This window comes from Pseudomonas sp. NFACC39-1 (genome assembly GCF_900110355.1).
Lineage (GTDB): Bacteria > Pseudomonadota > Gammaproteobacteria > Pseudomonadales > Pseudomonadaceae > Aquipseudomonas > Aquipseudomonas tehranensis.
On the sequence record NZ_FODL01000004.1, the window covers coordinates 224,580 to 339,196 of the forward strand.

At 60.0% G+C, this 114,617-nt stretch carries 99 protein-coding genes, 1 tRNA gene, 4 pseudogenes and 1 riboswitch (2 of these 105 cut by a window edge); of the genes and pseudogenes, 58 read left to right on the plus strand and 46 right to left on the minus strand.

All coding sequences use genetic code 11. The features are described 5' to 3' along the window. Positions 1–893 carry the 5' portion of a putative urea ABC transporter substrate-binding protein gene (locus BMY45_RS10485; RefSeq protein WP_092397301.1) on the minus strand. The gene continues 175 nt to the left of window position 1, outside the view, so the window shows 893 of its 1,068 coding nt (coding positions 1–893); the start codon lies at positions 891–893; its stop codon lies beyond the left edge, outside the window. Positions 894–953: 60 nt separating this feature from the next. Continuing rightward, positions 954–1,055: riboswitch (guanidine-I (ykkC/yxkD leader) on the minus strand. 306 nt (positions 1,056–1,361) lie between these two features. Here BMY45_RS10485 and BMY45_RS10495 point away from each other — a divergent pair. Beyond that, entirely contained in the window at positions 1,362–1,787 is a 426-nt protein-coding gene (locus tag BMY45_RS10495) for a hypothetical protein (RefSeq protein WP_092397303.1), read from the plus strand. Positions 1,788–1,908: 121 nt separating this feature from the next. Here the strand turns inward: BMY45_RS10495 and BMY45_RS10500 are convergent, their stop codons facing one another. After that, entirely contained in the window at positions 1,909–3,021 is a 1,113-nt protein-coding gene (locus BMY45_RS10500) for an enoyl-CoA hydratase/isomerase family protein (RefSeq protein ID WP_092397305.1), read from the minus strand. A gap of 131 nt (positions 3,022–3,152) precedes the next feature. Here BMY45_RS10500 and ung point away from each other — a divergent pair, with 131 nt between their 5' ends. After that, positions 3,153–3,845, plus strand: a complete 693-nt coding sequence (ung, locus tag BMY45_RS10505) for a uracil-DNA glycosylase (RefSeq protein ID WP_092397307.1) — start codon at positions 3,153–3,155, stop codon at positions 3,843–3,845. Positions 3,846–4,088: 243 nt separating this feature from the next. Here ung and BMY45_RS10515 read toward each other — a convergent pair whose 3' ends face one another. The 4 genes from BMY45_RS10515 to BMY45_RS10530 are packed head-to-tail and all read right to left on the minus strand — an operon-like array spanning position 4,089 to position 8,131. After that, the gene (locus BMY45_RS10515) at positions 4,089–5,129 is read right to left on the minus strand and encodes an AbrB family transcriptional regulator (protein ID WP_092397311.1); all 1,041 of its coding nucleotides are present in this window, start codon (positions 5,127–5,129) and stop codon (positions 4,089–4,091) included. Continuing rightward, a complete protein-coding gene (locus tag BMY45_RS10520; RefSeq protein ID WP_092397313.1) occupies positions 5,122–6,636 on the minus strand; it encodes a tripartite tricarboxylate transporter permease in 1,515 nt (504 codons plus the stop codon). Before BMY45_RS10520 ends, BMY45_RS10515 begins: the two co-directional genes overlap by 8 nt. A gap of 1 nt (position 6,637) precedes the next feature. Continuing rightward, a complete protein-coding gene (locus BMY45_RS10525; protein ID WP_092397315.1) occupies positions 6,638–7,096 on the minus strand; it encodes a tripartite tricarboxylate transporter TctB family protein in 459 nt (152 codons plus the stop codon). A 57-nt stretch (positions 7,097–7,153) separates the two neighbouring features. Continuing rightward, complete coding sequence (locus BMY45_RS10530) at positions 7,154–8,131, minus strand: Bug family tripartite tricarboxylate transporter substrate binding protein (RefSeq protein WP_092397317.1); 978 nt, start codon at positions 8,129–8,131, stop codon at positions 7,154–7,156. A 452-nt stretch (positions 8,132–8,583) separates the two neighbouring features. Between BMY45_RS10530 and BMY45_RS10535 the strand changes: the two genes are divergently transcribed. Next, positions 8,584–9,255: a response regulator gene (locus BMY45_RS10535; RefSeq protein ID WP_047227978.1), complete on the plus strand. Its 672-nt coding sequence runs from the start codon at positions 8,584–8,586 to the stop codon at positions 9,253–9,255. Then, positions 9,248–10,639 carry a sensor histidine kinase gene (locus BMY45_RS10540; RefSeq protein ID WP_092397319.1) on the plus strand — a complete coding sequence of 464 codons (1,392 nt, stop codon included), beginning with the start codon at positions 9,248–9,250 and terminating at the stop codon, positions 10,637–10,639. Before BMY45_RS10535 ends, BMY45_RS10540 begins: the two co-directional genes overlap by 8 nt. A gap of 230 nt (positions 10,640–10,869) precedes the next feature. On the opposite strand, the gene BMY45_RS10545 is transcribed toward BMY45_RS10540, so the two are convergent. Then, a complete protein-coding gene (locus BMY45_RS10545; RefSeq protein WP_092397321.1) occupies positions 10,870–11,691 on the minus strand; it encodes an HDOD domain-containing protein in 822 nt (273 codons plus the stop codon). Between the two features lie 36 nt (positions 11,692–11,727). After that, complete coding sequence (locus tag BMY45_RS10550) at positions 11,728–12,669, minus strand: CAF17-like 4Fe-4S cluster assembly/insertion protein YgfZ (RefSeq protein WP_092397323.1); 942 nt, start codon at positions 12,667–12,669, stop codon at positions 11,728–11,730. A 149-nt stretch (positions 12,670–12,818) separates the two neighbouring features. Between BMY45_RS10550 and BMY45_RS10555 the strand changes: the two genes are divergently transcribed. Together BMY45_RS10555 and BMY45_RS10560 are read left to right on the plus strand one after the other, a co-directional pair. Further along, positions 12,819–13,073: an FAD assembly factor SdhE gene (locus BMY45_RS10555; protein WP_007930227.1), complete on the plus strand. Its 255-nt coding sequence runs from the start codon at positions 12,819–12,821 to the stop codon at positions 13,071–13,073. Further along, positions 13,057–13,509, plus strand: a complete 453-nt coding sequence (locus tag BMY45_RS10560; RefSeq protein WP_092397325.1) for a protein YgfX — start codon at positions 13,057–13,059, stop codon at positions 13,507–13,509. Before BMY45_RS10555 ends, BMY45_RS10560 begins: the two co-directional genes overlap by 17 nt. Here BMY45_RS10560 and nadB read toward each other — a convergent pair. Next, positions 13,478–15,094 carry an L-aspartate oxidase gene (nadB, locus tag BMY45_RS10565; RefSeq protein WP_092397327.1) on the minus strand — a complete coding sequence of 539 codons (1,617 nt, stop codon included), beginning with the start codon at positions 15,092–15,094 and terminating at the stop codon, positions 13,478–13,480. The genes BMY45_RS10560 and nadB overlap by 32 nt on opposite strands. 556 nt (positions 15,095–15,650) lie before the next feature. On the opposite strand from nadB, the gene rpoE reads away from it, so the two are divergent. From rpoE to BMY45_RS10585, 4 genes are all read left to right on the plus strand, one after another. Continuing rightward, positions 15,651–16,232 (plus strand): RNA polymerase sigma factor RpoE/AlgU, encoded by a 582-nt coding sequence (gene rpoE / locus BMY45_RS10570; protein WP_003172477.1) that lies wholly within the window; start codon positions 15,651–15,653, stop codon positions 16,230–16,232. A 30-nt stretch (positions 16,233–16,262) separates the two neighbouring features. After that, positions 16,263–16,850, plus strand: a complete 588-nt coding sequence (locus tag BMY45_RS10575; RefSeq protein ID WP_092397329.1) for a sigma-E factor negative regulatory protein — start codon at positions 16,263–16,265, stop codon at positions 16,848–16,850. A 9-nt stretch (positions 16,851–16,859) separates the two neighbouring features. Next, the gene (locus BMY45_RS10580) at positions 16,860–17,807 is read left to right on the plus strand and encodes a MucB/RseB C-terminal domain-containing protein (RefSeq protein ID WP_092397331.1); all 948 of its coding nucleotides are present in this window, start codon (positions 16,860–16,862) and stop codon (positions 17,805–17,807) included. Positions 17,808–18,033: 226 nt separating this feature from the next. Beyond that, complete coding sequence (locus tag BMY45_RS10585; protein ID WP_047227970.1) at positions 18,034–19,461, plus strand: DegQ family serine endoprotease; 1,428 nt, start codon at positions 18,034–18,036, stop codon at positions 19,459–19,461. A gap of 64 nt (positions 19,462–19,525) precedes the next feature. Here the strand turns inward: BMY45_RS10585 and BMY45_RS10590 are convergent, their stop codons facing one another. After that, positions 19,526–20,959: a M48 family metalloprotease gene (locus BMY45_RS10590; RefSeq protein ID WP_092397333.1), complete on the minus strand. Its 1,434-nt coding sequence runs from the start codon at positions 20,957–20,959 to the stop codon at positions 19,526–19,528. 98 nt (positions 20,960–21,057) lie between these two features. Between BMY45_RS10590 and BMY45_RS10595 the strand changes: the two genes are divergently transcribed. Next, entirely contained in the window at positions 21,058–21,297 is a 240-nt protein-coding gene (locus BMY45_RS10595; protein ID WP_047227968.1) for a sulfurtransferase TusA family protein, read from the plus strand. Between the two features lie 29 nt (positions 21,298–21,326). Further along, positions 21,327–22,397 (plus strand): AI-2E family transporter, encoded by a 1,071-nt coding sequence (locus tag BMY45_RS10600; protein WP_092397335.1) that lies wholly within the window; start codon positions 21,327–21,329, stop codon positions 22,395–22,397. Between the two features lie 139 nt (positions 22,398–22,536). Here the strand turns inward: BMY45_RS10600 and BMY45_RS10605 are convergent, their stop codons facing one another. Both BMY45_RS10605 and BMY45_RS10610 read right to left on the minus strand, forming a co-directional pair. Next, positions 22,537–23,010 (minus strand): peroxiredoxin, encoded by a 474-nt coding sequence (locus tag BMY45_RS10605; RefSeq protein WP_092397337.1) that lies wholly within the window; start codon positions 23,008–23,010, stop codon positions 22,537–22,539. Positions 23,011–23,020: 10 nt separating this feature from the next. Beyond that, positions 23,021–23,581: a glycine cleavage system transcriptional repressor gene (locus BMY45_RS10610; RefSeq protein ID WP_047227965.1), complete on the minus strand. Its 561-nt coding sequence runs from the start codon at positions 23,579–23,581 to the stop codon at positions 23,021–23,023. A 315-nt stretch (positions 23,582–23,896) separates the two neighbouring features. On the opposite strand from BMY45_RS10610, the gene dapA reads away from it, so the two are divergent. The 8 genes and pseudogenes from dapA (at position 23,897) to BMY45_RS10645 (ending at position 30,244) form a co-directional block, all read left to right on the plus strand. Further along, a complete protein-coding gene (gene dapA, locus BMY45_RS10615) occupies positions 23,897–24,775 on the plus strand; it encodes a 4-hydroxy-tetrahydrodipicolinate synthase (RefSeq protein ID WP_092397339.1) in 879 nt (292 codons plus the stop codon). Between the two features lie 17 nt (positions 24,776–24,792). Next, positions 24,793–25,908, plus strand: coding sequence for an outer membrane protein assembly factor BamC (gene bamC / locus BMY45_RS10620; protein WP_092397341.1), 1,116 nt, complete (start codon positions 24,793–24,795; stop codon positions 25,906–25,908). Between the two features lie 4 nt (positions 25,909–25,912). Next, positions 25,913–26,671, plus strand: coding sequence for an MBL fold metallo-hydrolase (locus BMY45_RS10625; RefSeq protein ID WP_092397343.1), 759 nt, complete (start codon positions 25,913–25,915; stop codon positions 26,669–26,671). Positions 26,672–26,699: 28 nt separating this feature from the next. Further along, positions 26,700–27,413: a phosphoribosylaminoimidazolesuccinocarboxamide synthase gene (gene purC / locus BMY45_RS10630; RefSeq protein ID WP_025212375.1), complete on the plus strand. Its 714-nt coding sequence runs from the start codon at positions 26,700–26,702 to the stop codon at positions 27,411–27,413. Between the two features lie 83 nt (positions 27,414–27,496). Further along, a tRNA-Ser gene (locus tag BMY45_RS10635) sits at positions 27,497–27,586 on the plus strand. 242 nt (positions 27,587–27,828) lie between these two features. Further along, a pseudogene (locus tag BMY45_RS28640) lies at positions 27,829–28,602 on the plus strand (MCP four helix bundle domain-containing protein); the annotation flags it as partial. Between the two features lie 78 nt (positions 28,603–28,680). Continuing rightward, positions 28,681–29,460 carry a methyl-accepting chemotaxis protein gene (locus tag BMY45_RS28645; RefSeq protein WP_371264147.1) on the plus strand — a complete coding sequence of 260 codons (780 nt, stop codon included), beginning with the start codon at positions 28,681–28,683 and terminating at the stop codon, positions 29,458–29,460. Positions 29,461–29,473: 13 nt separating this feature from the next. Then, the gene (locus BMY45_RS10645; RefSeq protein WP_092397347.1) at positions 29,474–30,244 is read left to right on the plus strand and encodes a phytanoyl-CoA dioxygenase family protein; all 771 of its coding nucleotides are present in this window, start codon (positions 29,474–29,476) and stop codon (positions 30,242–30,244) included. 32 nt (positions 30,245–30,276) lie between these two features. Here BMY45_RS10645 and BMY45_RS10650 read toward each other — a convergent pair whose 3' ends face one another. The 3 genes from BMY45_RS10650 to BMY45_RS10660 form a co-directional block, all read right to left on the minus strand. Further along, on the minus strand, positions 30,277–30,648 hold the full coding sequence (locus BMY45_RS10650) for a cupin domain-containing protein (RefSeq protein WP_092397349.1): 372 nt from the start codon (positions 30,646–30,648) through the stop codon (positions 30,277–30,279). A 102-nt stretch (positions 30,649–30,750) separates the two neighbouring features. Then, positions 30,751–31,557, minus strand: a complete 807-nt coding sequence (locus BMY45_RS10655) for a helix-turn-helix domain-containing protein (RefSeq protein WP_092397351.1) — start codon at positions 31,555–31,557, stop codon at positions 30,751–30,753. A 142-nt stretch (positions 31,558–31,699) separates the two neighbouring features. Beyond that, positions 31,700–31,891: a YegP family protein gene (locus tag BMY45_RS10660; protein ID WP_047227955.1), complete on the minus strand. Its 192-nt coding sequence runs from the start codon at positions 31,889–31,891 to the stop codon at positions 31,700–31,702. Between the two features lie 324 nt (positions 31,892–32,215). Between BMY45_RS10660 and BMY45_RS10665 the strand changes: the two genes are divergently transcribed. Then, complete coding sequence (locus tag BMY45_RS10665; protein ID WP_092397353.1) at positions 32,216–32,581, plus strand: 5-carboxymethyl-2-hydroxymuconate Delta-isomerase; 366 nt, start codon at positions 32,216–32,218, stop codon at positions 32,579–32,581. A 106-nt stretch (positions 32,582–32,687) separates the two neighbouring features. Here the strand turns inward: BMY45_RS10665 and BMY45_RS10670 are convergent. Next, positions 32,688–32,990: pseudogene (locus BMY45_RS10670) on the minus strand (LysR family transcriptional regulator); the annotation flags it as partial. A 523-nt stretch (positions 32,991–33,513) separates the two neighbouring features. Between BMY45_RS10670 and BMY45_RS10675 the strand changes: the two are divergent. From BMY45_RS10675 to BMY45_RS10710, 8 genes are all read left to right on the plus strand, one after another. After that, positions 33,514–34,896, plus strand: coding sequence for a glutamine synthetase family protein (locus BMY45_RS10675; RefSeq protein ID WP_092397355.1), 1,383 nt, complete (start codon positions 33,514–33,516; stop codon positions 34,894–34,896). A 187-nt stretch (positions 34,897–35,083) separates the two neighbouring features. Further along, positions 35,084–36,733, plus strand: coding sequence for a phosphoethanolamine transferase (locus tag BMY45_RS10680; RefSeq protein ID WP_092397357.1), 1,650 nt, complete (start codon positions 35,084–35,086; stop codon positions 36,731–36,733). Between the two features lie 70 nt (positions 36,734–36,803). Further along, positions 36,804–37,445 (plus strand): class I SAM-dependent methyltransferase, encoded by a 642-nt coding sequence (locus BMY45_RS10685; RefSeq protein WP_092397359.1) that lies wholly within the window; start codon positions 36,804–36,806, stop codon positions 37,443–37,445. A gap of 121 nt (positions 37,446–37,566) precedes the next feature. Next, positions 37,567–38,700 carry a ribonuclease D gene (rnd, locus tag BMY45_RS10690; protein ID WP_092397361.1) on the plus strand — a complete coding sequence of 378 codons (1,134 nt, stop codon included), beginning with the start codon at positions 37,567–37,569 and terminating at the stop codon, positions 38,698–38,700. Then, positions 38,697–38,990 carry a YcgL domain-containing protein gene (locus tag BMY45_RS10695; RefSeq protein WP_047227944.1) on the plus strand — a complete coding sequence of 98 codons (294 nt, stop codon included), beginning with the start codon at positions 38,697–38,699 and terminating at the stop codon, positions 38,988–38,990. Before rnd ends, BMY45_RS10695 begins: the two co-directional genes overlap by 4 nt. Before the next feature lie 123 nt (positions 38,991–39,113). Continuing rightward, the gene (locus BMY45_RS10700) at positions 39,114–40,046 is read left to right on the plus strand and encodes a D-2-hydroxyacid dehydrogenase (RefSeq protein WP_092397363.1); all 933 of its coding nucleotides are present in this window, start codon (positions 39,114–39,116) and stop codon (positions 40,044–40,046) included. 265 nt (positions 40,047–40,311) lie between these two features. Beyond that, positions 40,312–40,761, plus strand: a complete 450-nt coding sequence (locus BMY45_RS10705) for a YcgN family cysteine cluster protein (RefSeq protein ID WP_092397365.1) — start codon at positions 40,312–40,314, stop codon at positions 40,759–40,761. A gap of 31 nt (positions 40,762–40,792) precedes the next feature. Beyond that, positions 40,793–42,022, plus strand: a complete 1,230-nt coding sequence (locus BMY45_RS10710; protein ID WP_092397367.1) for a hypothetical protein — start codon at positions 40,793–40,795, stop codon at positions 42,020–42,022. A gap of 122 nt (positions 42,023–42,144) precedes the next feature. Here the strand turns inward: BMY45_RS10710 and BMY45_RS10715 are convergent, their stop codons facing one another. The 4 genes from BMY45_RS10715 to BMY45_RS10730 all read right to left on the minus strand — a co-directional run bounded on the left by BMY45_RS10715 (position 42,145) and on the right by BMY45_RS10730 (position 44,393). Further along, the gene (locus BMY45_RS10715; protein WP_092397369.1) at positions 42,145–42,522 is read right to left on the minus strand and encodes a YgaP family membrane protein; all 378 of its coding nucleotides are present in this window, start codon (positions 42,520–42,522) and stop codon (positions 42,145–42,147) included. Between the two features lie 77 nt (positions 42,523–42,599). Beyond that, entirely contained in the window at positions 42,600–43,070 is a 471-nt protein-coding gene (locus BMY45_RS10720; protein ID WP_092397371.1) for an RNA methyltransferase, read from the minus strand. Between the two features lie 213 nt (positions 43,071–43,283). Beyond that, positions 43,284–43,658, minus strand: coding sequence for a YajD family HNH nuclease (locus tag BMY45_RS10725; RefSeq protein ID WP_003184246.1), 375 nt, complete (start codon positions 43,656–43,658; stop codon positions 43,284–43,286). A gap of 48 nt (positions 43,659–43,706) precedes the next feature. Further along, entirely contained in the window at positions 43,707–44,393 is a 687-nt protein-coding gene (locus BMY45_RS10730) for a spermidine synthase (protein WP_092397373.1), read from the minus strand. Between the two features lie 78 nt (positions 44,394–44,471). On the opposite strand from BMY45_RS10730, the gene BMY45_RS10735 reads away from it, so the two are divergent. Further along, positions 44,472–44,756 (plus strand): hypothetical protein, encoded by a 285-nt coding sequence (locus BMY45_RS10735; RefSeq protein ID WP_092397375.1) that lies wholly within the window; start codon positions 44,472–44,474, stop codon positions 44,754–44,756. Between the two features lie 134 nt (positions 44,757–44,890). Here the strand turns inward: BMY45_RS10735 and BMY45_RS10740 are convergent, their stop codons facing one another. Continuing rightward, entirely contained in the window at positions 44,891–45,364 is a 474-nt protein-coding gene (locus tag BMY45_RS10740; RefSeq protein ID WP_092397377.1) for a cyclic nucleotide-binding domain-containing protein, read from the minus strand. A 215-nt stretch (positions 45,365–45,579) separates the two neighbouring features. Next, complete coding sequence (locus BMY45_RS10745) at positions 45,580–47,634, minus strand: S9 family peptidase (RefSeq protein ID WP_092397379.1); 2,055 nt, start codon at positions 47,632–47,634, stop codon at positions 45,580–45,582. Positions 47,635–48,865: 1,231 nt separating this feature from the next. Here BMY45_RS10745 and ltrA point away from each other — a divergent pair. From ltrA to BMY45_RS10765, 4 genes are all read left to right on the plus strand, one after another. Then, the gene (gene ltrA, locus BMY45_RS10750; protein ID WP_092397381.1) at positions 48,866–50,563 is read left to right on the plus strand and encodes a group II intron reverse transcriptase/maturase; all 1,698 of its coding nucleotides are present in this window, start codon (positions 48,866–48,868) and stop codon (positions 50,561–50,563) included. Positions 50,564–50,658: 95 nt separating this feature from the next. Then, on the plus strand, positions 50,659–51,156 hold the full coding sequence (locus tag BMY45_RS10755) for an MFS transporter (RefSeq protein WP_092397383.1): 498 nt from the start codon (positions 50,659–50,661) through the stop codon (positions 51,154–51,156). Between the two features lie 33 nt (positions 51,157–51,189). Then, on the plus strand, positions 51,190–51,966 hold the full coding sequence (locus BMY45_RS10760; protein WP_092397385.1) for a class II glutamine amidotransferase: 777 nt from the start codon (positions 51,190–51,192) through the stop codon (positions 51,964–51,966). Positions 51,967–51,979: 13 nt separating this feature from the next. Next, positions 51,980–52,522, plus strand: a complete 543-nt coding sequence (locus tag BMY45_RS10765) for a DUF2937 family protein (protein WP_092397387.1) — start codon at positions 51,980–51,982, stop codon at positions 52,520–52,522. A 165-nt stretch (positions 52,523–52,687) separates the two neighbouring features. Here the strand turns inward: BMY45_RS10765 and BMY45_RS10770 are convergent, their stop codons facing one another. The 3 genes from BMY45_RS10770 to BMY45_RS10780 form a co-directional block, all read right to left on the minus strand. Then, positions 52,688–53,866 (minus strand): vWA domain-containing protein, encoded by a 1,179-nt coding sequence (locus BMY45_RS10770; RefSeq protein WP_092397389.1) that lies wholly within the window; start codon positions 53,864–53,866, stop codon positions 52,688–52,690. A 36-nt stretch (positions 53,867–53,902) separates the two neighbouring features. Next, the gene (locus BMY45_RS10775) at positions 53,903–54,748 is read right to left on the minus strand and encodes an AAA family ATPase (protein WP_025212404.1); all 846 of its coding nucleotides are present in this window, start codon (positions 54,746–54,748) and stop codon (positions 53,903–53,905) included. A 330-nt stretch (positions 54,749–55,078) separates the two neighbouring features. Next, on the minus strand, positions 55,079–56,155 hold the full coding sequence (locus tag BMY45_RS10780; protein ID WP_092397391.1) for a DUF748 domain-containing protein: 1,077 nt from the start codon (positions 56,153–56,155) through the stop codon (positions 55,079–55,081). A 129-nt stretch (positions 56,156–56,284) separates the two neighbouring features. Between BMY45_RS10780 and cysK the strand changes: the two genes are divergently transcribed. Next, complete coding sequence (gene cysK, locus BMY45_RS10785; protein WP_092397393.1) at positions 56,285–57,259, plus strand: cysteine synthase A; 975 nt, start codon at positions 56,285–56,287, stop codon at positions 57,257–57,259. Positions 57,260–57,427: 168 nt separating this feature from the next. On the opposite strand, the gene BMY45_RS10790 is transcribed toward cysK, so the two are convergent. After that, the gene (locus tag BMY45_RS10790; RefSeq protein ID WP_092397395.1) at positions 57,428–58,345 is read right to left on the minus strand and encodes a DMT family transporter; all 918 of its coding nucleotides are present in this window, start codon (positions 58,343–58,345) and stop codon (positions 57,428–57,430) included. Positions 58,346–58,475: 130 nt separating this feature from the next. Here BMY45_RS10790 and aceK point away from each other — a divergent pair, with 130 nt between their 5' ends. From aceK to BMY45_RS10825, 7 genes are all read left to right on the plus strand, one after another. Then, on the plus strand, positions 58,476–60,197 hold the full coding sequence (gene aceK, locus BMY45_RS10795) for a bifunctional isocitrate dehydrogenase kinase/phosphatase (RefSeq protein WP_092397397.1): 1,722 nt from the start codon (positions 58,476–58,478) through the stop codon (positions 60,195–60,197). A gap of 234 nt (positions 60,198–60,431) precedes the next feature. Continuing rightward, positions 60,432–64,343: an ATP-dependent RNA helicase HrpA gene (gene hrpA / locus BMY45_RS10800; protein WP_092397751.1), complete on the plus strand. Its 3,912-nt coding sequence runs from the start codon at positions 60,432–60,434 to the stop codon at positions 64,341–64,343. A gap of 325 nt (positions 64,344–64,668) precedes the next feature. Beyond that, the gene (locus tag BMY45_RS10805; protein WP_092397399.1) at positions 64,669–65,790 is read left to right on the plus strand and encodes a beta-ketoacyl-ACP synthase III; all 1,122 of its coding nucleotides are present in this window, start codon (positions 64,669–64,671) and stop codon (positions 65,788–65,790) included. Positions 65,791–65,962: 172 nt separating this feature from the next. After that, positions 65,963–66,574: an RNA polymerase sigma factor gene (locus BMY45_RS10810; RefSeq protein ID WP_092397401.1), complete on the plus strand. Its 612-nt coding sequence runs from the start codon at positions 65,963–65,965 to the stop codon at positions 66,572–66,574. Continuing rightward, positions 66,568–66,804: an anti-sigma factor family protein gene (locus tag BMY45_RS10815; RefSeq protein WP_092397403.1), complete on the plus strand. Its 237-nt coding sequence runs from the start codon at positions 66,568–66,570 to the stop codon at positions 66,802–66,804. Before BMY45_RS10810 ends, BMY45_RS10815 begins: the two co-directional genes overlap by 7 nt. Before the next feature lie 258 nt (positions 66,805–67,062). Then, positions 67,063–68,373, plus strand: coding sequence for an OprO/OprP family phosphate-selective porin (locus tag BMY45_RS10820; protein WP_092397405.1), 1,311 nt, complete (start codon positions 67,063–67,065; stop codon positions 68,371–68,373). A gap of 139 nt (positions 68,374–68,512) precedes the next feature. Continuing rightward, the gene (locus BMY45_RS10825; RefSeq protein WP_092397407.1) at positions 68,513–69,637 is read left to right on the plus strand and encodes a GNAT family N-acetyltransferase; all 1,125 of its coding nucleotides are present in this window, start codon (positions 68,513–68,515) and stop codon (positions 69,635–69,637) included. Between the two features lie 16 nt (positions 69,638–69,653). On the opposite strand, the gene aqpZ is transcribed toward BMY45_RS10825, so the two are convergent. From aqpZ to BMY45_RS10850, 5 genes are all read right to left on the minus strand, one after another. Then, entirely contained in the window at positions 69,654–70,343 is a 690-nt protein-coding gene (gene aqpZ, locus BMY45_RS10830) for an aquaporin Z (RefSeq protein WP_092397409.1), read from the minus strand. 443 nt (positions 70,344–70,786) lie between these two features. Next, positions 70,787–72,619, minus strand: coding sequence for an ABC transporter ATP-binding protein (locus tag BMY45_RS10835; protein ID WP_092397753.1), 1,833 nt, complete (start codon positions 72,617–72,619; stop codon positions 70,787–70,789). 86 nt (positions 72,620–72,705) lie between these two features. Then, positions 72,706–73,269, minus strand: a complete 564-nt coding sequence (locus tag BMY45_RS10840; protein WP_092397411.1) for a peptidylprolyl isomerase — start codon at positions 73,267–73,269, stop codon at positions 72,706–72,708. A gap of 4 nt (positions 73,270–73,273) precedes the next feature. Then, positions 73,274–74,077, minus strand: a complete 804-nt coding sequence (locus BMY45_RS10845) for an alpha/beta fold hydrolase (protein WP_092397413.1) — start codon at positions 74,075–74,077, stop codon at positions 73,274–73,276. A gap of 14 nt (positions 74,078–74,091) precedes the next feature. Further along, positions 74,092–75,015 (minus strand): PA3225 family LysR-type transcriptional regulator, encoded by a 924-nt coding sequence (locus BMY45_RS10850; RefSeq protein WP_076385912.1) that lies wholly within the window; start codon positions 75,013–75,015, stop codon positions 74,092–74,094. Between the two features lie 50 nt (positions 75,016–75,065). Between BMY45_RS10850 and BMY45_RS10855 the strand changes: the two genes are divergently transcribed. The 3 genes from BMY45_RS10855 (at position 75,066) to BMY45_RS10865 (ending at position 77,307) form a co-directional block, all read left to right on the plus strand. Further along, positions 75,066–75,380 (plus strand): 3-phosphoglycerate kinase, encoded by a 315-nt coding sequence (locus tag BMY45_RS10855; protein WP_092397415.1) that lies wholly within the window; start codon positions 75,066–75,068, stop codon positions 75,378–75,380. A 151-nt stretch (positions 75,381–75,531) separates the two neighbouring features. Continuing rightward, positions 75,532–76,131 (plus strand): FMN-dependent NADH-azoreductase, encoded by a 600-nt coding sequence (locus BMY45_RS10860; RefSeq protein WP_092397417.1) that lies wholly within the window; start codon positions 75,532–75,534, stop codon positions 76,129–76,131. Positions 76,132–76,440: 309 nt separating this feature from the next. Continuing rightward, on the plus strand, positions 76,441–77,307 hold the full coding sequence (locus BMY45_RS10865; protein WP_092397419.1) for a carboxylate/amino acid/amine transporter: 867 nt from the start codon (positions 76,441–76,443) through the stop codon (positions 77,305–77,307). 114 nt (positions 77,308–77,421) lie between these two features. Here the strand turns inward: BMY45_RS10865 and BMY45_RS10870 are convergent, their stop codons facing one another. Continuing rightward, positions 77,422–78,720: a mechanosensitive ion channel family protein gene (locus BMY45_RS10870; RefSeq protein ID WP_092397421.1), complete on the minus strand. Its 1,299-nt coding sequence runs from the start codon at positions 78,718–78,720 to the stop codon at positions 77,422–77,424. Between the two features lie 193 nt (positions 78,721–78,913). Here BMY45_RS10870 and BMY45_RS10875 point away from each other — a divergent pair, with 193 nt between their 5' ends. Continuing rightward, positions 78,914–80,260, plus strand: coding sequence for a DEAD/DEAH box helicase (locus BMY45_RS10875; RefSeq protein ID WP_092397423.1), 1,347 nt, complete (start codon positions 78,914–78,916; stop codon positions 80,258–80,260). Between the two features lie 290 nt (positions 80,261–80,550). Here the strand turns inward: BMY45_RS10875 and BMY45_RS10880 are convergent, their stop codons facing one another. Further along, a complete protein-coding gene (locus tag BMY45_RS10880) occupies positions 80,551–80,826 on the minus strand; it encodes a hypothetical protein (protein ID WP_092397425.1) in 276 nt (91 codons plus the stop codon). A 287-nt stretch (positions 80,827–81,113) separates the two neighbouring features. Here BMY45_RS10880 and BMY45_RS10885 point away from each other — a divergent pair, with 287 nt between their 5' ends. Genes BMY45_RS10885 through BMY45_RS10895 form a run of 3 tightly spaced genes read left to right on the plus strand, consistent with a single transcriptional unit; the run spans position 81,114 to position 93,835 of the window. Further along, positions 81,114–82,820, plus strand: a complete 1,707-nt coding sequence (locus BMY45_RS10885) for a ShlB/FhaC/HecB family hemolysin secretion/activation protein (RefSeq protein ID WP_092397427.1) — start codon at positions 81,114–81,116, stop codon at positions 82,818–82,820. Between the two features lie 24 nt (positions 82,821–82,844). Then, entirely contained in the window at positions 82,845–93,446 is a 10,602-nt protein-coding gene (locus BMY45_RS10890; protein WP_092397429.1) for a two-partner secretion domain-containing protein, read from the plus strand. Between the two features lie 14 nt (positions 93,447–93,460). Beyond that, the gene (locus BMY45_RS10895) at positions 93,461–93,835 is read left to right on the plus strand and encodes a hypothetical protein (RefSeq protein WP_143071627.1); all 375 of its coding nucleotides are present in this window, start codon (positions 93,461–93,463) and stop codon (positions 93,833–93,835) included. A 450-nt stretch (positions 93,836–94,285) separates the two neighbouring features. Here the strand turns inward: BMY45_RS10895 and BMY45_RS10900 are convergent, their stop codons facing one another. Beyond that, positions 94,286–95,146 carry an IS110 family RNA-guided transposase gene (locus tag BMY45_RS10900; RefSeq protein WP_256573639.1) on the minus strand — a complete coding sequence of 287 codons (861 nt, stop codon included), beginning with the start codon at positions 95,144–95,146 and terminating at the stop codon, positions 94,286–94,288. A gap of 16 nt (positions 95,147–95,162) precedes the next feature. Continuing rightward, positions 95,163–95,440, minus strand: a pseudogene (locus tag BMY45_RS10905) (hypothetical protein). Between the two features lie 688 nt (positions 95,441–96,128). Between BMY45_RS10905 and BMY45_RS10915 the strand changes: the two are divergent. Both BMY45_RS10915 and BMY45_RS10920 read left to right on the plus strand, forming a co-directional pair. Next, positions 96,129–96,407 (plus strand): type II toxin-antitoxin system RelE/ParE family toxin, encoded by a 279-nt coding sequence (locus BMY45_RS10915; RefSeq protein ID WP_092397757.1) that lies wholly within the window; start codon positions 96,129–96,131, stop codon positions 96,405–96,407. Then, positions 96,341–96,694, plus strand: a complete 354-nt coding sequence (locus tag BMY45_RS10920) for a HigA family addiction module antitoxin (RefSeq protein ID WP_092397435.1) — start codon at positions 96,341–96,343, stop codon at positions 96,692–96,694. The genes BMY45_RS10915 and BMY45_RS10920 overlap by 67 nt, the downstream gene beginning before the upstream one ends. Before the next feature lie 235 nt (positions 96,695–96,929). Here BMY45_RS10920 and BMY45_RS10925 read toward each other — a convergent pair. Next, positions 96,930–97,660: pseudogene (locus tag BMY45_RS10925) on the minus strand (DUF899 domain-containing protein). Between the two features lie 187 nt (positions 97,661–97,847). Here BMY45_RS10925 and BMY45_RS10930 point away from each other — a divergent pair. Then, on the plus strand, positions 97,848–98,240 hold the full coding sequence (locus BMY45_RS10930) for a transcriptional regulator (RefSeq protein ID WP_092397437.1): 393 nt from the start codon (positions 97,848–97,850) through the stop codon (positions 98,238–98,240). A gap of 141 nt (positions 98,241–98,381) precedes the next feature. Here BMY45_RS10930 and BMY45_RS10935 read toward each other — a convergent pair whose 3' ends face one another. The 3 genes from BMY45_RS10935 to BMY45_RS10945 form a co-directional block, all read right to left on the minus strand. Continuing rightward, positions 98,382–99,248, minus strand: coding sequence for a DUF6279 family lipoprotein (locus BMY45_RS10935; protein ID WP_092397439.1), 867 nt, complete (start codon positions 99,246–99,248; stop codon positions 98,382–98,384). 109 nt (positions 99,249–99,357) lie between these two features. Further along, positions 99,358–100,074 carry a TorF family putative porin gene (locus BMY45_RS10940; protein ID WP_092397441.1) on the minus strand — a complete coding sequence of 239 codons (717 nt, stop codon included), beginning with the start codon at positions 100,072–100,074 and terminating at the stop codon, positions 99,358–99,360. 195 nt (positions 100,075–100,269) lie between these two features. After that, positions 100,270–100,458, minus strand: a complete 189-nt coding sequence (locus tag BMY45_RS10945; RefSeq protein WP_025212437.1) for a hypothetical protein — start codon at positions 100,456–100,458, stop codon at positions 100,270–100,272. 351 nt (positions 100,459–100,809) lie between these two features. On the opposite strand from BMY45_RS10945, the gene BMY45_RS10950 reads away from it, so the two are divergent. Both BMY45_RS10950 and BMY45_RS10955 read left to right on the plus strand, forming a co-directional pair. Then, a complete protein-coding gene (locus tag BMY45_RS10950; RefSeq protein ID WP_092397443.1) occupies positions 100,810–101,646 on the plus strand; it encodes a CvfB family protein in 837 nt (278 codons plus the stop codon). A gap of 440 nt (positions 101,647–102,086) precedes the next feature. Next, positions 102,087–103,535: an NCS1 family nucleobase:cation symporter-1 gene (locus BMY45_RS10955; protein ID WP_092397445.1), complete on the plus strand. Its 1,449-nt coding sequence runs from the start codon at positions 102,087–102,089 to the stop codon at positions 103,533–103,535. Here BMY45_RS10955 and BMY45_RS10960 read toward each other — a convergent pair whose 3' ends face one another. After that, a complete protein-coding gene (locus BMY45_RS10960; RefSeq protein WP_092397447.1) occupies positions 103,536–104,708 on the minus strand; it encodes an MFS transporter in 1,173 nt (390 codons plus the stop codon). Positions 104,709–104,812: 104 nt separating this feature from the next. Here BMY45_RS10960 and BMY45_RS10965 point away from each other — a divergent pair, with 104 nt between their 5' ends. Both BMY45_RS10965 and BMY45_RS28380 read left to right on the plus strand, forming a co-directional pair. Beyond that, complete coding sequence (locus BMY45_RS10965; protein WP_092397449.1) at positions 104,813–105,706, plus strand: putrescine utilization regulator PtrR; 894 nt, start codon at positions 104,813–104,815, stop codon at positions 105,704–105,706. Positions 105,707–105,846: 140 nt separating this feature from the next. Continuing rightward, positions 105,847–105,972, plus strand: coding sequence for a PA1414 family protein (locus BMY45_RS28380; protein WP_256244290.1), 126 nt, complete (start codon positions 105,847–105,849; stop codon positions 105,970–105,972). A gap of 270 nt (positions 105,973–106,242) precedes the next feature. Here BMY45_RS28380 and BMY45_RS10970 read toward each other — a convergent pair whose 3' ends face one another. The 4 genes from BMY45_RS10970 to speB form a co-directional block, all read right to left on the minus strand. Continuing rightward, complete coding sequence (locus BMY45_RS10970; RefSeq protein ID WP_092397451.1) at positions 106,243–107,631, minus strand: sodium:solute symporter family protein; 1,389 nt, start codon at positions 107,629–107,631, stop codon at positions 106,243–106,245. 157 nt (positions 107,632–107,788) lie between these two features. Next, positions 107,789–109,333, minus strand: coding sequence for a purine-cytosine permease family protein (locus BMY45_RS10975; RefSeq protein WP_256573640.1), 1,545 nt, complete (start codon positions 109,331–109,333; stop codon positions 107,789–107,791). A 52-nt stretch (positions 109,334–109,385) separates the two neighbouring features. Continuing rightward, positions 109,386–109,811 (minus strand): YybH family protein, encoded by a 426-nt coding sequence (locus BMY45_RS10980; protein WP_092397455.1) that lies wholly within the window; start codon positions 109,809–109,811, stop codon positions 109,386–109,388. A gap of 9 nt (positions 109,812–109,820) precedes the next feature. Continuing rightward, positions 109,821–110,771, minus strand: coding sequence for an agmatinase (gene speB, locus BMY45_RS10985; protein WP_003198979.1), 951 nt, complete (start codon positions 110,769–110,771; stop codon positions 109,821–109,823). 268 nt (positions 110,772–111,039) lie between these two features. Here speB and BMY45_RS10990 point away from each other — a divergent pair, with 268 nt between their 5' ends. Both BMY45_RS10990 and BMY45_RS10995 read left to right on the plus strand, forming a co-directional pair. Next, positions 111,040–111,933 carry a LysR family transcriptional regulator gene (locus BMY45_RS10990; protein ID WP_003184133.1) on the plus strand — a complete coding sequence of 298 codons (894 nt, stop codon included), beginning with the start codon at positions 111,040–111,042 and terminating at the stop codon, positions 111,931–111,933. Positions 111,934–111,942: 9 nt separating this feature from the next. Beyond that, on the plus strand, positions 111,943–112,539 hold the full coding sequence (locus tag BMY45_RS10995; RefSeq protein ID WP_092397457.1) for a tRNA-uridine aminocarboxypropyltransferase: 597 nt from the start codon (positions 111,943–111,945) through the stop codon (positions 112,537–112,539). A gap of 148 nt (positions 112,540–112,687) precedes the next feature. On the opposite strand, the gene BMY45_RS11000 is transcribed toward BMY45_RS10995, so the two are convergent. Together BMY45_RS11000 and BMY45_RS11005 are read right to left on the minus strand one after the other, a co-directional pair. Then, positions 112,688–114,052 carry an HlyD family type I secretion periplasmic adaptor subunit gene (locus BMY45_RS11000; protein WP_092397459.1) on the minus strand — a complete coding sequence of 455 codons (1,365 nt, stop codon included), beginning with the start codon at positions 114,050–114,052 and terminating at the stop codon, positions 112,688–112,690. Between the two features lie 193 nt (positions 114,053–114,245). Continuing rightward, positions 114,246–114,617: the final stretch of a type I secretion system permease/ATPase gene (locus BMY45_RS11005; RefSeq protein ID WP_092397759.1), read on the minus strand. Its footprint extends 1,785 nt past the window's final position; 372 of the gene's 2,157 nt are visible here — the last part of the coding sequence; its start codon lies off the right edge, out of view; its stop codon occupies positions 114,246–114,248.

Genomic DNA, 114,617 nt, shown 5'->3' on the forward strand with positions numbered 1-114,617 from the left:
GTGGCGGGCAGTTGCTCACTGGTGGCGAAGCCCAGGGCCTCCTTGGCGGTGGCGAACAGCTTGGTGGTGTCCAGTTGCGACTGGAAGCCGGCCAGGTCAGTGCCCGAGGCTTTGGCCATGTGTTCCAGTGCGGTCTTGCTGGCGGCGTTTTTTGCGTTCATCAGCGCCACCACTTCAAACCAGGCGCCGGTCAATGCTTTGCCCAGGGCCGGGTTGTCCTGCAGGGTCTGGGTGTTGACCACCATCATGTCCATGATCTCGCCGGGGATCTGGCTGGAATTGAACACCTCGCTCACGTCGGGCTGGGCCTTGATGTCCGAGAGCATCGGGTTCCAGGTGGTGACGGCCTTGACCTCGTCGGTATTGAAGGCCGCGGAGATATCGGCGTCGGAGGTGTTGACGACTTTCAGGTCTTTTTCGGTGAGGCCGACCGAGTCCAGGGCGCGGGCCAGCAGGTAATGGGAGACCGACAGTTCCACCAAATTGACATCCATGCCCTTGAGGTCAGCGACTTTCTTGCCGTCCCCCTTGAGCACGATGCCGTCGTTGCCATTGGAAAAGTCGCTGACGATCAGCGCGGTGCTGTCCACGCCACCGGCGGCGGGAATGGTCAGGGCGTCCATGTTGGTCATGGTGCAGCCGTCGAACTGACCGGCGGTGTATTGATTGATGGATTCGACATAGTCGTTGAGCTGCACGACATCGATGGTGATGCCGTATTTTTTCGCCCATTTATCGACGATGCCTTGGCTGCCGGCGTATTCCCAGGGCATCCAACCGGCGTAAATGGTCCAGCAGACGCTGAAATGGTCTTTTGGTGCGGCAGGGGACGAGGGGCTCACGAGGGCCGAGAACGTGGCGAGGAGCAGGGCGCAAAGACGAAGCTTGAGCATGGTGGTTCTCCAGTTGATCAAGGGCGGACAGGAGCAACGCGGCACCGCGAACGGTGGCTTGTCTCCCGGGCTTTTGTCCCGCCGTGTAACCTCAACTGGAGGTCGCCAACTCTCGGACCAGCCACTCGCCAGAGGCGAGCCGGAACCCTAGTCAGCCATTGCAAATTGTGGTGCCGCGAACCTGTGATGACTCCTGCACGGAGTTTGTTAAAGCGAGAGCCGTGCCAAGTGCCGTAAAGGCCCGGCGCAGAGAGGGGCGGCCGAGCAGAGCGCGGCGTCGCAAGCGGGTTTGTGCATAGTTGTGGTGCTTGCCCGCACCGGGATGAGGCACAGGGCTACATGTTTCAACTTATTGCCAGGGCGCACCAGATTCGGATTTCGCTGTCAGATTAATCGTCAGTCACCCAATAGATGACTGCCGCCCGCCAGCGTCGCTGATGTGGCTCATTAGCGGTCCAGGAGGCCGCCATGTATCGACGACTTCTGCTCATTGCGTTTCTGGGTTTGACACTTTCGGCATGTGTTCCTTACGACGGAGGCTCAAGCTACTACCGTTCCGAGGTCTACACCTCACCGGCGCCGGTTTATTACGGTGGCGGGAGCTACTATTCGGCACCGCGTGGCTATTACGCACCGCGGTATTACCAATCGGCACCGCGCTACTATTCGGCACCGCGGTATTACCAACCGGCGCCACGCTACTATTCGGCACCGCGTTATTACCAACCCGCACCACGCCATTACTCGCCACCGCGTACGGCATACCGGTCTCATCCACACCGGGGCGGCTGGGACGGCCATAACCGGGGCGGTTGGAATGACGACCGTCGTGGCCGAGGCGGGCGGGATCATCGGGGACGCGGTGATCATGATGGACGGCGTAACCACCGCTGATTCATCGGCAGCAAAAAGCGGCGCATTGAGCGCCGCTTTTTTTGTGCCTGCCATAAACCTGATGGGATAACGCTTGTGGGAGCAAAGCTTGCTCGCGATGACCGGGTGTCACACAGGTTCTTTACTCATTCGACAAATCCGCCAACGGATGCCGACCTTCCCAGGCTTTGTGAAAGTGCGCCTCGACCGCCGCTTCGGGTACATGGTTGATGTCTGGCCAGTGCCAGTGGGGCTTGTGGTCTTTGTCGATCAGCCGCGCCCGCACGCCCTCGCTGAATTCAGGGTGTCGGCAGCAGTTGAGGCTCAAGGTGTACTCCATGCGCAACACACCGGCCAATGACAAATGCCGGGCTCGGGCGATCTGTTCCCAGACCAGATGAGCGGTCAGTGGGCAACCTTCGGTCATGGTCCTGGCCGCCCGCGCGATCAATGGGTCTGAATGGTCCACCAGCAGGCTGAGGGCTTTCCAGGCGCAGCGTACATCGCTGACATCCAGCCATTCGTCGATTCTCTGCCGGCGCGGCAGCCACTGCGCTTCGGGCAACTGCGCGACGGCTTCCTGCTGCAAGGCCTTGAGCAGGCTGTTGAGCTGCATGGGTGTTTGTTCCTGCCAGTTGAGCTGCAACAAGCCCTCGATCAGATCGTCCTGCTGTTCATCCAGCAAGAAACGGTCGGCCAGACCCAGGTCAATGGCATCCCGGGCATTCATATGGGCGCCCGTCAGGCCTAGGAATAGGCCAAGCTTGCCGGGCAGCCGCGACAGGAACCAACTGGCGCCGACGTCCGGGTACAGGCCGATGCTGATTTCCGGCATCGCCAGGCGCGTGCTCGGTGTGACGATCCGAATATTCGCGCCTTGCAACAACCCCATGCCGCCGCCAAGCACGTAGCCATGGCCCCAGCACACCAAGGGTTTTGGAAAAGTGTGCAGGTTGAAGTCCAGTCGGTACTCCGCGGCAAAAAATTGCGCAGCCAAGGGCGGTACTTCACCAGGTTGAGCGCGGCAGGCTTCCACCAGGCTGCGCACTTCGCCGCCAGCGCAAAACGCCTTGGCGCCGTTGCCGCGCAACAAGACACAGACGATTTGCGGTTCTCTGGCCCAGGCATCAAGCCGATCGCGCAGAGCGTTGATCATCGGCAAGGAGAGGGCATTCAGGGATTTTTCAGCATCCAGGGTGGCGATGCCGATACGGGCGCCGTTGATGCCGGTGAGTTCTTCGAAGTGCAAATTCATCGTGACCTCGATCAGAAATTTGAATGATCAGTATGACCGCTGCGTAGGAAAGTGCCGGTTCTGCATCAGATCAATTGACAAGCCATGTAGGCTTTCCTAGGGTGCGCCCATTGTTTTTACCGGGTGCAACCATGACTGCTGACGACCGTATCAAACTCGAACCGAGCTGGAAGCAAGCCCTGCGTGCCGAGTTCGACCAGCCCTACATGGCAGAGTTGCGTGAATTTCTGCGTCGCGAGTACGCGGCCGGCAAGGAGATTTACCCACCGGCACCGCTGATTTTCAATGCCCTTAATTCCACGCCGCTGGACAAGGTGAAGGTGGTGATCCTCGGCCAGGACCCGTATCACGGCCCGGGCCAGGCCCATGGTCTGTGCTTTTCGGTGCAGCCGGGCGTACCGGCACCGCCTTCGCTGGTGAACATCTATAAGGAATTGAAACGCGACCTGAATATCGACATCCCGAATCACGGCTACCTGCAAAGCTGGGCCGACCAGGGCGTGTTGCTGCTCAACACCACCATGACCGTGGAGCGTGCCAATGCCAATTCCCACGCGGGCAAGGGATGGCAGCACTTTACTGATCGGGTCATTGAAGTGGTCAGTGAGCACCAGCCGCATTTGGTCTTTTTGCTGTGGGGCGCCCATGCCCAGGGCAAGCAGAAGCTGATCGATGCCACCAAACACCTGGTGCTGACCTCCGTCCACCCGTCGCCGCTGTCGGCTTACCGCGGCTTCCTGGGTTGCGGGCATTTCAGTCGGGCCAACAAGTTTCTTGAGCAACAGGGCGAGACGCCGATCGACTGGCGGTTGCCGGCGGTTTAATGCGTTGACCGGGCTGGCCTCATCGCGAGCAGGCTCGCTCCCACAGAGGGGTTGTGGAGGGGCGCAAAAATGGGGCTCGCCACTATTCCTTGTGGGAGCGGGCTTGCTCGCGAAAGCGGCGGATCAGCTTGCATCGATGGTGAATGTGCCGGCGCCTTCGCGAGCAAGCCCGCTCCCACAGGGTATTGCGGTGTACACAAATCAGTGTGGGAGCGAGCCTGCTCGCGATGGGGGCAACGCGGTCTATAAGTCCGAACCCGACTTGCGCATCCAATACCTGAACAACGGCTCCGCCAGAAACAGCACAAACAGCAGCCGCATGACCTGCAACGCTGTCACCAGCGGCACCGACAATTGCAGCGTCTCCGCCGTCAAGCTCATTTCCGCAATACCGCCGGGCATCATGCCCAAGGTCAGTGAGCGCAAGTCCAGGTGGGTCAGCGTGCTCAGCCCCAGAGCCGCAAGGGTGGCGATCAACATCGTCAACACCGTGCCGATCAGCGTACGGCCCATGAACGACGGCGCGCGGCGGAAGAACTGCCGGTTGAAATGACAACCCAATCCGCTGCCGATCAACCACTGACCGATCTGGCTGCCACCGTCGGGCAGGCCGATGTGCAGGTCCCAACCGATGCTCACCGCCGCACTTACCAGCAACGGTCCGAACAGCCACGGGTTGGGTTGGCGCAAACGCTCCCAGCCCCAGGCGAGCAGGGCGCCCGCCGGGAACAGCAGCGCCAGCCATAGCCAGTCCACCGAGGCAGCGTGCTGCACCGGGGCGCCTTCGCCGAGCAAGTATTTGAACGCGGCCGGCACGCAGAGCACCACCACCAGAACCCGCAGGCTCTGGCCGGCAGCGACGCGGCTCAGGTCGGCGCCATTGCGGGCACCGAGGTTGACCATCTCGCCGGAACCGCCCGGCATGCTGGAGAAAAAAGCGGTGGCGCGGTCTTCGCCGGTGCGGCGCATCAGCCACACACTCACCACGCTGGACACGCTGGTGATCAGCGCGCCGAAGAAGATCAGGCCAAAATGGCTCAGCACCTGCTCCATCACCACCGGGGTGAAGTGCAGGCCGATACCGATGCCTACCACCCACTGGCCGCATTTACGGCCGCCAGGGATTTCCATCAGTTGCCACGGGGTGAGGCAGCGCACCAGGATGATCGCCAGCAACGAGCCGACCATCCAGGGCAAAGGCCAGCCGATCAGGCTGGCCAGATAACCGCCGGCCAGACCGACCAGCGGTGTTCTCCACCATTGTCTGAGTGTTGCCTCAGACATTGGCCAGGGCGCGACGTTGAGCCGAGCGGCGGCGCCAGATCCGCAGCAATGGCATCAGCAGCATGATGACGGTCAATACCCAGCAACCCAGGGTGATCGGGCTCGACCAGAGGATTTCCAGCGCACCGTTGGAAATCGACAGCGCACGACGCAGGTTCTGTTCCATCAGACCACCGAGGATGAAGCCCAACAGGACCGGCGACAACGGGAAGTCCAGCTTGCGCAGGATGTAACCGAAGATGCCGATACCGATCATCAGGAACAGGTCGAACGTGGTGGCGTGTACCGCGTAGACGCCGATCCCGGTGATGATCGCGATGACCGGGACCAATGCCCAGTTCGGCACGGCCAGGATACGGGTGAAGACGCGGATCATCGGGATGTTGAGGATCACCAGCATGATGTTGGCGACGAACAACGAGGCGATCAGGCCCCAGACGATGTCGGGTTGTTGCTGGAACAACAGCGGACCTGGAGTGATGTTGTACAGCGACAGTGCGCCAATCATCACCGCCGTGGTGCCGGAACCAGGAACCCCGAGGGTCAGCATCGGCACCAGCGCACCGCAGGCTGCACCGCCGATGGCCGTTTCCGGAGCGGCCAGACCACGCTTGTCGCCCTGGCCGAAAGTGCCACTCGAGCCTGCGATGCGTTTTTCTGTCATGTACGCCACGGCACTGGCCAGGGTCGCACCGGCGCCTGGCAGCACGCCCATGATGAAGCCCAGCACGCCGCATCGCATGTTCACCCAGAACACCGCCGCCGCTTCCTTGACGTTGAACATCATCCGCCCGGTGGCTTTCACTGCTTCCTGGCCGCGATGGGTCTTTTCCAGCAGCAACAGAATTTCACTGATGGAGAACAGGCCCAGCACCAGCACAACGAACTGGATGCCGTCGGTCAAGTGGATGTTGTCCCCGGTGAAACGGTATACGCCGCTGTTGGCGTCAATCCCGACGCAGGACAGGAACAGCCCGATCAGCGCCGCGATGAAGGTCTTGAGCGGGCGGTCTCCGGCCATGCCGCCGAGACAGACAATGGCGAACACCATCAGGACGAAGTATTCCGCCGGTCCGAAGGCAATCGCCCATTTGGCCAGCAGCGGGGCGAACAGCACCATCCCGCAAGTGGCAATGAATGCACCGAGGAACGAACTCCACGCCGACAGCGAAAGGGCGACGCCGGCCATGCCTTTGCGGGCCATCGGGTAACCGTCCAGGGTGGTCATGACGGTGGAGGCTTCACCCGGGATGTTGAGCAGGATCGAGCTGATTCGCCCGCCGTATTCGCAACCCAGGTATACGGCCGCCAGCAGGATCAGCGCCGACTCCGGCGGCAGACCGAGGGCGAATGCAATCGGGATCAGCAGTGCCACGCCATTGATCGGGCCCAGGCCCGGCAGCAGGCCGACCACGGTGCCGATCAGAGTGCCGCTCAGGGCGGTCACGAGGTTATAGGGGGTCAGTGCAACGCCAAAACCCTGGCCGAGATAATTCAGGGTATCCATATCAATTCTCCAGGACGTCGAGCAGGCCCAAGGGCAGCGGCACGTCCATCAGCTTGTCGAACAACAGATAAAGACCGATGGCCATCAGGCTGATGATCACCACGCTCGGCACCCAACGACCGCCATACAGGCGCGCCATCGGCACCCCGACCACGATGCTGGCGAGGATGAAGCCCAGGGGTTCGAAGGTTCCGGCGAATATCAGCAGCAGCACTACGCAGATGCCGATTTTTTGCAAGGTTTCACGATCCAGTTGCGGATCTTCGTCGCTGTGCACGATGGGCGTCGGACGAAACACCATATAAAGCAGGGCCAGGCTCAACAGCCCGATCATCAGCAAGGGAAAGGCGCGCGGCCCGACCGGTTCGTAGGAAAAGGCTGCCTGGTAGGGCCAGGCCATCAGCGCGAGGCCGACGCAAACCAGCAGCAGCACTGAAGCGAAAATACGTTGGATGAGCATGACTAACTCCTGGGCGGCGCCGTGGGATTGCCGACGCCGCCGCGAGAACAGAGGCGATTACTGGACCAGGCCAAACTCTTTGGCCAGCATCTTGTAGTCGGCCACTTGCTTCTTCACGTAGGCGTCCAGTTCCGGGCCGGTCATGGCGAACGGAAAGAGTTCGCGCTGGTCACGCAGCTTGGCGAAGTCTTCGGAAGCCAGCAGCTTGTCGAAGGCGTTTTTCCACCAGGCGTAGTCTTCATCACTGACCTTCGGCCCGAGGTAGAAGCCACGAACCACCGGCCAGACGATCTCGTAGCCTTGTTCGCGGGCGGTCGGGATGTCTTTCATTTCCGGCTCGTCCAGGCGCTTCTCGGCGAACACCGCCAGCAGGCGCATGTCGCCGCTCTGGATGTGTGGCATGGAGTCGGAGATGTCCGTACTGCCTACCTGAATATGGCCGCCAAGCAGGGCCGTTGCGATCTCGCCACCGCCTTCGAGCGCCACGTAGCGCAGTTTGCGCGGGTCGATACCGGCGGCCTTGGCGATCAGCGCGGTTTGCATCCAGTCCTGGCTGCCGACGGTGCCGCCGGAACCGATGACCACGGAGCCCGGATCTTTCTTCAGGGCCTGTACCAGATCATCAAGGTTCTTGTAGGGCGAATCGCTTTTCACCGCGATGGCGCCATAACTGGTGCCAACGGCCGCCAACCAGCGAACGGCGTTTTCGTCGAAACGCCCGAACTTGCCTTGGGCCAGGTTCAGCAACGAGCCACTGGACCAGGCCACCAGCGTGCCGGCGTCGGCCGGGCGCTGAGCGACCACTGCGTTGTAGGCCACCGCACCGACGCCGCCGGGCATGTAGGTCACACGCATCGGTTTGGTCAGCAGTTTTTCGTTCACCAGGGCGCTTTGGGCCAGCTTGCACGTCAGGTCAAAACCGCCGCCAGGCGCGGCCGGGGCGATGCATTCCGGACGCTTGGGTTCGGCGAGCAACTGCCCGGCGAACATCAGGCAACCAGCGGCCAGGGCTACTTTACGCAGTGATAGGTTCATTTTTGTCTCCACAGGAGTTGTTGTTGTGTGTTGCACATTGGGTGTTGCCGGACCCTTCGGGAATCGACAACGGGCTATCAGGAGCGATAGGTCACGTGGCGCAGATGCACAGGCACGACGGTGCAAGATCGGCGAAAGCGGCGGCGCAACGGAAAGACTTCTGGTTGAAGCGGGAAGGGCGAGCAGGCGTCGGGGCCTGGGGCTGTATGGACAGCATGGTGAATACTCCGCGCTATTGTTCTTATTTGGCGAAAACGCTTCGGGGCGTTTTTCGTTCGCAAGGTGCCTCGCGAGCGGCAGTCGAAACTAGCCGTTGGAGGACTCTAACCGGTCAACCTTTCGCTAACCTTTCAAAAGCTTTCACGATGTTTTTGGCTTCACAGAGGTGGATGCGGCTGTAAACTCCGCGCCACAGAATGGTGCCGACCATCCCTGAATCGAGGTGAAACCCAATGCGTGTCCTGCTCGTCGAAGACCATCTCCAGCTGGCCGAAAGTGTAGCCCAGGCGCTCAAGAGCACCGGTTTGACCGTGGATGTGCTGCACGACGGGGTGGCGGCCGACCTGGCTTTGAGCAGCGAGGAGTACGCGGTCGCGATTCTCGATGTGGGGCTGCCACGCATGGACGGCTTCGAGGTGCTGGCCCGGCTGCGGGCCCGGGGCAAGACCTTGCCGGTGTTGATGCTGACTGCCCGCAGCGACGTCAAGGACCGGGTCCATGGCCTGAACCTGGGCGCTGACGATTACCTGGCCAAGCCGTTCGAGCTCACTGAGCTGGAAGCGCGGGTCAAGGCACTGTTGCGCCGTAGCGTATTGGGGGGCGAACGCCAGCAGCGCTGTGGCGGGTTGATTTATGACCTGGACACCCGCCGCTTTACCCTTGACGACGAACTGCTGACTCTGACTTCCCGCGAGCAGGCCGTGCTGGAGGCGTTGATTGCCCGGCCAGGGCGGGTGATGAGTAAAGAGCAGCTGGCGGCCCAGGTGTTCGGCCTGGACGAAGAGGCCAGCCCCGATGCCATTGAAATTTACGTCCACCGCCTGCGCAAGAAACTCGACGGTCATGCCGTGGCGATCGTGACATTCCGCGGCCTGGGCTACCTGCTGGAAACCCGCGATGCATAAGCCCGACAGTTTGCGTTGGCGACTGCTCTGGAACCTGGCACTGCTGTTGGTGGTACTGATGCTCGCCAGCGGCCTGAGTGCCTATTGGAACGGTCGCGAAGCCGCGGACACGGCCTACGACCGCACGCTGCTGGCCTCGGCCCGGACCATCGCCGCCGGCCTGTCGCAACGCGACGGCAGCCTCAGCGCGGATGTGCCTTATGTGGCCCTGGATACCTTTGCCTACGACAGCGCCGGGCGTATTTACTACCAGGTCAATGACATCCACCAGAAGCTGATTTCCGGCTACGAAAACCTTCCAGGCCCACCGCCCGGTACGCCGCGTACCGACGATTACCCGGCCCTGGCGCGTTTCTATAACGCCAGCTATCAGGGGCAGGACGTGCGGGTGGTGAGCCTGCTCAAGGCGGTGAGTGAACCGAACATGAACGGCATGGCGGAGATTCGCGTGGCGGAAACCGAAGAGGCGCGGATCAGCATGGCCCGTGGCCTGATGGCCGACACGCTGTTGCGCCTGGGCATGCTGGCAGTGGGCGCGCTGTTGATGGTGTGGTTCGCCGTCAGTGCCGCCTTGCGCCCGCTGGAGCGCTTGCGCACGGCAGTGGAGGAGCGTCAGCCGGACGATTTGCGGCCATTGCCCCTGGTGGAAGTCCAGCATGAACTCTGGCCACTGGTGCGGGCCCTCAACCATTTCACCGAGCGTCTTCGCGGGCAATTCGAGCGTCAGGCGCAATTCATCGCCGACGCCGCCCATGAACTGCGCACACCTTTGGCTGCGTTGAAGGCTCGGCTTGAACTGGGGCTACGCGCCAGCGAGCCGGCGGTCTGGCGTGAAACCCTGGAAACCGCGGCCCAGGGCACGGATCGGCTGACCCATCTGGCGAATCAGTTGCTGTCCCTGGCTCGTGTCGAAAATGGTGCCCGGGCCATCGCCGAGGGCGGCGCGCAGCTACTGGATCTCAGCCAACTGGCACGGGAGCTGGGCATGGCCATGGCGCCGTTGGCCCATGCCCGTGGCGTGGCGTTGGCTTTGGAAGCCGACGAACCGGTGTGGCTGCGAGGTGAGCCAACCTTGTTGAACGAGTTGTTGAGCAATCTGGTGGACAATGCCCTGGCCCATACCCCGTCGGGGGGCAATGTGATCCTGCGGGTCACAGCGCCTGCGGTGCTCGAGGTCGAGGACGACGGACCGGGCATTCCGCTGCATGAGCGAGACCGCGTGTTCGAGCGCTTCTATCGACGCAATCAGCAAGTGGCCGGTTCTGGTTTGGGGTTGGCGATCGTCGGTGAAATCTGCCGTGCGCACCTGGCGCAAATCACGTTGCATGATGGGCAGGAGGGCGGTCTGAAAGTCAGGGTGAGCTTTATCCCTGGTTCAGATTGAGAGTCGAACACTGTCTTGTGGCGAGGGAGCTTGCTCCCGCTCGACTGCGCAGTCACGCAGTGAACCAGGTCCTGTGGCGAGGGGATTTATCCCCGTTGGACTGCGCAGCGGCCCTAAAGCAGTTAACTCAATCTTCCTGGTACACCGAGTTGCCTGGTTTGGGGGCTGCTGCGCAGCCCAGCGGGGATAAATCCCCTCGCCACAAAAAGAGCTTCTTGCCCTCGGGCGTTCTAGTAAAACATCGACCGCGCTTCTTCGATCTCCGCGCACCTGGCTTTGTTTTCCGGGTCGATGCCCAGCTTCTTGAAGGCCGGTACGCCGAAGGCATCGATCCTGCCCAGAGGGTGGTCGCAGTCCTTGTAGCAATACAAGGCGGCCACCTGCACCAGGTCCACGTAATCGAGTTGCTTCGAGTCTCGGGTGAAGTCCAGATACAGCCCCGGCAGCTTCACCAGTCTTTCTGGAAATTCCCAGACGCTGAGCAACTTGTCTCCCAGCACCGGGTGAATCGTTTCGATGACGTGATTGAGACTGACCGGGTCAGACAGCAATTCATTGTTGTCTTCGGCGTAGGTGAGAATCGGCAGTACGCCAATCTGATGTACCAGCCCACCCAGCGCGGCCTGATCGGGTTTGAGTTGCGTATAAACCCGGCACAACGCATAGCAGACACCGGCGATTTCCAGGCTTTTACGCCAGACTTCGCGCATCTTCTGTTCCACCACTTCGGAACGGGCATGGAAAATCTGCTCCATGACCAGGCCGATGGCCAGGTTGCTGCTGTAGTTGACCCCCAGCCGGGTGATGGCTGTGTGCAGGTCAGTGACTTCCTGGGTCGCCCGCAGCAGTGGGCTGTTGACCACTTTTATCAGGCGCGCAGAAAGCGCCGTGTCACGACCGATCACTTTGCTCAGGTTGCTGACGCTGATTTCCGGGTCTTCGGCGGCCCGGCGAATCTGCAGGGCCACTTCCGGTAATGTTGGCAGAACCAGGTCATCGTTATCGATGGCCTCCACCAAATCCCGTTGGACCTTATCCGCCAAATCGCTCATTTCGTTTCTCTAGGGTGTTACGACAAAATGCTGCGATCAGCGCTGGATTTCGCGGTCGCGGTCCAGTTCGTAAGGCAGGTCGAGCAATTGCAGGCCCGGGCCTTCCAGCGCGCCGAGGTGCAAATTGTCATCTTCTGCAGCTTCGGCCTGTACCACGGCCAGCAGTTCAATGTTTCGTTCGGTGCGAGCGGCCATCACCACTTCACCGATGGAACTGCCGTGCGTGGGTGAAAACAAAGGGGCGCCAGGCTCGGGCAGTTCACTGCCATCCATTTGCAGCCGATACAGACGCCGCTTGAGTTTGCCCAGGTACTGCATGCGGGCGACGATTTCCTGGCCGGTGTAGCAACCTTTCTTGAAGCTCACGCCGCCGACGGCTTGCAGATTGAGCATCTGCGGAATGAACAGTTCGCGGGTAGCCGGCATGACCTGGCCGATCCCGGCACGGATCTGACCCAGCAGCCACTGGTTCAGCTCGCCCTCGGTCAACTGTTCGCGCAGCCGGGCTGACAGCGGGTCGGCCTGTTCGGCGGGCGCCCAAAGTTCGGCGCGGTTAGGAGAGACGCGAATGGCGATCAGGCGATCATGACGAACGACGCTGTCGGTGTCGGCCGGCAGCTCGAGGCCCAGGGCTGCGAGCGCCGTGTCGGCGTTTTCCAGGCCGAAGCGAGCCCAGGCGGTGCTTTCATCGGTCAGTCTGGATTTGGAGAACACGGCATACTTTTTCAGGTCCGCCAGTTGCGGTTCGAGTAATTCGGTGGCCATTGCCATCAGTACACCATCGCCTTCGAGCAGGATGCGGAAACTCGATTGCATCCGGCCTTTCTGGGTGCAGCGGGCGCCGAGGCTGGCCCGGCTGTCGCTCAGGTAGTTGAGGTTGCAGGTCAATTGGCCTTGCAGGAATTTGCCAGCGTCCACGCCGCGGACCGCGAGAACGCCTTCGTGGGACAGGGTGCAGAAAAAAGCGGAATCAGCCATGGGTCATCGCAGGGTAAAAAGTCTGGTGGACATCATAAGGGGGCGCCCTTGAAATGGGTAGTTCACAAAGGATCGGTGGTGCCTGACCCGAGCCGTCTGTTCCATCGCAGCGGGGCCTGTATACTTGCGCTCTATTTGAGGAGCGCTCCATGGTCGAAGATGTTGAACTGAATCGCCTTTACTGGCACAGCCGCCGCGGCATGCTTGAGCTTGACGTGTTGCTGGTGCCGTTCGTGAAAGAAGTTTATCCCCACCTTAACGACGTGGACCGTGCGTGCTACGTGCGTCTGCTCGAGTGCGAGGATCAGGACATGTTCGGCTGGTTCATGGAACGCAGCGAATCCGAAGACCCGGAGCTGCAGCGCATGGTTCGGATGATCCTGGACCGTGTCCAGCCCAAGTAATCGCTTTGAATGCCGCTGGCGGGCTTCCGGGCAACTGCTGGCGGCCTATCTCCTGGCCCAGGCCTTTGCCTTGGGTTCGTTGTTGCTGTTGTCCGTCCCGTTCTGGTTAATCAGCCTCGGCGTGCTGCTGTGCCTGGCCCATGGTGCCTGGACGCTACCGCGGCATCTATTGTTGACCCACCGTCAGGCCTTTTGCCGGTTGCGTCGTGATGCCGATGGCTGGCAGCTGTGGAACAGGGCCGGTGGCTGGCAGGCGGTGCAATTGCGCCCGGACAGCCTGGCGTTGCCGATGATTATCGTGCTGCGTTTTCGCCTGCGGGGGGAGTGGCGGGTCCGTTCGCTGTGCGTGCCCCGCGATGCGCTGGCGCCGGATCTGCATCGGCGCCTGCGGGTTCGGCTCAAGTTCAGCCGGCGTAGGTGGGCGGCACCAGAATAGTGTCCAGCGCTTCGGGTAGTAGGCCCGGGTAGTCGAGGGTGTAGTGCAGCCCGCGGCTCTCCTTGCGTTCCATGGCTGAGCGAATCATCAGTTCAGCGACCTGGGCCAGGTTGCGCAACTCGATCAGGTCGCGGCTGACCTTGTAGTTGCTGTAGAACTCATCGATTTCATCCAGCAACAGCCGCACCCGATGCTGCGCCCTCTGCAGGCGTTTGTTGGTGCGCACGATGCCGACGTAGTCCCACATGAAGCGCCGCAGTTCGTCCCAGTTGTGCGCAATGATCACATCTTCGTCCGAGTCGGTGACCTGGCTGGCGTCCCACGAGGGCAGGGCGGACGGAGCGCCGATCTGCGGCAATTGCTCAAGAATGTCCGCCGCCGCCGAGCGGGCGTAGACGAAACACTCCAGCAACGAGTTGCTGGCCATGCGGTTGGCGCCGTGCAGGCCGGTGAAGCTGGTTTCGCCAATGGCATACAGACCCGGTACGTCGGTGCGACCCTGTTGGTCGACCATCACGCCACCGCAGGTGTAATGCGCCGCTGGCACCACCGGAATCGGTTGCTTGGTGATGTCGATGGAAAATTCCAGGCAGCGCTCGTACACCGTCGGGAAATGGCTCTTGATGAAGGCTTCGGGTTTGTGGCTGATGTCCAAGTAAACGCAGTCGATGCCCAGGCGCTTCATTTCATGGTCGATGGCCCGGGCGACGATATCCCGGGGCGCCAGTTCGGCGCGGGAATCGAAGCGCTGCATGAAGCGCTCACCGTTGGGAAGTTTCAGGTGAGCACCTTCGCCGCGCAGGGCCTCGGTGATCAGAAAACTCTTGGCCAGCGGATGGTAGAGGCATGTTGGGTGGAACTGATTGAACTCCAGGTTCGCCACCCGGCAGCCCGAACGCCAGGCCATGGCAATGCCGTCCCCGCAGGCGCCGTCGGGGTTGCTGGTGTATAGGTAGACTTTCGCGGCGCCACCGGAGGCCAGGATCACGAAGCGGGCGCCGTAGGTGTCGACTTCGCCGGTGCCACGGTTGAGCACGTAGGCGCCCAGGCAGCGGTCGCCGTCCAGGCCCAGGCGTTTTTCGGTAATCAGATCGACCGCGACGCGTTGTTCCAGAAGCTCGATATTGGGCCGCTGGCGGGCTTGGGCCAGCAGGGTCTTGAAAATCGCCGCGCCGGTAGCATCAGCGGCGTGAATGATGCGTCGATGGCTGTGACCGCCTTCGCGGGTCAGGTGAAACTCGAAACCACCGTCTTCGGTCCCGGATTGTTCGTCACGCGTGAACGGGACGCCCTGGTCGATCAGCCATTGTATGGCTTCCCTGCTGTGCTCGACGGTGAAACGCACGGCTTCGGGATTGCACAGGCCTCCTCCGGCATTGAGGGTGTCATCGACATGCGATTCAATAGTGTCGGTGTCATCCAGCACGGCCGCGACGCCGCCCTGGGCCCAGAATGTCGAACCGTTGGCCAGGTCGCCTTTGCTCAGGACTGCGATGCGCAGATGCTCCGGCAACGTCAGTGCCAGGCTCAAACCGGCGGCGCCGCTGCCGATTACCAGAACATCGTGTTGGAACTGTTGGCTCATTTGAAAGGTTTCCGCTCAAAACGACCCGGGTCGGGGTTGGCGCAAGACATCCGTTTCAATGGGTCAGGCAGCCATGCAGCCCACTAGTATATAGAGAGGGGGATCGGCACAATAGCGGCGTATTCATGGCAATGTGAAACCAGAATGACACAAAGATGACGCGCTTCGTCGGATCACGATTTTGGTGGATGGGCGACAAGGCGACCGTTTCGAGGATGAAACACTGTTTATCTCGTCAGGGTTGCCCGATGTTCCATACGCAAGGCTATAAATAGTTGGAACTTTTGCCGAGCGACTGGGTTCAATAGACGGTTGTCTGCAAAAGGGAACAACGTCGGGTTGGTGCAAGATTAGGATTTGAATCTTTGCCGACAGGCCCGGCGACAGATTATTCGCGCAGCCGGGGAATCTCGCGCTGCGCTTTTCGTGCGTGCCGGATCAGAGCGCGCCGGAAACTTGCTTGGAGGGGAGAACTTTTGCGAAAAGCCCGAGTCTATGGTTGCAAGCCCGGTCGATTAGTAATGCAAGCCTCCTTCGAGCTTATCGAGGAGTGTTCATGCTAACCCAGGAAGAGGATCAGCAACTGGTCGAGCGCGTTCAACGCGGCGACAAGCGAGCTTTCGATCTGCTAGTGCTGAAATACCAGCACAAAATTCTCGGGTTGATCGTGCGTTTTGTGCACGACACCCATGAAGCCCAGGATGTTGCTCAGGAAGCCTTCATCAAGGCTTACCGCGCGCTTGGTAATTTTCGCGGAGATAGCGCGTTTTATACGTGGCTTTACCGCATCGCCATTAACACGGCGAAAAACTATCTGGTTTCACGCGGCCGCCGGCCGCCGGATAGCGATGTAAGTTCTGAAGATGCAGAGTTCTATGATGGCGATCACGGTCTCAAGGATCTTGAATCACCGGAACGAGCGTTGCTGCGGGATGAGATCGAAGGCACTGTCCATCGGACCATCCAGCAACTGCCCGAAGATTTGCGTACGGCTCTAACTTTACGTGAATTCGACGGTCTGAGTTACGAGGACATTGCCAGCGTCATGCAGTGTCCGGTGGGTACCGTGCGCTCCCGGATTTTCCGCGCTCGGGAGGCCATCGATAAAGCCCTGCAACCTTTGTTGCAGGAAAACTGAGACAGCGGCGACAGCCAAGAGAGGAACGCCATGAGTCGTGAAGCCCTGCAGGAATCGCTGTCCGCAGTGATGGATAACGAAGCGGACGAATTGGAATTGCGTCGGGTATTAAATGCCTTCGACGATGTTGAAACCCGTGAGACCTGGGCTCGTTACCAGATCGCCCGGGCTGTCATGCACAAGGACCTGCTGCTTCCGCGTCTTGACATCGCTGCGGCTGTATCTGCTGCACTGGCTGATGAAGCGGTTCCGGTCAAAGCCTCCCGCAGCCCTTGGCGCAACCTGGGTCGTCTGGCGGTTGCCGCTTCGGTGACGGTAGCTGTGCTGGCAGGGGTTCGCCTCTACAACCAGGATGAGATTGCCGGCGTGCAGATGGCCCAGCAGTCCAACCAGCCTGGCTTGGCCGCTCCACAGGTCAAGGGCCCGGCAGTGTTGGCCGGCTATAGCGAAAGTTCGGAAGTCGCAGGTCCCATGGCCAACGGTGTGCTGCAAGGCCAACCAGGCTGGCATGATCAGCGTCTGCCCAACTACCTGCGTCAGCATGCCCAGGAAGCTGCCCTGAAAGGTACTGAAAGCGCGTTGCCTTACGCTCGTGCAGCCAGTTTGGAAGACCGCTAAGGAGGACGATTGCGCGCCATACCTCTATTTTCGCTTTTGCTAGGTGGCTGGTGCGTTATCCCAGCCTATGCCGGTGAGGCTCAGGACTGGCTTAATCGTCTGAGTCAGGCCGAGCAACAGCAAAGCTTCCAGGGCACTTTCGTTTACGAGCGCAACGGTAGTTTTTCTACCCATAACATCTGGCATCGTGTCCAGGATGGCAAAGTCCGCGAGCGGTTACTCCAGCTCGACGGTTCGGCACAGGAAGTTCTGCGCATTGATGGACGTACTCAATGCGTAAGTGGCTCCTTGATTGCCGGGGTGGGGAATACGCCTGAAGGCACGGCACGTGCGCTCGATCCGCAAAAACTCAAGAATTGGTATGATCTTGCCGTCATTGGCAAGTCGCGCGTGGCCGGGCGCCCGGCGGTGATTGTGGCGCTGACGCCCAAGGACCAGCATCGTTATGGTTTCGAACTGCATCTTGACCGAGAGACCGGCCTGCCGCTCAAGTCTCTTTTGCTCAATGACAAGGGCCAGTTGCTCGAGCGTTTTCAGTTCACACGCTTGAATATCACGGCGCCGTCCGATAGTGATCTGCAAGCCACTGCCGAATGCAAGGTTGTAGCGCAAAACCCGGCTCAAAGCGCCAAGGCCAAAACTGCATGGCGTTCGGACTGGCTTCCGCCGGGTTTCGAATTGACCAGCAGTGGAATGAGAAAGGACCCGGAAACCAACGTTCAGGTCAATAGCCTGATGTATGACGATGGCCTGGCTCGTTTCTCGGTATTTCTGGAACCATTGAACGGCGGGACCGTCACGGACACGCGTACGCAGCTCGGCCCGACAGCCGCTGTTTCGCGTCGACTCACGACGCCCCAGGGCGAAATGATGGTCACGGTGGTCGGTGAAATTCCCATCGGTACAGCGGAACGGATCGCGCTCTCCATGCGTTCCGATGCCACGGCAACTCAATAGCTGCCAGGGTGGTTCGATTGGGCAAGAGGCTTACAGCGCCGGGACTTGATCGAAATGCCGAAACTTTCTGTCAGTATTTTCATTTGCAAAACTTCAATTTTTTTTCTATAGGTCAGAGCCGCTCGGCTCTGGCCTTGCCTGTTTGCGGAACAAAAATACCGGCGTATCTTCCCCTGGTATTTCTTGCTCCATATCGCTTAACCACGCTCGTCGTAACGGGAGCCGTATGTCGATACCACGCTTGAAAACCTATCTTTCCATCTTTGCCACTGTGCTTGTGCTCGGTCAGGCCGTTCCCGCTATGGCGGTCGAATTGCCTGACTTCACTGAGCTGGTCGAGCAAGCCTCGCCGGCGGTGGTGAACATCAGTACCACCCAGAAACTGCCGGAACGCAGAGTGATGGATCAGCAAATGCCGGACCTGGAAGGTTTGCCGCCGATGCTGCGCGAGTTCTTCGAACGCGGGATGCCGCAACCGCGTTCTCCCGGCGGTGGCCGTCAGCGTGAAGCGCAGTCCCTGGGCTCGGGTTTCATTATTTCGCCTGACGGTTACATCCTGACCAATAATCACGTGATTGCCGATGCCGACGAGATCCTGGTGCGCCTGGCAGACCGCAGTGAGCTCAAAGCCAAACTGATCGGTACTGACCCGCGTTCTGACGTGGCGTTGCTGAAGATCGAAGGTAAAGATCTGCCCGTGCTCAAGCTGGGCAAATCCCAGAACCTGAAAGCCGGTCAGTGGGTCGTGGCCATCGGTTCGCCGTTTGGCTTTGACCATACCGTAACCCAGGGCATCGTCAGCGCCATCGGTCGCAGCCTGCCAAACGAAAACTACGTGCCGTTCATCCAGACCGACGTGCCGATCAACCCAGGCAACTCCGGTGGGCCGCTGTTCAACCTCGACGGTGAAGTCGTCGGGATCAACTCCCAGATATATACCCGTTCGGGCGGCTTCATGGGCGTGTCCTTCGCGATCCCGATCGACGTTGCCATGGACGTGTCCAATCAGCTGAAAACCGAAGGCAAGGTCAGCCGCGGCTGGTTGGGCGTGGTCATTCAGGAAGTGAACAAGGACCTGGCCGAGTCGTTCGGGCTGGAGAAGCCTGCCGGTGCGCTGGTGGCGCAGATTCAGGAGGGTGGTCCGGCTGCCAAGGGTGGCCTGCAAGTGGGCGACGTGATCCTGAGCATGAATGGCCAGCCGATCGTCATGTCCGCTGACCTGCCACATCTGGTGGGTGCCCTCAAGGCGGGTTCCAAGGCGAATCTGGAAGTGATCCGCGAAGGCAAGCGCACAAACGTCGAATTGACCGTCGGCGCCATTCCAGAGGAAGGCAAGGAGCTCGATTCACTGGCCAAGTCAGGCGTGGAACGTAGCAGCAATCGTCTGGGCGTGGCTGTGGCGGAGCTTACGCCAGAGCAAAAGCGGACCCTGGAGCTGCAAGGTGGTGTAGTGATCAAGGAGGTGCAGGAGGGTCCTGCGGCCATGATCGGCCTGCAACCAGGCGACATCATCACTCACCTGAACAACCAGGCAATCGGTTCGGCCAAGGAGTTCACCGACATCGCCAAGGCCTTGCCGAAGAATCGTTCGGTCTCGATGCGGGTGCTGCGTCAGGGCCGTGCGAGTTTCATTACCTTCAAGCTGGCCGAGTGATCGCTTAGCTGTCCCAACAAAAAAACCGCCTCGAAAGAGGCGGTTTTTTTGTGTCCGAAAAGACTCAGCCCATCATGTCCTTGACCATGCGCTCCTGCTCCATGAGCTCGCGCTGCCTGGCGTCGATGCGTGACGACAGCGGGAAATTGCTGCCGGCGCGCCGTTTGGCGAAGTCCAGTTGCTGGATGGCCTGACGGTAGTCGCCCACCAGAGCGAAGTATTCGGCGCGGGCCTGGTGCAGGCCGATGATGTTGCCCGACAGTCCGCGGGTCTCTGCCACCATGTACCAGACATCCGGATCGTCTGGACGAGTCTTGAGCAGGTTCTCAAGAGCCTTCTCGGCGTCGGCGGGGCGGTTCTGCTTGAGCAGCAAGTCGACGCGCACCTGATTCAGCGGATAGTTGCCCGGGTACTGGGCTAGCATCCGGTCGACGCGAGCCTGAGCGTCTGGCAGTTTGTTGCTGGTGATATCCAGATCAACCTGGGCCAGGTTATAGATGATCTCGTTAGGCGATTTGGCCAGTAACTGCTTGAGGTTTTCCCGGGCCTCATTCAACTGGCCACCCTTGATCTGCGCGATCGCCAAGCCATAGCGGGCCACGTCGTTCTTCGGGTTTTCATCCAGTTGCGCCCGGAAGCGCTTGGCGCCCAGTCCTGGCGTTTCTTCGTAGATCAACTTGACCCGTGCGCGAATCAATTGATAGCGCATGCTGTCCTCGATGCCACCTGGCCCTGCCTGTTCGGCGCGGTTGCGGGTGTCAGCGATTCGGGATTCGGTCACCGGGTGAGTCAGCAGGAATTCAGGGGGCCTGGCGTCGAAACGGTACTGGCGCATCAGCCGTTCGAACATGGTCGGCATGGACCGCGGATCATAGCCGGCCTTTTCCAGGTTCTGGATGCCGATGCGGTCGGCCTCCTGCTCGTTCTGACGCGAGAAACGCCGTTGTTCCTGAATGGCGGCCGCCTGGGTGCCGGCAATGGCCGCGATCCCGGCGTCACCACCACCGGCGGCGGCGATCACAATGCCAGCCAGCAGCGCTGCCATCATCGGCACCTGCATGCGTTGTTGAGCTTCGACGCCCCGGGCAAAGTGGCGTTGTGACAAGTGCGCCAGTTCGTGGGCCATGACCGAGGCGTATTCACCTTCGGTCTGCGCATTGAGGAACAGTCCACCGTTTACTCCGACGATTCCGCCGGGTGCGGCGAAAGCGTTGAGTTGCGGGCTGTTGATCAGGATGAATTCCAGGCGTCGGTCGTTGACCTGGCTGGTCTCCACCAGTTTGTAAACGCTGGACTCGACGTAGTCCTTGAGCTGTGGATCGTTGAGCTGTGAGACCTGACTGCGCAACAAGGCCAGCCAGGCGCGACCCAACTGGTGCTCCTGTTGCGGCGAGACGATGGCAGAACTGGCGTCGCCGAGTGACGGCAGGTCGTCGGCGAAGCCCGGTGAGGCAAGCAGGCAAGCGAGCGTCAGCAGGGTGGGGCGCAGAAATGTCATGCACGAAGCCTTAGTCGACAAAGACCCTACTGTAGCCGGACACCAGGCCCGGGACCAGATATTCTAAGTCGCTCAACGACCTGCTGCGGAGTGAACCGATGACCGATGCTGTAGCCCCCGATGCCGAACTGGACGCCAGCGGCCTGAATTGCCCGTTACCACTGCTCAAGGCCAAGCTGGAACTCAATCGCCTCGCCAGTGGCGCCGTGCTCAAGGTGACCGCAACGGACGCGGGCTCCCAGCGTGATTTCCGCACCTTTGCCCGGCTGGCCGGTCATACGCTGCTGCGTGAAGAAGACGACAACGGCGTCTACCGTTACTGGCTGAAGAAAGCCTGAAAAACCACAGCGGCCCTTAAGGATTTTTAATGTTCAAAGTGTTACGCGACTGGATCCAGCGCTACTTCTCCGACGAAGAGGCGGTGGTGCTGGCAGTGTTGCTGTTCCTGGCCTTCACGGCAGTCCTCACGCTGGGTGGCATGCTCGCGCCGGTGCTGGCAGGGATGGTGCTGGCGTACCTGATGCAGGGGCTGGTCACGACACTGGAACGGATGCGGCTGCCTGGCGCCATGGCGGTAGGGCTGGTATTCGCCCTGTTCATGGGGTTGTTGGTGGTGTTCGTCGTCGTGATCATGCCGCTGCTCTGGCATCAGTTGGTGACCTTGTTCAACGAATTGCCCGGGATGCTTGCCAAATGGCAGTCGTTGTTATTGCTGTTGCCGGAGCGATATCCGCATCTGGTGTCCGACGAGCAGGTACTGCAGGCCATCGAGGTGGTGCGCGGCCAGATCGGCAAGTTCGGCCAGTGGGCGCTGACGTTCTCTTTGTCCAGCCTGCCGCTGCTGGTGAACATCATGATCTACCTGGTGCTGGTGCCGATCCTGGTGTTTTTCTTTCTCAAGGATCGGGAAATGATCGGGCGCTGGGTCCGTGGCTATCTGCCCCGCGAGCGGGCGCTGATCACCCGGGTGGCCCAGGAAATGAATCGCCAGATCGCCAACTACATTCGCGGAAAAGTTATCGAGATTTTCATCTGCGGCGGCGTGACCTACATCGGCTTCGTGGCCCTTGGGCTCAATTACGCGGCATTGCTGGCGCTGCTGGTGGGCATTTCGGTGGTGGTGCCGTATGTCGGGACCGTGGTGGTGACCGTGCCCGTGGCGTTGATTGCGCTGTTCCAGTGGGGATGGAGCGATCAGTTCATTTATCTGATGGCCGTCTACGGGATCATCCAGGTGCTCGATGGCAACGTGCTGGTGCCGCTGCTGTTCTCCGAAGCAGTGAACCTGCATCCGGTGGTGATCATCTGCGCGGTGTTGCTGTTTGGCGGGCTGTGGGGGTTTTGGGGTGTGTTCTTTGCCATTCCCCTGGCAACACTGTTCAAGGCTGTGCTGGATGCGTGGCCGAGCCGGGAGTCGGTGGTGGCGCCGTTGCTGTAGTAGGCGCTATTTATCCGGTGAGGATGCGGGTGGCCTCATCGCGAGCAGGCTCGCTCCCACACTGGATTTGTGCCGTTAATAAATCCCCTGTGGGAGCGAGCCTGCTCGCGATAGCGCCAGGACAGGCAACGAAAAAACTTCAGGCCTTGTTCAGCGCCTGCGCCGCCGACAACACCGCATCCACATGCCCCGGCACCTTCACACCGCGCCATTCCTGGCGTAGCACACCATCCTTGTCGATCAGGAACGTGCTGCGATCAACGCCCAGATACTCCTTGCCATAGAGCTTTTTCAGCTTGATCACGTCGAACAGCTGGCAAACGGCCTCGTCCTTGTCGCTGATCAGCTCGAACGGGAACTCCTGCTTGCACTTGAAGTTCTCGTGGGACTTGAGGCTATCGCGCGATACGCCGAACACTTCGGTGTTGGCGGCCTGGAACTGGGCGTACTGGTCACGAAAACCCTGGCCTTCGGTGGTACACCCCGGGGTGCTGTCCTTGGGGTAGAAGTAAATCACCACCTGCTTGCCTTTAAGGGCCGCGAGGCTGACGGTGTGCCCGCTGGTAGCGGGCGCCTGGAAATCGGTAACCGGTTGGTCAATGGCAACGGCCATGAACGCTTCCTTACATTGGGTTTTGGGGGCGCCACGGTTCGATCAGGGCATCGAGGTTCATCGCGTCGGCGAAATCCAGGAACTGATCGCGCAGCCAACTGATCTGGGTGCCGGCCGGCAGTGTCACGGTGAACGTGGCATTGAGCATGGTGCCGCCTGTCTGCGGGGCCTGGTAGGTGTCGCAAGTCAGGTTTTCCAGCTCGACATGGTGGTCCATGAAGAACTGGCACAGCTCATTGATGATGTCCGGGCGATAGGCCGAACTCACATAGGCCACGTAGGGCAGGGCCTGGGGACGGTTCTCCAGGGCTGCGCTGCGCACCACGTTGACGGTGAAGGCGTGTTTCTTGGCGAGCACCGGCAGGCTGGCTTCCAGGCGGGCCAGGGCGTCCCAACTGCCGGAGATCTCAAGCACGAGCGCACTGCATTCGCCGTGACGGGTCAGGCGTGAGGTTACGACGGCGCAGCGATTTTCATGGCTGGCGCGGCACAGGACGTTAGTCAGCTCCATGGGGTTGGCGCCAAGGGCACTGATAACAAGGAATTGTTCGCGGACTGTGGGGGTGGACATGCAGCATTCCTAAAGCGATGAGCGGTCGGTACTTTTGCAGCTCGGCACGGCGACAAACCTGGAGAAACGAACGACTCAAGCCCTTTGCCTGGGTTGCGCTGCATTCCGGGGTGGCGGAAATGCGGCAGGACAAACGCAGGAATGGGGCTTGTGGCGACGAATAACGGAGGCTGGGAACCGGCGTATGAGCTTATCGGTACCGATCAAAGCCTGAAGGGTAGCGAAAACCATCGCCAAGGGGAATGGTAGTTCGCTTGTACAAGCATCTTGGCGCCAGTACCATTACCGCTCTCTTTTTCCGGCAGGAGCGGTTTCATGATTGCGGGCAGTATGGTGGCACTGGTCACACCCATGGATGCACAAGGGCGTCTTGACTGGGTCAGCCTCAGCAAACTCGTGGACTTCCACCTTGAAAACGGCACCCATGCCATTGTCGCCGTCGGTACCACTGGCGAGTCGGCAACCCTTGATGTCAACGAACATATCGAAGTCATCCGCGCCGTGGTCAAACAGGTAGCCGGAAAGATTCCGGTGATCGCCGGTACCGGCGCCAACTCGACCCGCGAAGCCGTCGAGTTGACCCGCAACGCCAAGGAAGCCGGTGCCGACGCTTGCCTGCTGGTCGTTCCGTACTACAACAAGCCAACCCAGGAAGGCTTGTACCAGCACTTCAAGCACATTGCCGAAGCGGTCGACATCCCGCAGATTCTCTACAACGTTCCCGGCCGCACCTCCTGCGACATGCAGGCTGAGACCGTGATTCGCCTGTCCACCGTGCCGAGAATCATCGGTATCAAGGAAGCCACCGGCGACCTGGATCGCGCCAAAGCCATCCTCGCTGGCGTGAGCGATGACTTCCTCGTGCTGTCCGGCGATGATCCGACCGCCGTCGAGCTGATCCTGCTGGGTGGCAAGGGCAATATCTCCGTCACCGCCAACGTCGCTCCGCGCGAAATGGCCGACCTGTGCGAGGCGGCGCTCAAGGGCGACGCCGAGACCGCGCGGGCAATCAACGAAAAACTGATGCCGTTGCACAGGGACCTGTTCATCGAAGCCAACCCGATTCCGGTGAAGTGGGCTTTGGTTGAAATGGGCCTGATGCATCAAGGCATCCGCCTGCCGCTCACCTGGTTGAGCGAAGCCTGTCACGAACCGCTTCGGCAGGCCATGCGCCAGTCGGGCGTCCTGGTTTAATTGAGGAAGTACAACGCATGAAGCGAATGGCCGGACTTTCCGCACTTGCCTTGATTATCTCCAGCACCAGTGGCTGCGGATGGGTCTGGGGCCCGGAAGGTTACTTCCGCGACCGTGGTAGCGATTACCTGGAAGCGCAACAGACTGCACCGATGCAAATACCGCCCGATGTCAGTGTCGCCAAACGCCTGGATCCGCTGTTGCCGATCCCGCGTAACGTGGCGGATGACAGCGTCAAGGGTGAATACGTCGTTCCCCGTCCACAGCCGCTCTCGGCCTTGGCCGATGCCAGCGACTACACCCTGCAAAAGAGCGGCGATTCAAGCTGGGTCATGGCCCAGCACCCACCGGCCGAAGTCTGGCCCGTGGCGATCCAGTTCTTCCAGGACAACGGTTTCCGCCTGGATGAACAGCGTCCGCAAACGGGCGAATTCACCACCACCTGGCAACGTGCCGATGAGCTGTCCGCCGCCATGGCCAAGCGCTTGAGCGCCGCCGGTGTCGGTGCCGACAGCGAAAGCCGCGTGCGGGTTCGCATCGAGCCGGGCGTGCAGCGCAACACCAGTGAAATCTACGTGGTCAGCGCCGAGCGTCCCGCCGGCAGCACCGCCGATGTGGCCTTCACCAACCGTTCGGTCAACACCGGCCTGGATGCTGCGCTGGTGGACGACATGCTCGCCAGCATGAGCCGTAATGCAGAACAGGGCGGTTCGGTTTCGATGCTTGCATCTCGGGATTTCGACGTTCCGAGCCGCGTCAGCCTGAGCGAAGACGGCAGCGGCAACCCGGTGCTCAACGTCGGTTCCGACCTGGATCGCGCCTGGTCGAGCGTGGGCCGTGCGCTGGAGCAGGGTGAATGGCGGGTGGAAGACATCAACCGCAGCCTGGGCCTGTACTACATCAACCTCGCCGAAAAGGCCGAGAAGAAAGATGAGAAGCCTGGCTTCTTCAGTGGTCTGTTCGGCAGCGAGCCGGACAAGGAAGAAATTGAAGCCCGCGCCGAGCGTTATCAGGTTCGTCTGAGCAAGGTGGGTGACAACGTTCAGGTGACCGTCGAGAAAAACATCAACACCGTGGCACCGGCCGATGTGGCCCGCCAGGTATTGAGCGTGATTCAGGACAATCTGGGCTGATCCGATGCGTTTTGCCGTTCTCGGCAGCGGTAGCCAAGGGAACGGCACGCTGATAGCCAGCGCCGGCACGTATGTGCTGGTCGATTGTGGTTTCTCCTTGCGAGAAACCGAGAAACGCCTGTTGCGCCTGGGTGTGCACCCGGCGCAATTGAGCGCGATACTCGTGACCCACGAACATGCCGACCACGTGCATGGCGTGGGTTTGCTGTCTCGGCGCTACAATCTGCCGGTATACCTGAGCCGCGGCACACTGGAGGGCCTGCGTAAGCCCCTCGAACCTGCAGGCTTGGTGGCCGGTGGCGAGCAACTGCGCATTGGTGCCCTGGAGGTCAGCGTGGTCAGCGTGGCGCACGACGCCCGGGAGCCCACGCAGTATGTGTTCAGCGACGGTGAGCGGCGCTTTGGGTTGCTGACCGACCTGGGTTCGTATTGCGACAGGGTGATGGACAGCTACCGCGATCTCGATGCCTTGATGATCGAGTCCAACCACTGTCGTGACATGCTGGCGCGCGGGTACTACCCGTATTTTCTCAAGCAGCGGGTAGGCGGGGAGCGCGGACATTTGAACAACCACCAGGCGGCGTTCCTGGTGGCCGAGTTGGGCTGGCAAGGCCTGCAACACCTGGTCCTGGCCCATCTGAGCAGCAAGAACAACCTGCCGCAGCTGGCCCGGCAATGTTTCGTCGACACCCTTGGGTGCGACCCGGACTGGCTGCAACTGGCCGATCAAGATTCAGGGCTCGACTGGCGACATATCGCCTAGCCCATCTACTTAGCAAGCGGAGCCCATCATGGAAAAACGTGAAGAACTCTACCGCGGCAAAGCCAAATCGGTTTACAAGACCGACGACGCAGACCGCTTGATCCTGCTGTTTCGCAACGACACCTCGGCGTTCGACGGCAAGCGCATCGAACAACTGGACCGCAAGGGCATGGTGAACAACAAGTTCAATGCCTTCATCATGCAGAAACTCGAAGCCGCCGGCGTGCCGACCCAGTTCGACAAGCTGCTGGGCGACAACGAATGCCTGGTCAAGAAGCTGGACATGATCCCGGTCGAATGCGTCGTGCGTAACTACGCCGCCGGCAGCCTGGTCAAGCGCCTGGGTGTGGAAGAGGGCATGAAGCTCAATCCCTACACCTTCGAGCTGTTCCTGAAGGACGACGCCAAGGGCGACCCGTTCATCAACGAATCCCACGTCGTGGCATTCGGTTGGGGCACCGCCGAGCAACTGGCCCGCATGAAGGAATTGTCCCTCAAGGTCAACGAAGTGCTGACCAAGCTGTTCGACGACGCCGGCCTGCTGCTGGTGGACTTCAAGCTTGAGTTCGGTGTGTTCAGCGACGGCTCCATCGTCCTGGGTGACGAATTCAGCCCGGACGGCTGCCGCCTGTGGGACAAGGACACCAAGAAGAAGATGGACAAAGACCGCTTCCGCCAAGGCCTCGGTGACGTCATCGAAGCCTACGAAGAAGTTGCTCAGCGTCTGGGCGTACCGCTGTAATCGACGCAAGCATCTGATAGCACGGAAAAAATTTCGCCCGGGGGTTCGCTTCCGGCGAATGTGCTGGTATGATGCGCGCCACTGGAGAGATGCCGGAGTGGCCGAACGGGACGGATTCGAAATCCGTTGTACTGGCGACAGTACCTAGGGTTCAAATCCCTATCTCTCCGCCATAATTGAATACGACTAAGCCCCTGAAATGGTTGAACATTTCAGGGGCTTTTTCGTTTTTGGCGTTTGTACCGCAGTTGCTGTCGATCTTTGCCGTAGCGCCGGGGCGGGGTTCTCCTCAGGCAGTGGCGGTTTGTTGCTCAATAGCAAGCCCCTCCTTTGTGTCAATCAGACTAATGGTCTATAGCTCAAAGCATGCCTGCCGATAGGTAAGCTAACCCCCATAGAAGGAGTGCCCCCCATGATGCGGTTCTTTGCCGACCTGGGTTTTCGCTGGAAAATCACCCTGCCGATTGCTTTCCTAGCGCTGTTGTTGGTGTTAATGGGATGGTCGGGCATGCGGGGCATTGATCAGGTGACGCAGTCCAGCACACAGCTGACCAAGCGTTACTTGCCGGCCATCAGCCTGTTGCTCAATGCCGATCGCGATCTCTATCAGGCCTTCGTTGCCGAGCGCAGCCTCCTTGACGGTCATGCGGACGAGCATCTGACGGCGCTGAGCGCCAGTCATGAGGAGAATGCGAAGCAGGCTTTTGATCGCGTGCAGCAATATGCCGCGATGCAGCCGGGGGCCGAAGCGCTGGCGTTGGTCAGTCAGTTCAATGACGGTTTTGCCAAGTGGAAGCAGGTTTCGCGGCGGGTAATGGAGTTGTCCGTAGGTGATATGGAGGCGGCCAGCAAACTGAGTTTTGGTGACAGCGAACGCCTGTTCGAGACCATGCGTGATTCCATCGACAAGTTGGGCGAACTGGAAGACCAGGCGTCCCATCGCGAGGGAGACGCGGCGATAGAAAATGGCGAAGAAGTGGGGGTGCATCAGGGCGGCATTCTGTTGATCGGTCTGCTTGGCTGCATTCTGGTCGTTGTTGTTTTGCCAATGGTCGTGCTGCGTCCCATGCGTCGCTTGCTAAGCCGCGTCGAGCAGATTGCAGAGGGGGGCGGCGATTTGAAGGCGCGTCTTGAGGTCCGTTCGGCTGACGAACTGGGCCAGCTCGGCAGCGCATTCAACCGCTTTCTCGACAAACTGCAGCCGCTGATTGCCGAGGTGGGCCGGGTGACCGGAGAGGTCGATGCCGCGGCACGCGCCATGGCCAGCATGGCCGCGACCAACGACCAACTGATCAGCAGCGAGCATGCGGCGCTTGATCAGGTCAGCACCGCCGCAACCCAGATGAGCGCCGCCGTGCATGAAGTCGCTCACAACGCGCTGAATGCCTCGGACGCCGCACAACAGGCCACCAGTCAGTCCCGCGATGGTGCCGACGTTGTCAGCAGCACCATCGAATCGATCCGCCAACTGGCGCAGGAAGTGGAAAGTGCGTCGGGAACCATCGAAGCCTTGGCCCAGGAAACTTCCAGCATCGGAGCGGTCCTCGAGGTGATTCGTGGCATCGCTGAACAAACCAACCTGCTTGCGCTGAACGCCGCCATTGAGGCTGCGCGCGCCGGTGAACAAGGCCGCGGTTTTGCCGTCGTGGCTGATGAAGTCAGGGCGTTGGCGGCGCGGACCCAGGATTCGACCAAGGATATCCAGGTCCGCATCGAGCGCTTGCAGTCGGGCGTCGCCAAGGCCGTACAAGCGATGCACGTCGGTAGCACCAAGGCCCGTGATAGCGTCGAGCGGGCGGCGAGTGTGGACCAGGTGCTCAGCGGCACCGGCGGTTCCATACAGCGGATCAACGACATGGCCGCGCAAATCGCCAACGCTTGTGAAGAGCAGAGCAGCGTCACCGAGGAAATCGCCCGTAACATCTCCGATATCCGCGATCTGTCTAACGAAGCGGCGCAGAACTCTGCCCAGAGCATGCATGCCAGCCAGCAGCTTTCCGGCCTCTCGAGGACATTGGCGGAATTGATCGGCCGTTTCCGCACCTGAGGCAGGCGCGATCGTGGCCTCCCTCCCACCGTTGGCGGCGCTCACTGACGAGCGCTTGCGAGCGCTGCATCAGGACGGTTTTGTCCTGATGCCTGCGGTATTGAACACCGTGCAAATCCACGACCTGCGCCGCGCAATCGATCAGCTTAAACCCCTGCACTGGGACTACAGCGGTGTGATAGATCACTACAAATGCGTGTTCAATCGCGATCCGTTCTGGTTGCCGTTTCTTGATATGGACGGGGTGATCGAGCTGGCCGAGGCGGCCCTGGGGGATGACTGCCACATCATTGGGCAGACTGCCTGGCGTTGCCATCCCGGGTTTATCGGGGCCCCGTTGCATCTGGATTACCTGGCAATGGCATTGCCACCAGCGTTCCTGGCCGATCCCGCTTTCGAGTTGCCGATGCAGATTTGCACGGCACAATTTTACCTTGACGACATTGATGCCGACCTGAGTCCCACCTGGGTCATTCCCGGCAGTCATCGGGCGGGGCGGGCGCCCGTGGCGGGCGAAACGCAGTGGCAAGGACGCGTCGCGCAACCGGTGTTGTGTCGGGCTGGCGATGTGCTGATGCTGCGCAGCGAGTTGTGGCATGCCGGCAGCGAGAACCGCAGCGTCGATCGTTCACGATATATGCTGCAGGTTCACTATGGCCGGCGGATGATTGCGCAGAAGTTCTCGCCTTATCTGGACTGGCAGTTCAACCCCGCTGTGCTGGCCTCCGCGACACCTCGCCAGCGGCGCCTGTTGGGCGATCATCAGGAGGCCGAGTACGATTGACCCCCTGGCATCGGTTACGTCACGAGGCGACGTCAGATCCAGACATCATTGACTGCTGTTCGCTCATTGGTTTCATCGCCTGTGTTGATGACGCCGCGAGGCTCGATCAACAGCAATTTCACTTCCAGTGCGGCGCTGGGCTTATGCTCGACACCTTTTTTCACCACGTACATCTCGCCTGGGCCAATCGTCACCGCGCCGTCGCGAAAATCAATTCGAAGCTCGCCTTCCAGCACGATGAAGGTTTCATCGGTATCGGCGTGGGTATGCCAGACGAAGTCACCTTCGAGCCGGACGATCTTGAACTGGTAGTCGTTCATTTCGGCCACGACTTTCGGGGCCCATTGTTCCTGGAAGAGTGCGTATTTCTGAGCGAAATTGATGGGGGAGTAGTGAGTGCTCATAGAGGATGCTCGTCTTGTGAAGGGGGTGAGCGCGACCTTACTGCCTGAGCTTGAGCGGGTATTGGATGATTGTGCAGGTTTTGTGGGGCCTGGCGCCCGACGTCAGCGCAGCATCTTCAACCAGCGTGCAGGTGAAATGCCGAACGCCTGGGTATGCAACCGGGTCATGTGGCTCTGATCGAAAAAGCCGCACGCCAGGGCGGCTTCACTCAATGGCATGCCGTGGATAACCAGGTGACGGGCTTTATTCAGGCGGCGCTGGTTGATATACCGGTAGGGGCTGGTGCCGTACAGCGCTCGAAAGTCCCGGGACAGGCTCCATCGATCCCGGCCACTTGCCTGGACCAGATCATCCAGACTGATGGGCTGGTCAAGGGCATCGTGAATGAACAGTCGGGCGCGCTCTGCCGCCGAGTAGTCAATCAACCGCCGTCCGCGCCGGTTACCCGCTGCGCGGTCGAGGGCCTGGGCCACATCGTAGAGGCCGTCCTCCTCTTCCAGCGGATCAAGCGGGTGATCCAGGCTGCGCAATAGCCTGCGGGTAGCAACATTAAGGAGAGGATCGTTCGACAACCCTCCTTCGATGAAGGGCAAGGGTTTGCCGCCCAGCACTTGCTGGATCACGGAGGGTTCTACGTAGAACATCCGGTAGCGAAAGCCCTCGCTCGTGCCTGCTTCGCCATCGTGAACTTCATCCGGGTGCAGGACGATGGTTCCGCCGGGCTGGCTATGGCGTTTGCTATGGCGGTAATTGAAGCTCTGAACACCGCAGAGCGTGACGCCGATGGCGTAGGTGTCATGCCGGTGGGTGGTGTAGCCATGGCCACTGAAATAGGCTTCGATGCGCTCCATTTTTCTTGATTCAGGAGCCCGCACCAGCCAGTCGCGATCACGGTTTGATGGAGTCATTTAGACCGGCCTCTCGCTTTTGTCTGCACACGATACCTGTCTGATAGGCCTTGGCGCAGTAAAAAGCGAGACCCGGATTCAGGTCGCAGCAAGCTGCTCGTTACGCGGGACAGCTTACTGGTCGGTACAGTGCGTGGCTGCTTCAGATTTCCTTCACGGGTGTCTCACCCTGGGCGCTCTTGATCAGCCCGATAACGTGAAGGCAGTCAGCCTTGTTCACATAGGATTCGCCGCTGGCGATCGTTTCGTGGTTGCCGGCTCTCAAGCGCCACCGCCATTGGCCTTTTCCAGTGCTCTGGGTGCCTCGGGTCTGCCTGTAGATCTCAAAATACATCGGTTCGCTCCCTGCGATTAATTCATTCAAGACATGTTTTGAACATGTTTCGCAAGCCTAGCCAAACGGGTACTTTTCGCTACCGCAAATACGTTTCCAATAGTGATGAAATATTGCCAATAATTGCAGCGCTGTCGCGCAAGCTGATGCGTGCGCGGACGGTGGATGAACCGCAACCTTCGGGTCGGTCGGCGCCTGGAGCAGACGACCTGTGAGCAATCCGAACACCGTCTACCCACAAAACCTGCGTCAGCCAAGTAAAGTCGAGGTATGGTTGCGACGGCTGAAACCACATCGTCATATTTTCGAACAGGAGTCGAACACATGCCTCACCTGCACATGGAGTACACCGCCAACCTGCCCAAGTTTGACGAGGGTGTCGTACTGTTGCGTCTGAATAATACGCTGGTGGCCTCCGGTCAGTTCGCTGCCGAGTCGGACATCAAAAGCCGGGCTGTGAAAATCGAGAATTTCCTGGTGGGCACCCTTTTCGAAAAGCGAGGTTTCGTGCACGTGAAGCTGGCCTTGTTGAGCGGCCGTTCGCCAGAGGTCAAGAAGCAGTTGGCCGAAAAACTGTTGGAGGTGATCCAGGAGGTGGGCGAATGGCCGACTGACGTTTCCGTACAACTGTGCGTGGAAATCCTCGACATCGACCGAGGCCCCTATGCCAAGGCTGTCATCGGCGCTTGAGGGGCAGGTGCTTCGGGCTTTGACGATCCGCTCGCGCAGCCAGGTGCTATCAGCGGCCTGGCTGCACGGCGCTTCAAGGTGAATCCCGACAAGCCTTCAGGCGCTTGATGGTTTGCCGGGCGGGCTCAACCGTGGCCGCACCGGCATGGCACAGGTTGATGCTCAGCAGGATGGTGCGCACGTGGTTGTACATGCCCTCGGCTTTATAAGTGGGGCGCATGCCGGTGCGGGTGTTGATGAACAACTCGTCGTCGAAACAGGTCCGCAGTTTCTTGAGGCAGTAGCTGACCGTTGACTGGCTGACGCACAGCGCCTCGGATACACCGGTGACGCTGCTTTGCTCGTACACGGCGTTAAATACCATGAGGTCTTGCATATCGAGTTTTCTGAGGGAGTTACTGTTCAGCATCCGTTCTGTCTCTCTCTGTGCTCCTTGCGCGGATCTTGCGCAAACCAGACCCTTGATCCTAACGGAACGATCGTCCCAGGAGAATGCCAGGCAAGCGCTTTCACGGTCGGGAGTGGGACAGATAAGGTAATGAACACGACAGATCGATCAGCATAGGGTGCTCTGGCCGATTGTTTAGCCTGTGGCGATCCAAGCTCCATCAAATCGAGGTTTAACCGGCTTTGGTGACGTGGGACGCTGCAAGGGTGTGTTTCCTGTGATGTCTTTTATGGACGGTTGGCCCGCAGCACTCCAATACCCGTCATACGCCGCAATGGAGCCGGTCGGCAGGTTTATGTCCGGTGTCTCTCCCACGCTTAGTGCGCTGCCTTCTGAAATGGCATTTTGGGCGCTCTGGCATTGCCGCCATGCCCGTCCTCCAGATACTTGTATTTCCTGTTGATCCTTAAACAGTGTTCGTTGATCGCGAGCACAGGCTGACGGTGCTTTGTCGCCCGTCCGACATGAAAATACGAGCGTTCTCATGAGTTCTGCCCACCTCTCTTTTGCCCCCCTGCATCAAGCCCAGGCGTTCCTGGAGCAAAATCCGGATATTGAGTTGTTCGAGCTGTTTATTCTCGACAGCAACGGTGTGCCTCGGGGCAAACTGCTGCACCGCGATGAGTTGCTGGCGCTTTACGAAAGTGGGCGGCCCTTGCCCAGTACCATTCTCGGCTTGACCATCAATGGCGACGACGTGGAAAACTCCGGGCTGGTGTGGGAGGTTGGCGACATCGATTGCCGGGCTTATCCCATCAGCGGCAGCTTGCAGCGAATGCCCTGGCGGCTGATCCCCACTGCCGCCGTGCAGGTCAGCATGCATCCTCAGGAAGGCATGCCCGCGACCATCGCCGATCCGCGTTACCTGCTCAGCCAAGTGATCGACGCGTTGCAGGCCGATGGCTATTACCCGGTGATGGCGGCGGAGCTGGAGTTCTATCTTTTGGACGCGCAGCGCGACAGCCTGGGCCGGCCGCAACCGGCGCGGGACGCTGATGGCGGCCGACCCGGTGCCACGCAGGTCTATGGCTTGCGCGAGCTGGAACAGATCGAACCGTTCCTGGCGGACCTCTACACCGCTTGCAAGTCGCAGGGGATCCCGGCCCGAACGGCCATTTCCGAATACGCGCCGGGCCAGGTGGAAATCACCCTCCAGCACCGTACCGATGCCTTGCAAGCCATGGATGAAGCGGTGCGCTATAAGCGTCTGGTCAAAGGCGTGGCGCATAAACACGGCATGCAGGCGTGTTTCATGGCCAAGCCGTTCGCGGAACTGGCGGGTTCGGGCATGCACATGCACGTCAGCCTGGCGGATCGCGAGGGCCATAACCTGTTTGCCAGTGACGCCGCCGATGGCACGCCGCTGCTGCGTCATGCGGTGGGCGGGATGCTCGACACGTTGCTCGACTCACTGCTGATGTTCTGCCCGAATGCCAATTCCTACCGGCGCTTCCAGAGCAACAGCTACGCGCCGCTGGCGGCCACCTGGGGCGTGGACAATCGCACCGTGAGCCTGAGGGTGCCGGGCGGCCCGGCGTTTTCGCGGCATATCGAACATCGTATTTGTGGTGCCGACGCTAACCCCTATCTGGCCGCCGCCGCAATATTGGCCGGCATCCATCGCGGCATTCGTGAACAGTGCGATCCCGGTGCGCCGGTAGAGGGCAACGGCTATGCCCAGGCGAGTGAATTGCTGCCCACCGATTGGCTCACCACCATACGCACGCTTGAAGCCTCGAGCTGGGCCAGGCAAGCATTTGGGGACGAATTTCTCAGGGTGTACCTGGCGGTCAAACGCGCCGAATACCGCCAGTTCATGGGCGAGGTAGGCGAGCAGGACTGGCGTTGGTATATCCATCAGGCCTGAAATGAGCGACCAGCCGCACGTCGGGTCGGGCGTGTGGCTTGTTATTTGAAAAATTATTTAATAGCAACTTTTTCACGAAAAATTGATAGTGGCCTGCCTAGAGTTTGCGTGGCCGTAGCACAGTTTTTTCTAACTTTCCTGCGGTATTTGCTTTCCATAGCGCAACTTCCAGGAAACTTTAAACCTCATGCTGACTATTAAACCTGTGCGTCCCGAGTGGGTGACGCTGGTCGCCAGTGCCTTTTTATTAGTGGGTTTTAACGCCGTGCTCTGGCAGCACCTGCATAGCATTACGGCAGGTGACGGCGGGGGGCTGCTGATTGACGTGGCGTTTGCGGTGCTGGTGTTGTTCGCCTTCAACCTGGTACTGACACTGGTGGCGTTCCGGGTGCTGCTCAAGCCTGTGCTGATCGTGCTGTTTCTGACCAGCGCCGGTGTGGCGTACTTCATGGCTCAGTATGGCGTGCTGATCGATGCCGGCATGTTTCGTAACTTCGCTGAAACCAATGCCACGGAAGTGCGTGATTTATTATCGTTAAAGTTGTTTGCCTACTTTGGTCTGTTAGGCGTGTTGCCGTCCTGGTTGTTATTTAAAACGCCGATCAGCTATCGCCGCTGGCCTAAAGAGCTGTTAAGCAAGTTGGTGGTGAGTGGGGTGTCGGCGGCGGTGATCGGCGTGGTCGCCCTGGCCAATTACCAGGGGTTGTCTTCATTGTTTCGCAATCATCATGAATTGCATTTGATGGTGGTGCCGAGCAACTACATCGGTGCGTCGATCGGGTACCTGGGCGAGCAGGTTGCGTCGGCCAAACAGCCCTTCATCACCTTGGGTGAGGATGCGAGTCGCAATCCGGTCTGGCAAACCCATGCTCGCAAGTCCCTGACCGTACTGGTGGTGGGGGAGAGCGCCCGTGCCGAGAACTTCGGCATTCTGGGCTATAACCGCGATACTACGCCGCAACTCAATCAAGAAGCCGGCCTGATCGCCTTCACTGATGTGCATTCCTGCGGTACCGAAACCGCGGTATCGGTGCCGTGTATGTTTTCCAACATGGGCCGCAAGAACTACGACGCCAGCAAGGCCAGGAACGAAGAAGGCCTGCTGGATGTGCTCAAGCGTGCCGGGCTGGAGGTGATCTGGCGTGACAACCAGTCGGGATGCAAAGGCACTTGCGACCGGGTCACTGTGCAGGACGTCAGCAATCTCAAAGACCCGGCTCTGTGCGCCAACAGTGAGTGTCGCGACGAAATTCTGCTCCAGGGCCTGCAGCATTTCATCGACACCCTCGACAAGGACACTGTGCTGGTGCTCCACCAAATGGGCAGTCACGGGCCGGAATACTTCAAGCGCTATCCCAAGCAATACGAACATTTCACCCCGGTGTGCCAAAGCAATGCGCTGAACAATTGCAGCCGCCAGAGCATCGTCAACGGCTACGACAACACGCTGGTGTACACCGACCATGTGTTATCGACCCTGATCGACCTGCTGCGGGCCAATCAGGACAAGGTCGACACAGCGATGCTGTACCTGTCCGACCATGGCGAGTCCCTGGGCGAGTACAACCTGTTTCTCCATGGCACGCCCTACATGCTCGCCCCGGAACAACAAAAACACGTGGCGATGCTGGCCTGGTTTTCCGACAGCTATCAGAAGTCCTTCTCGGTCGATACCCATTGCCTGCAACTGAGCCGGGACAAGCCCTTGAGCCAGGACAATCTGTTTCATTCGATGCTCGGGCTGCTGGAAGTCAACAGCAAGGTCTACAACCGCGACCTGGACCTGTTTGCCGGTTGCCGTGGTGCGGTCATTGACGGCGTGCTGGCTCGGCAGTGAGCGCCTCGACTTTTTTTTCACGTATCGGTGGTTAGCCTGTTCCCATTCCTCTTTGCCAAGAGCGGTTGGTATGTCCGGGCAACCCCCATCTCCCGTAGAGCTCGAGTTCGCCAGGTATCAAGACCGGGAACACGCGCGCATCTGTCGTCAAGCGGCGCCCAGGCGATTGCGCCTGGCGTTCTGGCGTGACGAGCAATTGGTCCGCAATGCCTTGAAAGCCGCCGGTGAACCGGGACTGGTGCTGGATGTGACCTGTGGCGCCGGCCGGTTCTGGCCGGTGCTGGCCGAACACGCCAATCGGGTGATTCTGGCGGCGGACCCTTCGCCGGGCATGCTCGATCACGCCCGCACCCACCATGGCGGCGCGTTGCTGGAGCGGGTCACGACCTTTCCCAGTTCGGCATTCACCCTCGGCCTGTCGGCCAACGCGGTGGACTGTATTTTGTGTCTGCAACTGTTTCGGCACGTCAGGGCCAGTGAGCATCGGCTGGCGTTGTTGCGCGAATTTCATCGGGTCAGCCGTGACACGGTGATTGTGTCGGTGCAAGTTGAAGGTCGCCTCAACATCGGACCTGCGTCGCACCGCGGCTTGGCGGACAAGGCTGAAGTTGAAGCCGAGTTCCGCCAGGCCGGTTTCACCCTGCTGTGGTACCAGGATTTTCTGCCCGGGTTTGCGCTGACGCGGGTTTATGCGTTGTGCAAGGCCGGTTAACTCCCGATGTAGGACTATTCTTGCCTTTGCGCAGGCGATTTCTCTCAGGCTCCCGCTCTATGGATGCTCGCAATCGCTGACGGCGATATATACTGCGCGCCATTCTTCAAGGGAGAGCCGTGTGGCCATCGATATTCACTGGATTCGCGACAACGATAGCCTCGGTCAGTTTTGCGACGAATGGCAGCAGTTGCCATTCGTCGCCCTCGACACTGAATTCATGCGGGTCGACACGTTTTATCCCATTGCCGGTTTGTTGCAGATCGGCGACGGCGAGCGTGCCTATCTGATCGACCCCTTGACCATCGACAACTGGAAACCCCTGGCCGCGTTGCTGGAAAACCCGGCAGTGCTCAAGGTGTTGCACGCCTGCAGCGAAGACCTTGAAGTGCTGCTGCGCTTGACCGGCAGTCTGCCCGCGCCGCTGTTTGACACTCAATTGGCCGCCGCCTACCTGAACCTGGGTTTTTCCATGGGTTATTCCCGGCTGGTACAGGACGTGTTGGGCATCGACTTACCCAAGGGTGAAACCCGCTCTGATTGGTTGCAAAGGCCGCTGTCCGACACGCAGATCAGCTACGCCGCTGAAGATGCAGTGCATTTGGCGGAAGTTTTCGTACAGCTGCGGCCGAAGCTTTCTGACGAGAAATACGCCTGGGTCCTAGAGGATGGCGCCGAGCTGGTGGCCAACCTGCGTCGTGAAGTCGACCCCTATGAGGTATATCGCGAGGCCAAGCTGGCCTGGAAACTTTCCCGTGCCCAACTGGCCGTGCTGCGCGAGCTATGCGCCTGGCGCGAGCGGGAAGCGCGGGCTCGTGACCTGCCGCGTAACCGGGTCATTCGCGAGCATTCGCTGTGGCCCCTGGCCCGCACTCAGCCGGATAACCTCGGTGCGCTGGCGAAAATCGAAGACATGCACCCGCGTACCGTGCGCCAGGACGGCGAGTTCCTGCTGGAGCTGATTAAACGCGCCGCCAGCCTGCCGCCCGAGCAGTGGCCGCCAGCCGTGGCCGAACCCTTGCCCATTGAGGCCTCGGCGCTGGTCAAGCGTCTGCGGGCACTGGGGCAGGTTGAGGCCGAGCGCCTGGGAATCGCCCCTGAACTGATGCTGCGCAAGAAAACCCTCGAAGCGCTGATCAAGAGCGGCTTTCCCGAGGGTCCTTACCAATTGCCCGATTCGCTGCGTGGCTGGCGCCGCGAATTGATGGGCCAGGCACTGCTCGATAGCCTGGCCACCGCCGGAGAACAGCCTTGAAACGTATCTGCTCGATCTACCGAAGCTCGAAGAAAAACGAGATGTACCTGTATGTGCTCAAAAGCGATGCCCTGGAGCGCGTGCCCGAGCCCCTGATGGCTGCCTTTGGCAAGGCGATCCATGCCTTTGACCTGGTGCTGAGCCCCGAGCGCAAGCTGTCGCGGGAAGACATCAATCTGGTGCTGGAAAACCTCGATACCCAGGGTTATCACTTGCAGATGCCACCGGCTGAAGACGAATACATCGAGCATCTTCCGGAAGAGTTGCTGCGACGCAACGACCCGGTCTGACGGTGCCCCGAGGCACCTTTCCCGGGCCTCTTGAAACACTGGAATGGTTTATTGGCGATGGCCGCAAGGATGGAGCGACACTCTGTCGGCGGTCGTCTGCATAGTTTTTGAAAGGTTTGATCCATGCGCGTTCTGATTGCCGAACACGATCACGCGGTGTACGCCCAGCTTCTGCGACAGGCTGCACCCGATATCCAAGTCCTGACCAGTGGCGACTCCGCCGAACTGTCGCGACTGGCCAACGACTGCCCGGTCTGGCTGGGCCAGCCCGATCTGCTGGCCACCCTGTTGCGTCAAGGCCATCAGCCCCAGTGGCTGCAATCGACCTGGGCCGGCATCACGCCGCTGCTGGCCGAAGGTTTGACGCGTGATTATCGCCTGACCCGTGCGGTGGGCATTTTCGGTCAGGTGATGGCCGAGTACGTCCTGACCTATATGCTCGGTCATGAGCGCGAGGTGCTGGCGAGGCTGGTCAGCCAGGTCGAGCGCAAGTGGGACAACCGTCAGGGCCAGAGTCTGGCCGGGCGCAAGGCTCTGATCGTCGGGACCGGCGATATCGGCCAGCGTGTAGCGCAGTTCCTGGTGCCATTTGGCGTGCAGCTGTATGGCATTGCCAGCGAAGCTCGGGAGTTGGCGCCGTTCATCGAGGTCGGGGCGTTGAAGGATCTGCCGCGCATGGTGGGCGAGGTGGATTACGTGATCAACTTGCTGCCCAACACGCCGGACACCCACGATATTTACGACGCGGCGCTGTTCAAGCAGTTCAAGCCTACAGGCCTGTTCATCAATGTCGGGCGCGGCGTGGCCGTGGTCGATGCGGATCTGGTGCAAGCCTTGAAGGAAGGGCACCTGGCCGGTGCGGTCATTGACGTTTGCCGCCAGGAGCCGTTGCCACAGCGGCACCCGTTCTGGACCGCCTGGGGCCTGCTGTTGACCGGCCATAGCTCGGCACCGACGTCGCCGGCGATGATGGTGCAGTTGTTCCTGGAAAACCTGCGGGCCTACCAGGCCGGCGAAACCTTGCGCGGGGAAGTGGATTTCGATCGGGGCTATTAAGGCCAGCACCCATCCCATTGTGGGAGCGAGCCTGCTCGCGATAGCGGTGTGTCAGTCGGTTTCAAGGCTGGCTGATCCGACGCTATCGCGAGCAGGCTCGCTCCCACAGTTGATCTTCTGCGTTCGCCCAATTGGTGTTCTCGGCCAATCCATTGACGGACTTCGCCAGCGCAACGCCCTACCGACAGTCGCCCATGCTTGGCCTGAAGCAGCCCCGGCACTAGACTGACGGCCTTTTCACCACCTGATGCTGATTGCTTGAGCCATGGCCGCCAAAGTCGAACCGTTCTGGATACGTAAAACCCTCGATCAGCTTGATTCGCAGGAATGGGAATCGCTGTGTGACGGCTGTGGCCTGTGCTGTCTGCAAAAACTCGAAGACGAAGACGACAACAGCGTCTACTACACGCGCATCGCCTGCAAACTGCTGGACCTGAAAACCTGCCAGTGCACCGACTATCCCCGGCGCCGCGACTTTGTTCCCGATTGCATCCAGCTCACGCCGGGCAAGGCCGATGAGTTCAAATGGTTGCCGCCGACCTGCGGTTATCGCCTGGTCAGCGAGGGCAAGGATCTGCCGTTATGGCACCACCTGGTCTGTGGCGATCGCGATGCCGTGCACCACGAACGCATTTCCCAATCCGGGCGCATGCTGGCCGAAGGCAGCGTGCCCGAGGATGATTGGGAAGATCATCTGATTTTTCGCGCCGGCTGAATGCCGGGCATCGCACCATCAGGGAGAACCCATGGCAGCAGGATTGAAAAGGATGCTCACAGCCGGGTTATGGGCGGTGTGTGGGCCGCTATGGGCGGCGCAGAAAGTCGATCTGGATTATCACGTGCATCTGTTGCCGCAGAGCGATCAGGCGGAAGTGCGCCTGACCCTGGCGCGGGGTTCGGCAGTGCGCAGCCTGGACTTCGACCTCGGCGATGGCAGCCGCTACAGCCACTTCAAGGCCGACGGTCAATGGCAGCTCATCCCGGGCAAGGATACACGCGGCATTTGGCGTCCCAGTGCCGACAAGGCGAGCCTGAGCTATCGCGTGCGCATCAGTAATACTCGCAAGAACGGGACGTTTGAAACCCGTATGACCCCGGGATGGGGGCTGCTGCGCGGCGACGATCTTGTGCCGCCGGCCAAGTTGGATCAGCAGGATGGCACTGAGCTGGTGTCACGTTTGCAATTTGAACTGCCCGCCGGCTGGAAAAGCATCGAAACGGCCTGGCCGCGCATCGGCAAACAACGCTTTCGCATCGACAACCCTGCGCGGCTGTTCGATCGTCCCACTGGCTGGATGCTCGCCGGCAAACTCGGCAGCCGTCGCACACGCCTGGGAGAGACCGAGGTGACGGTGGCCTCGCCCCAAGGCCAGGGCATGCGCCGGATGGATGTGCTGACGCTACTGACGTTCGTCTGGCCGCAGGTGCAGGCGCTGGTGCCGCGTCATCCCGGCAAGCTGCTGATCATCGGCGCGTCAGATCCGATGTGGCGTGGTGCTCAGGCTGGGCATGAATCGATTTATCTGCACAGTCGTCCTCCGCTGGTCAGCGAGCGCGGCAATAGCCCGATGTTGCGGGAGCTTGTGCAGATGCTGGCGCGCGTCAACGATCGTGAGCGCAGTGACTGGATCAGCGAAGGGCTGGCCGAGTACTACGCCATCGAATTGCTGCGCCGGGCCGGCGGAATGAGTGATGAGCGCTATCAGGCCCTCAATGACCGCCTCGCCCGTGACAGCAAAGGCGTCACCACCTTGCGCGGTGAGCAGATCGGAACCGCGACGCAGGCCAAGGCGGTGTTGCTGTTGCAGGAGCTGGACCGCGAAATTCGTTTGAAAACCCGCAACAAACGCTCGCTCGATGATGTGCTGCACGCTGCAATGCGCCTGGAGACGGTTGATACCGAGGAATTTGTCCAGCTCAGCGAGAGCGTTCTGGGGGAGAGTTCTACCGTTCTGGATAGCAAGTTACTTCAGTAATACCGCTATCGCGAGCAGGCTCGCTCCCACACTGATCGAGTCGTACACAAATGATATGTCCACTGAAGAACCAATGTGGGAGCGAGCCTGCTCGCGATGAGGCCATCAGCCGCACAGCAAAATCAAAGCCCAACCTTGGGCGAAACCAGCGAATCATTCCCCGTCACTGTAGCCGTGCTGGTCGCGGCCTCGGCACTGGCCTTCATGCGGCTCAACTCTTCTCCGGCCTGCTCAATGCGGGCACGGGCGTGGTGCAGGTTCTGACGATTCTTTTCCAGCAACGTCTTGGCCGAGCAGTGCCCGGTGATGCCGCGCGCCAGGGCCATGCCGCCAATGGCCAGTTGAGCCAGACCGATCACGCCGCCACGACGCAGGCCCTTGCCCATCATCAGTACGCCTCCGGCCAGTGAGCCAATGCGTTCCCAGCCATGCACGTTTTGCGGCGGATGAGATTGGAAAGGGGTGGTCTCAATCGGCTCGAACGGGTTGTTATCGCTCATGATCTGTCTCCGGTGTGGGGGTTGGTATAAAACTGACTGCCCGAGCGATTCCCTTGTTCAATCCAATTGCGCACCGATCAGCGGAATTGCGGCCCCGAACGGGTGTTGTTGCCTTTGGCCATGCGGTCGTACAGCACGACATTGACCGTAGCCGCCAGGTTCATGCAACCGCTGGTGGGGATGTACACCACGTCTTCGCACCAGTCACGGATGTCTTTATCCAGCGAGCCATCTTCCGGGCCGAAGATATACAGCGCCCGGTCCGGATGAGTGTACTCAGGCAAGGGGCGGGCGCCGTCCACCAGTTCCACGGCCACCGGCACACAACCCAAGGGCAGGATTTTCTTCAGGTCGTCGATCCCGATCAGCGGGATGTCGTAGTGGACTTTCTTGGTGTCCGTGACGAAGTCTGCGGCGCGCTCATAGCGCTTACCGGTGTAGAACACCGACGCCACGCCGTAGCAGCCGGCGGCACGCATGACCGAACCGACGTTTTCCGGAGATTTGGGGTTGAACAAACCGATGCAGCTGTAGCGTTTGTTGGCCACGGGCGGGGTGCCTTTGGGGAAAAGGCGCGATTATACGGGGAATGGGGAAAGGTGGTCAGTTTGTAGATTGATGGTGAACGTTAGATTGCCATCGCGAGCAGGCTCGCTCCCACATTGGAGTGCATTCTCCTGTGGAAGCAGGCTTACTTTCACTTTGGAATGCACCCTCCTGTGGGAGCGAGCCTGCTCGCGATGAGGGGCTGGCTGGCTGAATTACTCGTCTTTCTTCATCAACCCCGCCAGTGCGGCAAACGGGTTGTGGGTCGCCTTGGCGATTTTCGGGGTGCTCAGGGAGCCGTCGCCGAAATATTGCTGGTCGGTGTAACGCGAGTGTTCGTTGTCGTGGCAGTACAAGCACAGCAGTTCCCAGTTGGAACCGTCCTGCGGGTTGTTGTCATGGTTGTGGTCGCGGTGGTGAACGGTCAGTTCACTCAGGCGCTTGCCGGAAAACTCACGGGCGCAACGGCCACAGACGTGGGGGTACATTTTCAGGGCTTTGTCGCGGTAACCCATTTCCCGGTCACGCTGGGCATCGGCGAGGATGCGATCCAGCTTGGCGGTGTTGGACGGTGGCGTTGACGAACTCATGGGTTCACCTTTGTAAAAAAGACTGATGACGGTTGAACAGAGTTTAGCTCAGCCCTTGAGCTTCTCGGCAATCCAGATGGTGTGGCGGGTGCCTTTGTTGCCATGGGCGAAGACTTGCACCTCTTCGGCCTTGAAGCCGGCCTTTTTCAGTTTGTCGCAAAACTGCCGGTCGGCGCTGGCCGACCATACCGCCAGTATGCCCTTGGGCCGCAGGGCCTTGGCGCAGGCGGCCAGGCCGCCGGTTGAATAGAGCCAGCTGTTGGCTTTCTGTGTCAGGCCTTCGGGGCCGTTGTCGACGTCCAGCATGATGGCATCAAAGCCCTGGGGTTCGGCTTGCAGTACCTTGGCCACATCTTCCATGCGGATCACGGTACGCGGGTCCGACAGGGGGCGACCGGCTTTTTCGCCCAAAGGGCCATGGTTCCACTCCACCACGCCGGGCACCAGTTCGGCTACCACCACTTCGGCGCTTTTGCCCAAGTGCTTGAGGGCCGAGGCCAGGGTGAAACCCATGCCGAGGCCACCGATCAGTACACGCGAGCCGGGACGGCCGGCAACCTTGCGGCAAGGAATCTCTGCCAGGGCGTCTTCGGAGCCGTGCATGCGCGTATTCATCAACTGGCCACCGTCGCCGCCCTGGATCTTGATAACGAAGTCGTCGCCGTACTCGAACAGGCACAGGGCGCCGCCGTTGTCAGGGATGGGGGCGGTGTCCAGCAGAACGAAACGTTTCATGGATGTCTCATGCAAAGGAGGGGCAAAGCAGCGCGGTAAGGACTAGCCTGAAGACAGACAATCGCCACGGAGCCATTGATGAAGCGCACCATTCTAACGGCCATTGCCCTGGCAGCGCTCTCGATAAGTTGGGTGCAGGCCCAGCAGCCCACGATTCCGGTAAGCCCACCGAGCATTCCCGGTTCGCCCGGCACGCCTACACCGATGCCATACCCGCCGGTCACGCCCAGCGGCGTGCCCACGCCCGGCCCTGGAAGCGGATCGCCGTTGCTGCCGCCCATCGAAATGCCCAAGCCGCCCAAGGACCAGCCGATACCGGGCATGGAGCCGAAACCGCCAAAGGCCAAGTCGCCGGGTGGGTAGGCCTGAATCTTCTGGATAACAAAACCCTGTGGGAGCGGGCTTGCTCGCGAAGGCGGCGGATCGGTCAGCATTGATGTTGACTGGCACACCGCCTTCGCGAGCAAGCCCGCTCCCACAGAGGGTTATGGTTGTTGTCAGACCTGCTGCGCCAGCAACTGCCCATCGGCCATGCGCAGGCGCTTGGACAGGGAGACGGCGAGGGCTCGAATGATTTTGGCGGCGATCTTCGGTGCATCGTTGAGCATTTTTTCCAGGGAATCCTTGCCCAGGTTCAGCAATTGGCAATCACTGGCGGCGATGCAACTGGCCGAGCGCCGTTCACCGTCAAGCACTGCCATTTCCCCGAATGCCCGGCCGCTGCGCAGCGTGGCGATGGTGACGGGTTGGCCGTCGGGGCCGGTTTTCTGCACGGCCACTTGCCCTGAATGGATGATGCACATGAAGCTGCCGGCATCGCCCTCACGGAAAATCGCTTCCCCTTGGGCAATGGCGCTGATGCTGAAGTAGCCCGACGCCGCGGCGAAGTCGACAGGCTGCAACTGGTCGAACAGGCCGCAGTCCATCAGCCAGTCGCGGATTTCGTTGTTCAGTAAGGTCGGTTCTGACATGTCGTCACGGTCTTTTTCTTGTGGTCTCTACGGTTTCGCGGTGCCCTGGGCATAGAAGATCCCCGTGGGAGCGAGCCTGCTCGCGATGGCGGTGTGTCAGTCAACATTGAAGTTGGCTGATCCGGCGCTATCGCGAGCAGGCTCGCTCCCACACTGACTGTGGTTGTGTCAGGGCCTGCGCATGGAGCTAAGACCCGACCGTCCCACAGAGTTCCTCAGACCAACCCCAAAACCTTCAAAACAAATGCATATTCGAGGGCTACGTCACGTAACCCCTGGTAGCGCCCGCTCATTCCGCCGTGGCCAGCGCCCAGTTCGGTCTTGAGCAGCAAGGGATTGTCATCGGTCTTGGTGGCGCGCAATTTCGCCACCCATTTGGCTGCTTCCCAATACTGCACGCGGCTGTCGTTGTAACCGGCGATCACCAGCAGCGCCGGATACGCCTGGGCCCTGACGTTTTCGTACGGGGCATAGGCCCTGATCCGATCATAGACGGCGGGCTCCTCGGGATTACCCCATTCGTCGTATTCGGTGACGGTCAGCGGCAAGTCCGGGTCGAGCATGGTGTTCAGCACATCGACGAATGGCACTTCGGCAATCGCCACCTTGAACAGGTCCGGGCGTTGATTGAGCACCGCGCCAATCAACAAGCCTCCGGCACTGCCGCCGCTGATTGCCAGTTGATCGGCGCGGGTGACGCCATTGGCGATCAAGTGCTCGGCGCAGGCAATGAAGTCGCTGAAGGTGTTGTGCTTGTGCTCCTGCTTGCCGGCGCGATACCAGGCTTCCCCCAGCTCACCGCCGCCACGCACATGGGCAATGGCAAACGCTACGCCACGATCGAGCAGGCTCAGTCGTGAGTGGGAGAACCACGGGTCGAGGCTCTCGCCATAGGCGCCGTAGCCATACAGGTACAGCGGCACCGGCTGACCGAGGGCTTCGCGTTTGACCACCAGACTGATGGGCACTTGCGTACCGTCCGGCGCCGTCGCCCACAGCCGTTGACTGACGTAGTCATCGGCATCGAACGGACCGAGCACCGGAGTTTGCTTGAGTACGACCTGTTCGCCGCTGGCCAGGTCCAGCTGGCGAATCTGCGCCGGACGGTTCAGCGCCTCGTAGCGCAGGCGAATGCGGGGGCTGACGAACTCCAGGCTGTTCTGCACATGCAGGCTGTAGGCCGCGTCCGGCAGTTGCACCCGATACGCCGGTAAACCTTGTGGGTGAACTTCGATGATCGGCAGGCCGCCTTCACGCAGGCTCAGGGTCATGGCGCTGGCGTTCAGGCTCAAGCCGTCGATCATCACCGCGTCACTGTGGGGGATCAGGTTCTGCCAGTCGGCCTCGGTCGGCGCCAGGCCCGTGTCGGCAGCCTGGTACAGCGCGAAGTTGATCCCGTCGCGGTTGCTGCGGATCAACCAGCTCCACTGACCGTCGCGCAAGCCATGGTCGACGTCGTATTCATGGTTCTCCACCCGTGGCGCCAGGCAGGTGAAAGGCTGATGTGGCTGTGCGGCGTCCAGGACCCAGACTTCACTGGTGGTTTTGCTGCCCAGGGACAGGATCAACTGCCGCTCGGAGCTTGAACGGTAGCAATGCAGGAAGAAACGCCCGTCCGGCTCATGGAACACTTCTTCGGCCGCCGTTCCGTCCAGGCGATAGCGCCATAATTTGTGCGGGCGATGGGTGTCATCCAGCTCACCAAAAAACAGCGTCAGGCTGTCGTTGGCCCAGGTCATGCTGCCGTCGCAATCCTCAAAGGACAGTTCGCTGACCTTGTCATTGGCCAGCTCTTTGACGAACAGGGTGTAAATCTCGTCGCCGGTGGTGTCCAGGCTATAGGCCAGTCGCTGGTGGTCGGGGCTGATGCTGAAGGCACCCAGGGAAAAGAAACCGCCGCCGGCCAGCACGTTAGGGTCCAGCAACAATTGTTCGCGGCTTTCATCCACCGTCAGGCTGTCGTCCGCCGGGCGCGGACAGCGGTAGTGACGCGGGTATTCGTCGCCGGCCGTGGTGCGGGTGTAATACAGGTACGGACCCCAAGGCGAGGGCAGGGACAGATCGGTCTCCAGGATCCGGCCTTTGATTTCCTGAAACAGCGTTTCGCGCAGTTCGGCCTGGTCAGCCAGTTGCGCGTCCTGATAGCTGTTTTCAGCCTTGAGGTAGTCGAGCACGGCGTCGGTGTCGCGTTCCTGCAGCCAGGCGTAGGGGTCAACACCGGCGTCCCTGCGGGCAATCGGGGCGTTGCAAACGTGGGCAGATAGGGGCATGAAAGGCTCTCGAACGTTGTACGAAATAGGGACTGATGGCCGGTGTGGTTAGTTCGGTCAGCCACCTGCGGCGGCAGAAATTAACCGACAGATACTGCGGCACAGACCACTCGACAGACGCCGGGGCAGCCTGACGAGCGAAAAGCCGTTACTATAAGCGCCTCTGTGCGACACGCGTAGCGTGTCTTCAAGACTTCGAGGTGTAAGGTCATCTTGAAGGGGTTTCCGAAAGGAAACCGAGGTTTGGGTACCCAGCCCCAAGAAACAAAACCCTCCCATAAGTCCATAGCCTTCAAGGACTTACCGCTGCGGCGGTGGCAGCCCAAGGTCGATCAGCGCTCTGCGATTCGATCACAGGACAGATTTCACTGGTCCTGGAGCGCACACCAAATCATCGGTTCTTATTAGAACCTTACCCATGCGGGAGAGAATCCCCGCAGGGGTTTTCTCCTGCTTCGAAACAGGAGGAAATAATTCTTCGGGCATGCTGCTAGCCAGTTCCTGCCCTCCATCTATCTGAAGACGCGAGCGAAAGCTCTGTCTGTCATTGTCCATTTAGCTTGCTTTCAAGCTAACAGCGGACTCGTTGTGCGACCAACGATAGCCTAAGAAAACATGCGTCATCGGTAACGGTGAGGTGTGAAGCTTTTCTGACAACGTAGCCCCTTTACAGGCATGTTCTTGCCGCGAGGCAGGGCATGGATGCTCGGAGCAGTACCGGGTTGAGGCGCCAGGCTGGTTGGCATGGGCAACATATGTGAACTGCTGATAAACGTCGTAATTATAAACAAGCCGAAACTGCTATCAGGCTTGAGCCAAAAGGCACGTGATCGGATACCTCTGTAGAGGCTGGAGGTACGTCGTCATCTAGATCACCGGCGAAAAGGCAGGTCCTAAACCAATCGTGTGACAGGCAGGGAACGTGGTAAGCCCGTATGGCTGCCTTCGGGCAGGTGAACCGTAAGGTGAGCTGTTGGCGGTGCGGGTATGGGATCGCAGAGAAAGCGAAAGCCGAGCTGTAATGGCTCGGATAGGGGTTGAAACATCACCTCACGGGAAACCGGGCAGACTTCTGCGTGGTCTTTCGTCGCATGAACTCTGAATGAACCTGTCTCAATAATCTTAGAAACCCGAGGTTTGGGTTTCCCATTTATCCGGCCCTGACGGGAGCGTCCATTCCCGTCAGGGAATGCGTACGTCTTCCACTCAGGCCAATTGAGAGGGAGGCAGCATGAAAGTACATAGTCAGCCGGCCGTGTCTGCGCCTTCTGGCGTACCGCAACAATGGCAAGACATCGACTGGTGTCGTGTTCAGCGGAATGTTCGGGGGATGCAGTTGCGGATTGCGAAGGCTTGTCGGGAGGGTGACTGGCGCAGGGTGAAAACTCTACAACGGATGCTGACCCGCTCTCGTTCGGCCAGATACCAGGCTGTACGACGAGTCACTGAAAACCAGGGCAAGCGCACGGCGGGAGTCGACCGCGTGCTCTGGGATACACCCGATGCTAAATGGAAAGCGGCAGATGGGTTGAAGCGCCACGGATACAAGCCACGGCCTTTAAGACGTGTCTTCATTCCAAAGACAAATGGGAAGGAGCGCCCACTGGGCATCCCAACCATGACTGATAGGGCCATGCAGGCGTTGTACCTGCTGGCGCTGGCGCCTATCGCAGAAACCACCGGGGATCCGAACAGCTACGGCATCAGGATTGAACGTTCGACGGCAGATGCGATGGGTCAGTTGTTCGTTTGCCTATCCAAGAAGGTCTCGGCCCAATGGGTATTGGAGGCGGACATCAAAGGCTGCTTTGACCATATCAACCATGACTGGTTAATCACCAATGTCCCGACGGACAAAGTGGTTCTTCGGAAATGGCTGAAGGCTGGTGTGGTTCATAAGGGCCAGCTACAGGCAACGGACGCCGGTACGCCACAGGGCGGGATTATCTCGCCCACCTTGGCGAACATGGTGCTGGATGGACTGGAGTCACAGCTCAAGCTACATCTGGGCGTGACAAAAGCCAAAAAGCTGAAGATCAATGTGGTGCGCTATGCGGATGATTTTGTGATTACCGGAAGCTCGAAAGAGATGCTGGAAAATGAGGTCAAGCCTTGGGTGGAGCAGTTCCTGGCTATGCGAGGACTGCAGCTGTCACCCGAGAAAACCCATGTCGTCCATATTGATCAAGGCTTCGACTTTCTGGGATGGAATTTCCGCAAGTACGACGGGAAACTCCTGATCAAGCCGAGCAAGAAGAACATGAAAGCGTTCTACCGCAAGGTCAAGGAAGCCATCAGCACCAACAAAACGGCGAAGCAGGAAGATCTGATCCGAAGGCTGAATCCGATGCTGAAAGGCTGGGCGCTGTATCACCAGCCCGTAGTTGCCAAGAAGGCGTATAGCCGGATGGACAACTCAATTTTCCATGCTTTATGGCGTTGGGCGAAACGGCGACACCCTAACAAATCGCTCGAATGGGTCCGGAGGAATTACTTTCAGGCACACGAGAGCAGGAGTTGGGTATTCGCCACCACGAAGTTGAAGGCGGATGGGACAAAAATACTAGCTCCTCTGTACTTGCTAGCGAGTACTCCGATTGAGAGGCATAGGAAGGTGAGTGGGGAATACAACCCCTTTGACCCTTCGATGGAAGAAATGGGCGAGAAGCTACGAATGGAACGGATGCTCAAAAAGCTGAAGTACCGAAAGCAAATTGTCAGGCTCTTCCAAGGCCAACGAGGTCTTTGCCCGCTGTGCAAACAGCCCATCACCAAGGTCACTGGATGGCACGACCATCACATAACCCAACGCTCCCATGGCGGTGGAGACACCTTGGATAACCGAGTACTATTGCACCCAGTTTGTCATCAGCAGCTTCACAGCCGTGGATTGACAGTAAACAAGCCGGCTCCGCAAGGGGCTTTCTAGAGACTTGAGCCGTATGCGTTGAAAGGCGCACGTACGGTTCTTAGGGGGAGGCAGACCAGAAATGGTCTGTCTCTACCCGACTTGCCTGCCTTGCCATGGACACCATGACCGAGAACGACTATCTGATCGCCTGGGGCCTCTATGCCTTCGCCGCCCTGGGCTGCCTGCTGGTATGGATGCGCATGACCCGCTGGATGTGGCGCGGGTTGCGCGAACCGCTGCGTCTGCTGATGGCGGTATTGCTGTTCAGCCCCACTATCGTCGACCCCGTGAAGGAACAGGTTGCCCCGGCCCTGGCTATCGTCGCCCTGGACATGCTGTTCAAAGTCGGCAACAACGCCTGGCGTGCGGTGTCCGATCTGTTCATGTACGGCATGATCGCCTTTGGCCTCTATTTGATTCTCGTGCTGATCCGCTTCCCCATCGAGCGTGCAGCCAGCGCTCGCAAGGAAAAAGCCGCTGCCGCCAAAGCCGCTGCTGCGGCCGATGAGTTGCAGGATGAGCAACCGTTCGGTGTGGCGGGGGATGACCGTTACGGTCGTCCGCCGGTACCGAGCAATCCTCAGCGTTCGCGTATCGAGCCGCGGCTGTAAACAGGCTTGTCCCATTGAAGCGAGGGTCCGAGCATGTGTGAGTTACTGGGCATGAGCGCCAACGTGCCGACCGATATCGTGTTCAGCTTCACCGGGCTGATGCAGCGTGGCGGCAAGACCGGGCCGCATCGGGACGGCTGGGGCATTGCCTTCTATGAAGGTCGTGGCCTGCGCCTGTTCCAGGACCCTGCCGCCAGCAGCGAGTCGGAAGTGGCGAACCTGGTGCAGCGCTATCCCATCAAGAGCGAAGTGGTGATCGGACACATCCGCCAGGCCAATGTCGGCAAGGTCTGCCTGTCCAACACCCACCCGTTCGTGCGTGAGTTGTGGGGCCGCAACTGGTGCTTCGCCCACAATGGCCAGCTTGCCGATTTCCAGCCGGGCGCAAGCTTCTATCGTCCGGTGGGCGATACCGACAGCGAAGCGGCGTTCTGTGATTTGCTCAACCGCGTGCGCCAGGCGTTCCCGGAACCGGTAGAGGTGGAGCAATTGCTGCCGTCGTTGATTCAGGCCTGCACCGAATACCGTAGCAAGGGCGTGTTCAATTGCATGCTCAGCGATGGTGACTGGCTGTTCTGCTTTTGCTCGACCAAACTGGTCCATATCACCCGTCGCGCGCCGTTCGGCCCGGCGCGGCTCAAGGATGTGGACGTGATCGTGGATTTCCACGCCGAAACCACGCCCAATGACGTGGTCACGGTAATTGCCACCGAACCCTTGACCGAAAACGAAACCTGGACCCGCTACGAACCGGGCCAATGGAGCCTGTGGCGGCGCGGCGAATGCGTCAGCCATGGCCAGACCGAATAAGGACGTCACGCTTATGTTGCTCAGTTATCTACGACTGGTGTTGTTCGCGGTAGGCCTGTTGGTGGGGGTGCAGGTGCCGGGTTTCATCAGCGATTACGCCAAGCGGGTCGAGGCGCACCTGATCGAAGCGCAGACCGGCCTGCGAGGTTTTCAGGGCACCGCCAACCAGTTTTTCAAGGGTGACATGCAGGCGCTGGTGGCGCATTACCGTGCCAGCGAAGACCCGATCTTTCGCAGTGATGCTGACAGCCTGAACACCTTGCTCGTCCGTCAGCAGGCATTGGACAAGCAATTCCAGGCAATGCAGGGGCCGTGGTACATCCGTTTGCTGCAAGTGGCACTGGCCGCTGACCCGGAGATTCGCAAGGAAACCTGGAACGGCTACAGCTACCAGATCCTCCTGACCCCCGAGGCGATGATCTGGGGCCTCAGTGGCGCCATGTTGCTGTCATTCGGCCTGGAGTGCCTGTTCCGCCTGATCGACTGGGTGGTGCTGGGCGGCAGGCGTCTGCGCCAGAGCCGACCGATTGAAGAGCGGGATTTGCGCGGGTTGTAACCAGTTGAGCGATGGGATCTAGCGAAGTCCTGTAGGAGCTGCCGAGTGCAACGAGGCTGCGATCTTTGCACCGACAATTGAGTCTTGAGCGAAAGATCAAGATCAAAAGATCGCAGGCTTCGCCAGCTCCTACAGGGATCTCTTGTGACGAAGATCCCAAGCATCTTACTTGGAAAGCAACCGCATCCCTTCTTCCAACCCGCGCAAGGTCAGCGGGAACATCCGGTCCTCCACCAGTTCGCGCACGATGTTGGTCGACGCGGTGTAGCCCCAGGTGTCCTTGGGGTAAGGATTGATCCAGATGAGTTTCTTGTACTTCTCCATGAAGCGCTGCATCCACACGTAGCCCGGTTCTTCGTTCCAGTGCTCGACGCTGCCGCCGGCCTGGGTGATTTCATACGGGGCCATGGCGGCGTCGCCGATGAAGATCACTTTGTAATCGGCGCCATACTTGTGCAGCAAGTCCTGGGTCGAGGTGCGTTCCGAGGTGCGGCGCAGGTTGTTTTTCCACACCGACTCATAGACGAAGTTGTGGAAGTAGAAATACTCCAGGTGCTTGAACTCGGTCTTGCAGGCCGAGAACAGTTCTTCGCAGATTTTTACGTGGGCATCCATCGAGCCGCCGATGTCGAACAGCAACAGCAACTTGACGGTGTTGCGTCGCTCCGGGCGCATCTGGATATTCAGAAGGCCGGCGTCCCGGGCGGTGTGGTCGATGGTGCCATCGATGTCCAGCTCTTCGGCGGCACCCTGACGGGCGAACTTGCGCAGGCGGCGCAGGGCGATCTTGATGTTGCGGGTGCCCAGTTCCACCTGGTCGTCCAGGTTCTTGTATTCGCGCTGGTCCCAGACTTTTACAGCTTTGCCCTGGCGCTTGCCGGCGTCACCGACGCGGATGCCTTCGGGGTTGAAACCGCCGGAACCGAACGGGCTGGTGCCACCGGTGCCGATCCACTTGTTACCGCCGGCATGGCGTTCCTTCTGTTCTTCCAGGCGCTTCTTGAATTCTTCGATCAGCTTGTCCAGGCCGCCCAGGGACTGGATCTGCGCCCGCTCTTCGTCGGTCAGCGAGCGCTCGAATTCCTTGCGCAGCCAGTCTTCGGGAATCAGGGCCTGGAGGTGATCATCGAGTCTTTCCAGGCCATTGAAGTAAGCGGCGAAGGCGCGGTCGAATTTATCGAAATGCCGTTCGTCCTTCACCAGGATTGCCCGGGACAGGTAATAGAACTCGTCCATGTCGGCGAAGATCACCCGCTGCTTCAGCGCGTTGATCAAATCCAGCAGTTCACGCACCGACACCGGCACCTTGGCGGCGCGCATTTCATTGAACAGGTTAAGCAGCATGGCAATCGCCCTCGCTCTTGTTGAAACGAAGCGGGTTCAGCGGGTGCCACGGCGGCTCATGAACGCCAGGCGCTCGAGCAGTTGCACGTCCTGTTCGTTCTTGACCAGGGCACCGGCCAGGGGCGGAATGGCCTTGGTCGGATCACGCTCGCGCAGCACCGCTTCGCCGATGTTGTCGGCCATCAGCAGCTTGAGCCAGTCCACCAGTTCGGAGGTGGAAGGTTTTTTCTTCAGACCCGGCACCTTGCGCACGTCGAAGAACACGTCGAGTGCTTCGCTGACCAGGTCTTTCTTGATGTCCGGGTAATGCACGTCGACGATTTTCTGCAGGGTGACGCGGTCGGGGAAGGCGATGTAGTGGAAGAAGCAGCGGCGCAGGAAGGCGTCCGGCAGTTCCTTTTCGTTGTTGGAGGTAATGATGATGATCGGCCGCTGTTTGGCCTTGATGGTTTCATCGGTCTCGTAGACGTAGAACTCCATCTTGTCGAGTTCTTGCAGCAGGTCGTTGGGAAATTCAATGTCGGCCTTGTCGATCTCGTCGATCAGCAGAATCACCCGCTCCTCGGACTCGAACGCTTCCCAGAGCTTGCCCTTCTTCAGGTAGTTGCGCACGTCGTGCACCTTGTCCACGCCCAACTGCGAGTCCCGCAGACGGCTGACCGCATCGTATTCGTAGAGGCCTTGATGGGCCTTGGTGGTGGACTTGATGTGCCAGGTGATCAGGCGCGCGCCGAAGGATTCAGCCAGTTGTTCGGCCAGCATGGTCTTGCCGGTGCCCGGTTCGCCCTTGACCAGCAAGGGACGTTCCAGGGTGATGGCGGCGTTGACGGCCAGCTTCAGGTCATCGGTGGCCACGTAGGCGCGGGTGCCTTCGAACTTCATCTGCAAATCCTCGAACGGTGTCGCCGGCCCGGACGAGGCGGGGCGCGCGAAATAAATGTCGTACCCGACTATAACGCGACGCCCCGGCGACTGTGAACGCAGACGCTGTATTCAGTCTCTGAATGGAGCGTCACATGTTGACTCAGTCTCGGCGGCTTGCCAGAAACGTATCGCCAATTTGGCGATACGTTTCTGGGTTCATGCTTTTCTAACGGTCAGCCGCTCTTGTGGCGAGGGAGCTTGCTCCCGCTGGGCTGCGAAGCGGCCCCAAAAGCCTGCGAGCGCTGCGCACTCGAGCGGGAGCAAGCTCCCTCGCCACAGGTCACATGCCTAGTCAGCCGAAGGCGGCGGCTGCTCATAGCGGGCATTGAAGGCCTGGACGAAGCCGTTGCGCAGGATTTGCAGGAAGGCTTCGAAGGCGCTGATGTCCTGCTGATGGACATTGCCGCTGAGTTCAACCCGGGTGGCGAACTGGTTCTTGCGCTGGTTTTTCAGGGCCGTTTCACCCGCGCCCACCAAGGCCTCCCAGACCGAACGAAAGATGTTCTTTTTCTCGTTTTCCACATCCTGTTGCCAGTCGAACACGTCAACGTCGCGCAGCAGCGGTTTGATGTAGCCGCTGAGTTGGGCGTTCTCGGCCTCTGCTTCCACCACCAGGTCGCCATGGCCGGCATTGAAATCGAATTTGCCATAGGCCGCGGCGAAATCGTTAAGTCGCTTGAGCTCAATGTCCGTGGCGCGCAGGCGGAAGTCGAAATCCTCGAAGTCGCTCAACGGGTCGAAGGTCGCCTGCACCTCCAGCGGCGCATGTTCAGCCACCAGAGCCTTGCCCTCAAAGCGAGCGTCGCGCTTGCCTTCGGTGTCGACCACGTTGGTCAGGTTATAGAAGCTGGCATTGACGTCGGTGGCCCGCAGGTTTACAGGAGGCTTGGAATTGAAGTTGCGGAACGTCACCTTGCCTTCCCGGATCCGCACTTCGTTGAAAGTGATGGGCAGCAACTTGCTCAGTTGCTCGCGCCAGTTGGTGCCCCGACCGGTCTGAGAGTTTTGCCGGTCGGCGCCGCCATCGACGAAGTTCACTTCGGGACGGATAAACTCCGCCTCCGCCACTACTGCATGGTCGTACCACAGCGAATGCCAACTGACCGACAGGTCGATCAACGGTGCTTCGACGAACGGCACCGGGACCTTGCCGTCGACCTTGACGATCTCCAGGCCGTTGATCCGGTAGGCCCCGCGCCAGAGCGCCAGGTCCACATCGGCCACCTGGCCGCGGTAGTCACCCATGTCGGCCAATTTGTCGTTCAGGTAGTCGCGCACCAGATAAGGCAAGGTGAAATGCAGGGCCACCAGCACCGCAACGATGGCGGCGAAAGTCCACAGTGGCCAGCTGTATCGACGCTTCATTTCAGTCAGTCTCCGGCGTTGTTAAAACATTGACTGTTGTAACAACTGGAACGTTCGGTGCAACTGGACGCCCATGGGCAACAGGCATACCTTTAAGCGCTAAATCCCCGCTGCATTAAGGACCCAGTCATGAGCCGTATATTCGCTGACAACGCCCATTCCATCGGCAATACGCCACTGGTGCAGATCAATCGCATTGCCCCCCGTGGCGTGACCATCCTGGCCAAGATCGAAGGGCGCAACCCAGGTTACTCGGTCAAGTGCCGGATCGGCGCGAGCATGATCTGGGACGCCGAAAGCTCGGGCAAGCTCAAGTCCGGCATGACCATCGTCGAGCCCACTTCCGGCAACACCGGGATCGGCCTGGCGTTCGTGGCCGCCGCCCGCGGCTATAAGCTGATGTTGACCATGCCGGCGTCCATGAGCATCGAGCGGCGCAAGGTACTCAAGGCCCTGGGCGCGGAGCTGGTGCTCACCGATCCGGCCAAGGGCATGAAGGGTGCGATCGAGAAAGCGACCGAAATCCTCGCCAGCGACCCCGCCAAATACTTCATGCCGCAGCAGTTCGATAACCCGGCCAACCCGGCCATTCATGAAAAAACCACCGGGCCGGAAATCTGGAACGACACCGACGGCGCTGTGGATGTGCTGGTGGCGGGCGTCGGCACCGGCGGGACCATTACCGGGGTTTCGCGATACATCAAGAACACCTGCGGCAAACCGATTCTGTCGGTGGCGGTGGAGCCTGTGGTGTCGCCGGTGATCACCCAGGCGATGGCGGGGGACGAGATCAAGCCCAGCCCCCACAAGATCCAGGGGATCGGTGCCGGGTTCGTGCCGAAAAACCTCGATCTGTCGATCGTCGATCAGGTCGAGCGGGTCACTGATGAGGAGTCCAAGGCCATGGCCCTGCGCCTGATGCAGGAGGAGGGCATCCTGTGCGGCATTTCCTGTGGCGCGGCGATGGCTGTAGCCGTGCGCCTGGCGGAAAAGCCCGAAATGCAGGGCAAGACCATCGTGGTGATCCTGCCGGACTCGGGTGAGCGCTACCTGTCGAGCATGTTGTTCAGTGATCTGTTTACCGAGCAGGAGACTCAGCAGTAATCGTGCCCCCCAGCGACTGGTGAGCGAACGTTATTGTGGCGAGGGGATTTATCCCCGTTGGACTGCGCAGCAGTCCCCAGAACAGCTCAGTCACCTCGAGGTGTCAGTTATGGGGTCGCTTCGCAACCCAGCGGGGATAAATCCCCTCGCCACAAGGGTGGGGGATGTTCAGTTACGCTGGCCTGGGAGCGGCTCCTTGGTCGCGCTCGCCGCTGGTTTCAACACCAGCCACAACGCCGCCGCAATCAGCACGCCGCCGTACAGGTGCGCCATCCCTAACGGCTCATCCAGCAGCAACGCTCCCCAGAGCACGCCGAACGGCGGGATCAGGAAGGTCACGGTCATGGATTTGACCGGGCCAATGGAACTGAGCAGCCGGAAATACAGAATGTACGCCAGCGCCGTACACACCAGGCCCAACCCCAGCAGCGACAGCCAGACGCTCCAGCCACCCCAGCTGGGCGGAGGGTGACTGATGACGCTGTAGCCAAACAGCGGCAACAGCAACACCGTGGCGCCGAACATGCTGCCCAGGGCCGCGAGACGGCTGTCCAGTCCGCCTTGATGGTCGAGCCAGCGGCGGGCGAGGAATCCAGCGAAACCGTAGCAGGTGGTAGCGAGCAGGCAGGCGAGGGCGCCCATCAGCAATTGCAGGTCGAAGGCCACCGGCCCCGCGCCGGTCAGGATGCCGACACCGAACAATCCCAGGAACACCCCGCTGACCTTGGTCATGGTGAGTTTTTCGCTGAAGAACAACGCGCCGATCAACACCCCCATCAATGGTGTGGTGGCGTTGAAGATTGCCGAGTAACCGGCCGGCAGCACCTGGGCCGCCAGCGAATAAAACGTGGCCGGAATGCCCGAGTTGATCAGGCCCAGCACCATCACGATTTTCAGCTTGCCGCGAAAATCCCAGTCGATACGCATCAATGCCAGGATCACCAGCAAGCCGACAAAAGCGATGGAGACGCGAAAAAAGGCAGTGGGGATTGTGCCAATGACAGGGGCGATAATGCGCATGAACAGGAAACTGGCGCCCCAGATAGCGGCCAATGACAGCAAACGCAGGATATCAACGGGGTTCACAGCGCATTCCTTCCTTGATCGGGTCGCAAGTGTCGCCCCGCCAAAGACCGATGGCAATGGTTGCGTTGCCGCGCGATTGGCCTCTAAGCTCAGTCGCCAATAACAAGCATGACCCGCCGAGGTTTACCCTATGCCGCAGCCATGGCCCGCCGCCGATATCGCCCGTTCGATCCTCGAAGGCTTTGACGATTACCGTGAGCATTTCCGGCAGATCACCGATGGCGCCCGCGCCCGGTTCGAGCAGGCCCGTTGGCAGGAGGCGCAAGAGGCCTCTGCGGCGCGGATCAACTTGTATGAAGAAAAAGTCTTCGAAACCGTCGCCCGCTTGCGCAAGGCTTTCGAAGCCGAGGCGCTGATGGACGTCAGTTGCTGGCCGCTGGTCAAAAGCGCCTACATCAGCCTGATCGACCTGCGTTTCGACGATGAGCTGTCCGAGACCTGGTACAACTCGATCTTCTGCGGGCTGTTCAGCCATGACCTGATCAGCGACGGCACCATGTTCATCCATACCACCCGGCCCAGCCTGCGCCGCGCCCGAGCCGCCCAGACCCGTACCTACAAACCCGAGGGCCAGTTGGACCGGATGCTGGCGGCGATCTTCGCCGATTACCGTTTCAGCGAGGATTACGCCGACTTGCCGGGCGATTTGCAGCGCCTTGAAGCCCAATTGCGGGAGAACCTGCCCGACTGGGTCTGCAAGGACCCGCAACTGACGGTGGAATTGTTTTCATCGGTGCTCTATCGCAACAAGGGCGCGTACCTGGTGGGCAGGATCTATACGCAGGATGACCAATGGCCGTTGGTGATTCCGCTGCTGCATCGCGAAGGCCGGGGCATCCAGATCGATGCGCTGATCACCGACGAGGCGCAGGTGTCGATCATTTTCTCGTTCACCCGCTCGTACTTCATGGTGGACGTGCCGGTGCCGGCGGAATTCATCGGCTTTCTCAAGCGCATCCTGCCGGGCAAGCACATCGCCGAGCTGTACACCTCCATCGGTTTCTACAAGCACGGCAAATCCGAGTTCTACCGGGCGCTGATCAACCATCTGGCAAACACCGACGACCAGTTCATCATGGCGCCAGGCGTGCGCGGCATGGTCATGAGCGTATTCACCCTGCCGGGCTTCAACACCGTCTTCAAGATCATCAAGGATCGTTTCTCGCCGTCGAAAAACGTCGACCGCGCGACCGTGATCGAAAAGTACCGGCTAGTGAAAAGCGTCGACCGGGTCGGGCGCATGGCCGATACCCAGGAGTTCGCCGATTTCCGCTTTCCCCTGAGCAAGTTCGAACCGGCGTGCCTGGAGGAACTGCTGGACGTAGCACCGTCCACGGTGTCGGTGGAAGGCGACACGGTATTGATTCGTCACTGTTGGACCGAACGGCGCATGACCCCGCTGAACCTCTACCTGGAAAACGCCAACCAGGACCAGGTGCGCGAGGCGCTGGAAGACTATGGCCTGGCGATCAAGCAACTGGCGGCGGCCAACATCTTCCCCGGCGACATGCTGCTCAAGAACTTCGGCGTGACCCGCCACGGTCGCGTGGTGTTCTACGACTACGACGAAATCTGCTTTCTCACCGAAGCCAACTTTCGGCACATCCCCCAGCCGCGGACCCCGGAAGACGAAATGGCCTCCGAGCCGTGGTATTCCATCGGGCCGCTGGACGTTTTTCCCGAAGAGTTCCCACCGTTCCTGTTCGCCGATGCGGGGCAGCGCAAGCTGTTCGATCAACTGCACGGTGAGTTGTACAACGCCGATTACTGGAAAAGCCTGCAAGAGGCGATTCGGGCGGGCAAGGTGATCGACGTGTTCCCGTATCGGCGTAAAGATCTGGACAGCGAATAACCTGCGTGGGTGAGTGAAGCCTCTGTGGCGAGGGAGCTTGCTCCCGCTGGGCTGCGAAGCGGCCCCAAGATCTTGCGGCTGCTGCGCAACCGAGCGGGAGCAAGCTCCCTCGCCACAAAAGCATTCTCGACGCAAATCTCCTGTGGGAGCGGGCAGGCTGCCATGGGTCGGCGCAACCTGCGCAAATCTGCGACAATCGGCCCCCTGCACAAACCGACGACCCTTGCGTACCTGATGACTGACCAAGCTCCCGCTATCGACAAGCTGCTGAAAAACCTCGACCACGCCATGCTCGCTGACCGCTATCGGTTGCGGCGTCAGTTGCTCGAGCTGCGCAAGAAACCCGACGAGGCCAAGCTGGCCCAGTGGGTGACGCGCATGCAGGCGTCGTGCGATCAGGTGTTGGCGCGCAAGGCCAGCCTGCCGGTCATTCGTTACGACGACAGCTTGCCGATCGCCGCCAAGCGCGACGAAATCAAGGAGGCGCTGCTCAAGCACCAGGTGCTGATCATCGCCGGCGAAACCGGCTCGGGCAAAACCACGCAACTGCCGAAAATCTGCCTGGAAATCGGCCGCGGCCAGCACGGTTTGATCGGCCATACCCAGCCGCGACGGATCGCCGCGCGCAGCGTCGCAAGCCGGGTCGCCGAGGAGCTGGCCACGCCGCTGGGCGCACTGGTGGGTTATCAGGTGCGCTTCGAAGACCAGAGCGACGCCAACACCCTGATCAAACTGATGACCGACGGCATTCTGCTGGCCGAAACCCAGAATGACCGTTACCTCGAACGCTACGACACGATCATCGTCGACGAAGCCCACGAGCGCAGCCTGAACATCGATTTCTTGCTCGGCTACCTCAAGACCCTGCTACCGCGCCGCCCGGACCTCAAGGTCATCATCACCTCGGCGACCATCGACCTGGAGCGTTTTTCCAAGCACTTCGATGACGCGCCGATCGTGGAAGTTTCGGGCCGCACCTTCCCGGTGGACACCTGGTATCGCCCGCTGACCCTGGAGCAGGATGAGGAGGGCAACCGGGTCGAGGACGACTTGACCGTCGACCAGGCGATCCTCGCCACGCTGGATGAAATCGCCGCCTTTGAGCGCAGCGAACGCCGCAGCCCCGGTGACGTGCTGGTGTTCCTGCCGGGCGAGCGGGAAATTCGCGACGCAGCCGAAATGCTGCGCAAGGCCCAGCTCAAGCACACCGAAATCCTGCCGCTGTATGCGCGGCTGTCGCCAGCCGAACAGCAGCGGATCTTCCAGACCCACCCAGGCCGGCGTGTGGTGCTGGCGACCAACGTTGCTGAAACGTCGCTCACCGTGCCGGGCATCCGCTACGTGATCGACAGCGGCACCGCGCGCATCAGTCGCTACAGCTATCGTGCCAAGGTCCAGCGCCTGCCCATCGAAGCCATTTCCCAAGCCAGCGCCAACCAGCGCAAGGGCCGCTGCGGGCGGGTTGAACCAGGGATTTGCGTGCGGCTGTACAGCGAAGAGGATTTTCTCGGCCGGCCGGAATTCACCGACCCGGAGATTCTGCGCACCAACCTGGCGGCGGTTATCCTGCAGATGCTGCACCTGCGCCTGGGGGAGATCACCGATTTTCCGTTCATCGAACCGCCGGACGGCAAGGCCATCAGCGACGGCTTCAACCTGTTGCAAGAGCTGTCGGCGGTGGACCGCAATAGCCAACTGACCCCGCTGGGCCGCCAGTTGGCGCGCTTGCCGGTGGACCCGCGCATGGGCCGCATGCTGCTGGAAGCGGCGAAGCTGGGCAGCTTGCAGGAAGTGCTGATCGTCGCCAGCGCCATGTCGATCCAGGACCCGCGCGAGCGTCCACCCGAGCGTCAGCAGGCGGCTGACCAGGCCCACGCCCAGTGGAAAGACCCCGACTCGGACTTCGCCGGGCTGGTCAATCTGTGGCGCGGTTTCGAAGAGCAGCGCCAGGCCCTGACCGCCAGCCCGCTGCGCAACTGGTGCCGCAAGAATTTCCTCAACTACCTGCGCCTGCGCGAGTGGCGCGATTCCCATCGCCAATTGAGCCTGATCTGCCGTGACATGCAACTGAGCCTCAATAAAGAGCCGGCCGACTTCCCGAAACTGCACAAGGCGGTGCTTTCCGGCCTGCTGAGCCAGATCGGCCAGAAAACCGAAGACGGCGACTATCTCGGTGCCCGTCAACGACGGTTCTGGGTTCACCCCTCGTCAGGCCTGGGCAAGAAGCGTCCGCAGTGGCTGATGACCGCCGAACTGGTGGAAACCACCAAGCTCTACGCGCGCATGGTGGCCAAGATCGAACCGGACTGGATCGAGCCGCTGGCCGGGCACCTGATCAAGAAAAACCACTTCGAACCCCATTGGGAGAAGAAGCGCGGGCAGGTGGTGGCGTATGAGCAGATCACCCTGTTCGGGCTGATCGTGGTCGGCCGCCGGCCGGTGCATTACGGGCCGGTGGACCCAGTGGTGTCGCGGGAACTGTTCATCCGCGAGGCGCTGGTGCGCGGCGAGATCCAGTCCCGGGCCAAGTGCCTGAGTGCCAATACCCAACTGCTGGAGCAACTCGACGAACTGGAAGCCAAGGCCCGCCGTCGAGACATCCTGGCGGACGAGGAAACCCTGTTCGCCTTCTACGATGCGCGCTTGCCCGCCGAGATCCACCAGACCGCGACCTTCGACAGTTGGTACCGGATCAACAGCCAGAAAGACCCGCAACTGTTGATCATGCGCGAAGAAGACGTGCTGGCCCGCGAGGCCAGTGAAGTCACTGCCGCGTATTACCCGGACACGTTGCGCGTCGGTGAGCTGACCTTGCCGCTGAGCTACCACTTCGAGCCCAACCATCCTCGCGACGGCGTGACCTTGCGCGTGCCGGCACCGCTGCTGCCCATGCTGCCGCCGGAGCGTCTGGAATGGCTGGTGCCCGGGATGATCGAAGCCAAATGCATCGCCCTGGTGCGCAACCTGCCCAAGGCCCTGCGCAAAAACTTCGTGCCCGTGCCGGACTTCGTCAAGGCCGCGCTGCAACGCATCACCTTTGCTGAGGGTTCGCTGCCGCAATCCCTGGGCCGCGAGCTGCTGCGCATGACCGGCGCGCGGGTCAGCGACGAAGCCTGGGCGGAAGCGGCGCAGCAGGTGGAAAGCCATCTGCGCATGAATCTGGAAATTGTCGACGGCCAGGGCAAGTTTCTTGGCGAAGGCCGTGACTTGGCTGAACTGACGGCGCGCTTTGCCGAAGCCAGCCAGGCCGCCTTGGCCGTGCCGCAGACGGCGAAAAGCCAGGCGCCGGTGGAAGCGAAAATCTTTGCCCCGGTGGCCGAGAAAACCCAACAGAAGATCGCCGGGTTGTCGATGACGGTCTACCCGGCGCTGGTGGAGGAGGGCGGCGTAGTCAAGGAAGGCCGTTTCCCGACCCCGGCCGAAGCCGAGTTCCAGCACCGTCGCGCCTTGCAGCGCTTGCTGATGCAGCAATTGGCTGAATCGGCCAAGTTCCTGCGCGGCAAACTGCCCGGGTTGACGGAGCTGGGCCTGCTGTACCGTGAACTGGGGCGCATCGACAGCCTGGTGGAAGACATCCTGCTGGTCAGTCTCGACAGCTGCGTGCTGGAAGGCGAGCCGAACCTGCCCCGTGATGGCGCCGCACTGGCATCCCTGGCCGAGCGCAAACGCGGCGGCTGGACCGACCACGCCGAACGCCTGGCGAAGCTGACCCTGGACATCCTCAAGCTCTGGCATGGCCTGCAAAAACGCTTCAAGGGCAAGATCGACCTGGCCCAGGCCGTGGCCTTGAACGACATCAAGCAACAGCTCAGCCATCTGGTGTACCCAGGCTTTGTGCGCGAAACCCCGCATCAGTGGCTCAAGGAGTTGCCGCGCTACCTCAAGGCCATCGAGCAGCGCTTCGAGAAACTCGGCAGCCAGGTGCAGAAGGATCGGGTCTGGAGCGGCGAGTTGTCGAGCCTCTGGGCCCAATACCAGGTGCGCGCCAGCAAACACGCTCAGGAAGGCAAGCGCGATCCGCAACTGGAGCTGTACCGCTGGTGGCTGGAGGAGTACCGGGTGTCGCTGTTCGCCCAGCAACTGGGCACCAAGGTGCCGATTTCGGATAAGCGCCTGAGTAAGCAGTGGGCGCAAGTGGAACCCTGAGATCGGCGCAAGACCTGTGGGAGCGAGCCTGCTCGCGATAGCGGTGTATCAGCCGACATTGATGTTGACTGACACAGCGCTATCGCGAGCAGGCTCGCTCCCACAGGGTTTTGTGTCGTATTTAATGGACAATGCACCAAACGCCAGCGTTTATGGCAAACTTCGCGCCTATAAATGCCGGTCCCGTGGTTTTTGAGCCTCAACGGCCACGGGCGGATCGGAATAAAGCACTGCCAGGTCTGCTTCCCCTGGATGGGAAAAGACCCTTTGTGTGTTGGTACGTCGGTGCCAACGCTTTCTGCCTGAACAGATCAGAGACACGACCATGCATAACGTCGTCATCAGCGGCACCGGCCTGTACACCCCGGCCAACAGCATCTCCAATGAAGAGCTGGTGCAGTCTTTCAATACCTACGTCGCGCAATTCAACGCCGACAATGCCCAAGCCATCGAGCGGGGGGAAGTCGAGGCGTTGACCGAATCCAGCGCGGCGTTCATCGAAAAAGCCTCCGGCATCAAGAGCCGTTTTGTCATGGACAAGGATGGCATTCTCGACCCTCAACGCATGACCCCGCGCCTGCCCGAGCGTTCCAACGAGGAGTGGTCGGTGCTGTGCGAAATGGCCGTCGGTGCCGCGAAACAGGCCCTGGAACGCGCCGGGCGCACCGCCGCCGACATCGATGGCGTGATCGTCGCTTGTTCCAACCTGCAGCGTCCGTACCCGGCCATCGCCATTGAAGTCCAGGAAGCGCTGGGCATCGAAGGGTTTGGTTACGACATCAACGTGGCCTGTTCCTCGGCGACGTTCGGCATCCAGGCCGCGGCCAACAGCGTACAACTGGGCCAGGCCCGGGCAATCCTGATGGTTAACCCTGAGGTGTGCACTGGCCACCTGAATTTCCGCGACCGCGACAGCCACTTCATCTTTGGCGACGCGGCCACCGCGGTGATCATCGAACGGGCGGACCTGGCGACCTCGCCGTATCAGTTCGACGTGGTCAGCACCAAGCTGCTCACCAAATTCTCCAACAACATCCGCAACAACTTCGGCTTCCTCAACCGCGCCGGGGAAGAGGGTATCGGCAGCCGTGACAAGTTGTTCGTCCAGGAAGGTCGCAAAGTCTTCCGCGACGTCTGTCCGATGGTGGCCGAGCTGATCGGCGTCCACCTGGAAGAAAATCAGCTGAGTGTCGGTGAGGTGAAGCGTTTCTGGCTGCACCAGGCCAACCTGAGCATGAACCACCTGATCGTGCGCAAGCTGCTGGGTCGCGAAGCCACCGAAGAGGAAGCCCCGGTGATCCTAGACCGCTACGCCAACACCAGCTCGGCGGGTTCGGTGATTGCGTTTCACACCTATCAGGATGATTTGCCCAGCGGTTCAGTGGCCGTACTCAGCTCGTTCGGTGCCGGGTATTCGATTGGCAGCGTGATTTTGCGCAAGCATTGATCCTCTGGCGGCGACGAATTTTTTGTGGGAGCAAGGTCATGTGGGAGCAAAGCTTGCTCGCGAAACAGGCAGCTCGGCTTATGAAGGACCGCGTTGCCCGCATCGCGGGCAAGCCTTGCTCCCACATCAGCCCCCTCGCCACAACCGCGATCTATTCAGCAATGGGCGTTGAATGACCGTCAGCGACGAAACACAACTGCTCCAACGCCTCCTGGCCGGTGAGCAGCAAGCCTTCAAGGAACTGGTCAGCACCTACCAGAGCCCGATGCGCGCCGTGGCCTACGCCATCGTGGGCAGTCGGCATGCTGACGAAGTGGTGCAGGACGCCTGGTTGTCAGTGGTGCGCAACCTCAATGGCTTCCAAGGCCGCTCCAGTCTCAAGACCTGGCTGCTGACCATCACCGCCAACGCCGCCAAGGGCCGCTACAAGCAGAACCGCCGGGAAGTGCTGCTCGATGATCTGCCGTCGCCCCACGGCACGCTTGGGGATGATCGTTTCGCCGCGGATGGCCATTGGCTGCTGGCGCCGTTCGCCTGGCATCAGGACACGCCGGAGGCGCTGCTCACCATGAGCGAACTGCGCGAATGCCTCGAGCACACGCTGCTCAGCCTGTCGCAACTGCAAAGCAGTGTCCTGAGCCTGCGCGAACGTCAAGGCCTGGAGCTGGAAGACATCTGTAATCTTCTGGACATCTCGCTCTCCAACGTACGTGTGCTATTGCATCGGGCACGGCTGAAGGTCTTTGCCACCGTGGAACATTTCGAGGAAACCGGCGAATGCTGACCTGCAAGGAACAAGTGGCGCGCTCCAGCGACTTTCTCGACGGCCAATTGAGCTTGCGTGAACGCTTGATGATGCGTCATCACCTGATGTTCTGCGCCAAATGCCGGCGGTTCATCCGCCAGATGCGCCTGATGCAGGCGACCCTCAAAAAGCTCCCTGAGCCCCCGATTCCCAACCTGGATCACCTCGCCGAAAAACTCGCCGCCGAACGCCGCAAAAATATTCGCTAAACCCGTAGGAGCTGACGAGTGCAACGAGGCTGCGATCTTTCCCCTCTCGATTGAATATCCAGTGAAGAGTCAAAAGATCGCAGGCTTCGCCAGCTCCTACTGTTATTCCCTTTCGAAGTAAAAAGTTCCCCTGTCATAAAATCTTTATCTGACAGCAACTGCGCTGACACAACCCATCGCCAAGATCCCCTCCAACACCAGCGGGCTCAGTTCCGCGTGTTTTCTAACGGCATAGACTACCAACAGGGGAATTCTTCGATGATCCGTAAGCACTTCGCAGGTGTTGCCGCCAGCGCACTGGCAATGGCAGTAACCGCCCAGGCTTTCGCCGGCACCGTGACTACCGACGGCGCCGATATCGTGGTCAAAACCAAGGGCGGCCTTGAGGTCGCTACCACTGACAAAGAGTTCAGCTTCAAGCTTGGCGGTCGTTTGCAGGCTGACTACAGCCAGTTTGACGGTCTCTACACCGACAATGGCAATTCGGCCGACGCCGCTTACTTTCGTCGCGCTTTCCTGGAACTGTCCGGCGTGCTGTACACGGATTGGGCCTACACCCTCAGCTACGACTTCTCTCATAACGCCGGCAGTTCAGACGACGGTTACTTTGACGAAGCGTCCATGGCCTACAACGGCTTCAAGCCGGTCTCGATCAAATTCGGTCGTTTTGACCCGGATTTCGGCCTGGAAAAAGCCACCAGTTCCAAGTGGGTGACCGCGCCGGAGCGTAACGCCGCCTACGATCTGATCGACTGGGCCAACGGCCACCAGAACGGTCTGGGCCTGCAAGCGTCCAGCACCTTCGCTGATTCGTTCTATGCCTCCGCTGGCGTATTCGCCAAGGACAACAACGATACCGATGGCGACAGCGTCAAACAGGTCAACGGTCGCTTCGTATTCGCGCCGATGCACGATTCCGGCAATGTCCTGCACTTCGGTGTGAACGTTGCTTCCCGTGACGTCTCCGACACCGTATTCGATGCACGTTATCGTTCCCGCCTGGGCATGCGTGGCGTCGAAACGCTGGGTGGCAACGATGCCGGCCCTAACGGCAACCGTCCGTTGCTGGGTGGCGCGAACAACTCGCCGGCCGGTTCGTACGACACCGACACGGCGTTCGGCCTGGAAGCCGCTTTCGCCATGGGCCCAGCCTCGATCCAGGGTGAATACATCTCCCGCAAAACCAAGGCTGACAGCGACGCCTTTGAAGACATCAAAGGTCACGGCTTCTATGTTCAGGGTGCCTACACCCTCACCGGTGAATCCCGCGGTTATAAAGTCGGCAAGTTCGACGCAATCAAACCTCAGAACAAATCTATCGGCGCCTGGGAAGTGTTTTATCGCTACGACAGCATGACCGTCGAAGACGACAACATCACCACTGCCTCCGCGACCCGTGACGTAGGCGATGCCGAAGCCAAGGTGCACAACCTGGGCGTGAACTGGTACGCCAACGAAGCGGTGAAAATCTCCGCTGCCTACGTCAAGGCCAAGGCCGACAACGTGACCAATGCCAACGGCGATGACGATGGCGACGGTTTCGTGATGCGCGCCCAGTACGTGTTCTAAGTCGTGCTGACTTGATGCAAAGCTTCACCTTTCATCCGTTATAGCTCCTTTGAACCCCGCCTCTGGCGGGGTTTTTTTATCTGCCCGGTCAGAATCGGCGATACTCGCGCCATCCGCATTCTGGATCTCGGGGAACTGCATGCCGCTACACGTTCTGGACAGCCTGTCCACCATCGCGCCGCACGAGTGGGACGCACTGGTTCCGGCCAATCAACCCTTCCTGCGCCATGCCTTCCTCACGGCCCTTGAAGACAGTGGCAGCCTGGGCCCGCAATCCGGCTGGCAGGCCGAGCATTTGCTGCATATTGAAGACGGTCGTTTGCTGGCGGCTCTGCCCAGTTATCGCAAATGGCATTCCTACGGCGAATACGTGTTCGACCACGCCTGGGCCGACGCCTGCGCCCGGGCCGGGATCGACTATTACCCCAAATTGCTGACGGCGGTGCCGTTCAGCCCGGTCAGTGGTCCGCGGCTGCTGGCGGCGAGTGGGGAAGACGGGTTGGAGCTGCTTGGCAGCCTGCCGGGTTATCTGGAAATCGAATCGCTTTCCAGTGCCCACATCAACTTCACCGATGCCTTCACCGACGCAGCGTTGGCCGGGCAACCGGGCTGGCTGCAGCGGATCGGCTGCCAGTATCACTGGCGCAATCGCGGTTATCGGGACTTTCAGGACTTTCTCGACGTGCTCAGTTCCCGCAAGCGCAAGCAGATGCGCAAGGAGCGTGAGCAAGTGGCGGGGCAGGGCATCGAGTTCCAATGGCTGGAAGGTCAGCAACTGGACCAGGCCCAGTGGGATTTTGTCTACGCCTGTTACGCCAACACTTACGCGGTGCGTCGGCAAGCGCCGTACCTGACTCGGAGTTTTTTCAGCCTGCTGGCCGAGCGCATGCCCGAGGCCATTCGCGTGGTATTGGCCAAGCAAGGTTCACGGCCGGTGGCGATGGCGTTCAGCCTGGTGGGCGGTGACAGTTTTTATGGGCGTTACTGGGGTTGCCTGGCGGAATTCGACCGTTTGCATTTCGAGACCTGTTTTTATCAGGGCATGGATTACGCCATTGCCCACGGCTTGCAGCGTTTCGATGCCGGTGCCCAGGGCGAGCACAAATTGATTCGCGGTTTCGAGCCGGTGATCACCCGTTCCTGGCACTACTTGCGCCATCCTGGTCTGAAGGCGGCGGTTGCAGATTTTCTGATCCGGGAGCAGGAGGGCGTGTTGGCGTACGCCGAAGAAGCGAAGACAGCACTGCCTTATCGGCAGTGCTGATCTTCGCCGGGGTGGCTCAGCTGTTTTCCTTGCCTAGCCAGCGGTAAGACACACCGCCGACGACAGCGCCCAGCAGCGGTGCCACCCAGAACAGCCACAGTTGCTCGATGGCCCAGCCGCCGACGATCAGCGCCGGACCGGTACTACGGGCCGGGTTGACGGAGGTGTTGGTGACCGGAATCGAGATCAGGTGAATGAGCGTCAGGGCCAGGCCGATGGCGATCGGTGCCAGTCCGGCGGGTGCACGTTTATCGGTGGCGCCGAGGATGATCAGGATGAACATGGCCGTCATGACCAGCTCGGTCACAAAGCCGGCCACCATGGAGTACTGACCGGGCGAATGTTCGCCATAACCGTTCGCCGCCAGGCCGGAAGCGGCGAGGTCGAAGCCTTCCTTGCCGCTGGCGATGAAGTAGATCAACGCGGCGGCCAGCACCCCACCCATGAGCTGGGCAATGATGTAGGCGGGCAGTTCCTTGGCCGGAAACCTCCCGCCTACGTATAAGCCCACCGACACGGCCGGGTTCAGGTGGCAACCCGAGATATGGCCGATGGCGAACGCCATGGTCAACACCGTCAGGCCGAACGCCAGGGCAACCCCCAGCACGCCAATCCCGGAAGCGGCCAATACAGCGCTGCCACATCCGCCTAATACCAGCCAGAACGTACCCAACAACTCAGTCGTTGAACGTTTGAGTAAAGACATAAGCATCCTTGATAAAACAGTCGTGATAATCGGTTATGCATCCAGCAGAATTACGACAGGTTCATCTCCAGAACCTGGGCTGAGTACAGCAGAACGTTGCGACAAATCCAGTGGCATTAAAAAACCGCCAGAGTCAGGGACTGTGGCGGTTTTGGCCGTGGACGGTGGAGAGTATGTCGCTGTGGTGCGCGTAGGATGGATCCCGGACAGATTTTTTCAGAAAGACTTGGGGCTGCACTGATCTGGCGATTTAAACCCGGCCCCTGTAGGAGCTGGCGAAGCCTGCGATCTTTTGATCTTGATCTTGATCTTTCGCTTTAGATTCAAGTGTCTGGGGAAAGATCGCAGCCTCGTTGCACTCGACAGCTCCTACAGGCTCCTACAGGCTCCTCACAGCTTCTACACAGGGCTCCAAGCTCTCTGGGCGGTGGCGTCTGGTTGATTCAGTCGATCCCGACAAAGCCCCCGGTCTGATGCTGCCACAGCCGCGCATACAACCCGCCATGGGCCAGCAGTTCGGCGTGGCTGCCGGTCTCGGCGATGCGGCCGTTTTCCAGCACCACCAGCCGGTCCATCCGCGCGATGGTGGAGAGGCGGTGGGCGATGGCGATCACGGTCTTGCCTTGCATCAGGGTCTCGAGGCTTTCCTGGATCGCCGCTTCGACTTCCGAGTCCAGCGCTGACGTCGCTTCGTCCATGATCAGGATCGGCGCGTCCTTGAGCAGCACACGGGCAATGGCGATGCGCTGGCGTTGGCCGCCGGACAGCTTCACCCCGCGTTCACCCACATGGGCATCAAAACCGCTGCGACCTTCGGCATCCGACAGCAATGGAATGAACTCATCGGCTCGGGCCTTGTGCACCGCTTCCCAGAGTTGCGCATCGGTGGCGTCGGGCTTGCCGTAAAGCAGGTTGTCGCGAATCGAGCGGTGCAGCAGCGAGGTGTCCTGGGTGATCATGCCGATGCGCTCGCGCAGGCTTTCCTGGCCCACTTCTGCGATGTCCTGGCCGTCGATGAGAATGCGCCCGCCCTGCACGTCATAGAGGCGCAGCAGCAGGTTCACCAAGGTGGATTTACCTGCGCCGGATGGGCCGATCAGGCCGATCTTTTCCCCCGGCTTGATCACCAGGTTCAAGTCGCCGATCACACCGCTTTTCTTGCCATAGTGGAAATCCACATGCTCGAAGCGCACTTCGCCACGGGCCACGGCCAAAGGCTTGGCCTGGTCGCGGTCGGTAACGCTGACGGGCTGGGCGATGGTCTGCAAACCGTCCTGGACCATGCCGATGTTTTCGAAGATGCCGTTGACCACCCACATGATCCAGCCGGACATGTTGACGATGCGGATCACCAGCCCGGTGGCCAGGGCAATCGCACCCACGCTGATCAGCGACTGGGTCCACAGCCACAGGGCCAGCGCCGTGGTGCCGACGATCAGCAGCCCGTTCATGCTGGTGATGACCACATCCATGCTGGTCACCACGCGGCCGGCCAATTGGGCTTTCTCGGTCTGCTCTTCGATGGCTTCGCGGGCGTATTGCTGTTCGAAATTGGTGTGGGCGAACAGCTTCAAGGTGGTGATGTTGGTGTAGCCGTCGACGATCCGGCCCATGAGTTTGGAGCGGGCATCGGACGACACGACGGAGCGCTTCTTGACCCTCGGCACGAAGTAACAGAGCGCACCGATGTAAGCGGCGATCCACATCAGCAGCGGGATCATCAGGCGCCAGTCGGCTTCGGCAAACAGCACCAATGAGCTGATGGCATAGATCAGCACGTGCCACAGCGCGTCCACGGCCTGCACCGCGGAGTCGCGAAGGGAATTGCCGGTCTGCATGATGCGCTGGGCGATGCGTCCGGCGAAGTCGTTCTGGAAAAAGTTCAGGCTCTGCTTGAGCACGTAGCTGTGGTTTTGCCAGCGGATCAGGCTGGTCATGCCTGGACTCAGGGTCTGGTGCACCAGCAGGTCATGCAAGGCCACAAATATTGGCCGAAAGACCAGCGCCACCACGGCCATCCAGGCCAGCTCCAGACCGTGGATCTTGAAGAAGTCGACGTTGGGCGTGCCCTGTGTCAGGTCGATGATGCGGCTCAGGTAGCTGAACAGCGCCACCTCGATCAGCGCGCCAATCAGGCCCACCACCAGCAGCACGGCGAAGCTGGGCCAGACCTGTTTCAGGTAATAGGTGTAGAAGGGCAGGACACGGTTCGGTGGCGCCGAGGTCGGGGCGTCGCGGAAAATATCGATCAGTGTTTCGAAACGGCGATAAACCATGGGGTACATAGCCCGGGCAGGGCTCTCCTTTTTTTCCTGTGAGCGGCGCGCGATTGCCGCCGCCGCTCAGGCTTGCCCTGTGCTGTTTAGTCGATGCGCTTGGCCGACTTGATGATCACAGGGTCGATCGGCACGTTTTGCATGCCTTGTTTGGTGGTGGTCTGGGAGTTGACGATGATGTCCACCACGTCCATGCCCTTGACCACTTTGGCGAACACCGCGTAACCGGCGTCACGGCCCGGGTCGAGGAAGGCGTTGTCGGCCACGTTGATGAAGAACTGGCTGGTGGCCGAGTTCGGGTTGGAAGTACGCGCCATCGACAAGGTTCCGCGCACGTTATGCAGGCCATTGCTGGCTTCGTTCTTGATCGGTGCCTTGGTGTCTTTCTGTTGCATCTGCTGGGTGAAACCGCCGCCCTGGGCCATGAAGCCCGGGATCACACGGTGGAAAATCGTGTTGTCATAGAAGCCGCTGTCCACGTACTTAAGGAAGTTATTGGTGCTGATCGGCGCCTTGACCGGATCCAGTTCGATTTCAATCTGACCGTTGGTGGTGTCCAGCAATACGTGGGGCGCCTTGGTTGGCTGCGCGGCCATCAGGTTAGCGGCAAACAGGACGGAGCCGGCGACGAGGGCGATTTTTTTCAGCATGGGTTCAGTGATCCTGAGTAGTTGAGTCGACTGCGGTCAAAAATTCGAGCAGGGTTTGGTTGAAGCGTTCGGGTTGATCCAGCGGGGTCGCGTGCCGTGAGTCGGCAATGACCACCAGCCGGGCATCGGGCAGCAGTTTCACATAGGCTTCTTTCAATGCCACGGGGGTGTAGTCGTGGTCGGCGCAAATGACCAGGGTTGGACAGGCCACCTGCGACAGTCGTTCCTGAACCCCCCAACCCACAATGGCATCGAAGCTGGCGAGATAAGCACGTTTGTCGTTTTTTGCCCAGCGCCGGGCCATTTCCAGGCGTAACTCGGTCTGTTGCGGTTTGGGAAACAACTTGGCGCCCAGGGCCTTGCCAATGGTTTCAAGGCTCAGAAGGCGCATCAGACTCCAGCGCTTGAACCATTGCCAGCAGTCATCAGGCGTGCGGACTTTGACTTGCGGCGCGCTGTTGACGATGCACAGACTCTTGATCCGCCCGGGTTCGTCCACCGCCAGTTGAAAACAAATCATGCCGCCCATGGACCAGCCCACCAGATGCACCGAGCCCAGGTCCAGGTGTTCGATCAGGGCGATCAGGTCGGCGCTGAAACCTTCGATGCTGTAAGGCCCACGAGGTTTGTCGGAGCGTCCATGGCCGCGTACGTCCACCACGATCAAACGGTAGTGGGCGGACAATACCGGGATTTGTTTTTCCCAGTCGCGGGTGCTGGAGCCCAGCCCGTGGACCAGGACCAAGGGCGTGCCGTGGCCGTATTCCTCGTAGTGCAGGTTGCAATCTTCGTGGGCGAAATAGGCCATTGGCAAAGTCCTTGTCAGGCTTGTTCAGGGGCGGCGAACGGCGCATCCAGCGGCGCAGTGTCGAAGGTGCGCAGCAGCTCGATGAGGATTTGCGTGGCCGGGCCCAGGGGTTTTTCCTTGTTTGAAAAAAGATAGAACGTGGAGTTGCGGCTGCCGCCTTGCTCCAAGGGTAGACGCTTGAGCAAGCCTTCCTTGAGTTCCCGCTCGATCATGTGCCGCGGCAGCCAGGCGAAGCCCAGGCCGCTGCCGACGAACGTCGCGGCGGTGGCCAGGCTGCCGACGGTCCAGCGTTGCTCGGCGCCCAGCCACCCGACATCGCGGGGTTGCTGGCGACCGGAGTCGCGGATCACCACCTGCAATTGGCTTTCCAGGTCCTGGAAGTTCAGCTCGCGGTTGAGGCGGTGCAGGGCGTGTTCGGGATGGGCCACCGCGACGAACTCAACATCGCTCAGTTCAGCGCCCAGGTAACCGGGAATGCTGAAGCCGCTGATGGCCAGATCCGCCACGCCTTCGAGCAGCACTTCCTCGACACCCGACAGCACCTCTTCGCGCAGGCGCACCCGACAGCCACGGCTTTGCGGCATGAACGCGGTCAAGGCACGTACAAGGCGGGCGTTGGGATAGGCGGCATCGACCACCAGCCGCACTTCCGCTTCCCAACCTTGCTCCATGTGATGGGCCAGGTCTTCCAACTGGCTGGCTTGTTTGACCAATTGACGGGAACGACGCAGCAGTACGCCGCCGGCTTCGGTCAGTACGGCCTTGCGCCCATCGATGCGCAGCAACGGTACGCCGAGCTGGTCCTGCATGCGCGCCACGGTGTAACTCACCGACGACTGGGAGCGGTGCAGCACCTCGGCAGCCTGGGCGAAACCGCCGTGGTCGACCACCGCTTGCAAGGTTCGCCATTGATCCAGGGTCACGCGGGGCGCTTTCATATTGAGCTCCTCTTGTCCTAAGCTGGCGGTCCCTTGGTGGAGACTGCCTAATGAAGAAAATCTGTTGTGTGCTGCTGGCGCTGTTGCCGCTGACTGCGTTTGCCTACCCGATCGATGTGGAAAAACACCTTAATGGCCTGAGCATCGACTACACCGCCTATGACACCGATGCCGACATCGGTTCCATCCAGGTCAACAACTACGGCAGCACCGATGCGGCCTGCACCGTGGTGTTTCGCAACGGTCCCGAAGCACCGCGTACCCGCAAGATCGAAGTCGCCGCCGGCAAGTTCAAAAACGCCACCGCCAAGTTCAATCGCAACATCATCAAGCTGCGCATCACCCTGACCTGCCGGCCGAAATAAGCCGGTGGCGCAGTAGCGAGGCAATCCGTGCTCCGCTTATAAACGAATTTATCGATGTTTTGCAGCAATTATTTGCGCTTTTTGATCGATGTAACCATGTTTAATCTTCACTCCATCGACTGACAACATTTTCCGATGGAGGCTACATCCCATGTCCCGCGTTCTGATCATCGAAAGCAGTGCCCGCCAGCAAGACTCGGTTTCCCGTCAATTGACCCAGACCTTCATCAGCCAATGGAAAGCCGCGCACCCGGCCGATCAAATCAGTGTTCGTGACCTGGCCATCAATCCGGTGCCGCACCTGGACGCCCATCTGCTAGGTGGCTGGATGAAGCCCGTCGAGCAGCGCAACGACATCGAAAACGCCTCCCTGGAACGCTCTAACCAGTTGACCGATGAATTGCTGGCCGCCGACGTGCTGGTGATGGCCGCGCCGATGTACAACTTCGCCATCCCCAGTACCTTGAAAGCCTGGCTGGACCACGTACTGCGTGCCGGCGTGACCTTCAAGTACACCCCCACCGGCCCTCAAGGCCTGTTGACTGGCAAACGCGCCTTCGTGCTGACCGCCCGCGGCGGCATTCATGCTGGCGCCAGCTCTGACCACCAGGAACCCTACCTGCGTCAGGTCATGGCCTTCATCGGCATCCACGACGTGACCTTCATCCATGCCGAGGGCATGAACCTGGGCGGTGATTTCCAGGAGAAGGGCTTGAATCAGGCCAACGCCAAGCTGTCCCAGGTCGCCTGATCCGTTAATCCTCAGGTAATCGCCAGGTGGTCTAGTGGCCTGGCGCTCCCTTCAAGCTGTTTTGCGCATCGAACCTCCCTTGGCACTTGTTGCTCCTGAGTGCAGTCGCCCGATTGAACGCTTTAGCGAGATCGGGCTTTTTTTTGCCCGCGATTCCATGCCTGCCGCGTAATCCCTTGTGGGAGCGAGCCTGCTCGCGATAGCGGTGTGTCAGGTGACCTTTGCGTCACAGTCATGCCGCTATCGCGAGCAGGCTCGCTCCCACCCTTCAAAACCGCTATCTTCGCCGCCATCCGAAACGAGGGGCGTATGGGCTATCTACTTTTTGTCACACTGATTCAGGCGTTTTCCTTCAGTCTGATTGGCGAATACCTGGCCGGGCATGTCGACAGTTACTTTGCGGTGCTGGTGCGGGTTGTGCTGGCGGGGTTGGTGTTCATTCCGCTGACCCGCTGGCGCCAGGTGGAGCCGTCGTTCATGCGTGGCATGCTGTTGATTGGCGCCTTGCAGTTCGGCGTGACCTACGTGTGCCTGTACTTGAGCTTTCGCGTGCTGACGGTGCCCGAGGTCCTGCTTTTCACCATCCTGACGCCGCTGCACGTGACCCTGATTGAAGACGCGCTCAATCGTCGCTTCAATCCCTGGGCCCTGATCGCGGCGTTGGTGGCCGTGGCCGGCGCGGCGGTGATTCGTTACGACCGGATCAACCCGGACTTCTTCATGGGCTTTTTGTTGTTGCAATTGGCCAACTTCACCTACGCGGCCGGGCAGGTGCTGTACAAACACCTCGTCGCCCGCCATCCCAGCGACCTGCCGCACTACCGGCGTTTCGGCTACTTCTACCTCGGTGCACTGGCGGTGGCGTTGCCGGCCTTCCTGCTGTTCGGCAAGGCGGATTTCTGGCCAGAAGCACCGCTGCAATGGGGCGTACTGATATTTCTCGGCCTGGTCTCCACCGCGTTGGGGCTGTACTGGTGGAACAAAGGCGCGTGCATGGTCAACGGCGGCACGCTGGCGGTGATGAACAACCTGCATGTACCGGTGGGGCTACTGGTCAACCTGCTGATCTGGAACCAGAGCGAGGAACTGGGGCGGTTGCTGTTGGGCGGGTCGGTGATACTGGCGGCGGTGTGGATCAGTCGGTTGGGGATACGCCAACCGTTGCCCGCACACTGATGAACCTTGTGGGAGCGAGCCTGCTCGCGATGGCGGTATGTCAGTCAACATATCTATGACTGTTACACCGCTATCGCGAGCAGGCTCGCTCCCACAGGAAACCTGTTGTGAGTATCAGATCACCTGCTTCTGCGGCTCCGGCAGGTGGCTCGCCCCCAACGCCGCCGGCAACAACCCCGCCCGTAAATCCGTGCCGCTGGGCTGTTGGTACAAGCTCAACCCGAACTCCGGCATCACCGCCAGCAAGTAATCGAAAATATCCCCCTGGATGCGCTCATAGTCGGCCCACGCAGTGGTGCGGGTGAAGCAGTAGATTTCCAGCGGGATGCCTTGGGCCGTGGTCTGCATCTGGCGGACCATGCAGGTCATGTTGGGCTGGATGTCCGGGTGGCTTTTCAGATACGCCAGGGCGTAAGCGCGGAAGGTGCCCAGGTTGGTCATGCGTCGGCGGTTGGCCGACATCGCTGCGACGTTGCCCTGGGCTTCGTTCCAGGCCTTGAGTTCGGCCTGTTTGCGGCTGATGTAGTCGGTCAGCAGATGAACCTGGGTCAGGCGCTGTTCTTCCTCGTCATGCAAAAAACGCACACCGCTGGCATCGATGAACAGGCTGCGCTTGATCCGTCGCCCGCCGGATTGCTGCATGCCGCGCCAGTTCTTGAACGACTCGGACATCAGGCGCCAGGTGGGAATCGAGACGATGGTCTTGTCGAAGTTCTGTACCTTGACGGTGTGCAGCGTGATGTCCACCACGTCACCGTCGGCCCCCACCTGAGGCATCTCGATCCAGTCACCGACCCGCAGCATGTCGTTGCTGGTCAGCTGCACGCTGGCGACGAACGACAGCAAGGTGTCCTTGTAGACCAACAGAATCACCGCCGACATGGCACCTAAACCCGACAGCAGCAACAGCGGCGAGCGGTCGATCAAGGTGGCGACAATGATGATCGCGCCAAACACATACAGCACCATCTTCGCCAGTTGCACGTAGCCTTTGATCGAGCGGGTACGGGCATGCTCGGTGCGGGCGTAGACGTCCAGCAAGGCGCTGAGCAGGGCACTGGTGGCCAGCACCATGAACAGGATGGTGAAGGCCAGAGCGACATTGCCCAGGAAAATCATGCTGGTCTTGCTCAGTTCCGGCACCAGGTGCAGGCCGAACTGGATGACCAGCGAGGGCGTCGTCTGCGCCAGGCGATGGAAAACCTTGTTATGACGCAGGTCGTTGACCCAGTGCAGGGCCGGCTGGCGGCCGAGCAACTTGGCACCGTGCAAAATCAGGTAGCGCGCCACGCGCCCGAGCACCAGGGCAATGACCAGCAGCAACAACAAGGCAAGGCTGGACTGCAGAAGCGGGTGCTGCTCAAGGGCACCCCAGAAGTCTTGAATGTTGACCCAGAGCTGTTTGATGTCCATGGACGAAACGGTTCTTCTATAAAAACGCGACGGTGCGATTAGAGCATTTAAGCCAGGCTAAGTGACCCTTGATGACGAATCGGCTCACAAAAAAGCCACTGATTAGCGCCGTTCGTATAAAGAAACTCGGCCTTCGCGCTCGAAACCGTTACCCTATGCAGCTGTTTTTTTGCATTTCTTCGAGGTAGCACCCGTGTTTTCCCAATTCGCCCTGCACGAACGCCTGCTCAAAGCCGTGGCCGAGCTTAAATTTGTCGAGCCAACGCCGGTGCAGGCAGCGGCTATTCCGCTCGCGCTCCAGGGGCGTGATCTGCGGGTGACGGCGCAGACCGGCAGCGGCAAGACCGCGGCGTTCGTGCTGCCGATCCTCAACCGTCTGATCGGCCCGGCCAAGGTGCGCGTCAGCATCAAAACCCTGATCCTGCTGCCGACCCGTGAGCTGGCCCAGCAGACCCTGAAAGAGGTCGAACGCTTCTCGCAGTTCACCTTCATCAAGTCCGGCCTGATCACCGGCGGCGAAGACTTCAAGGTCCAGGCCGCCATGCTGCGCAAAGTACCGGACATTCTGATCGGCACCCCGGGGCGGATGATCGAGCAACTGAACGCCGGCAACCTTGACCTCAAGGAAGTCGAAGTGCTGGTGCTGGACGAAGCCGACCGCATGCTCGACATGGGTTTTGCCGAAGACGTGCAGCGCCTGGTGGACGAATGCGTCAATCGCCAGCAGACCATGCTGTTCTCTGCCACCACCGGCGGGTCGGGCCTGCGGGAAATGATCGCCAAGGTGCTGAACAACCCGGAGCACTTGCAGCTCAACGCGGTCAGCCAGTTGAACGCCACGACCCGTCAGCAGATCATCACCGCTGACCACAACCAGCACAAAGAACAGATCGTGAACTGGCTACTGGCCAACGAGACCTACGAAAAAGCCATCGTATTCACCAACACCCGTGCCATGGCCGACCGCATCTACGGTCGCCTGGTGGCCCAGGATTACAAGGCGTTCGTGCTGCACGGCGAGAAGGACCAGAAAGACCGCAAGCTGGCCATCGACCGCCTCAAGCAAGGTGGCGTGAAAATCCTCGTCGCCACCGACGTTGCCGCCCGTGGCCTGGACGTTGACGGCCTGGACATGGTCATCAACTTCGACATGCCCCGCAGCGGTGATGAATACGTGCACCGCATCGGTCGTACCGGCCGCGCCGGTAACGATGGCCTGGCGATCTCGCTGATCTGCCACGGCGACTGGAACCTGATGTCGAGCGTCGAGCGCTACCTCAAGCAGAGCTTCGAGCGCCGCACCATCAAGGAAGTCAAAGGCACCTACGGCGGACCGAAAAAGGTCAAGGCCTCGGGCAAGGCCGTTGGCGTGAAGAAGAAAAAGGTCGACGCCAAGGGCGACAAAAAGAAAACCGGCGCCAAGGCCCCGACCAAACGCAAAATCGCTAATCGCCCGAAGACCGACGCCCTCTCGCTGGTCAGCAAGGATGGCATGGCCCCGCTCAAGCGGCGCAAGCCAGAGGCGCCGGCGGCTGAGTGAAACGGCGGTAGTGCTGCATAAAAAAACCGGACTTTGGGTCCGGTTTTTTTATAGGCGAAAATTACACTCCAGTATGCCCAGACCCTTGTGACGAGGAATTCCGCCCTGTGAGAGCTGTAGGAGCCTGTAGGAGCCTGTAGGAGCTGACGAGTGCAACGAGGCTGCGATCTTTTGATCTTTCGCTTGAGATTCAAGTGTCTGAGGGAAAGATCGCAGCCTCGTTGCACTCGTCAGCTCCTACAGGGCTCCTACAGGCTGCTACGCAGTCCAGCGGGAGTAGCGTTCAGGCATCACCCCGCTTTCTTCTCCGCATCCTTGAGCTCTTGAAGGCGCTCATCAATCAACTGGCACTTATCCGGCACATCTTTGCTGGCGGTCTCCAGGTCCATTGCCTGCAGTTCGTCATTGATTTCCTTGGCCTTGGCCGGGTCCTGCTCGGTGAGCTTGGTCACTTCCTGGGCCAGTTGTTCCCGCTTGGCGGTGGCTTCCTCGGGGGTACAGGTGGCCCACGCGGGGAGGGCGCAGGCGAAGGAGGCGGCTAGGGTCAGTTTCAAGAGCGCTTTCATGGCAGGGCCTCGTATTCCTTGTTGGGCTGATAAGAGGTTGAGGCCGCGCGAGGGGGGAAAGTTCATTGGCTGAGTGTCGCGAGGTGCGGCCGGCACTGTGTCTGTCCGTTGCGCAGGAGATTTCCGGGTGCTCATCAGACCTTTCGTACTCTCATACGAGAGGCGTCTGGTTTCAGATGAATGGTTTCGATAATAGCCTCACAGATCAAACAAATCATTGACGTCAAATTGATGGCTAATTAGTATCGCGCCACTATTTTGATATCGTTTTTGTAGAGGGATCTAACATGTCCTCACCCATGATTTGGGCGAGGTTGTGCGTAGCTTTGCTGTGCCTTTCTCCCCTGACACTTGCTCACGCCGCCCCCACCCCGGGCGAAACCGACCTGATTCGCGAACGTCAGAATCGTTTGCTCGAAGAACAGCGTCGACGCCTGGAAGAGCTCAAGGAATTACCCGGCAAGGAGGCAAAGTCGGCCCAGCCGACAGCGCCTGCCGATGCCCGATGTTTCCCCATCAAGACCATTGAACTCAAAGGTGCCGACAGTCTTTCCGCCGGCGAGCGCGAGCGGCTGCTCAAGCCTTACATCGGCCAATGCCTGGGCGTGACGCAGCTCAATGAACTGCTCAAAGTCATCACCGATCACTACATCGAAAAAGGCCTGGTCACCAGTCGTGCCTATCTGCCGCAACAGGATCTGTCCGGCGGTCATCTGCAAGTGCTGGTTGTCGAGGGACGGCTAGAAGGTTTGAAAGGTGCCGAGAACAGCCAACTCTCGGACCGTGAGCTGACGATGGCCTTTCCCGGCAAGACCGGCGAGTTGATCAACCTGCGGGAGATCGAGCAGATGGTCGATCAGCTCAATCGCCTGCCATCGAATCAGGCGAAGATGGAGCTGACTCCTGGCAAGAACGTCGGCGGCAGTGAAGTACGTGTCACCAACGAAGCGCAAAAGCCCTGGCGTGCCGGACTGTCGCGCAGCAACGACGGCCAGCGCAGTACCGGTGAGCAGCAGTGGGGCAGCAGCTTCGAGTGGGACAGCCCGCTGGGCCTGGCCGACCAGTTGATGTTGCGCGGCGGTCATGATGCGATGACCGACCATCAGCACACCTCCCGCAACGCCATGCTCTATTACAACCTGCCGTTTGGCTGGTGGAACCTCAGCTACACCTACAGCCAGAGCGAGTACCGCTCGCAAATCCCGGCCAACGGTTTCAACTTCAAGCAGACCGGCGACAGCCAGAACCATCAGTTGCGGGTCGAGCGGGTGGTTCACCGCGACGCTCTGAGCAAGACGTCCCTCAACACCGGCCTGGCCTACCTGCGCAGCAACAACTTCATCGAAGACAGCAAACTGGACGTCAGCAGCAATCGTCTGAGTGAAGGACAGTTCGGCATCAACCATGGCCGACGGGTCGGCAGTGCTTTCGTCAACCTGGACTTGGGTGTGCAGCAAGGCATCGGCGCCTTTGATGCCCAGGGCGATCACGATCCGGGTCCCGGTCAGGCCGACGCCCGTTATCGCAAATACACCGCCACCGTCAGCTACCTGCAACCGTTCAAATTGTGGGGTGAGTCCTTCAGCTTCAGCAGCCTGATGACCGGCCAGCGCAGCGAGGACGTGCTGTTCAGCCCCCAGCGCATGAGCTTGGGCGGGCAATCGTCGATTCGCGGTTACAAGGACCAGTCGCTGTCCGGCGACAGCGGTGGTTATTGGCGCAACGACCTGCGCTGGAGCCGTCCGGTGACCCTGGAGTGGCTGCGACCGGTGTTCGCTGAATACGGCACCAGCCTCGGTTACGACCAGGGCGTGATTCGCGGCGACCGCTACAACGGCGACCAGCACGGGCGCATGTCGAGCCACTCGCTGGAATTGTTCGCCCGCGGCCAGCACCTGAGCGCCAGCGTCACCTTCGCCCATTCCCTGGAACGCCCGGATGCCCTGACCGAGCGCGAAGCGCCGATCTACTTCCGCATGGATGTATTCCTCTAATTCCTGCTGCAACGAGACTCGATCATGGACGACCGTCAACACGCCTTCCTGGCCCGCCAGCCTTCTGCTGCCCTGCAAACCCGCGAACACTTCTGGGGCATGCCCAAGCGTGGCCTGGCGTTTCTGTTGGCCAATGTCATGTTCTGGCAACCGCTGTGGGCCCAGGCCGAGGGGATCGTCGTCAGCGCACCGGGCACCGGCCTGGACCGGGCCGGTAACGGCGTGCCCATCGTCAACATCGCCAAACCCAACGCCAGCGGCCTGTCCCACAATCAGTTCAAGGACTACAACGTCGGCAGCAATGGCGTGATCCTCAACAACGCCACCTCGCGCACCCAGTCCACCCAGTTGGGCGGGATCATCCTCGGCAACTCGAACCTCAACGGCGCGGCGGCCAAGACCATCCTCAACGAAGTCAACGGCGGCAACCCTAGCCAGTTGCGCGGCTACACCGAAGTGGCGGGGCAATCGGCCCACGTCATCGTCGCCAACCCCTACGGCATCAGTTGCAACGGTTGCGGTTTCATCAACAGCCCGAAGGTGACCCTGAGCACCGGCAAACCGGTGGTGGAAAACGGCCGGCTGGATCGCTACCAGGTGGATAAAGGCAGCGTTGCCATCGAAGGCGCAGGCCTCAACGCCAACAACGTTGATCACTTCGAAATCATCACCCGCAGCGCCAAGATCAACGCCGAGATCCAGGCGAAAAACCTGACGATTGTGGCCGGTCGCAATGACGTCAACGCGACCACCCTCAACGCCACTGCCCGGGCCGATGACGGCAGCGCCAAGCCGCAACTGGCTATTGATTCCTCGGCCTTGGGCGGCATGTATGCAGGCGCCATCAAACTGGTGGGCACCGAGGCCGGGGTTGGTGTGAAGCTGGACGGCAAGCTGATCGCCAGTGGTGGGGATATTCAACTTGATGCCAATGGGCATTTGAGCATGGTTGATACCTCAGCCACCGGCGCCGTCAAGATCAAGGTCGCCAGCCTCGACGCCCGTGGTCCGGTCTACGCCGGCACCACGTTGAACGCGCAAACCCAGGGCAACCTGACCAACCAGAAAACCCTCGTGGCGCGCAACTCCATCACCCTGAACGCCGGTGGGCAGTTGAGCAACAACGGCATCATTGAGGCTGGGGTCAATGCTGATAATTCGCGCAATGCGGCGGGGGATGTGAGCCTCACCGCGCAAAGTCTGAGCAACAACGGCAAGAGCATCGTTGCCAGCCGTAATCTGACGGCCAATGTTGCGCAGACGTTGAACAACCAGGGCGGAACCTTGAGCGCAGGGCAAACCGGCACGGTAAAAGCCGGGGCGTTGGATAACCAGAACAAGGGGCGGGTGCTGAGCAGCGGCGCGCTGAGCGTCGCCGCCGACAAGCTTCTCAACACCCAAGGCATCGTCAGCAGCAACGGCAACCTGACGGCCAAGGTCGGGCAGTTGAATAACCACGACGGCGAGCTTGGCAGCTTGAGCAGCGTCACGTTGCGTGTTGCCTCGCTGGATAACGTTGCGGGTCTGGTGGCGGCGGGGCAGTCCCTGGACATCACTGCCAGCGGCCAGATAAACAACCAAAGCGGACGCCTCACTGCGAGTAAAAACGCGCAATTGAGCGCCGGGTCGCTGGACAACCGCCAGGGATCGCTTTCTGCCCAACAAGGGCTGAACCTGAACCTGGCTGGGCAACTGCTCAACGCTTCGGGCAGCCTGATCAGCAGCGACACGCTGTCGTTAAAGGCCGGCCAGGTAAATAACGCTGCTGGCCGTATCGCCAGCGCAAAAGCGCTGGACGCCAGTGTTACCGGTCTGGATCAACAACAAGGTGAGTTGTTCAGCAACACCAGCCTCAGCCTGGACCTGAACCAGGGCCAGTTGAACAACCAGGGCGGCCTGATCAACGCCTCGGGTGCGTTGCTGCTGAGTAACCTCAAGGACGTCAATAACCAGAGCGGTGAAATCTCCAGCCAGCAAGCGTTCACCCTGGCGGCGCAGAACCTCGATAACAGCGGCGGCAAATTGCTGAGCAATCAAGGTCTGGTGCTCAGAACCGCCCAGCTCCTGAACAACGCCCGGGGTGTCATCTCGGCGGCCTCCGTGGACAGTCGCAGCGCCAGCCTGGACAACAGCGATGGCCTGATCAGCAGCCGCGGTCAACTCGACCTGACAGTCGACGGGCTGCTCGACAACCAGCGCGGCTCGCTGATCGCCGATGGCGCGATGCTGCTCGCCGCTGATCATCTGGACAACCGCGCCGGGAGCATCGCCGGCAAGACTGGGCTTGAGGCTACCGTCACCTCGCTGGATAACCGCCAAGGCACGCTGATCAGCACCGAGGCCTTGACGCTCAAGGCGACCAGTCTCGACAACCGTCAGGCCGGTTTGATCGGTGCGACAAAGGCGCTGGATCTCGACGTTGACGAACTCGACAATCGTGGCGGTGAATTGACGAGCAACGCCGACGTCACGCTGATCAGCCAAAACCTCGACAACAGCGATGGCGGCCTGGTGTACGCCGGGCAAGCGCTGAAGCTGACGGTGGACAAGCTGCTCAACCGCACCAAAGGCTTGCTCAGTGCCAAGACCGAATTGAGTCTGGACGGCGGCGCCCTGGACAACAGTGGCGGCGGCCTGATCAGCCAGCAGAACCAACGCATCAACCTCAGCCGCGATCTGCTCAACGCCCAGGGCCAACTCAGCAGCGAAGGCACGCTGAATGTCACTGCGGCCAACCTGACCAACACCAGCGGCAGTCTGTCCAGCGCCGCCGACCTCACGGTGCAAAGCCTGGGGCGTCTCGACAACCAGGGCGGCGAACTGGTCACCGACGGCGCGCTGCTGCTCACCAGCGCGGCGCTGGACAACCGTCAGCAGGGCAACATCAGCGGTAAAGGCGCGGTGAGCGTCACCACGGGTGCGTTCGATAACAGCCAGAGCGGTCGCCTCAACAGCGGCAGCACGCTGAACCTCGTGGCGGGCCAAGTCACCAATCAGGAGGGCGGGAGCATCGGCAGCCAAGGCGCGTTGACCGCGTCGGTGTCCAGTCTGGATCAGCAGGGCGGCAAGCTGTTCAGCAACACCTCGCTGAGCCTGGACTTGAACAACGGCCAGCTCAACAACCAGAACGGCCTGATCAATGCCCCCGGCGCGCTGTTGCTGAAAAACCTCAACGGCGTGAACAACCAGGGCGGTGAAATCTCCAGCGCCGAAGCCTTTACCCTCGCGGCCAAGAATCTCAACAACGACGGTGGCCGGTTGCTCAGCAGCCAGGGCCTGACCCTACGCATCGCCCAGGCATTGAACAACGTCAAAGGCCTGATCGGCGCGGCCACCGTCGATACCCAAGCGCAAAGCCTGACCAACAACAGCGGCACAATCACCAGCCGTGGCAACCTCGTCCTGACCGTCGATCAACAACTGGATAACCAAGCCCAAGGCCTGATCAGCGCCGCGCAATTGCTCACGCTCAACAGCGGTGATCTGAACAACCAGGGCGGCAGCGTGCTGGCAGGCGGTGCCTTGGTCCTCAACGCCATGGCCCTGAACAATAGCGCCGATGGCCTGATCAATGCCCAAGGCGACCTCACTCTTGGTGCCGATTCGCTGGACTCCAGTGACGACGGTGAAGTGTCGGCCAAGGGCGACATCCGCCTGACCCTCGCATCGCTGACTCAAAACGGCGGCCGCCTGTTGGGTGAAAAAGCCGTCGCCCTGAACCTGGGTAATGGCGACCTGAATAATCGCAATGGCTTGATCACCGCCAAAGGCCCGCTGACCTTCAACGCCCTGCGCGACCTGAACAACCAGGGTGGCGAAATCTCCAGCAGCCAAAGTTTCAACCTGGGCGGCCGGACGCTGGACAACAGCGGCGGCAAGCTGATCAGCAGCCAGAACCTGAGCCTCGACGGCAAAACCCTGGTCAACCAGAACGGCTTGATCTCCGGGTGGCAAGGGTTGCAGGTCAACGGCACCCACCTGGACAACCGCAACAACGGCACGCTTTCCAGCCGCAACGGTAACGTGAACCTGACGCTGCTGGGGAACCTGCTCAACAGCAATGGCGGTGCGCTGGTCAGCCAGGGCAGTCTCGGTGTGACAGCCGTTTCGGTGGACAACACCCAAGGCATTCTCAGCAGCGGCGGCGCCCAAGACCTTATCCTCAGCGGAGCCCTCGACAACGGCCAGGGCGGCCTGATCGACAGCGGCGCGGGCCTGACCATCAAGACCACGGCCCTGGACAACGCCAGTGGTGCCATCAACGCTCAACAAGCACTGACCCTTAACGCCAACGAACTGGATAACCGCCAAGGCAGCCTGATCGGTAACGCGGCGGTCAACCTGAACCTCAACGGTGCCCTCGACAACAGCGGCGCCAAGCTCGCCAGCGCCGGCCCGCTGACCGTTAAAGGCGCGACAGCGATCAACAACCAGGGCGGCCAAATCGCCAGCCAGGATCAAATGACCCTGACCACCGGCTCCCTGGACAACAGCAACACCGGCACCGTCGCCGCCAAAAACGCCCTGGCAATCACCGCCACTGGCGCCGTGCAGAACCATACCAACGGCCTCATCTACAGCCAGGCAGCCGACGTCACACTGAAAGCCGCGAGCCTGGCCAGCGGCAAGGGCGAGATGCAAGGCCAGACCGGCCTGACCGTCGAGCTGAGCGGTAACCTGGACAACCAGGGCGGCAAACTCATCGCCCAGACCGGCGATGTCAGCCTCACCGCGGCCAACATCGACAACCGCGGCGGAACGCTTGCCGCCCTCAAGGGCGCCCTTGAAGCGCGCACCGTGGGCGTGCTGCGCAACGGTTTCGACGTGGACAACAAGGGGGGTGTGATCCAGGCGCAGAGCCTGAACATTCGCGCCTTGGCGGGGCTGAACAACAACGGTGGGCGAATCGCGGCTCAAGCTGGCGATGTCGTCATCAACACCGCCGACCTGAACAACCGCGGGGGTGGTCTTTACGCCCAAGGCCAGGTGAGCATCAGCGCTGCCGACCTGGATAACGGCGCGGGTGGACAGGTGGCGGGCGAGACCTTGAATTTCACCCTCGGCGGCGTTCTGAGCAACGTCGGTGGCGTCCTCGAAAGCGACACCCGCATCGGCTTGAGCGCGGCCAGCTTAAACAACCAGAGCGGCCAATTGCGTACTCTGGCCAGCAGTGGCAGTACTCGCTTGCAAGTAACGGGTGTGTTGGACAACCGCAATGGCGTGATGGAAGTCGCCAACCAGGACTTGATCTTACAGGCCGGTAACTTCCTCAACACTGGCGGAAGCTTGCTGCATGGCGGTAAAGGGGATTTCCAGATTGACTTGGCCAACCTGGGCGGTGCCGGTGGTGACATTGTTACTCTCGGCGGCCTGACCCTGAGCGCCGCCAACTGGACCAACAGCAGCGTGGTCCAGGCCGCGCGGTTGAACATCGACGTCGGTCAACTGACGTTGACGGGCAGCGGCCAACTGTTGGCGACCGACAGCTTAGTGGGGCGTGGAGGCAACTGGACCAACAACGGCCTTATCGCCAGCAACGGCACACTGGATGTTGCCCTGACCGGGTTATACGCGGGTAGCGGCCAAGCCACTAGCGTCGGCAATCTCGGCCTGAGCGCCGCAGGTGTACAGGTATTAGGCGCTGGACGCATCGCCGGTGCGAGCGATGTGCAGGTCAGGGCGGCTGGCACGTTGCTCAACCAGGGGCGCATCACCTCGGCCCGGGACCTGACCCTCAATTCGGCCAATCTGAGCAACAGCGGCACGATTGGTAGTGCCGGCAAGCTTGACTTGGTCAGCCAGGTGCTGCGCAACGAAGGCGCCGATGCAGGTAGTCAAAGTTTGATTTCCAGCGGCGGCGACATGCGCCTGCTGGTTGGCGACTTCACCAACCGCTTCGCTACGGTGTATAGCCTGGGAGGTTTGCTGGTGGCTGGCGATGCAGCGCTCAATCGTGCCAACCGCATCGACAACGTATCGGCCACTTTGCAGAGCGGTGGGGCGATGGGGTTGTACGCCAACACGGTCAGCAACCGCAAGGACGCGTTCTCCGTCAGTGAACAGTTGCTTTCCGGCACCATCACTTATCAGTGTCTCAACTGTAAGGGACGGCACTACGACTTCTTCTATTACCTGACCGAAGAAATTGTGCGTTCAGTGCAGGCGGACTCCGCAGCGGCATCAATCAATGCTGGCGCTGCGCTGAAAGTGCAGTCGTCACTTTTTGAGAACAAGCACAGTACTGTCAGCGCCGCGTCGTCAATCGACATCCGCGCAGATAACTTCAACAACGAGGGGGCGTCCACCGAGAGCGTGCTGCGCACCCGGCAGTTCCGCAATCCCAACGACAGCGAGCGAAGCTCCGTCTGGGACAGCCTGACGCGTGAGGGCGGGGCAATTGCCGAATACGCCAAATACAACTCAAAGACCCAGTACGTCTACCAGCAAGAATGGTATGACCCCGACGGCAGTTACATAACACCGGTGGACCGAGCGAAACAGGACACCGGTATAGCCAACCCCAACTACCGGCCTAACTCAGGCTATGCAGTACCCAGCAAAATTCTGGGTTACACCCTGATCGATACACGCGAGACACAAACCAACACGGGCGTGGCCGCCAACGCCGTCATTCAGGCCGGTGGCGCGGTTAACATCACCGCCAGCCAGACGCTGGGCAACGGCGTTACGCGCCAGAACACCGGCTATTCCAGCCAAGCCCTGAGCGCGGCAAACACTCAGGCCGGCAGCCAGGTCAATCCCAATACCGCGCGCATTAATGCGCAGTTACCGCCAGACCTGGCCCAGCGTCAGGTCAACCCGCTGGACCTGCCAGGTTTCGTCCTGCCCACGGGCGGTAGCGGTTTGTTCCGTCTGAGCGCTCAAGCTGCGAGCCAGGCCAACGCCACTAGCGCCGCACCGTCGCCAGCCAGTTGGGCCTTGGGAGATGCCCGCATCGACCTCGCCCAGCGTCAGCAGCCTTTGGCGCAGACCGGCAGTCCAATCCAACTGAGCGGCGGCAATGGGCCGATCTTCCAGCCTGGCGCCTCAGCGATGCTGCCGCAGGTACTTCCCACAGCAGCACAGGGCGTCTCCAGCACGGTTCCCGTGGTCAATGCGCAGAGCATTGCTCGAGTGCAGGGCCTTCCAGTCAACAGCCGTGGACCGCAGCCGCATAAGTACCTGGTCGAGACCGATCCCGCATTGGCTGATCTCAAGCAATTCATGAGTTCGGATTATCTTCTGGACAAGCTGGGGTATGACTCGGACGCCAGCTGGAAACGCTTGGGCGATGGATTCTTCGAGCAGCAGATGATCCAGCAGGCGGTGACAGCTCGTACCGGTAAGCGCTTTATTGATGGCCAGACATCTGACGAGGCGCTTTACCGGTATCTGATGGACAACGCCATCGCCAGCAAGCAGCAACTGGGGCTGTCGATGGGCGTTACTCTGACCGCCTCTCAAGTGGCAGCTCTGACCCACGACATCGTCTGGCTTGAAGAGCACGAAGTCATGGGCGAGAAAGTGCTGGTGCCGGTGCTCTACCTGGCCCACGCCAACGACCGTCTGGCCCCAACCGGCGCGCTGATCGAAGGCCAGGATGTGAACCTGATCGCCGGTCAGAACCTGGAGAACAGTGGGACCCTGCGAGCCAAGAACAATCTGTCGGCCAGCGCCGGCCAAGACTTGGTCAACAGTGGTTTGATCCAAGCAGGCGGTCGCGTCGACTTGCTGGCAGGCAACACCCTGTTCAACGGTGCCGGAGGCATCATCAACGGGCGTGACATCAGCATGAATAGCCTGTTGGGCGATGTGATCAACGAACGTACCCAGACGGTGCAGAAAGGGGGTTACGTCGTTGAAGGCAGACTGGACAATGCCGCGCGCATCGAAGCGACCAACGACCTGACCTTCGGCGTCGGTCGCGACATGCTCAATATAGGGGGCGTGATGCAGGCCGGTCGCGATCTGGAGATTCGCACTGGGCGTGACCTGCTGATCGGATCTGCCGAACAGACCTACAGCTACCAGAACGGTACCCGCAATCGCAGTGAGTCCATCAAGCAGTCCGGCTCGCAGATCACTGCCGGTCGCGATCTGGATATGGGGGCAGGGCGGGATTTTGCCGCCATCGGTAGCAATCTCGAGGCCAAGCGCAACATTGCCATTGACGCGGTCAACGACATGACTCTGGCGTCGGCAGCCAACGAGGATCACTTCTACTCCAAGAGTAAAAAGGTCACCCGCCAGGAAGATCACGTCCGCCAGGTCGGCACTCAGGTGAATGCCGGCGGTGATGTTTCTATGACCGCGGGTGAGGATCTTCGCCTGATCTCCAGTCGCGTCAGTGCGGGTGACGAGGCTTATCTCTACGCCGGCGACCAGCTCGAACTGATCGCCGAGACCGACAGCGACTATTCGCTCTACCAGAAAAAGAGTAAGGGCAGTTGGGGGAAAAAGAAGACCAAGCGTGACGAAGTGACCGACGTGCGTCATGTCGGCAGCGCGATCACCACGGGCGGCGACCTGACTCTGGAGAGCGGAGGCGATCAGCGATACCAGGCGGCTAAGCTCGAAAGCGGCAATGACCTGACCGTCAGTAGTGGTGGCGACATCACTTTTGAGGGCGTGAAGGATCTGCATCAGGAGAGTCACGAGAAGAGCAAGTCCAGCGCAGCTTGGTTCAGCATGAAGGGTAAAGGTCGCACTGATGAGACCCTTCGCCAGAGCGAACTGACTGCCCAGGGCGATCTGGTGATCAACGCTGTGGGCAAGATCCACGCTGACGTGCGGCAGGTGAACAAGCAGACGGTAAGCGCGTCCATCGATGCAATGGTCCAGGCCGATCCAAAACTGGCGTGGCTCAAGGAGCTGGATGCGCAGGGCGATGTTGACTGGCGGCAAGTGCAGGAGGTCCACACCAGCTTCAAGTACGCGAACTCCGGTCTGGGCCCGGCTGCGCAGATGGTAATCGCTATTCTCATGACCGTCATGCTCGGCCCTGCGGGTGCAGGCCTTGGCGGCTGGGCCCTGGCAGGTGCGTCCAGCTTGGCAACCACCGGCACGGTTGCGACCATCAACAACAAAGGAGATATAGGCGCCGGTTATAAAGCCGTTCTTAGCAAAGATGGCCTTACTAACGCCGCGATCGCAGCCATCACTGCCGGTGTAGCCGAGAACTATCTTGGCGATATGACCATGACCAAGCAGGTCAATGGTAAGACAGTGATCGACTTGGGGTCGGTCGAAGCCGTTAGTCATTTTGCAGGCCAGCAGTTGATCAACAACGCATCCGCTGCTGCGATCGCCAAGGCTTTCGGTAGGGACGTTACGTTGGCGGGTATCCTCCAGTCGACGGTCTACAGCACTTTGTCGGCTTACTCTTTCGACCAGGTGGGCAACCTCTCGCTGAAGACTGGCAGCCCGGAGAAGATCGCTCTGCATGCGCTGGTAGGCGGCATGATCGCCGAAGCATCGGGCAGCGATTTCGCTGTGGGTGCGATGGCCGCGGGTGTGAACGAGACGTTTGCCAACCAGTTGCGGCGAATGTCGGCCCAGATGAATCCGCAGAACCGCGACCACCTGATGCTCATGTCTTCGCAACTGTTAGGCGTGGTGGCCGCTGCCGCCGTGGCTGGTGATGACGCCAATAGCCTGCAAACAGGCTCATTTGTGGCTGGCAACGCGACCCAGTACAACAACCTCAACCACCACGACATGAGTGACTTTGTCGGGGATATGAATGCCTGTGGTAGCAGCGAGACTTGTCAAAAGAACACGTGGGATGGGGGTAAGTACCAAGAGATCAGTGACCAAATCACCGATTGGTCGGAGAAGGCCGTCAGTGGTGCATTCGCGAAATCCTTGCTGACCTCGATCCAGGGCGGGCTGACCGCACTGAATGACCTTAATTGCACGACGGCGACTTGTACGCAATACAAGGACACCCTGACTGAGCGTGCGTTGAACGACCTGACGAACTTGGCGAAGGTTACTGACACGTGGGAAAACGCAACAAGCGTGGCCTCGTTGGTGATCCCCGGCGCCGGTGGCGCCCGTGGGCTTGCGGCTGAAGGTGGAGTTTCACCTAGGATTCAGGCGGCTCTTGATAAGTTTTTGGAGGCCAGGGCTACACGTGCAGGGAGGGCTCCGGGTAAAAATAGCAATTCTTGGAGCGCCGTCACCGACTCAGAGGCTGCGGTAAGCGGCTTGCCTAAAATCGGTTCATTGAAGGGGGAGGCGGAAATTCCCCCACCAAATGCTCCGCCGGATATGGTTCGATCTATTCAACGGCAGAACGAGGCTGCTAAAGCGTTTGCTAAAGCTGGGTATGACGTCGAGCAATTACCCAACCAAGGGAGTAAAGGCGAATCGCGTCCTGACCTTCGAATAAATGGAGAGCTTGCTGATGTATATTCACCTACTACGACGAGCGCCATTTCGGTGTTGAAAACAGTTGCTTATAAAGTACAAAAGCAAGCTGATAATATTGTCATCAATCTTGCGGACTCACCCTTGAGTATCGAGGCAATAGAGCAGGCACTTAAATTGAATCCTATTGACAAGCTGAAGCGATTGTTTGTGATGAAGGGAGACAATAAACGGGTATTTGAGGTCCAGCGATGACGATCACTATGTTCATGGAAATCGAAGCCGGCGCCTCGCTGGAAACTATTCGGCATGCTGTGGAAAAAATTGCAAGTGTTGTAACGCTGGAGAAAACTTACTTAGAAGGTTATTTTTCCGATTCGAATGGCTTCTTTTATTTCGAATTGGTTGATCCCCCCAGTGTTGTGTTTGCTGAGGGGTGGGGGGTTGATTGGCTAGTAGGTGTCATGGGAGCATTCCATTGCCCTCTACATAAACTGGAGCAGAGTTGGAAGGAGATAAAATATGTCATGGAGGAATTATCCTTGCGCTCTTCGATGCGATTTGTTCTATCTTTTCAATACGATAGCGTCTATGCGTTCAATGAGGGAGAGGGTGTTGTGTACAAGAAGAGTATGGTCATTTAATCAATAAAAAGGCGGCGGGAAAAAGGGAAAAGGAAAAAGGGGACACCCATTAGCCGGTCTCAAGTCAAGGCTAAAAGCCAACTCGCCCTGCAGCTTTTAACTGTAGGGTTTCCTTTTGTCTCAACCTGCTCGGTTGAACCCGTCGTACCCGTTTTCTCATCAATGGCTACGACCGAGTCGTGCCTGACACCCATATGGATCAAGCGGTAGCAACACAACACGCACCGCCCTGGCAGTGAACTGCCCCAGAGAAACGTTGGTACCGCCAATGTGTTCAAAACGTGTCACAGAACTGTGGCTCGTGCGCAAAGCGCACGTCCAGTCTCTACTGGCTCACTTAGCGGACGACCCGGTTACAACGCACTCAGGCGGTGATGATCGGACGCCACTCGGATTTTTGGCTCACGTCCAGTCCCCTTTCGATTGCCCGATCATCACCTGACTCGCCCTTCAGGCGAAACAGCGTTTAGCGTCAAAAGGCTGCTTCTCCTTAAGGATGTGGTAGGTCGCTCGAGCTAGCTTGTGAGCCAGTGCTTTAGTCGCCACCACGCCATTGGTCTTGGCTTTCTTTTTCTCAAAAAATCGGTTGGCATCGTCACTGAATCGCCGCGCAAAATTGGCCGCTTCAATAAAGGCCCAGATCAGGTACGCGTTACCGTTTTTGGCGTTGCCTTCACCCTTCTTTTTGCCGTTGGAGTAGCGCGCACTTTTTACGCACCGAGCATAGGAGGCAAAATGACCGACCTCTGCAAAACGTTCTATGTCACCGGTTTCCAACATGATGACTGTTGCCAGTACTTCACCGACGCCTGGCATCGTTTTTAGCAACAAATACTCAGGTCGTAATTTGGCCTGTTGAAGCAGTCGCGCTTCAAGCCCGGCGATCTGCGCATCAAGCGCCTGGATGACCGCCACATTGGCGTTCATTGCCAAAGCCACATCTGTTGGCAGGCCCAGCCTGTCAACGGATACGGCAGAAAAGCCTTTGATTTCATTACAGCTCAAACCATGGCCGAACTGGCGTGCGGCAATGTTCTCGACAGCCAGGATATGCTGGGTTCTTGTGCGCACCAGTTGAATGCGTTTACGCGCCAAGTCTCTCAACGCACGCTCCTGAGGCGGATGAATATAGCCCGTCGGTAGAATCCCGAGTCGCAGCAAATGCGCGAGAAATACCGCATCATCCTTGTCGTCTGAATGCTTCAAACCGTCGTAGCGCTTCAAAAAATGAAAAAAGGCTGGCCTTGGTCTACGGTGATAGTTGCGAACACACACTGACTGTCTGAAACGGGCGACCGCCAAGTCGCCCATTTTCCTTTATTCCCCTTTATTCCGCAGCCTGCGCCCGTAACCGCCTCCCAATCACGTCCATCACATCACATCACACCCATCCCGCAACGCTATCGTCAACATTTTGCAAAAGTCAGAAAGCACCAGAGTGTCGGAGCTGATATCCGAACGAAACGCGATGTTTTCCAATAACTGGGTCACGGTTCGGATGCGGTAATCAGCGGTTTCGAAAAGGACGTCGAGGGGGGCTTCGGTGTCGATGAGCAGGGTGGCCGGGGTGCAGTCGATTCCAGTGATGGGCATGTATCTGGTCATAATCAGAGCCTCGAAAGTGATGAGTCTCTCTGTAGATCGGGTCGCCAAACCCGGCCGCCTTTTTGGGCGACGAGGGACTATAGGGCGATCTGCTCTTGAGCTACAAGACACCGCTTTCCGTGCTTCATGTAGGACCTTTGGCCTAGCGGTTGTCGGCTTTGGGTCAGGCAACGCAGGCGACTGCTGCGCAGTCGGGCGGGAGCAAGCTCCCTCGCCACGGGGCGGTGCTCGGCCTGAGTATTGTGTTTTAGCCGTATCAGCAGCCATGTGGGCTTGGTCTCTTCATACCTCATCGCGATAACGGAACAAATCCCCGTTTCCTTTACTACGACCTGTTGTAATCCTATCTGTCCGTTTCGCAGGAGTTTTCCACCTCTGTGCAGGATCTTTCGTACTTTTTTACGGGATGCGTCTGATTTTAGAAGGACGGCTTCGACAGTAGTCTTCGGTAAACAGACACCCGCGTCGAACCATCGTCTCGATCAAAGCGTTGATTGGCGTGGTCGTGTCCACCGAACGGGGCGGCAATGTGATCCACATCATCTCCCCCCGAAAAGCCACTAAGCCGGAGGCCATAGTTTCCCTCTTCGATCCCCCCTCAATGTGGCTCGTCGTTAAATACATGTCTTGAGCGTCTTGAGGGATATCATATTTTTGTTGCGTGTTGCGCAACATGCTAGGCTTTCCCATGATCAAGTCTTTTCAACACAAAGGGCTACGCAAGCTCTTCGAAACGGGTAGTACGGCAGGCGTGCAACCCGCTCACGCCAAGCGGCTACGAATGCAGCTAGCGGCCTTGAATACAGCCATGACGATTGATGACATGGATATCCCCGGTTTCCGCCTTCACCCGCTAAAAGGCGAAATGCGTGGACGCTGGTCAGTCATGGTGAACGGCAACTGGCGGCTGACGTTCGAGTTTCGCGACGGAAACGCTTACGTCCTGGACTACGAGGATTATCACTGATGAACATGCACAACCCTCCCCATCCCGGGGAGTTCATTGCCGAGATTTATCTGGAGCCGAACGGTATCAGTGGTCGTGAGCTGGCGGAAAAGCTCGGTGTAGCTCCCTCGACACTGAGCCGTGTCTTAAAGGGCACTAGCCGTGTTTCGCCTGAAATGGCGCTGCGGCTGTCTGTAGCGCTTGGCCGTTCGCCGGAGAGTTGGCTGGCGATGCAGGATGCTTATGATCTGTGGGTGGCTCGTCAGCATGTTGATTTGTTGCAGGTAAGAAAGCTCGCTTTCGCCTGAATCAACCTCGAACGTCTCCGGACGTGGGGATTTGAGACAGACCAATCGAGATCGGCCTGTCTTTTTCAATCGTGATCTGGTCCGGTTCTCGCCTGGAAAACAGGTGGTCCTCAGTTGCCCATCTTTCATTACTTCGCTATTTACGTTGGCAGGTATAGAAGGCGACTGCCACGCAGTCGAGCGGGAGCAAGCTCCCTCGCCACGGGGATCTCGCTCGACTGGGCGGGTTGGCGCATCAGCCGTGGCAGCAGCTGTGCGGCTTGGCCTCGTCGTATTTATCATGATGCCGCACCCAATCCATGATTTCGTCTTCATTGCGGCCCTTGGGCGTGAGGTCGAGGTAGTTGTAGGTGCCGACCAGAATGTCCAGGCCGCGGGCGTAGGTGGAGTAGGTGTGGAAGATGTCGCCGGCTTCGTTGCGATAGAAGACGCTCAGGCCGGGGAGTTCGCCTTCGGTGGTGTCGGATTTTTCGTAGTTGTAGGAGGCTTTTCCAACGGCGACATCTTCGGCCTTGAAGCTGACGCCGAAGTCGTAGTTGAAGTCGCAGCCGTTGGACGAGACCCAGTCGAAGGTCCAACCCATGCGGCGTTTGAACGGCTGGAATTCGGCGAACGGGGCGCGGGAGACGGCGACCACGGCGACGTCGTGGTGGGCCAGGTGTTGGTTGGCGCCGTCGATGTGGTCGGACAGGAATGAGCAGCCATCACAGCCTTCTGTCAACCGGGGCCGAACATGAAGTGGTAGATGATCAGTTGGCTGCGGCCGCCGAACAGGTCGGCCAGGCTCAGTTCGCCGTGGGGGCCTTGGAAGCGGTAGGGTTTTTCGATTTTTACCCAGGGCAGGGCGCGGCGTTCGGCGCTGAGTTTGTCGCGTTCGCGGGTGAAGGCTTTTTCGTGGATCAGGTGCTGGCGACGGGCGGCGAGCCATTCTTCCCGCGAGACGACGGCATGATTTTCTACGTTCATGGTGAATTCTCCTGCGTGGCAGAGCCGCTGATTCGGCACTTCTGTCAGTGGTCGTTTGGCCCTGGGTGAATTCGACAGGCCGTTGGTCGGCTTGTGAAATAGCCCACCGGTAAGCCCGGCTGAACGGCGGCGCAGCGCCTGGGTCACATTTTAAGTAGGCATCTCACTCTTTGGAGGATGGACCAAGATGACGACTTATAACTGGGACTTGATCGAGCTGTTGTTGCACGAAGTGCAGAACGGTGCCGGCCACAGCTTTACCCCTCGGCCTTATGCGGAGCGGTATGCGGCTGAGAAAGCGGCTGCAGGCGAGGAGATCGAGAACCTCGATCATCTGAAAGCGGTCGCCGGGGAGTACGAAAAGTTGCTGCTGGAGCGTGGCTATATTGAGCCTCGGCCGGAGGAAGAGGGCGGTAATGGTGAAAACTTTGTGCTGACGCCTCGTGGCTCGCGGTTGCTGAGCCTGATCGACAGCAGCATCCCGGGCAATGATCATCCGCGCCAGGTGCTGGATGAGCAGGACGATGCGCTGGATGAGTTTACTTTTGATGAGGTGGCTTCGAAGGCGCAGATTGCCTAGAGCCGAACACAGATCCTGTGGGAGCGGGCTTGCTCGCGAAAGCGGTGTATCAGTCGACATAACTGTTAACTGACATACCGCTTTCGCGAGCAAGCCCGCTCCCACATTTGTTTTTCACTCCACATTGGCTTTTTGGGGCTCTTAGGCGCGAGCTGCTTTCAGGCACTTCAAATCACTGAAATCCTTTTTCACCCGGTCGATCTTCCTCAGCAAGTGTTCGCGTTGCGTCGCGGTGCTGTCGGCCATTACGTCCACCAGCAGGCTGCGGGCCTGGGCTTCGGTTTTGTCGAAGGCTTCGCGGTAGGCGGGGGTCCATAGGCTTTCGCGGTCGACCAGCAGTTGCTCGATGCGTTTGGGGAAATCGGGGCGGTGGCGCTGGGCCACAGCTTCGCTGAACTGGTTCTGCCAGTGCGCGCGGTTGGCGATCCATTGCTGGTTCTGATCGCCCAAGGCGCGAGACCAGTCCTGCACGCGTTGGCGCTGAGTTTCGCTGAGCGGGCCGAGCCAGTCATTCAGGCGTTTCTCCATGCGTTCGCTGCGTTCCTGGATTTGCTGCTGCAAGGTCGGCTTGAGGTATTGCTGCTGGCGTTTGCGCTGGTCTTTGACGAACGCGGCGTCCATGTCCGCGACCTGATCGTCGTTCAACCCCTGCAAAAGCTCGATGGCCGATGGCGTGATTTCCCGAGCGGTTTCGGCGATGGCGGCCTTGGCTTCCCGGGCACGCTGCTGCAGGGCCTGGTCGGTCACCTGATTGGTCTGCACCATGTTCTTCAAGCGGTCCAGCCAGTCAAGGTAGCCGGGCAGTTGTGTGGTGCAATGCCAGTTCAAGTGTTCATTGAGACGGTCGTTGAACCAGTCCTTTTGCTCGCCATTGATGTCCAGATAGTCGTTGAGCGTCCAGGGGATGATCAGGTCGAGATTGCGGTAGGCCAGGCCCACGCGGCTGCAGGCGGTGACGGTGAGCAGCAGGGCCATGAACAGGGCGATGCGGGTGAACCAGCGCGACATGAGCGAGTCCTTGCGAAGGCATGGGTTGCAAAGGCGTAACTGTCTTGTTTGAGCATGGCAGGTGCGCGGCAGTTCAGCCGATCGAATAAGTAACGCTTAGTAAAAAGGGTTAGTAAAAAGGGTGTGCCATCTTGAGGGTCAGCAGGCCGTCGCATTCGCTGTTGTGGCCGGAGTACGCTGAGCAACGGCTGCCGCTCAAGCTTGAGTCGCTGTAGATCAGGTCCAGGTCAATACCCTTCCAAGGGCGGGAAATTTTCAACGACCAATCGCTGAAACTGCCTACATAACCGTCCTCCACCGAGACGGGTGAGTTGTACTGGTGGGTGGTGTACTTGGCGCTGACGCCAATGCCAAACGGCACGTTGCCGCCCAAGTCGGCAAACAAGGTGCTGTTCTGTTTGTCCGGGTCGTTGCTGAAGGCTGCGCCGAAACGGCTGCCCAGCATGGTCAGGCCGCCGAAGAACTCCTGGCTGTCGAGCGTGTCGAGGGTGGGGTAGCTGTAGTGGATCAGGCCGATTTCGTAACCCAGGGTCTGGTCGAAGGGCTGTTTGAAACCCATGTAGGAATCGACCTCAAGTTTGCTCGAAGGGCTCAGGCCAACGCTTGGCGACCATTGGCCCACGTACCAGCCGCTGTCGTGGCTAAGGTCCAGGCCGCCATGAAACGAGCCGGTGCTCGAAGGTGTGACCAGCCCCTCGGCCATACTGCGGCTGGGCGTGGTGCCGAGTTTGAGGTCGAAGTCGCCGAGTTCGCGCTGGAACACCTGCCCATGGGCGAAGGGGCACGCCAGCAGGCTGAGCGTCAGGGCAACAATGGGGATGCGCATGCTTCACTCCATGGATAGCGAGGAGCAGTAACGGACATCAAGCTGAAACACTTGAGCTAGAGAGGTGCAAGCATACCGGCGAATGCTTGGCAGCGAAGGCCGTTCGTCGATTTTTGCAGGGATGAGGGCTAGCGGGGAGGTTCCAGTCCAAGCGCTTCGAAGCTCAAAGCGCTTTGGGACCAGGTGACGCGATGATTACTTCTTGCCCAGGCTGATCTGCTTGGACGGGCCGAATGTCTGGCCGCTGACCCCTTTGGCAATTTGCTGGATTTCCCCGCCGGACTTAAGGAACGCAGCGATCTGGTCGTTGATCGACTCGCTGGTTTCAACGGCTGGAGCTGGCTTTGATTTGCTGTTGGAGGCTTTTACGCGCATGACGGCCATTAACCTGTAAATAATTAATTGGGCCAGGCATCGTACAGGAAATACTTGACAATTGCTTGGCAAATATCCCCCTCAATTATCTCGCGCGGCGTTGGAATAATGCCCTGTTTATGCCGTCATTATTGCCCTAAGTCGCTGTTTTAAATAGCAACCCTCTGGGATAAATAACTTCAAGGTGGATGGCCGAAGCGGTCTCGCGGGGCAGCGTCCGCCTGACGAATGGCCGCCTGTGCGACGAAAACCCAGAGAAATCAATGGTTGCGCAAGGTCTTCCCGGCCGCGCGCGGCAGAGGCCACGAAACACGCCGCAAAACCGGGTAGAATGCCGCCCACGCAATGAGGGTATTGGAAATGGCTTTAGTCGGGCGCTACAACAGTTTGCAAGTGGTTAAACACACTCACTTCGGTTTATATCTGGACGGCGGGGCGGACGGCGAAATTCTGCTGCCTAACCGTTATATCCCCAAGGATATTCCCAGCGAAGATGAAGACTGGCTCAATGTTTTTATTTATCTGGACAGCGACGACAAACTGATCGCTACCACGGAAAAACCCAAGGTTCAGGTCGGTGAATTTGCCAGCCTGAAAGTGGTTGAAGTCAACAGCATCGGCGTGTTCCTGGACTGGGGCCTGCCCAAGGATTTGCTGCTGCCGTACTCCGAAGAAAAACGTCAGATGACCGCCGGCGAATATTGCGTGGTGCACGTCTACCTCGACAAGCACACCCGCCGCATCACCGCCACGGCGCGCCTGGACCGTTATCTGGACAAGACCCCGGCCAACTACACGCCGGGGCAGGAAGTCGATTTGCTGGTCGCCGAAGCCACCGACATGGGCTTCAAGGCAATCATCAATAACAAGCACTGGGGCCTGATTCACAAAAACGAAATCTTCAAGTTCATGCGCGCCGGCAAGCAGGAAAAAGGCTTCATCAAGGAAATCCGCCCGGACGGCAAGATCAGCCTGAGCTTGCAACCGGTGGGTCAGGAAGCTGCGACGAGCCTGAACGCCAAGATCCTCGCCAAGTTGCGCGAAAATAACGGCACGCTGGCGGTCAGCGACAAGAGCGACCCGGTGCTGATCAGCAGCCTGTTCGGCGTGAGCAAGGGCAACTTCAAGAAAGCCATTGGCGCGCTGTACAAGAATGGGCAGATTGTTATTCATGCTGATCGGATTGAGTTGAGCTGATCTTCAGCAAACAACGGAATCTGTGGCAAAAGGATTTCCTGTGCCAAAAGGAGTTCCTGTGGCGAGGGGTAGACCTGTAGGAGCTGCCGAAGGCTGCGATCTTTTGATCTTTCGCTTGAAACTCAAGTGTCTGGGGAGAGATCGCAGCCTCGTTGCACTCGACAGCTCCTACAGGTCTACCCCTCACCACAGGAACTGTGTCTGCCTTTCGTCTGTATACAAAATCCTGCACCTTTAGCATGCACCCGCGCCCTGTTCGTGGGCGCATGCCTGTTCCTGCGCGGCGTTCATCCCCGCCACACACCGCAGTTTGTCTCACATTTCCAACCTATGGCACGCATTCTGCGTAGTAATCCGTATACAAACCATGCCGGCTCCCGTGCGCAGTATGGTGAGCTGGGCGATGCGGGGGCACGGCGGTACTCAAAAGGAGCCCCGCAATGTCTGAGCAATTGCCCAACGGCTACAGCCCTCGTCTCTATAACGAAGACTTGGGCCCGCTGCCGCAGAAATGGAACTGGTACAACATTTTCGCGTTTTGGATGAGTGATGTGCACAGCGTCGGCGGTTATGTGTTCGCGGCCAGCCTGTTCGCGTTGGGGCTGGCGAGTTGGCAGGTGTTGATTGCGTTGCTCTGCGGCATCTGCATCGTGCAGTTGATCGCCAACCTGGTCGCCAAGCCGAGCCAGCAAGCGGCGGTGCCGTATCCGGTGATCTGTCGCCTGGCGTTTGGGGTATTCGGTGCGAATATTCCTGCGGTGATCCGCGGCTTGATCGCGGTGGCCTGGTATGGAATTCAGACGTACTTGGCCTCCAGTGCGCTGATTATCGTGGTGTTGCGGTTTTTTCCTTCGATGGAAGCCTACGCCACGCCGCAATTTGCTGGTTTGTCCTACTTGGGCTGGTTCGGTTTCCTCAGCTTGTGGTTCGTTCAGGCGCTGGTGTTCTGGGCCGGTATGGAGTCGATTCGCCGTTTTATTGACTGGGCCGGACCGGTGGTGTACGCCGTTATGTTTCTGTTGGCCGGCTGGATCGTATGGAAAGCCGGCTGGAGCAACATCAATTTCACCTTGGCGGAGAAGTCGTTGTCCGGCTGGCAAGCGTTTGGTCAGGTGATCGTAGCGACCGCGTTGGTGGTGTCGTACTTCTCCGGCCCGACCCTGAATTTTGGCGATTTCAGTCGTTACTGCCGGAGCATGTCTGACGTGCGCCGTGGCAACTTCTGGGGGCTGCCGGTGAATTTCCTGGCGTTCTCCCTGGTGACCGTGGTGATTGTCTCCGGGACCTTGCCAGTGTTCGGCGAAATGCTCCACGACCCGATCGCCACCGTGGCGCGTATTGATAACGACGTGGCGGTGTTACTGGGGGCTTTTGCCTTTGTGACGGCCACCATCGGCATCAATATCGTCGCCAATTTTGTATCCCCGGCGTTCGACTTCGCCAACGTTGCGCCCAGCAAGATCAGCTGGCGTGCCGGCGGCATGATTGCGGCGCTGGCGTCGATTTTCATCACACCGTGGAATCTGTTCAACAACCCCGAAGTGATTCACTACACCCTGGACGTGCTGGCAGCGTTCATTGGTCCGCTGTTCGGGATTCTGCTGGTGGATTACTACCTGATCAAAAAACAGCAGATCGATGTGGATGCGTTGTTCAACGACGGCCCAAGCGGGCGTTATTACTACAGTGGCGGCATCAACTGGACGGCGGTCAAGGCACTGGTGCCGGCGACGTTGATGGGCGTGGCGATTACGTTCACGCCGATGCTGCAAGCGATGGCTAATTTTGCCTGGTTCACCGGTTGCTTCCTGGGCGGGGTGTTGTACTTCGCCTTGGCGCGGCGTGAGTTGGCGCCGCAGCCATCGTTGAGCCCGGCCGGTCAAGCCTGATCAACGCAGGGCGGTCCGAGCGCAAGGGCTCGCTGCGTCCCGACCGGCGGGCCGCAGCAAGAGTCCGCCCGCCAGCACGAAACCGCTGCCGGCAACGATCAGCGCCGGATGCAAACCACCGCCGAAGTGGCTGCTCAGCGCCGCCAGCAACGGTCCGCTGAGCTGGCCGACGGCAAAGAACGCAGTGAGCAGTGCGGCGTTGCGTTGAAGGCTGTGGGGTGCCAGTTCGCGGGAGCGCAGCACGGCCAGTTGCATGCAGGCCAGAAATGGCGTGCCACACAGGATGACCCCCAACGCCAGCCCCGGCCCGCTGCCGAGCAGGCAGGCAAATACGCCAGCGGCTTGCAGCCATAACGTACCGATCAGCCAGCGGCCAGTGGTGGCCGGGTTGGGCCGCCGCAAGCTCACCAGCACCACGCCGAGGGCGGCGGCCAGGCCGAAGCAGGGCCAGAACAGATCGGCCTGCCATTGCCCATGAAACTGCGTCGAAGCCATCTGCGACAGGAAGGTGGCGGGAATGATGTAACCCAAGCCGTACAGGGCGTACACCACACCGAGCCGGACGATGCTGCGGTTGGGCGACAGTGTGACCGGGACAGCCACGGTCGCGGCGGCGGTGGGTTTTGGCAAGATCGGCAGGATGACCAGCAACATCGCCAATGCTACGCCGGCATACACCAGCCACAAAATGGCGGACGTCTGGCCCAGCAGGTTCGAGCCCAGGGCGAGCAAACCTGTGAGGAATATCCCCAACCCCGGCCCGGCGAACACCAGAGCGCCGAGGCGTGGCCGTCCCGCCGCTGCGGCCAGCGGTTGGCTCAGGGCGGTGATCATCACCATGACCCAGGCACTGGCCACACCGGTGCCGAAGCGCAGCGCCAAGTGGGGCCAGAAGCCCCAGGCCCAGAACGAGGCCAGGGTCAGCAACACGCACAACCACAGGCCCCCGATCAAACGCCGCCGCACCTGCTCAGGGCGGTGGGCGAACATGGCGTCCAGCGCTCCGAGGAAATACCCCAGGTAGTTGGCGGCGGCAATCAGACCGGCGGCGGTCAAGTCGATCTGACCTTCGCCGATTAAATGAGGTAACTGCGGCGTTAGGGCGAAGCGGCCAATGCCCATGGCCATCATCAGGGCGATAAAGCTGCCGAGCAGGCGAATCAGAGGTGACATGTCGGGGTCTCCGGCGTTGAGGCGAATGACCGTCAGGCTAGGACCGATTGACTTTCATTAAAAATGAATAATAGTGAGTAACTTGTTCATTTTTGGAGAGTGTCGTGGAGTTCAGCCAATTGCGGATTTTCCAGGCCGTGGCCGAGGAAGGCTCCATTACCCGCGCTGCCGAGCGGTTGCACCGGGTGCCATCGAACCTCTCGACCCGGCTCAAGCAGCTTGAGGAGCAACTGGGCGTGGATCTTTTCCTGCGCGAGCGTCAGCGTTTGCAGCTATCGCCAGCGGGAAAAGTCCTGCTGGACTACGCGATCAAGCTTTTTGCTCTGCACGACGAAGCCCATGCTGCCGTGCAGGGCGGGCAACCGGCCGGGGATTTTGTGTTGGGTACGATGTACAGCACGGCGGCGATTCATCTGCCGGACCTGCTGGCTGGTTATCACCGCACGTACCCGGCGGTGAACTTGCAGGTGCAGTCGGCGCCCAGCGGTGAACTGCTCGAAGGCTTGCTCACCGGGCGCCTTGACGCGGCACTGGTGGACGGCCCATTGGAGCTGGCGGGGTTGGATGGCGTGCCGTTGTGCGACGAGCGGCTGGTGCTGATCACCGAGGCCGATCACCCGCCAGTGCGCAGTGCCTTGGATGTCCAGGGCCGCTCGGTATTCACCTTTCGCCAGGGCTGTTCCTACCGCATGCGGCTGGAAGCCTGGTTTGCCCATGACCATGCGGCCATGGGCCGGGCGATGGAAATTGAGTCTTATCAGGGGATGCTGGCCTGTGTGATCGCCGGTTCCGGGGTGGCGCTGATGTCCGAGTCGATGCTCGCCAGCCTGCCGGGCCGCGAGCGTGTGAGGATGCATCCGTTGGCCGAGCCATTTGCCAGTGCCACGACCTGGCTGATGTGGCGCAAAGGCATGGTGGGGGCCAATCTCACTGCCTGGATTGAACTGCAGCAACAGGCCTGGCCGCGGGCGCCCATGATGACGACGCGATCAGCTTGAACTCCGGGAGGTGGATTTGGATCAATTCAGTAACAGATCATTGCAATGTGTGACGAGCATTGCGTAGGACTTCGGACTATTATCAGTGCGAAGGGGCCACAGAATTTTGCCGCTCGTACCACCCTGAAGGGGGCACCACGATGAAAGAGAAAATCCAGAACTGGCTTCACGACTTGGGTGTCGCGCTCGGCCTGATCGAGCCGCCCATGCAACCGATCCCTATCCGCACCGATGACGAGCAGCGCCGCCAGCCGCGCCGGCGGTAAAGACACCGCGAATATTGGAGAGATCGCAGTCTCAGACTGTTTCAGTTGAAACAGCCTGAGACTGCGATCTTTTTTTGTTTTGAAGGAAAATCTCTGTGGGAGCGAGCCTGCTCGCGATAGCGGCGGATCAGCCACCATTGATATTGACTGATACACCGCCATCGCGAGCAGGCTCGCTCCCACAGGTTTTTCATCGTCCGGAACTGAGCGATACAAAAGGGCAAAAAAAGGTGTGGCCACCGACGCCACACCCTCGAAGAAAAACTGCTTTCAGACCGCCTTGGCCATCACCTTCGACCGTGGCGACAACAGACTGACCAGCACAAAACTCACCAGCGCCACGCTCAGGCTGTAGTAGATCGGCGTGTTGGCATCCAGGCCGTCCTTGATCATGAAGAACAGCGCAGTGAGAAAGCCCAGTGACATGCTGGTGATCGCGCCGGCGGTGGTTGCGCGTTTCCAGTAGATGGCACCGATCAGCGGAATCAGCATGCCGCCCACCAACAGGTTGTAGGCCAGGGTCAGGGCACTGATCACATCGCTCACCACCAAAGCGATGCCCAACACCACCACACCCAGCAGCAGGGTCGCGATGCGGTTTTCATGAACGTCGCCATTGCCGCTTTCACGACCCTGGCGCAGACGCGGGAGCAGGTCCTGGACCACGGTGGTGGAGGCTGCCAGCAGGCCGGCCGCGGCGGTGGACATCAAGGCTGCCAGGGCCGCGGCGATCACCAGCCCGCGAATGCCGTTGGGCAGGCTGGTCTGAACGACGCTGGCAAAGGCGTTGTTGACGTTTTCCAGATCCGGCAGCAATACCTTGGCGGCCATGCCGATCAATGCCCCGGCCAGGCCGTACAGCACGCAGTACAGGCCGGCGGCGGTGCCGGCTACCTTCGCCACACCTTCGCTGCGAGCGGTGAATACCCGTTGCCAGATGTCCTGGCCAATGAAGATGCCGAAGAAGTAGATCAGGAAGTAGGTGAGGATGGTGTCCCAGCCAATCGCGGTGAAATCGAAATAGCTGGCCGGCAAGGCCGCCACCATCGCGTCCCAGCCGCCCGCATCGCTGATGGACATCGGCATCAGCAGGAACACCAGGCCGACGGTCATGATCAAGAACTGCACGATGTCGGTGAGGGTCAGCGACCACATGCCGCCGATGGTGGAATACAGCACCACCACGCCGCCGCCCACCAGGATCGAAACCCAGAAGGGCAGGCCGAACAACACCTGCATCACCGTGCCGATGGCGATGGTCGAGGTCGCGCCGATCATCAACGCATAAACCAGCATGATCAGCGCACTGGCGTGGCGCGCGGCCGGGTTGTAGCGGCGCTCCAGCACTTGGGTCACGGTGTAGATCTTGAGTTTGAGCAACGGTTTGGCAAGAAACAGGCTCAGGCCGACGATGCCCAGACCGATAGCGCCGCACAGCCAGAACCCGGAAATCCCATGGACGTAGCCCAGCCGCACCGTGCCGATGGTGGAGGCGCCGCCCAGAACGGTGGCGGCCATGGTGCCCAGGTAAAAGCCCGGGCCGAGGTTGCGCCCGGCGACCAGGTAGTCGTCACGGGTCTTGGCGCGGCGCATGCCGTACCAACCCAGGGCAATCATGCCGGTGGCATAGATGAGAACGACGATTAAATCCAAAGCCATGATGGCGTGTCTCCGATTGTCTTTTTTATAGTGAGGTCGAGATGGCGCCATGGGCAGATTGAGTCGAGCGTTGCCGTTGTGGCGAGGGGATTTATCCCCGTTGGGCTGCGCAGCCGCCCCATGGCAGTCAACTCAATCTGTCAGGCACACTGAAATGTCAGGGTTTGGGAGCGCTGCGCGCTCCAGCGGGGATAAATCCCCTCGCCACAGGTTCAGCGCTCGTTGAGACCGAACCCTTGCTACGCGGATCGTCCGGCCCGTACACCGCCGCCGGCTCTGGGAACAGCCCCAGCAGCACCAGGTAAATCACCGAGGCCAGGCCCAGGGTCACCGGCAGGCCGATGTCGATGCCGCCGGCCAGCTCACCCAGCGGTCCGACGAACTGCCCAGGCAGGTTGACGAAGCACAGCCCCACCAGCGCGCTGGGAATCCAGGCCCCCAGGCCGCGCCAGTTCCAGCCGTGGCTGAACCAGTAGCGCCCGCCGGTTTCGCCACGGGTGAACACTTGCAGGTCATCCGGGCAGTAGAAGCCGCGGCGCACCAGCAGGCCGATGATCATGATCACCATCCATGGCGTGGTGCAGGTGATGATCAGCACGGCGAAGGTCGATACGCTTTGCACCAGGTTGGCGGCGAAGCGCCCGATGAAGATGAAGGCAATCGACAGCACGCCGATCAGCAGCGTTGCCTTGACCCGCGACAGAACTCGAGGGAACACGCTGGACATGTCCAGCCCGGTGCCATACAGCGACGTGGTGCCAGTGGACATGCCGCCGATTACCGCGATCAGGCACACCGGCAGGAAGAACCAGCCCGGCGAGACCGCCAGCAGGCCGCCCACGTAGTTGTTGGCCGCGATGTAGTCCGGCGCCTTGATCGCCACGATGGTGGCGGTGGCAAGGCCGAACAGGAACGGGATCAGCGTCGCCAGTTGCGCGGCGATCACCGCCAGCATGATGCGCCGCTTGGGCGTGTTGCGCGGGATGTAGCGCGACCAGTCACCGAGGAACGCGCCGAAGGAAATCGGGTTGCTCATGGCGACCAGTGCCGCGCCGATGAACGCCGCCCAGAAGCCTGGCTGGCCGAGGCCGACGGTGCCGGCGAACTGGCTGTCGAAGTTGGGTGCAAAGGCAAAGATACCGAGCAGAAACAGCAGGCTGGCGGCCCAAACGGCGATGCGGTTGACCCACAACATGAAGCGAAAGCCGTAGATGCACACCGTCAATACCAGCAGGGCGAACAGGCCGTAGGCCAGGCCCAGGCTCAGGTCGGTTTCCGGTAAACCGATCAAGCGCTTGGCGCCACCGATCAACGCATCGCCCGAACTCCACACCGACAGGGAGAAGAACGCGATGGCCGTCAGCAGCGACAGGAACGAGCCAACGATCCGCCCGTGTACGCCGAAATGCGCCCCGGAGGACACCGCGTTGTTGGTGCCGTTGAGCGGGCCGAACAGACCCATGGGCGCGAGGATGATCGAACCGACTACCACCCCCAGCACAATCGCCCAGACCCCGGCCTGGAACGAGAGGCCGAACAGCACCGGGAAACTGCCGAGCACGGCGGTGGCAAAGGTGTTGGCGCCGCCGAAGATCAGTCGAAACAGATCCGTCGGGCCAGCGGTCCGTTCATGGTCCGGGATCTGTTCGACCCCGTTGGTTTCGATTTGCGTAAGGCTGTTGTCGTTATTGTTATGCATGATCTGCTCCGATCATAAAGGCGCGCTCATCGAGTGTGAGGCGTCGCCTGTTTGGCTAAGGGGGTGGCAGCCCTTCCGGCATCGCGGACAAATGTTCATGGCAGGCCAGCCATAGGCCCTGTTGTTCTTGTGTGCGTCCGTCCTGCTTGCGCAACAGGATGGTTTCGCGCTCCTGGCTAAAGTGTCGCTCCCCTTGCATGCGCAACTCGGTGGCCACGTCATGGATGAAAATCGCCACGTCCCCTTGCAGGTTGACGAAGGCGTTGCTCGAGGTACACGACAGCACCTCGAAGCCATCCTCGGACCGCCAGCGATCCCACAACGCCTGGTAGGCATCGCGCGACAGCAGAGGTTGTTCGAGGGTGTAGAACACGAAACTCGCGTCGGGTGTGAAGGCGCCGAAGTAGGCGTCACGGTCATTGCGGGCGAAGGCCGACACCAGGTCGGCAACGGCCTTGAGCACTTGATCCTGATCGTTCATGACCGCGCCTCAGCGATGAACCACGCCGGGCAGTACGCAGAGCATCTCGTACAGCAGGTTGGCGCCCAGCAGCGAGGTGTTGCCGGTGGTGTCGTAAGGCGGCGAGACTTCTACCAGATCGCAACCGACCAGGTCCAGGCCCTGGCAACCACGCACGATTTCGATGGCCTGGATGGTGGTCAGGCCGCCGATTTCCGGGGTGCCGGTCCCGGGCGCCCAAGCCGGGTCGATGCCATCGATGTCGAAGCTCAGGTACACCGGGCCGCCGCCGACTTTTTCGCGCACTTCGGCCATCAACGGTGCGAGGGATTTGTGCCAGCACTCTTCGGCCTGGACGACGCGGAAACCCTGGTTGCGGCTCCAGTTGAAGTCATCGGCGGTGTAGCCCTGGGCCCGCAGGCCGATTTGCACCACGCGGTCGCAATCGAGCAAGCCTTCTTCCACGGCGCGGCGGAAGGTGGTGCCGTGGGCGATTTTCTCACCGAACATGTGATCGTTCACATCGGCATGGGCATCGATGTGCACCAGGCCGACCTTGCCGTGTTTCTTGTGGATAGCCCGCAGGATCGGCAGGGTGATGGTGTGATCGCCGCCCAGGGTCAGGGGAATGACGTTGTGTTCCAGGATCTTGTGGTACGACTCTTCGATGATCCGCACGGCGTCCAGCAGATTGAAGGTGTTGATCGGCACATCACCGATATCGGCCACCGACAATGAGTCGAACGGCGCGGCACCGGTGGCCATGTTGTAGGGACGGATCATCACCGATTCAGCGCGGATCTCGCGGGGCCCGAAACGGGTGCCGGCGCGTAGGGAGGTGCCGATGTCCAGCGGCACGCCGACGAAAGCAGCGTCCAGGCCGGCAGCGGTTTGCAAATGGGGGAGTCGCATCATGGTGGCGATGCCGCCGAAGCGCGGCATTTCGTTGCCGCCCAGTGGTTGGTGAAGAATCTTGTCCACGGGTAGGGCCTCATCGTTGTTTTATTTATCAGGGGCCGATTTTGCGAAAAGCCTGGGAGCGGAAGAATCGCTAGGGGCAAATACTTAGTTCAGATTTTTCTAAACTAATGACCAAGGCAGCGATAGACTCTTGGTTGACGCACTCGGTAGGAGCTGCCGAAGGCTGCGATCTTTTGATCTTGAGTCTTTTACTCGAGACCCAATTGTCCGGCACAAGATCGCAGCCTTCGGCAGCTCCTACAGGGTTCCACATTCAACGGGAGACCCAATGGCCAACGCTCTACCCGACCTGAAACTGCTGCGCATTTTCGTCAGCGTCGTGCGGCACCAGGGGTTCGCCAATGCCCAGCATGAGCTCAACCTCTCCACGTCGGCCATCAGCACCTACATGAGCCAGCTCGAATCAGCCTTGGGCCTGGTGTTGTGTCATCGTGGGCGGGGCGGGTTCAGCCTGACCAGCAAGGGCGAGTTGTTCCACCAGGAAACCCTGCGTCTGTTGGGTGAGCTTGAAGGGTTCGAGCAATACGCCGCGGCGCTGAAGGGCGAGTTGCGCGGCACGCTGAACCTGGGGGTGATCGATTCCACCGTCAGCGACAAAGCCCTGCCGTTCGCCGAAGCCATCGGCGCCTACAGCCAGGAGCATCCGGCAGTCCACCTGCACCTGTCGGTCATGAGCCCGTACGAACTGCAACTGGGCGTGCAGGACAACCGCCTGGACCTGGCCATCGGCGCGTTTTCCACGCGCATGAGCGGGTTGGTCTACATGCCGTTGTACCGTGAGCAGCACTGGTTGTATTGCAGCAACCGTCACCCGCTGTTCAACGAGCGGCGTATCCCTGAGCAAGTCATCACGCAGCAGCGCATGGTCGGACGCGGTTACTGGAGCCAGGCCGAGCTGGCCCGCCACGGCTTCAAGCACAGCGCGGCGACGGTGGAGAGCATGGAGGCGCAGTTGATCCTGGTATTGTCCGGCGCCTACGTCGGCTATCTGCCCGAACACTACGCTCAGGCCTGGGTGGACAAGGGCGATTTGCGCGTGCTGCTGCCGGCCACTTTTGGTTATCAGGCACCGTTTTCGATGATCGTACGCCGTGGCCGCAGCCGAGAGCCGCTGATCCAGACGTTTCGCGACCTGCTCAAAGCGCAGCTCAACCAGGCCTGAGGTGCCGTCATGTCCAGAATTCATTGTCCGCGCTGCCACAGGCCGCAAAGCCATTGCCTGTGCCCGCTGATCCCCAGCCTCGACAGCCGCACTCGGGTGCTGTTGTTGCAGCATCCCAGCGAGGTGAACCATGCCCTGAACACCGCACGGCTGGCGGCGTTGGGGCTCAATAATGCCGAGTTGATCGTGGGCGAGGTGTTCGAGGATTTGTCCGGGTTGCTCAATCAACCGGGTTATCAGGCGCGGCTGTTGTTTCCCGGCGAAGAGGCGCAGCCCATGCAGGCGTATGCGCCGTCTGACGATCCGCTGCTGTTGGTCGTGCCGGACGGCACCTGGCGCAAGGCGCGCAAGTTGCTGCACCTCAACCCTCTGTTGGCGGCGCTGCCGAGGGTGACGCTGGCCGAAACCGGTGTGTCTCGTTACCGCTTGCGCAAGGCGCCAGGGCCGGGGGCGTTGTCGACGGTGGAAGCAGTTGTCCAGGCACTGCAAACCCTTGAGGCGCAAACAAGTTTTGAGCCGTTGCTGAGGCCGTTCGAGGCGTTGATCGAGGGGCAGATTGCGGCGATGGGGGAGCAGACCTTCCAGCGTAACCATGCTCAGGAATAAGGGGTGTCTTCGCTGGCCTCTTCGCGAGCAAGCCCGCTCCCACAGGTGATCTCCTGCGGCCGCGAAATTTGTATTCGTCGCAGATCCATTGTGGGAGCGGGCTTGCTCGCGAAGGCGGCCGCTCAATCACCGCATATCCCAGCAAAAATCAGCGCTCGCGCATCGCCTCAGTCCGCGCTTTCAACACCGGCTTAAGCAAGTAATCCAGCACACTTTTCTCCCCGGTAATGATGTCCACCGTCGCCACCATCCCTGGAATGATCAACAACGGTTTGGCATCGCCGCCCAAGTGGTTTTTATCGGTGCGCACCTGGATCAGGTAGAAGCTGTTGCCCTTGTCATCGGTGATGGTGTCGGCGCCGATCAGTTCGAGCCTGGCGCTCATCCCGCCGTAGATCGTGTAGTCGTAGGCGCTGAACTTGACCATGGCCTTCTGGCCCGGATGCAGAAAGGCCACGTCCTGGGGACGGACCTTGGCTTCGATCAGCAGGTTGTCTTCCAGCGGCACGATTTCTGCCATGTCGCTGCCCGGCTGGACCACGCCGCCGATGGTGTTGACCTTGAGTTGCTTGATCACCCCATGTACCGGCGAGACCACGGTGGTGCGGGTCACGCGGTCGTCGATGGCAATGCTCGAAGCGGTGATTTTTGACAACTCCGTGCGTTTCTCATTGAGTTCCTTGGCCGCTTCGGAGCGGAAGGATTGTTCCGATTCGTCGATCTTGCTCTTGATCTCGTTGATCGCCGATTCGGCCCGAGGAATCGCCAGGGTCGTGGCGTTGAGCGAGCCACGGATTTCCACCGCGCTGCGTTTGAGCCGCAGGATTTCTACCGGCGACACGGCCCCGGTGCGCACCAGCGGCGCCGACATGTTCATTTCCTCTTGCAGCAAGGCCAGGCTGGAACTGAACTGGCCCTGCTTGGAGCGAAACTCCGCCAGTTCCTGGGTTTTCTGCCGCAGTTGTTCGGTCAGCGTCCGCTGTTCGCTGGCCAGGCGCCGTTGCCGTTGTTCATACAGCGAGCGTTCGTCCTCGGCCACCTGCGGGGCTTTGCTGATGACTTCAGCGGACAGTTGGAAAGGCCGGCCTTCGGCTTCGGCCGACAAGCGTTCGACCTGGGCGGTCAGCGCATAACGGTCGGCCTCGCTTTCGCCCTTGTTCGATAGAAACCGCGTGTCGTCCAGGCGCAGCAGGGTGTCGCCCTTGTTCACCATCTGGCCTTCGCGCACGAAAATCTCGGTGACGATGCCGCCCTCCAGGTTCTGGATCACTTGAATCTTGCTCGAGGGAATGGCCTTGCCTTCGCCGGTGGTCACTTCCTGCAAGACTGCCAGTTTGGCCCACACCAGTGCGGTGATGATCAACCCGGCCGCCAGCCACACGGTGACCCGCGAGCGCCGTGGTGAATCCTGCAGCGCGGCACCGGCGGTTTCCGGCATGAACTCGCTTTCAGCGCTTTTGCTGAAACTGCCGAAGTAGCTTCGGGCGGCAGAATCGGGTGTTTGAGCAGACATGATGCGATACCCGTCGGTTAAGTGAAATAGAGCTAGGTGCTGCTTTTGTGGCGAGGGGATTTATCCCCGCTGGGCTGCGAAGCGGCCCCAAGACAGTCAACTCAATCTGTCTGATACACCGAGGTGTCAGGGTTAGGGCTGCTTCGCAGCCCAGCGGGGATAAATCCCCTCGCCACAGGTGTTGTGTGGGCTGTTAAACCGCCGCAGACCCCACCCGCCCTTTGCGCAGTGCCTCAATCACCGCTTCCTTCGGCCCATCGGCCACAATCCGGCCGTTGTCGAGCACCACCAGCCGGTCCACCAGGCTAAGCATCGACGTGCGGTGGGTCACCAGCAGCACCGTCTTGCCCTGCACATGGGTATGAAGCTTTTGCCGCAACACGTCTTCGCTGCTGTTGTCCATGGCGCTGGTGGGTTCGTCCAGCAGCAGGATCGGCGGATCGAGCAACAGGGCGCGAGCCAGTAGCACGGCCTGGCGCTGCCCACCGGAGAGCAACTGCCCGCGCTCGCCTACCGGACGGTCGAAGCCCTGGGGATGCTGGCGGGCCAGTTCGGTGACGCCGGT

Coding starts and splice junctions, on each gene's coding strand:
- BMY45_RS10495 (WP_092397303.1), top strand. CDS start 1,362: ATGTATCGACGACTTCTGCTCATTGCGTTTCTGGGTTTGACACTTTCG.
- BMY45_RS10500 (WP_092397305.1), bottom strand. CDS start 3,021: ATGAATTTGCACTTCGAAGAACTCACCGGCATCAACGGCGCCCGTATC.
- ung (WP_092397307.1), top strand. CDS start 3,153: ATGACTGCTGACGACCGTATCAAACTCGAACCGAGCTGGAAGCAAGCC.
- BMY45_RS10515 (WP_092397311.1), bottom strand. CDS start 5,129: ATGTCTGAGGCAACACTCAGACAATGGTGGAGAACACCGCTGGTCGGT.
- BMY45_RS10520 (WP_092397313.1), bottom strand. CDS start 6,636: ATGGATACCCTGAATTATCTCGGCCAGGGTTTTGGCGTTGCACTGACC.
- BMY45_RS10525 (WP_092397315.1), bottom strand. CDS start 7,096: ATGCTCATCCAACGTATTTTCGCTTCAGTGCTGCTGCTGGTTTGCGTC.
- BMY45_RS10530 (WP_092397317.1), bottom strand. CDS start 8,131: ATGAACCTATCACTGCGTAAAGTAGCCCTGGCCGCTGGTTGCCTGATG.
- BMY45_RS10535 (WP_047227978.1), top strand. CDS start 8,584: ATGCGTGTCCTGCTCGTCGAAGACCATCTCCAGCTGGCCGAAAGTGTA.
- BMY45_RS10540 (WP_092397319.1), top strand. CDS start 9,248: ATGCATAAGCCCGACAGTTTGCGTTGGCGACTGCTCTGGAACCTGGCA.
- BMY45_RS10545 (WP_092397321.1), bottom strand. CDS start 11,691: ATGAGCGATTTGGCGGATAAGGTCCAACGGGATTTGGTGGAGGCCATC.
- BMY45_RS10550 (WP_092397323.1), bottom strand. CDS start 12,669: ATGGCTGATTCCGCTTTTTTCTGCACCCTGTCCCACGAAGGCGTTCTC.
- BMY45_RS10555 (WP_007930227.1), top strand. CDS start 12,819: ATGGTCGAAGATGTTGAACTGAATCGCCTTTACTGGCACAGCCGCCGC.
- nadB (WP_092397327.1), bottom strand. CDS start 15,094: ATGAGCCAACAGTTCCAACACGATGTTCTGGTAATCGGCAGCGGCGCC.
- rpoE (WP_003172477.1), top strand. CDS start 15,651: ATGCTAACCCAGGAAGAGGATCAGCAACTGGTCGAGCGCGTTCAACGC.
- BMY45_RS10575 (WP_092397329.1), top strand. CDS start 16,263: ATGAGTCGTGAAGCCCTGCAGGAATCGCTGTCCGCAGTGATGGATAAC.
- BMY45_RS10585 (WP_047227970.1), top strand. CDS start 18,034: ATGTCGATACCACGCTTGAAAACCTATCTTTCCATCTTTGCCACTGTG.
- BMY45_RS10590 (WP_092397333.1), bottom strand. CDS start 20,959: ATGACATTTCTGCGCCCCACCCTGCTGACGCTCGCTTGCCTGCTTGCC.
- BMY45_RS10595 (WP_047227968.1), top strand. CDS start 21,058: ATGACCGATGCTGTAGCCCCCGATGCCGAACTGGACGCCAGCGGCCTG.
- BMY45_RS10600 (WP_092397335.1), top strand. CDS start 21,327: ATGTTCAAAGTGTTACGCGACTGGATCCAGCGCTACTTCTCCGACGAA.
- BMY45_RS10605 (WP_092397337.1), bottom strand. CDS start 23,010: ATGGCCGTTGCCATTGACCAACCGGTTACCGATTTCCAGGCGCCCGCT.
- BMY45_RS10610 (WP_047227965.1), bottom strand. CDS start 23,581: ATGTCCACCCCCACAGTCCGCGAACAATTCCTTGTTATCAGTGCCCTT.
- dapA (WP_092397339.1), top strand. CDS start 23,897: ATGATTGCGGGCAGTATGGTGGCACTGGTCACACCCATGGATGCACAA.
- bamC (WP_092397341.1), top strand. CDS start 24,793: ATGAAGCGAATGGCCGGACTTTCCGCACTTGCCTTGATTATCTCCAGC.
- BMY45_RS10625 (WP_092397343.1), top strand. CDS start 25,913: ATGCGTTTTGCCGTTCTCGGCAGCGGTAGCCAAGGGAACGGCACGCTG.
- purC (WP_025212375.1), top strand. CDS start 26,700: ATGGAAAAACGTGAAGAACTCTACCGCGGCAAAGCCAAATCGGTTTAC.
- BMY45_RS28645 (WP_371264147.1), top strand. CDS start 28,681: ATGGCCGCGACCAACGACCAACTGATCAGCAGCGAGCATGCGGCGCTT.
- BMY45_RS10650 (WP_092397349.1), bottom strand. CDS start 30,648: ATGAGCACTCACTACTCCCCCATCAATTTCGCTCAGAAATACGCACTC.
- BMY45_RS10655 (WP_092397351.1), bottom strand. CDS start 31,557: ATGACTCCATCAAACCGTGATCGCGACTGGCTGGTGCGGGCTCCTGAA.
- BMY45_RS10660 (WP_047227955.1), bottom strand. CDS start 31,891: ATGTATTTTGAGATCTACAGGCAGACCCGAGGCACCCAGAGCACTGGA.
- BMY45_RS10665 (WP_092397353.1), top strand. CDS start 32,216: ATGCCTCACCTGCACATGGAGTACACCGCCAACCTGCCCAAGTTTGAC.
- BMY45_RS10675 (WP_092397355.1), top strand. CDS start 33,514: ATGAGTTCTGCCCACCTCTCTTTTGCCCCCCTGCATCAAGCCCAGGCG.
- BMY45_RS10680 (WP_092397357.1), top strand. CDS start 35,084: ATGCTGACTATTAAACCTGTGCGTCCCGAGTGGGTGACGCTGGTCGCC.
- BMY45_RS10685 (WP_092397359.1), top strand. CDS start 36,804: ATGTCCGGGCAACCCCCATCTCCCGTAGAGCTCGAGTTCGCCAGGTAT.
- BMY45_RS10700 (WP_092397363.1), top strand. CDS start 39,114: ATGCGCGTTCTGATTGCCGAACACGATCACGCGGTGTACGCCCAGCTT.
- BMY45_RS10705 (WP_092397365.1), top strand. CDS start 40,312: ATGGCCGCCAAAGTCGAACCGTTCTGGATACGTAAAACCCTCGATCAG.
- BMY45_RS10710 (WP_092397367.1), top strand. CDS start 40,793: ATGGCAGCAGGATTGAAAAGGATGCTCACAGCCGGGTTATGGGCGGTG.
- BMY45_RS10715 (WP_092397369.1), bottom strand. CDS start 42,522: ATGAGCGATAACAACCCGTTCGAGCCGATTGAGACCACCCCTTTCCAA.
- BMY45_RS10725 (WP_003184246.1), bottom strand. CDS start 43,658: ATGAGTTCGTCAACGCCACCGTCCAACACCGCCAAGCTGGATCGCATC.
- BMY45_RS10730 (WP_092397373.1), bottom strand. CDS start 44,393: ATGAAACGTTTCGTTCTGCTGGACACCGCCCCCATCCCTGACAACGGC.
- BMY45_RS10735 (WP_092397375.1), top strand. CDS start 44,472: ATGAAGCGCACCATTCTAACGGCCATTGCCCTGGCAGCGCTCTCGATA.
- BMY45_RS10740 (WP_092397377.1), bottom strand. CDS start 45,364: ATGTCAGAACCGACCTTACTGAACAACGAAATCCGCGACTGGCTGATG.
- BMY45_RS10745 (WP_092397379.1), bottom strand. CDS start 47,634: ATGCCCCTATCTGCCCACGTTTGCAACGCCCCGATTGCCCGCAGGGAC.
- ltrA (WP_092397381.1), top strand. CDS start 48,866: ATGAAAGTACATAGTCAGCCGGCCGTGTCTGCGCCTTCTGGCGTACCG.
- BMY45_RS10755 (WP_092397383.1), top strand. CDS start 50,659: ATGGACACCATGACCGAGAACGACTATCTGATCGCCTGGGGCCTCTAT.
- BMY45_RS10760 (WP_092397385.1), top strand. CDS start 51,190: ATGTGTGAGTTACTGGGCATGAGCGCCAACGTGCCGACCGATATCGTG.
- BMY45_RS10765 (WP_092397387.1), top strand. CDS start 51,980: ATGTTGCTCAGTTATCTACGACTGGTGTTGTTCGCGGTAGGCCTGTTG.
- BMY45_RS10770 (WP_092397389.1), bottom strand. CDS start 53,866: ATGCTGCTTAACCTGTTCAATGAAATGCGCGCCGCCAAGGTGCCGGTG.
- BMY45_RS10775 (WP_025212404.1), bottom strand. CDS start 54,748: ATGAAGTTCGAAGGCACCCGCGCCTACGTGGCCACCGATGACCTGAAG.
- BMY45_RS10780 (WP_092397391.1), bottom strand. CDS start 56,155: ATGAAGCGTCGATACAGCTGGCCACTGTGGACTTTCGCCGCCATCGTT.
- cysK (WP_092397393.1), top strand. CDS start 56,285: ATGAGCCGTATATTCGCTGACAACGCCCATTCCATCGGCAATACGCCA.
- aceK (WP_092397397.1), top strand. CDS start 58,476: ATGCCGCAGCCATGGCCCGCCGCCGATATCGCCCGTTCGATCCTCGAA.
- hrpA (WP_092397751.1), top strand. CDS start 60,432: ATGACTGACCAAGCTCCCGCTATCGACAAGCTGCTGAAAAACCTCGAC.
- BMY45_RS10805 (WP_092397399.1), top strand. CDS start 64,669: ATGCATAACGTCGTCATCAGCGGCACCGGCCTGTACACCCCGGCCAAC.
- BMY45_RS10810 (WP_092397401.1), top strand. CDS start 65,963: ATGACCGTCAGCGACGAAACACAACTGCTCCAACGCCTCCTGGCCGGT.
- BMY45_RS10815 (WP_092397403.1), top strand. CDS start 66,568: ATGCTGACCTGCAAGGAACAAGTGGCGCGCTCCAGCGACTTTCTCGAC.
- BMY45_RS10820 (WP_092397405.1), top strand. CDS start 67,063: ATGATCCGTAAGCACTTCGCAGGTGTTGCCGCCAGCGCACTGGCAATG.
- BMY45_RS10825 (WP_092397407.1), top strand. CDS start 68,513: ATGCCGCTACACGTTCTGGACAGCCTGTCCACCATCGCGCCGCACGAG.
- aqpZ (WP_092397409.1), bottom strand. CDS start 70,343: ATGTCTTTACTCAAACGTTCAACGACTGAGTTGTTGGGTACGTTCTGG.
- BMY45_RS10835 (WP_092397753.1), bottom strand. CDS start 72,619: ATGGTTTATCGCCGTTTCGAAACACTGATCGATATTTTCCGCGACGCC.
- BMY45_RS10840 (WP_092397411.1), bottom strand. CDS start 73,269: ATGCTGAAAAAAATCGCCCTCGTCGCCGGCTCCGTCCTGTTTGCCGCT.
- BMY45_RS10845 (WP_092397413.1), bottom strand. CDS start 74,077: ATGGCCTATTTCGCCCACGAAGATTGCAACCTGCACTACGAGGAATAC.
- BMY45_RS10850 (WP_076385912.1), bottom strand. CDS start 75,015: ATGAAAGCGCCCCGCGTGACCCTGGATCAATGGCGAACCTTGCAAGCG.
- BMY45_RS10855 (WP_092397415.1), top strand. CDS start 75,066: ATGAAGAAAATCTGTTGTGTGCTGCTGGCGCTGTTGCCGCTGACTGCG.
- BMY45_RS10860 (WP_092397417.1), top strand. CDS start 75,532: ATGTCCCGCGTTCTGATCATCGAAAGCAGTGCCCGCCAGCAAGACTCG.
- BMY45_RS10865 (WP_092397419.1), top strand. CDS start 76,441: ATGGGCTATCTACTTTTTGTCACACTGATTCAGGCGTTTTCCTTCAGT.
- BMY45_RS10870 (WP_092397421.1), bottom strand. CDS start 78,720: ATGGACATCAAACAGCTCTGGGTCAACATTCAAGACTTCTGGGGTGCC.
- BMY45_RS10880 (WP_092397425.1), bottom strand. CDS start 80,826: ATGAAAGCGCTCTTGAAACTGACCCTAGCCGCCTCCTTCGCCTGCGCC.
- BMY45_RS10885 (WP_092397427.1), top strand. CDS start 81,114: ATGTCCTCACCCATGATTTGGGCGAGGTTGTGCGTAGCTTTGCTGTGC.
- BMY45_RS10890 (WP_092397429.1), top strand. CDS start 82,845: ATGGACGACCGTCAACACGCCTTCCTGGCCCGCCAGCCTTCTGCTGCC.
- BMY45_RS10895 (WP_143071627.1), top strand. CDS start 93,461: ATGGAAATCGAAGCCGGCGCCTCGCTGGAAACTATTCGGCATGCTGTG.
- BMY45_RS10900 (WP_256573639.1), bottom strand. CDS start 95,146: ATGGGCGACTTGGCGGTCGCCCGTTTCAGACAGTCAGTGTGTGTTCGC.
- BMY45_RS10915 (WP_092397757.1), top strand. CDS start 96,129: ATGATCAAGTCTTTTCAACACAAAGGGCTACGCAAGCTCTTCGAAACG.
- BMY45_RS10930 (WP_092397437.1), top strand. CDS start 97,848: ATGACGACTTATAACTGGGACTTGATCGAGCTGTTGTTGCACGAAGTG.
- BMY45_RS10935 (WP_092397439.1), bottom strand. CDS start 99,248: ATGTCGCGCTGGTTCACCCGCATCGCCCTGTTCATGGCCCTGCTGCTC.
- BMY45_RS10940 (WP_092397441.1), bottom strand. CDS start 100,074: ATGCGCATCCCCATTGTTGCCCTGACGCTCAGCCTGCTGGCGTGCCCC.
- BMY45_RS10945 (WP_025212437.1), bottom strand. CDS start 100,458: ATGGCCGTCATGCGCGTAAAAGCCTCCAACAGCAAATCAAAGCCAGCT.
- BMY45_RS10950 (WP_092397443.1), top strand. CDS start 100,810: ATGGCTTTAGTCGGGCGCTACAACAGTTTGCAAGTGGTTAAACACACT.
- BMY45_RS10955 (WP_092397445.1), top strand. CDS start 102,087: ATGTCTGAGCAATTGCCCAACGGCTACAGCCCTCGTCTCTATAACGAA.
- BMY45_RS10960 (WP_092397447.1), bottom strand. CDS start 104,708: ATGTCACCTCTGATTCGCCTGCTCGGCAGCTTTATCGCCCTGATGATG.
- BMY45_RS28380 (WP_256244290.1), top strand. CDS start 105,847: ATGAAAGAGAAAATCCAGAACTGGCTTCACGACTTGGGTGTCGCGCTC.
- BMY45_RS10970 (WP_092397451.1), bottom strand. CDS start 107,631: ATGGCTTTGGATTTAATCGTCGTTCTCATCTATGCCACCGGCATGATT.
- BMY45_RS10980 (WP_092397455.1), bottom strand. CDS start 109,811: ATGAACGATCAGGATCAAGTGCTCAAGGCCGTTGCCGACCTGGTGTCG.
- BMY45_RS10990 (WP_003184133.1), top strand. CDS start 111,040: ATGGCCAACGCTCTACCCGACCTGAAACTGCTGCGCATTTTCGTCAGC.
- BMY45_RS10995 (WP_092397457.1), top strand. CDS start 111,943: ATGTCCAGAATTCATTGTCCGCGCTGCCACAGGCCGCAAAGCCATTGC.
- BMY45_RS11000 (WP_092397459.1), bottom strand. CDS start 114,052: ATGTCTGCTCAAACACCCGATTCTGCCGCCCGAAGCTACTTCGGCAGT.